The following is a 115343-nucleotide window of genomic DNA, read 5'->3' on the forward strand; positions in this document are numbered from 1 at the left end:
TGGCCCCTATTACTGATATAAAAGCGTATGCGCGTGGTGATAATAGTTGTCAAAAAGTGACTCAAGATTTTATGCAAGGTATGCCAACCGATAAACCTAAGGCATACACGCAAGCTAACCCGAGTGAGCAATCGCTTCATCCGCAAAGCATTATTTTACAAGGTGACCAAGATGCCATCGTGCCTGCTTTTAATTTAGCACAGCTTAAACGTCCAGTTGTTATGTTAGAAGGCGTGGGGCATTTTGATTGGATCCATCCGGGATCAGCTGCATTTAATACACTAATACAAAATTTGAATGAGATGTAACAATGAATTTTAATGAGATTATAGCGCTTGATAAAGCGGATACGCTGGCTCACAAGCGTGACGAATTTGATTTACCCGCAGACACTATTTATCTCGATGGTAATTCATTAGGTGCTTTGCCTAAAGCAGTAAAGTCCCGCGTAGCAGAGGTGGTAAGCCAGCAATGGGGTAGTCACCTAATTAGAAGTTGGAATGATCACCAATGGATTGATTTACCTACTCAGGTAGGGGAGAAAATAGCGCCTATTATTGGCGCCGACAAAGGCCAAGTTATTTGTTGTGATTCTATTTCGGTTAATTTATTTAAACTATTAAGTAGTGCGCTATCGTTAAACTCTGAGCGTAACATGGTGTTATCTACCGAGGATAACTTTCCTACTGACTTATACATGGTACAAGGGTTAAGTGAATTATTAGGCCCCGATTTATGTCAGCTAAAACTCGTCGCAGAGCAAAATATTGAACAAAGCCTAAATGATTCAGTGGCAGTATTACTGTTAACACAAGTGAACTTTAGGACCGGTAAATTGTTGGATATGCAAAAAATCACCCAGCTAGCTCATGAAAAAGGCATTTTGGTGATATGGGATTTAGCCCATAGTGCAGGTGCTATACCGGTTGAACTTGATGACTGTAATGCTGATTTTGCTGTTGGTTGTGGCTATAAATACTTAAATGGCGGCCCTGGTTCGCCTGCGTTTTTATATGTAGCAAAACGCCACCAAGCTGCTGTAAAACAACCCTTATCAGGCTGGATGGGTCATGCCAAACCATTTGCTTTTGATGCAAAATATCAACGTGCTAACAATATAAATCAGTATTTATGTGGCACACCCAGTGTGATTGCTATGAGTGCTTTAGATGCTGCGCTTGATGTATGGCAAGATGTTGATATTTCAAAAATAAGAGAAAAGTCGATTGCACTTGCCGACGTATTTATTAAATTAGTACAAACACATTCATGCTTACGTGATTTGCATTTATGTTCTACTGAGAATTCGAGCCAAAGAGGCAGCCAATTAGCGTTTTCACATACCTACGCATTTGCTATATGCCAAGCGTTAATTGAAAAAGGGGTGATTGCAGATTTTCGTGCGCCTAATATTTTACGCTTTGGTTTTACACCTCTTTACACCTCGTTTGAAGATATTTGGCAAGCAGTAACTATTTTAGCTGAGGTGGTTAAAACCCAGCTATATACCCAGCCACGTTTTAATTTAGCGGGTAAAGTGACGTAACTTTATGATGGGCCCTTATTATTTTAAGTTTTTAATAATAATGGCTCATCGAATTACTAAAGTTAAAATAAAGGCACCGTGTGAGCAAAATAACGTGTAATGCGACGGGTTATTATTGCTCTTTTTTCAGATTAAAGTAATTGAGTTGCACTCTCATCTCGGTAGCTTGTTCTGCCATTTGACGTGCTGCCGCCATTGTTTCTTCTGTAATAGCCGAGTTTGCCTGGGTTAGACCGGTTAAACGTTGTACAACAAGGTTAACCTCTTTAATCGCTTGCTCTTGTGCGGAGGTAGAATGCGCTATATGTATTATATTTTTATTAACATCGCTAACAGCTTGCATTATGTGTTTTAATTTTTTCCCTGAGGTGTCTGCTAACTCAGTCCCAAGCGCTATTTTTTGATTACTATTTACAATAATGCTTTTTATTTGCTTTGCCGATTTAGCACTGCGCCCAGCTAAATCACCTACTTCATTAGCGACTACGGCAAAGCCTCTTCCATGATCGCCAGCTCTAGCAGCTTCCACGGCGGCATTAAGTGATAGCAAGTTTGTTTGAAAAGCGAGATTGTCAATAACCGTAAGTATTTCGTTAATGTCTTTACTGGCTTCATTCACTTCATCAATCGCGCTAACGGTTTGTATTGATAAGCGATTTCCTTCTTCAGCAATTTGCTCTGCATTGCTTGCCAATGCCACTGCACTTTTTGATTGTTCAGATACTTTAGTTAACTCATCTAGCATTTGCTCAGTACTTGAGCTTGCCTCTTCAAGATTGGCAGCTTGCTCCTCTGTGCGCTTACTTATTTCAGTATTACTTGAAGCTATTTCACCTGCATTTTGCATAACCTGACTAGCCGATACTTGAATCTCTTGAATGACATTGATTAATTTCTCGATAGTCGCGTTGGTGTCGCTTTTAAGGGTATCGAATACGCCTTGATATTGTCCCTCTATATTTTTGGTAAGGTCACCTTTAGCTAAGTTTGATAAAACGCTACTGACTTCATTTATAGCCAATGAAACTAATGAGGTAGACTCATTTACATTATTTTTTAAATCTTCCAACTGGCCTTGTAATGGCTGTTTTAATTGATGAGAAAAATCGCCGTTTGCCATCGCGGCCATTACTTGATTGAGGTCGTTTATGACGCGCTCGAGGTTAGTTACCGAATGGTTTATATCTGTTTTTAAACTATTTAGTTGGCCTGTCATAGTCGATGAAATAGTATGATCAAAACGCCCCTGACTAATTGCTAGCATAACTGATGAAATCTCAGTTAAAGCATTATCAATAGCAGTGATTGATGTATTGATGTTACTTTTTAACTGCTCAAGTTGACCGCTGGCTTCACCTTTTATCATTTTTTTAAAGTCACCTTTACTAACAAAGGTCATGACTTCACCTATTTCATTCATTACATTATTTAGATTAGCCATACTGGAATTAATATCTTGTTTTAATATATCAAGCTGGCCAGCTAAGGGGGCATCTAATTGTGCTGAAAACTGGCCCTGTCGTAATGCACTCATAACGTCACTAATACCATCTATAGCAATACTTAAACTACTAACTGAGTTATTCACGCTGTCTTTTAGTTGCGCAAGTTTTCCTTTCGCTGGATAGGTGATTTGTTCTTTAAAATTACCTTGCTCTACGTTAGCCATAATATCGACGATACTATTCATTGTGTTATTTATTGAAGAAAGCGATTGGTTAATATTACTTTTTAAGGTGCCTAACTCGCCTGACATTGAGGCATTAATTTGAATATCAAATTGACCATCAGCCATAGCAATCGCAATGTTATTTAACTCGTTTATCGCACCATTTAGTGAACTTGCGCAATCGTTGGTTGCTTGTTTTAACGTATCTAATTCCCCTCGACATGGCGCTTCAATACGTTGATCGAATTTTCCCTCAGCCATTTGATTCATAACACGGTTTGTTTCACTAATAGATAACTGCAGAGCATCAAGAAGAGTGTTAAATGCTTGAGTACTAACGCCTATTTCATCGCTTGAATAGACAGTTGCTCGTAATGAAAAGTCTCCTTGTTGTTCCACTTTTTTCATCGTATCAGCCAGTGCATGTATTGGTTTTGTTAGTGTTCTCGCAAACCAATATGCGGCAATAGTAACAATGAAAATAGTGATGAAAAGTATAATAATGAGTTGTTGAGAAAGTGTGGTTATCGACTCAAAAGCTTCTTGTTCGTCCATTTCTGCTATTAATGCCCAGCGAACATTAAAGACATTTACAGGTGCAAATGCAGACAGCACCATCTCATTGTTATAATCATTTATCACATGCTGCCCTTTTTCATTTTTTAGTGCTTTGATTACAGATAAGGTATTCACTGTGCCTTTATTTGGGTTTCTAAATGAGCTTTCTACAGAATGATTTTTCGGGTCGATATAAGAGTCAGAGCGCATTAACCCCTCAGGACCTACAAGGTAGGTTTCTCCGCTTTCGCCCAACCCGCCACGTTCTTTCATGATTGAATTGACATCTTCAATCGATAATTGGGCGGCTAAAATAGCAACCGTTTTACCATCAACAACAATAGGCTTACCTATAAAGCTAGCAGGGGCATTATATGAAGGGGAGTACTGTTTATAATCTGCAAATGCAATTTCTTGAGGATCGTTGCTGTTTTTTAATTGTTGAAATAAACTCGCTAAATTACTTTTAGCATAGGGCCCTGTTTGTAGCGATGTTGCAAAGTCTACCTCTTTATAAACGGAGTAAACAATATTGCCATTTGTTGGATCGATAATGAAAATATCGTAGAACTCATTTATATTGGTCATATCGCGTAAATAACGATGGTATTTACGGTGCGCTTGCTCGTAACTATCTGATTGCCCAGTAGCGGTTAGTTTTTGTTTTTCACCAATTGGATTTGGGTTATTAGCTAGATAACGAGATTGCAGCTCAATACTTTTTGGATTCATTTGCTCTAATAGGGATGAAGAGACAGTGTCTGTTGGGTTTAGCTGTTTAAATTTTGGGGTAAAAGACTCTTTATAAAAGCGATTTAGAGACGCTGATGAAGCTGAAGGGGATATATCATTAAATCCTTCTATAAACTTTGTCGCAATAGTAGCCATTTCTGGGTTTGCTTGCAGCGCATTTAGCTTATTTTCAATATTGTTAAAGTAGCGTTCAACAGCGCTTTGTTTTACTTCACTCACCGCATCTAAACGGGAATAAACCTGTTCAGTCATCGAGTTTGACGCTGTATTGATAGTGACCGTGATAATTATTGCTATTGGCACTAGAGCAACAATTAAAAAGGCGGAAATAAGTTTTTTTGTTAAATTTAAAGAATTAAAAAAGTGATTAATTGTGAGCATTACTATGTCCCTGTAATAAGGTTTGTACCTCAAATGAGCATAGAACACAATTTGTGAAGATCTAGTTAATAATTAAAGTAATGAGTTTTTATTATAAAATAGCCGAGATTGATTCAGAGCGCTTTTAATTTTAATGTAATTTCAGCATGCTTTTTTAGCGGTTTAAAGCAAAAAAACGTAGAAGCATTTAAGTGCTCCTACGTTTATTAGTTAATAGTCGTTCTAACGTTGAAAAAGCAAACGATGTTAGAGCACGACTAAACTGCGCTCTAGCATAGTTTGAATTTGCTTTACTATTTTAGCTTCAGTTTCGGGTTCAAACTGAGCAATTCGTGGGGTGTGAATATGCCCAGTCGGAATATCTGAATTTAGTTGATTTCGCAGGCGAATACTGCGATACGAAATTTCGTTAGACAAATAACCACCGCCACCGCCTCGCACTGCAATAGCGTCTTTTAATTCATCGAAACTATTAGGCTCAAAGTCTTTTTTTAGGGTAATAACATGATGGTTATCATTAATAGGAAAAGGGCCTTTTGCGCTTAACATAGCGCTAACGGGTAAGCTAAATTCTACAAACTCAGTACCTGGTAATGGGCGGTCGTTCAAGCTTGGAATGAGCGGCGCTGTTTTGGTACCACCATACACTATATTGGCGTTGTCGGGCGCTGTTACACTGCGGCGCTTACCTGGAAAGCGCTCAAGGTCAAAGTCTTTACTACCCATACTAACGGTAACTACCATATCTACATTATTAAGTGCGTAATAAGGGGCAAGTAAGGATTCTATAATACCTTGATCAAAGTCTTCATATCGCACTGGCACCATCACGGTGTTTATTTCAGCACTAATGCCTTTATAGTTAATGACTTGGCCATCAAGAAGCAGTGCAGCCACGCCCGATGGGTTACTTTGGTTTATATTTCTATCAAGTAAAAAAGGGTCAAACCCGGTTAGTAATATTTTTTTTGTGGTGTTTTTTGAGTAGCTCAGATCAGTGCGGCCCCGGCTTCCGTTTTCTAATAGCGTTAATAACACTGTTTGCTGCGCGGCGCTCAGCGAAAATGCAGGCTTTGTGGTGCGAATTATTTTACTTGATTGTAAGCGAGCCCAGTAAAGTGCACGATCATCTAAGTTTTGCGTTTTAGCGATGCGTTTTTTTGCACTAAACCACAATCGTTTTGAGTAATCATTAACGACATCTACGGCTTGTGCATAGCTTGAAAGTGATTTGAATTGCTGCTCAAATTGATTAACTTCGCTGGCAAAAGCGTTTAGCACGCTCGGCATTGCTTGGCTGGCTTTTTCAATTCGTAATTCTTCGGGTGTTAACGGTGTGTTTAAATTGGCTAAAGTACTAAAAGAAGAAAATATTAAGCTTGAGGCAATCAGTGTTTTTATCATGATGTTCCTATGCTGAGTCGTATTTGTTGCTACTATCCTATGCCTAATAAGTGGGTGCAAATAAAATCGTTGGTTGGTTTTATGTTGTAAGCAGTATAAAACAGGTGCTAAATCAAAAACTACGGGTATTTTATTAAAAAGAGTCGAAACTCTATGGTGGGTTTAGCTACAATGGGGCTGTGTATTTTTTAGTTTTTTACTTTTAGGCAACTATGCAACTTATTCAAATAAATAAAGCACGTTATCGTAAACATTTAAACCGCGTTATAGTCGGTTGTGCCGCAAGCTTAGCGATTGGTAGTTTAGCTATTTCACAAACGCTTATTGCATTATTTCCCGATGAAAGTGGCAGTCATTTTCATTGGAACTTATTAGGCGTTATTGTTACTAGTATTGGTATTGGCTGGTTGTTAAATAAATACCGCACACATCCTTTTATGACCGAGGTGGTGTATGTGTGGGAGCTTAAACAAGCGCTTAATAAAATCACTCGTAAAATGGCTAAGCTAAAAGCTGCTGGGCGTGAAGGTAACCCAGATGCACTATTGGCGATTCACTATAGTTATGCAGGTTCACGATTATTATGGCAGCTTGACGATAACACCATCACTATGGATGATTTAGCGATTAAACAAGCCGAGTTAGATAGTGTGGCGGCCAAGTTCAACTTAACCTTGAATGCTGATGACTACAATGATGCAATTTTAAAGCAGTTTTAGGGTGATTTTAATTTTTATAAGGAATAATAATGAGCATAATTCTGTATGGTGTCCCGCTTTCTCCTTATGTACGTAAAGTACGTGTGTGTTTAGCGCATAAAAAACTCGACTATAAACTCGAAATAATCTCGCCGTTTAATCAACCTGACTGGTTTTTAGAACTGAACCCACTAGGGCGAATTCCGGCGCTAAAAGACGGCGAGTTAAGCTTGGCGGATTCTAGCGTTATTTGCCAATACCTTGATGAAAAACACCCCAATTTACCGCCTTTACTTGGCAATACTGCAGAGCAACGTGCAGCCGTTCGCTGGTTAGAAAAATACGCTGATTACGAGCTGGCTCCTTTTGCAACATTTATGGTGTTTCAGCAACGTATTATTGCCCCTACAATGAAAAAGCAAACCGATGAAGCATTGGTACAAAGTGCATTAAATGAAAAACTACCGCCTTTATTTGATTATTTAGAAGGTTATTTAGGTAGTAACGAGTTTTTTGTTGGCGAGAGCTTAACCCTTGCCGACATTGCAGTGAGCTGCCAGTTAATGAATATGGAGCATGGTGGTGAGCAACTTGATGAGTCGCGCTGGCCTAATCTTGCAGCATTGCATAGCCGTGTAAAACAGGACACCGCTATGCAGAGCATGCTTGAGGGCGAACAAAAAATATTAGCCTCATTAAAATAACGTTTATTACTGATTTTTTGCAAAAGCTTAGGAGCTATAAGTGAAAAAAGTACTGATAGTGTGTTTGGGAAATATATGTCGTTCACCGACGGCTGAGGCTGTATTAAAAGCGCGTGCTAAAAAGTTAGGCATTGATCTGCTAGTGGACTCGGCTGGGACTATTGGGCACCACGAAGGTAACCCGCCAGATAGACGCTCTATGCAAGCTGGCGAAAAACGTGGTTATAGTTTTAAAGGTATTTTTTCGCGCAAGGTGCGCAGTAGTGATTTTAGCGAGTTTGATTTAATTTTAGCAGCCGATACACAAAACCTGACGGATCTAACCGCACGCTGCCCTGAACATTTGCAGTATAAGCTTGCGTTGTTTTTAGAGTATGGCGAGCAAACACAAAGTGCTATTCCGGACCCTTATTATGGTGGCGATGACGGCTTTGAAAAGGTACTTGATTTAATTGAAGCCGCAAGCGATAACATTTTAGCTAAGTTAAAATAGCTATAGTGATAAATTAGAAGGCGCTTGAAGCGCCTTTGGTATGTTATTAACGGTTTACTTTAAAATCGAGCTGTACTTTGGAGGTTGCTGCAACCGCTTTTCCATGTTCAAACTTAGGTGCATAACGCCATTGCGCTAATGCTTCTACTGCCGATTTTTCAAAAGCAAGGCCGCCTTCTGAACTAAGTACGCGTGGATTTTTTACAAAGCCAGACTCATTTACTTCAAACTCCATAACTACGCTGCCATCCTTACTAAATCGCGCCTTGTTTTTAGGGTATTTAGGGTTAACGCGGTATAGCGGCGTTTGCTCTTGGCTTTCTTTCCACGGCACCATTTTAGCTATCGCGATACAGTGCTTCGTGGCTTCATCACTTTTGCCTTGTTTTTCATACAAGCCAATCAATCTTGAGTGTGCGGTTAGCTCGGCGTTGTGATCGTAGTTTAAGCTTTCATCAAATACCTTTACTACGCGATTAAGCCGTTCAATTGCTTGGTCGTATCTTTTTCGACCTTCCGCAAATGACGCCATTAAAAAGTCAGCTTTTATTTGTTCAACCGAGTTTTTAGGTAAGTTAGCTTGATAATACTCATCGGCTTCTTCTAAGTAGTTTTTAGCTTCACGGTATTTTTCGTAGCTGAATTTATTGGCTAATATGGTTGCCGCTTCTAATTTCATATCGGCCAAAAATTTAGGTTTATTTTCTGTGTTTGCTATTGCAATGACTTGCTCTAAATAATAGTCCGCTTTTTGAGCTGAGGGCGCAAAATTAGCCATGCCAACTAAAGCATCAACGGTTTCTAATGATTGTTTACCATGGTTGTTAACTGAAATAGTGTAGGCTTGTTGGTAAAGTGAAAAACGCTTTTCAATCCACTGTTTACCGTATCGATTAATTGATTTTGCATAGTTAATCGCTAAGTTTGCGGTGTTATCAGCATTTTCACCGTAAACAGCTTTACCTAATGTGTAAGCCTGCTCCGCGGCTTGTTGCACATTTTCTTTGGTTTTAACCGCATTTAAGTAATTTTGATACGCGTCGTTGAAAACGGCTTGAGCGTTATTTGCTTGTTCGGCAAATGGCGTGGTGCTTAATACAGATAAACCTAAGCCCATCAGTAATGCAAGTTTATTTAGTTTCATAATGATCCCTATTATTTGTCGGTGGTAAATTAGCAAATCCTTATGTGTATGTCATCATTTTAGGTAAACCAAGGTAAATATCCATTGCCAATATATTTATGTTTGAATATTGAAAATAGCCGCAGTCGTCGCCATATATTTGTCATTACATAAGATGTACTACGATCCAATTTTGAACTTTTGTGATATTATCACTTTATCGTGTCGTAGTTTTTTAATATTTGGATTGGTCGTGGCGCAAGTAAGAGCAAGAGTCCAGCTTAATGTTGGCAAAAATAGTGATATTCCAGCAGAAATTATCTCCTTTAGTGGCTTAAAAGATGGCCAAGAGCATGTTGCTTTAGTATTTAATAACGCCGATACCGAGCAAGGTGTTCCGCTTATTCGTATGCATTCTGAATGTTTAACTGGCGATGTATTTCACTCGTCACGTTGTGACTGTGGTGAGCAGTTAAACGAGTGTATTGAAATGATGCATGAGCAGGGCGGTATTTTACTTTATTTACGCCAAGAAGGGCGTGGTATTGGTTTATATAATAAAATTGATGCGTATGTACTGCAATCACAAGGTATGAATACTTACGAAGCTAATAACCATTTAGGTTTTGCTGATGACTTACGTGACTTTTCAGATGCAGTGTTAATGCTCAATGCGCTTAATTTAAAGCACGTTAAATTAATGACTAATAACCCTAAAAAGCTCAATGCATTAAAAGATGCAGGTATAGAGGTCGACTCTGTTGTGGGTACTCATGCTCACATTAAAGCTGGGCTTTCAGGTAATAAAGCGTATTTAGAGACAAAGATTAAGCATGGCTCTCACATGCTAGATATTAAGAAAATTAAAAAACCTTAGGGTCTGTTGACCTTTCAAGGTTGAATTTGCAGCAGTCTGTTTGGTATTTAGGCAAGGCAGAGCCTATGTGGTGTTATTCCCCATAAATAGGCGATAACGCAGCATCAATGCCAAACAGGCGTTGCCCGAAGGGTTCTGCCTAGGGGCGATTTACTCTTTGTTGCCTACATGGATGTAGGTAAGGGGCGTGAGCAGGACGCGGAAGCTTTGCTCGGTTTTTACTTAGCCCACTAGGTTACAAACCTCGCGCCGCGATTAAATCGCCCCTAGTTTGAACAAATTTTAATCCGTAAAGGGCAACAGACCCTAATATTAACGGCATTTATCGCCGCCACCTATGTAATACCAACCAGCGCCGAGTTATACTCGGCGTGTTTTGTTTTAATTAAGAGCAAGTATGTCTACACAATTACGAATTTTTAAAGCTGATGCGGCATTAAAATGGTTTAAAGCGGGTTGGCTAATTTTTAAAACTCAGCCATTAACTTTTATTTTTATGCATTTGTTTATTGGCATTGTTGGCTTGTTGTCGTTATTTTTACCGGTATTACAAATAGCTGCAGCATTGGCTACACCATTTTTAACCGCTGGTTTTTATCAAGCCGTGCTTACCAAGCAGCAGGGCGGAAAAATTATGTTAGCCGACATTTTGAAGCCCTTTTCAGCCAAAGGAAATCGGTTAGGCTTATTTCGCTTAGCGCTGTATCAAATGGGTGCCGGTATTTTAATTGCCTTGCTCGCCAATGGGTTATTTGCTGATGCAATGGCGGTTATAACACAGCCTGGCCTAGATCCAAACACCGCCGTTAGCCAAATGCTTGAGAGTATTTCGCTTGCTAACGTGGCATTGTTTTTAATTGCGCTCTCTATTTACTTTACTTCGTTTGCCTATGCAGTACCGCTGGTTTACTTTAATAAAGAGCAACGTATTTTAAATGCCTTAAAAAGTTCGTTTATGGTGTTTTATTATAATATTTTACCATTGAGTGTTTATGGTATTATTTGCGCATTATTAATGGTGTTGTCGATGTTCTTATCGCTACTACCGCTGTTGATTTTAATGCCAATTTGCTACATTAGTTTCTTTGTATCTTATCAGGCTATTTTTATGCCCGTTGTGCCACCAAGTGATGACAGTAACATTAAGCCTTTAAGTAGCGAGCAAAGCGGACGCTTTGACGCTTAATGGATGATACGTTAAAACAAAAGTTAAAAAACTATGTGCTTTGGTTGCTTGGTCGGCAAGAGTATTCGCGCCGTGAGTTAACCCAAAAGTTACAGCAAAGAGAAGCAACCGACGAGTTCATAGAAAACCTGCTTGATTGGTGTGAAAAGCACAATTTTATTAACGAGCAGCGTTACTGTGAAGGGTTTGTCAGAAAACACATATTTAAATGCCATGGCTTAAAGCGAATTCAAAGTGAGGCCATGAGTAAAGGGATTGATAGAGCACTGCTTGAAACAGTGGTTGATGAGCTGGAAATAGATTGGTTTGAGCTCGCGCAGGAAGCGTACAACAAAAAATATTCAACGACACCGGCAGACCTCGAGTACAAAGAAAAAGCTAAGCGCGTGCGCTACTTAATGTATCGAGGTTTTAGCTATGATCAAATAAATTTTGCAATGCAAGCACAGTAAATACAGGTGAGACTTTCACATGCAGCACATGACTACCGCACAAATTAGGCAACAGTTTTTAGACTTTTTTGCCAGCAAACAACATCAAGTTGTTCCTTCTAGTTCGCTTATACCGGGTAACGATGCCACGTTGTTATTTAATAATGCCGGTATGGTGCAATTTAAAGATGTATTTTTAGGCGCCGAAAGCCGCCCTTATACACGCGCAACTAGCTCTCAGCGTTGTGTGCGTGCTGGTGGTAAACACAACGATTTAGAAAATGTTGGTTACACAGCACGTCATCATACCTTTTTTGAAATGCTAGGTAACTTCAGCTTTGGTGATTACTTTAAGCAAGATGCAATTAAATTTGCGTGGGAGTTTCTTACTGAAGTTGTAAAACTACCAAAAGAAAAGCTGTTAGTGACCATTTACCATGATGACGAAGAAGCCTTTGGCTACTGGGCTAACGATATTGGGTTAGCTGAAGATCGTATTATTCGCATTGCAACTAGCGATAACTTTTGGTCTATGGGTGATACCGGTCCTTGTGGTCCATGTTCTGAAATATTTTATGATCACGGTGAGCACATTTGGGGCGGCCCTCCGGGCACACCTGAAGAAGATGGCGATCGTTTCATTGAAATTTGGAACTTAGTATTTATGCAATACAACCGTCAAAGCGACGGGACTATGGAGCCACTTCCTAAGCAATCTGTTGATACTGGTATGGGCCTTGAGCGTATTTCAGCTATTTTACAAGGTGTGCACTCAAACTACGAAATCGATTTATTCCAAGGCTTAATTGCCGCTGCTGCAAGCGTTACTAATGCACAAAACATGGATGATAAGTCGCTTCGTGTGGTGGCGGATCATATTCGTTCGTGTGCGTTTTTAATTTCAGACGGGGTTATGCCATCAAACGAAGGCCGTGGTTATGTGTTACGTCGTATTATTCGTCGTGCAGTACGCCATGGTAATAAATTGGGTGCTAAAGGCGCGTTCTTCTACAAGTTAGTAGCAGCGCTTATTGAGCAAATGGGTCAGGCCTATCCAGAGCTTGCTAAGCAACAAGAAATTATTGAAAAAGTACTGCGTATCGAAGAAGAGCAGTTTGGTAAAACGCTCGAACGTGGTTTAGCTATTTTAGAAGAAAGCTTAAGTGATTTAACCGGGGATGTGATCCCAGGTGACTTAGTATTTAAGCTTTACGATACCTATGGTTTCCCTGCTGATTTAACGGCTGATGTAGCGCGTGAACGCCAGATGACGATAGACCATCAAGGTTTTGAAGCATGCATGGCAGTACAACGTAAAACAGCACAGCAAGCGGGCAAATTTGGTGCAGATTATAATGAGCAATTAAAATCAGATAAGCACACTGATTTTAAAGGCTATGATAGCAATCATTACCGTGGCACTGTGGTAGAAATTTTTGCCGCTGGCGAATCTGTATCGTTATTAGAAGATGGTCAGCAAGGTATTATTGTTTTAGACCGTACTCCGTTTTACGCTGAATCAGGCGGCCAAATTGGTGATAGCGGAACAATTACTGTTGCCGGTGGTGAGTTTAATGTAACCAATACCACTAAATTGGGTAATGCTTTTGCTCATCATGGAACAGTACAAGGGCGTATTGGCGTTAACGATAAAGTGGATGCGACAATTGACGATGCGCGTCGTGAAAGCATTAAGAAAAATCACACAGCTACGCACATTTTACATGAAGCATTGCGTCAGCTTTTAGGTGAGCACGTATCGCAAAAAGGCTCACTTGTGCAGCCAGATCGTCTGCGTTTTGACTTCTCACATTTTGAAGCGGTGACCAAACAAGAACTGCGCGAAATTGAACGTGTAGTAAATGACGAAATTCGTCGTAACTTTGCACTTAATACTGAGCTAATGGCAATTGATGATGCTAAAGCAAAAGGTGCTATGGCATTGTTTGGCGAAAAGTACGATGACGAAGTACGTGTAGTAACCATAGGTGATTACTCAATTGAGCTTTGTGGTGGTACACACGTAGAGCGCGCAGGTGACATTGGTTTATTCAAAATTGTATCTGAAAGCGGTATTGCAGCCGGTGTTCGTCGTATTGAAGCGGTAACGGGTGCAGAGGCAATCGCTTATGTCAGCGAGCAAGAGCAGCAATTAGCTGATGTGGCAGCGCTGGTAAAAGGTGACAGTGCGTCAGTACTTGAAAAAGTAACAGCCTTGCTTGAAAAGTCGAAAGGACTTGAAAAGCAAGTTGCCCAGCTTAACGATAAACTAGCCAGTGCGGCAGGTGCATCGTTACTTGATTCAGTAGTTGAAATTAACGGGGTTAAGTTGTTAGTTGCCAACGTTGAAGGGACTGAATCAAAAGCGCTTCGTGGCATGGTTGATGATCTTAAAAATAAGATTGGCTCAGGCGTTATTGCCTTAGGTGTTGCCAGCGGTGACAAAGTCAGCTTAATTGCGGGTGTAACTAAAGACTTAACTGGCAAAGTAAAAGCGGGTGAGTTAGTTAACCACATGGCAGGCCAAGTGGGTGGTAAAGGTGGCGGTCGTCCAGATATGGCGCAAGCGGGTGGTTCTGAGCCACAAAACTTAACTGCAGCACTTGATAGCGTCACAGCTTGGTTAACTGAGCGTACTTAAGCTTAAGTGGCACTTATAGTTCAAAAATTTGGCGGCACTTCGGTAGGCTCAATAGAGCGTATTGAAGCGGTCGCCGACCTTGTTGTTAAAACTAAGCAGCAAGGCCACCAAGTGGTGGTAGTGCTTTCGGCAATGTCGGGAGAAACCAATCGCTTAATTAATCTTGCCAAAAAAATCGACTCTCGCCCGAGTAGTCGTGAACTCGATGTATTACTTAGTACCGGTGAACAAGTCTCTATTGCTTTATTAGCGATGGCGATTATTAAACGCGGCCATTCTGCAGTAAGTTTATTAGCCGATCAGGTTAATATATTAACCGATAACATGTTCGGTAAAGCGCGGGTGGAAGAGGTCGCGGCTACGCGTTTAAAACATGAACTTGAACATAACCGTATTGCTATTATTGCCGGATTTCAGGGGCGCGATATTGAGGGTAACGTGACCACGCTTGGGCGTGGTGGCACCGATACCTCAGCGGTTGAAATTGCTGGTGCAATAAAAGCCGATGAGTGTCAGATCTATACCGATGTTGATGGCGTATATACTACAGACCCGCGTGTGGAACCTAACGCACGACGTTTAAGTCATGTTACCTTTGCTGAAATGCTTGAGCTGGCAAGTTTAGGCGCTAAAGTGTTGCATATTCGCTCTGTAGAATCTGCTGGTAAACACAATGTTCCTTTGCGGGTTTTATCTAGCTTTAAACCCGATGAAGGCACGTTAATTAGTTTTGAGGAGAGCGACGTGACAAGCAATGTCGTATCGGGTATTGCATTTAATCGAGATGAGTGCTTAATTAAGGTGCATGGAATGCCACAAGGCACCAAACATCTTGCAAAAGTTTTGAAACTTTTTTCTGATAATGGCATCGAAATAGATATGATTAATCAAATTAATCATAAAGTTGAAAAAGTCGACTATGCTTTTACTGTGCATTTAAATGATTACTTAAACGCACTTGATTTGTTAACGGCTGAGCAACAGCAATTTGACGCACAGGCAATTGACGGATTAACTAATGTGGCGAAAGTGTCAGCTGTAGGTATGGGGATGAAATCTCATTCTGGGGTAGCGAGTTTATTTTTTGATTCGTTAGCACAAGAGAACATTGATGTGATGTTTGTTTCAACCTCAGAGATAAAAATTTCAGTTTTAATAGATGAAAAATACCTTGAGCTGGCTGTTCGTGCATTACATAAGACATTTTTAACAGAAAATGAATAGATTGCGAGTTTTTACTTACTTTTTAGTCTAATTTTAATTAAAATGTGTGTGCGGAATCTTATAATTTTATTGGAACATGGGAGCAAGAGAATGCTAATACTAACTCGTAGAGTAGGCGAGACCCTTATGATTGGTGACGAAGTAACCGTTACTGTTCTAGGTGTTAAAGGAAATCAAGTTCGTATCGGTGTTAACGCACCTAAAGACGTATCAGTTCATCGTGAAGAAATTTACATGCGCATACAAGCTGAAAAGTCTAACCCTAATCCGGGCAATGCTTAATCAACATAGTATAAAATGTGCTAGTTAATAACTACGACATTTATAAAAGCCACTCACTGAGTGGCTTTTTTGTTTATAAAATCTATCGTTTCATCGTTGAGTATTGCCTTAGAGATGTATTGCATACCGCTTTTACTTTTTAGCAATAGCCCGCAATCTGTAGTAATTACTTCATTAATGTCGTGCCAAGCTAACTGATAGTTTTTGTAATGATTGGTCGATTTTATCCCATCCTCGTCAAAGGTAAGGGTAACTTCAGAGCCTGATGCTCTGCTAAGCATTTGCCTTGTTACCCACCAAGGGCGGCGATAGTAAAAGGCAATACACTCAAGTAAAGCTAACATAAGCAAAAATGTACCAAGGTAATGATCGCCTAAACCATAAATGCCAAATAGCCCCAATGCCACAAGCAGCGCTAATAAAAAGTATTTAGGTTGTGCACGCTTGCTATAAGGCAACGACTGGTCGAAGCATTCATAAAAGTAAGGTTTATCGAGTTTATAAGTTGTTGTAAATACCATGTGTTTACACTTAAAAGCTATTTTTTACTATTTTAGCCTAATGCGCAGCTTAAAAGGGGAAATGACTAAAAACTATTTATATTTTAGGCATAAAAAAACGACCCGTAGGTCGTTTTTTAGCTAAATAAATAACATTAGCAATTTGTTTCTTCGGCATTAACGCCTTCTTTTACTTCTTCACAGGTGTCTTCTACTTTGTTTTGCACATCTGTTACTGCTTCGTCAATGCGTTCACCCGCTTCTTCTGCATGATTGTCTTCACAACCCATAATAAATGCACTTGCGAATAGACCAATAGCAGCTGCTTTAAGTGTTGATGATTTCATAATGTAATTCCTTGTATATATAAGTTTAAAAGAGAGTGTAGTGTTTTATCTACCTGGGGCTTTTACCACGTAAGGCGCCAGAGACTAGTGAAATAACCAATAAAACTAAAAAGATAAAAAATATGATCTTAGCAATTCCAGCTGCGGCTCCTGCAATACCGCCAAATCCTAAAACGGCTGCAATTAGTGCGATCACCAAAAATGTAATTGTCCAGCGTAACATTGTCATCTCCTTGATTTATCTAAGTGTTAGTTTTATATAAGCGAGTAATGTGCCAGTGTTTTATTTTGTTTTAAATCAATGGTTTGTTTTGTTTTTACGTGGTTGGCTTTATATTGAGTTGGTAATTTTTACGATTTTATCGGTAACTTATTCACAGTTGTATACGGTGAGATAATAAGTAGTTAGTGCAGCTCTTTTTTTTGGTAAGACCAATTAACATTTGTTTTAAGGGTTTTAAATGGGTTGGCATGATGGGTTTGCTTTTTATGTGTTTTTACAAAGTATTAGGGGTTTTATATATTCTTTGTTTATAACGAACATTTTTATCATCTATATATAGGTCAAATAAGCTATTTTAGGTGGTGTTAACCTTATTGGTGATATGTTACTTTTAGATTAATTGGTTTTACCAATTTACAACATGTAGACAAAAGAATAGTTTTTGTTACTATTGGTGAATAATTATTTAAATAAACTGACTTTTTATGTTGTTCGGTTTGAACAGGGGGAGAATTATGGATATAGGGGCTTTGCTCACAACTGCGGGCAATTTAATGCTAACAGGTATGGTGGGCGTGTTTGTATTTCTTTCTTTATTGATTGGTGCAGTGACACTCATGTCTAAGCTGGCTAGCAAGTTTTCTCAGCCAGAACTCGCAACATCACATAGAACACCATCTTTTAAATCGCAAGGTGTGCCAAATGAGCACATCGCTGCAATTAGTGCTGCCATTGCTCAGTACAAAACAAATAATAATTAGAGGAGCATACCAATGGCTAAATTAAAAATAACAGAACTTGTACTTCGTGACGCACATCAGTCGCTTTTAGCTACCCGCATGCGATTAGACGACATGTTACCTATTGCAAAAAAAATTGATGACGCAGGTTATTGGTCTATTGAATCTTGGGGTGGGGCTACCTTTGACTCATGTATTCGTTATTTAGGTGAAGATCCGTGGGAGCGTATCCGTGCGCTCAAAAAAGCGATGCCAAATACGCCACAGCAAATGCTACTTCGCGGGCAAAACCTATTAGGGTATCGCCATTATGCAGATGATGTGGTTGAGAAGTTTGTCGAGCGTGCGCACAAAAATGGCGTAGATGTATTTCGTATTTTTGATGCCATGAATGATGTGCGTAACTTAGAAGCCGCTATTAAAGCGGCGGTTAAAGTAGGGGCGCATGCGCAAGGTACTATTTCGTACACAGTAAGCCCAGTACATACATTAGATATGTGGTTAACGCTTGCAAAGCAGCTAGAAGAATTAGGTTGTCATTCAATTTGTATTAAAGATATGGCGGGTCTGCTTAAGCCATATGATGCAGAAGAACTCATTAAAGCGTTAAAAGAAACGGTTTCAATACCTATTGCTATGCAATGTCATGCAACAACAGGGTTGAGTACAGCTACTTATCAAAAAGCCATTGATGCTGGCATTGATATGCTCGACACCGCTGTATCATCTATGAGTATGACCTATGGTCATTCAGCAACCGAAACAATTGCTGCAATCGTGGAGGGAACAGAGCGTGATACTGGGCTTGATTTAAACCATCTAGAAGAAATTGCCGCTTACTTTAGAGACGTACGTAAAAAGTACGCTGCGTTTGAAGGCAGTTTAAAAGGTGTTGATGGCCGCATTTTATTAGCACAAGTGCCAGGTGGCATGCTAACCAACATGGAAAATCAGCTTAAAGAACAAGGCGCTGCTGATAAACTAAATGAAGTACTACTTGAAATTCCTCGAGTACGTGAAGATTTAGGTTTTATTCCACTGGTAACACCTACTTCACAAATTGTTGGCACTCAAGCGGTATTAAATGTGCTCACTGGTGAGCGTTATAAAACTATCACCAAAGAAACTGCTGGCGTATTAAAAGGTGAGTATGGTTCAACACCTGCACCAATGAATAAAGAGCTACAAGAGCGTGTACTTGATGGCAGTGAGGCCATCACCTGTCGTCCAGCCGATATTATTAAACCTGAACTTGAAACGCTCGAAGCTGAATTAAGCAAGCTTGCTCAGGAGCAAGGGCTAACTTTAGCTGATGAGCAAATTGATGATGTGCTTACCTATGCGTTATTCCCACAGATTGGGTTGAAGTTTATTAAAAACCGTAATAACCCTGATGCATTTGAGCCTGTTCCTAGCGCTGATGATAGCGCCAATAAAGCACCTGAAAAATCAGCGGCAAACAATAAAGGCGTTAAGGCAGAGCAGTACAGCGTTAAAGTAGACGGTAAAGTATACGATGTCGTGGTTGCTCAAGGTGGTGAGCTTAAAGAGGTTTCGTTAAAAGACTCTGAGCATATTCCACAGTCGGCATCGGTTGCCTCGGGTGAAACATTGAATGCCCCACTGGCTGGTAATATTTTTAAGATTAAAGTAAAGCCAGGTCAGGTAGTCAATGAAGGTGATGTGGTGATTATTATGGAAGCCATGAAAATGGAAACCGAAGTACGTGCCATGCATACCGGTACAATTGCTGAGTTGCTTGTTTCTGAAGGTGATTCAGTATCAACCGGTGATGCAATGATTGCACTAGCTTAAGGAGTGAACAGAGGATGGATGGTATTTTAAACCTCTGGCATGCCACAGGCATTGCTAACTTTACATTTCCTGGGCTGATCATGATTGCCGTTGGCTGTTTGCTGTTATTTTTAGCAATTGCCAAAAACTTTGAGCCGTTATTGCTACTGCCCATTGGTTTTGGAGCCATTTTAACCAATATTCCGGTGGCTGGTTTATCAGATCCTGGTGGCTTACTTTACTATGTTTATTATGTTGGTATTGATACCGGTATTTTTCCGCTATTAATATTTATGGGAGTGGGGGCCTTAACTGATTTTAGTGCCTTGATTGCCAACCCGCGTATGTTGCTATTAGGTGCGGCAGCGCAGTTTGGTATTTTTGCGACGTTATTTGGCGCTATTTTACTTAACTTTATTCCGGGATTTGAATTTAGCTTACAAGATGCTTCTGCAATTGCGATTATTGGTGGTGCAGATGGGCCAACCGCTATCTTTTTAGCGTCAAAGCTGGCCCCTGATTTACTGGGCGCTATAGCGGTGGCTGCGTACTCGTACATGGCGTTGGTGCCTATTATTCAGCCACCTATTATGCGTGCGTTTACAACGCCTGAAGAACGCAAAATTCAAATGCCAGAACTGCGTAAAGTATCTAAAAAGGAAAAAATTATTTTCCCACTGATGGTGCTTACCTTAACTGCTATATTCTTACCTGCGGCAATTCCGCTGGTTGGTATGTTCTGTTTAGGTAACTTAATGCGTGAGTCGGGTGTAGTTGATAGGCTCAGCAACAGTGCGCAAAACGAAATCATTAATATCACCACTATATTTCTAGGACTTGCAGTGGGCTCTAAACTTGCTGCCGAGCAGTTCTTAACAGTAGAAACTATTGGTATTTTGGTACTGGGTGCACTGGCGTTTGCTATTGGTACAGCCTCAGGTGTATTTATGGCTAAAGGCTTAAATAAAATATCAAAAACTCCTATAAATCCATTAATTGGTGCTGCAGGTGTATCCGCTGTGCCAATGGCTGCAAGGGTAGTTAACAAAGTTGGGCTTGAAAATAACCCACATAACTTCTTATTAATGCATGCCATGGGGCCTAATGTTGCAGGGGTGTTAGGTAGTGCCGTTGCAGCAGGTATTTTGCTCGCTCTTGTGGGTTAAATGTAATTTAGACTCAACCTATTAGCGCAGTTTACTGCGCTTTTTTTTGCCTAAAATTTGATGTTTTGACTTAAGCGGTTTCTTGTATAGAGTTTTTTGTTTACAGTAGTCATTCTTCATTTAAATTCTTAAAGGTTACTGGTATGCATCATACTCCATTGGCAAAATATCTCCCGAATGTAAGCAAGCTTGTTTTTGGCTGTATGGGTTTGGGAGGCGCATGGAACAAAGATGCGATCACCAGTGCGCATTTACAACAAACTCATTCATGCATAGATGCCGCCATTGAAGGCGGAATTAATTTTTTTGATCACGCTGATATTTATACCTTAGGCAAAGCCGAGCATGTTTTTGGTCAAGCTCTGGCTGAGCGTCCCGAACTTAGAGAACAAATGTATATTCAGTCTAAGTGCGGTATTCGCTTTGCTGATGATAAACACCCACAGCGCTATGACTTTTCAGCTGATTGGATTGAGCGCTCGGTAGAGGGCTCATTAAAGCGATTAAATACCGATTATTTAGACGTACTTATGTTGCACCGCCCTGATCCTTTAATGGAAGTAGAGGAAGTTGCGCAAGTATTTAGTTGTTTAAAAGAAAGTGGCAAAGTGCGCCATTTTGCAGTGTCTAATATGTCGCAACATCAAATACGCTTTTTGCAACGCGCTTTAGATATGCCGATTGTGGCAAATCAAATAGAAGCGAGTTTACACAAGCATCAATGGGTTGATGAAGGCGTTTATGTGGGTAATGCCGATGGCAAAGATATTAACTTTACCCCAGGCAATATTGAATATTGCCGTGAGCATGAAATTCAGATTCAAAGTTGGGGCAGTTTATGCCAGGGTTTATACTCTGGTGGCGATTTATCAAAGGCCTCGCCTGCAGATATTAATACCAGTATTTTAGTCAGTAAGCTTGCCATACTCTATGGCACAACAGCAGAAGCTATTGTATTAGCATGGTTACTGCGCCACCCAGCATCAATTCAACCAATTATTGGCACGACTAATATAGAGCGGATAAAAGCATCCTGTGATGCGGTAAATGTTAACTTAAGTCGGGAGCATTGGTATGAGCTATATATCAGCGCGAAAGGCTGCGCTTTACCATAACCTGATGTAGGGTGATGATATGAACATATTTGTTATTTTAATTAGCCTAGTGATTGCTTTGCTGATCATTATTCCGTTACTGGAAAAATACCAAAGTAAAATGGGGCTTGATAGCGCCACTAAATATAGTAAGTACATTTGGCCACTGGTGATGATCTCTTTGGTTGTGCAGCTTATTTATGTACTCATAAATTAAGTTTGAAACTTAAATATCACACACAAAAAAGCCTTTGCGGGTTATCCCTGCAAAGGCTTTTTTATTTAACCATTAAGATCTTTATTTAAGTGCCAATTGAAGTTCACGATTACGCTCAAGTTGCGCAATAAAGTTATCAGCAATAGGCTTAAACTTAGCAAGCTCTGAGCGTGGTAATGGCTCAGATTTAGGTAATTTCACGGTTTTAGGGTTACGGTGAACACCGTTAACCAAAAACTCATAATGTAAGTGCGCTCCAGTTACTCGACCTGTTGAGCCTACAGTACCAATTTTCTCACCTTGTTTGATTTTTTGCCCTGTTCTAACTAGACGCTTGTTAAGGTGTAAGTACTTAGTAACGTACTGCGTACCGTGGCTAATAAATACGTAATTACCATTGTATTTACTGTAGCCCGCTTTGATCACCTTACCATTACCCGATGACACAACTGGGGTGCCTGTACGTGCGGCGTAGTCAATACCTCGGTGTGCTTTTACTTGTCCTGTAACAGGGTGTAAGCGGCGAGGATTAAAGCTTGAGCTGATATATTTAAAGTTTACTGGTGCACGTAAGAAGGCTTTTTTCATACTGCGACCTTCAGGGGTATAAAAATTACCGTCTGTGTGTCGAATTGCTGTGTAGCGTTCACCTTGGTTTATAAATTCAGCGGCAACGATCTTACCAGTGCCAATAAATTCACCGTCAACAAAATGAGACTCATAAATTAAGCCAAATTCATCACCTTTACGGATGTCATTTGCAAAATCCACGTCCCAACCAAATATATCGGCAAAGTTCATTATTTGGCGTTCACTTAAACCTGCTGCGATCGCCGATGTCCAAAAGCTACTAGAAATTTCACCACGTGCGGTTTTGCTCAGTGTTTCTATTTCTTTGCTGTCAATTGAAGTGTCGTATTGGCCTTCGTCATTTAGGGTGACAAATAAGGTATCTGTTTTAGAAATAACATAACGCAATTGAGCTAACGAGCCATCTTCTGCAGTTGCAAAACTTAGTGTTTCACCAGGGTGAATTTTGGTTAGCTTACGTGTTTCAGCATTGGTATTAACCAGTTTATAAAGCGTTTGCGCAGAAAAACCAGCGCGCTTAAAAATGATCGCTAAATTGTCACCATTTTTAACAAGGTGATCGACAAAATCGTACTCTGGAAGTTTTTGCGCTGCTTGCTCTGAATTTAAGTCGGTGAGTTTTTCGTTTTCACCTACTTTTATTTGTAATTCGTAGCGCTTACCAATCTCTAGCGTGTTCTCGCTATTGTCTTTGGATGCAGTGGCTTTTTCAGAAGGTAAAAAAGCTAAGGCAACAATAGCAGAAACCAAACCTAGAATGAGCATTTTGTGTTTTTTGGGGAGCGTGTTAACCACGTGGACCATAACGTGCCTTTTTCTGCTGTCAAGATAATAAATAGATTATATTGCAGGATATAACGAATAATCTGTGAATACTAGTATTTTGTAGATTTAAACTCGCGTTAAATTAAGCTAAAATCATAGGGTATTCAGGCTGTTTGTGTTTAAAGTTGAACAATCGGACTATTTTATATTCTTGGATACTTTGCTTTTTCATCGTAATGTTAAATTAGCTTTTAAAACGATTTAATAGCGAGAAGTGATTAATTTATAAACTGTTTTTTGGGTTTTTATAAATACCTTTAGCGTATTATTAATCGCTCTTTTATATCCCTTTTTAGAACGTACACCCTGCATTTTAGTCGGTGCTGCGATTAGTTAAAAAAGTTGTTCTAATTAAGTGGAAATTTGTTATGTTAGCTAAATAGTTTTATTTGCTTTGTTAAAACGCGCTAGCAATAAATCGTGAGCATATTACACCCCTTCGTTGTCAGAATTTTTTGGAGTAACACACAGTGGATTTACAAACCGCTCTAGCAGAGATAAAACGCGGTGCAGAAGAGATATTAATTGAAGATGAGTTGGTTGAAAAATTAAAGTCGGGGAAAAAGCTAAAAATTAAAGCTGGTTTCGATCCTACGGCTCCAGATTTGCATCTAGGTCACACTGTACTAATTAACAAAATGAAAACCTTTCAAGATTTAGGTCATGAGGTTATTTTCTTAATTGGTGACTTTACCGGTATGATTGGCGATCCAACGGGCAAAAATGTAACCCGTAAGCCACTGACTCGTGATGATGTGCTTGCTAATGCCGAAACCTATAAAGAGCAGGTTTTCAAAATTTTAGACCCAGCTAAAACAACCGTTGCTTTCAACTCTACGTGGATGGAAACATTGGGCGCGGCGGGAATGATAAAATTAGCCGCTCGCCAAACTGTGGCGCGTATGCTTGAGCGTGATGATTTTAAAAAGCGTTATGCTGGCGGCCAATCTATCGCAATCCATGAGTTCTTATATCCACTTGTGCAGGGCTGGGATTCAGTCGCACTTGAGTCTGATGTTGAACTAGGTGGTACTGATCAGCGCTTTAACCTACTAATGGGTCGTGAGCTGCAAAAAGATGAAGGTCAAAAACCACAAACCGTACTAATGATGCCTTTACTTGAAGGGACTGATGGCGTTCAGAAAATGTCAAAGTCACTAGGAAACTACATAGGTATTACTGATACGCCTAGCGACATGTTTGGTAAAATCATGTCAATTAGTGATGTATTAATGTGGCGTTACTATGATTTGCTAAGCGGTTTGTCTATTGAGCAAATTGCAGCGCAAAAACAGCGTGTAGAGCAAGGCACTAACCCGCGCGATATTAAGATTGAATTAGCGAAAGAGTTAATTGCACGTTTCCATAGTGAAGCAGACGCACAGGCTGCTCATGATGACTTTATTCAGCGCTTTCAGAAAAAAGCACTACCTGATGAAATTCCAGAGCTGACAGTAAATATTGATGAAGACACGATATTAATTGCTAACTTGCTAAAAGAAGCGAGCTTAGTAGCGAGCACTTCAGAAGCTATGCGTATGATCAAGCAAGGTGCTGTAAAGCTTAACGGCGAAGAAAAAATTACCGATACCAAATTGGAAGTAGCAAAAGGAACAACCGCTATTTACCAAGTAGGTAAACGTAAGTTTGCAAATATTACCGTAGCTTAAAACTTTATAAAGTATAAAAGCCAGCTTCGGCTGGTTTTTTTATGACTGATTAAACAGTTAGAACGGCCCTTATAATTTCAACGCTAACAATAACGAGTAGCCAAAAAAATCGGGCTTGATTTAGGGTGTTCAGTAGCTTTGGCATATCATCGGCACTTGGCAGGCGCTCAGCACCGACCCGCATTTTATTGAAACGCTGCTTACTATAAATAGCAGGCCCACCAAGTTGCACTCCTAAAGATGCAGAGCACACACTAAGTAACCAGCCAGTATTGTTTTGATAAAAATGACGGCCATAATGCTTAATATAGTGCATGCTTTTTTTACTGGCTTTAAGTGACGCTATTGTCAGCGCGAGTAACCGCATGGGAATGTATTCAACAATAAAAAGAACGAGTTTAAGTGGCGTCAAAAAAGAGCTGTCGGGGGCTATATCAGTGCGCCATGCTTGTTGGATTAAGGTAAGTAAACGGTAGGCGAGAGCGGCAATGGGGCCCAATAGTAAAAAAATAAAAATAACTACAAAATAATGGCGTGCTGTTCTCAGTATGACACTTTCCATGACCGCTTTAATAACCCCAGGGTTTGAAAGTGCGTTAACTTCACGGGCTACTAGTGGTTTTAATAATTCTCGCGCAGTCGATTTTTGATTCTTTTTGGTTAATTTCGCAATGCGGATCGCTTTTTTATTCAGGCTAGTGCTTTCTAAGCATAAGTATAAAATAAGACCGGATAGCAGTTCAGGGTAAAAGGCAAACTGCAGCAGTAAAACCACAATAATCATAATAACAGCTAAAACAAGGGTGCTTGCCAGTGAAGCGGCTAAATAATGATATTGTTTGCTGTCTGTTTTTTTATAAATACGCTGGCCAATCGCATTAAAAATGGCAGAAAGTATATGATTAGGGTGATACCAGCTAACTAAAGGTAAAAAGCGCTCAGCTAGGAGCGCACAAATAAATACAATAAAGTCCAAATGATTTTGAACAATATTATTGAGCATTTACAGCGTAACCGCCGTTAACTTTTCTAGTAATGCCACCACCATTTTTGATGAATTAATAGAGGCTGTTTCTAAGTACTCTTCAAATGACTGTGGTGACTCTTTGCCAGCAATATCAGACATTGAGCGAATAACAACAAATGGTGTGTTAAGTGCAAAACACGTTTGTGCAATTGATGCACCTTCCATTTCTACTGCCAGCATTGTAGGGAAGTCACTGCGTGCTTTTTCAATGCGAACAGGGTCACACATAAATGAGTCACCAGTACAAATTAAACCAACAAGCGTTTTTACTTCGCTGATTTGTGCAATTGTTTGCTCGGCGGCTTCTACTAGCTTAGGGTGCGCTGCAAAACCTGCTGGCATTTGTGGTACTTGACCAATTTCGTAACCAAACGCTGTTACATCTACATCGTGATGACGAACTTCTGATGAAATCACCACATCACCAACGTTAAGTGAAGGGTCGAAACCACCGGCAGAGCCTGTGTTAATAACACAATCAGGCTTGAAGTTATCGATAAGTAAAGTGGTTGCAATAGTTGAAGCAACTTTACCAATGCCTGATTGCACTAAAGTAACGGTATTGCCCGCAAGCTCACCAGTATAAAACGTAAAGCCTGCTTTGGTTAAAATCTGTGGATTTTGCATCGCCTCGCGCAAAATTTTAACTTCTGGCTCCATTGCGCCAATAATACCAACATTCATAGTGTTAAATTCCTAAGTTTGAATAGCCTGATTATACGTGAAGTCAGCTATAAAAAACAAAAAAGCGAGCCATTTAAAATGCTCGCTTTAATAGATTGCTTGTAATTCGATAGTTATATTTCAGCAAGGGCAGTGGAATGTGCTTTTGCTTGAGAAGGTGATAATACTGCTGGCTTATGTACTCTTGCGCGAGTCGGGCGTGCAGGTTGTGATTTAGCAGGCTTGCCTAATTTAAACATAATAGCATCGCGAACTTCACTTGGGCGGTAACCTGACTTCACTTTCATACGAATATGCGGAATGCCAGCTGCTTCTAATGCACCATTAACAAACCAATCACGTTGTGCTTTGTGGCCATCTTTGTTGGCGTTGTTGACTAAGTCAACCGCGGCCACTATGGTCATTTTTTCTTTGTCTACTAGCACAAAATCGAGCTGTTTATTTTTTGCTTTAGCCATTGCCGCACGTTTAGATTTAACAGACAGACCTTGTTTACAGTCAATCACATCGATTAGTTTAACGCGACTAACAATTTTATATTGGTCGCCAACAGCACGCTCTAATAAGCCCAGAAACGCCCCTTCTACTTGGGTAAATACACTTTGTTTACGAGTAAAAGGATAAGGGTTTCCGCCATCATCATTAAATTTTGACGCAACCACTGATGCCCCAACAACCAGCACTAATATTAATAATAAAGCGAATTCCATACGGTAACTCCATAACAACAAATTGACACTGCTTTTCTAAAGCAAGTTATGTGCCCAAATAGTTGTTATGGCTATTTTAGTTACCGTTGTTATTTAAAGTGCTGTGTATCCGCCCTCGATACCTTTTACTGCAATCGCAACTGCATCATGGGCATGCAAAGACTCATAGTGATTAATTTGTAAAAAGTAGTCGCTATACTGTTTTGCTTCTAAGGTGGTTTTAATCTTTCGTGCTGCATCTTCACAAAACATCAGGTTTTGACCATTTAAGCGAGCAAACTCTTGTTCGTCTTCACGCTTTACCGCGGCTTGTACTGGTGTTTTAAGCTCATCTTCTAGTAGATTGATTAAGTTAACCACATCAAACTGTTCAATATTATTCGCTAGTTTAACTTTAACATTGGCAATAGAGCGCTGTGAATGCGGGGTCGCGACAATCCCTTGAGTTGTTCCAAGCCACTCTAAAACCTCAGATTGAGTTAGTGTTTCTTGAGCAAACTTTTCGCTAAACGCATTTTGGATCAGTTGGCGAGCAAGGGCTGCAGAGCAGGGACAGGTTGATGAGTAAGTAACATCAACACTGAGTTCAAAACTAATGACACCTTGATTTATGGTACTAGTAAGTACAATAGGGTAGCTTTTCCAGCCCGCTTTACCGCTGAGCAATGATTTGCGGCGCAGTGGTAATTCAAACTTAAATTCGATTTGTGCTTTATCGCTCAAGCCTTCATGGCTGGTGATAAAGGTATCTAATGCTTGTGCTAAGGTGTGTGGGTTGACCTGTTGCTCAGTTGAGAGGTGATCAAGTGCTAAAAACAGACGCGACATGTGGATGCCTTTAGCATCCTCTTGGTGTAAGTTAACAAAAGCGCGTGCTTTTGCATTAACGGTAACTGGAGCTAAATCAAGAGATTCAAAAATAAAAGGCAGCTCTATATCGGCCATACCTACCCAGTCTAATTTACCTGTTTGTAATGCGGCAGCCGTGTTAGCAATATCTGGCATAGTCGTTTGCATGATACGTTACTCGTTATTTGCAATATTTAAGACGCCGCATATTACACTAAATAAAGATTTGCTGAAATGCAGCAAATAACAGCAAACATGAAATTTTATTGTTTTTGTCGCACAACATGAAAATAGCTGATAGAAAATGCTAAAATTAGCCTTTAATCATACTTACTTATAAAAACTAAGCATTTAGCTTTAGCTAAGAGAAAAACTGATATATGACTGATTCTTCTTTGAACCCGTGGGTTCGAGTTCTTTCCAGTTCAATAACTCGTTTTGGTGAGTTTAAAACTGCAGCTATTTGCTATGCATTATTACTGACGGTATCGCTGGTTTTATCGAGTATGTTTTACTATGTTGCCATAGGGGAAGTGAACTTAGTTGATATACTCGCTGTGGTATTTTTTACCTCAGTTGTTTCTCCTTTGGTGATTAGCGTACTGCTTAACTCTATTCGGCAACTTGATGCCTCTTATGCCTATTTAGATAGTGCCACAAAACAAGAAAAGCTTTTAAATCAAACCCTCAAAGACAATATTAATCGTTTAAACATTGAAATTGACGAACGTAAAATGGCCTTTCACGCCAAGCATAGAGCAATAGAAGAGCTCAGACGTGAAATTGCAGAGCGTAAAAAAACGCAACAAGAGCTCGCCCAACAAGGCATGTTACTGCGCTCAATTGTCGACTCCTCGCCAGATTTATTTTATTACCGCGATAACAACGGGGTATTTGCTGGTTGTAATAAAATGTTTGAAGAGGTGATGGGCAAAACCAGTGGCGAATTAATTGGTAAAGCCGCAGAAGAAATATTTCCAAGTCACTTTTTATCTGAAGTACTCAGAACCGATGAGCAGGTTGAACGGACTCATCAAGGTTTAACTATTGATGTAGAGTATTCTGTAAATGGTGAGATAAGATGGTTTGAACTCAGAAAACTTCCCTTTATCAATGAGCAGGGCGATTACATAGGTTTACTCGCTTTTGGTCGTGATATTACCAGTCGTAAAGAAGCCGCGCAGGCACTGGAGACTGCTTATAAAGACAAAGGGAAATTTATTGCCACATTAAGCCATGAGCTGCGTACTCCGCTCAATGGTATCGTCGGTTTAACCAGAATGCTATTGGATACTGAGCTTAATAAACAGCAGCGTAGTTGGTGTAATACGGTATTTTCAAGCGCCGAAACGCTGGGTAACATATTTAACGATATTATAGATTTAGATAAAATTGACCGTGAGCAACTCGATATTGCCGCTAACGAAATTAATGTGTCTGACTTTATCAATGATGTGGTTAACTTTGCAGGCCTTATTGCTGAGCAAAAAGAGCTTTCCTTTGAAGTGAAGCGTTCGGGCATGCTTGATATATACGCCTTACTTGACCCCACACGTTTACGCCAAGTGGTGTGGAACTTAATTAACAATGCGGTTAAATTTACCCAGCAGGGCAGTGTCACCTTAGATTGCGGTAGAGAAAACCGCGAAGATGGCCCATGGCTTATTATAAAAATACTTGATACCGGTGAAGGGATCCCGCAAGAACAACTTACCCGTATTTTTGATATGTATTATAAAGCGCCTGATCTTAAAGGGACTAATGCAATTGGATCGGGTATTGGCTTAGCTGTAACAAAAGCGTTAGTAAGTGCTATGAAAGGCATTATAACTGTTAATAGCACCCCCGGAGAAGGGAGCTGCTTTACCGTACAAATTCCGCTGAATTTATGTAGTGCACCTACCGAGCATAGTTATGTGGGACGTAGCTTATATATTTTATTAGTGGAAGATGTACCACTTAATGCTGAAATCGCAACTAACCTATTAGAACAGCGTGGGCATGAAGTGTTGTGGGCTGAAACGGGTGAAGATGCTTTATCGTTTGTAGAGACCGAAGATGATCTTGATTTAGTATTGCTTGATATGCAGCTTCCAGATATTAATGGTGATGAAGTAGCAAGGCAAATACGCGCACAAAGCCATTTTGATCAGCTACCTATTGTGGCACTTACCGCCAATGTTCGCAGTGCTGAAGAAGAGCTTGAGGGAATTTCTATTCAAGGAGCGTTAGCTAAACCAATAAACACCAGTAAGTTAGATAATATGCTCGCTGAACTCTTTGGTATTAAACAAGCGCAAACCGAGGCTCCTCAACGAGTAGTTAATCAAGAGTTGTTAAAACAAATAAATACTGACTTGTTAGATGTTGAAACCATTGAAGACTTTGTAAATTCGATGGGCGTTGAAGTATTTAAACGCAGTAGTCAGCTGTTTGCAAAGCTAAATCCGCAGTATCAACAAGAGCTATTAGCGTCATTAAAAGCAGCAGACAGAGAAGAATACAAATCCGTTGCGCATAAGTTAAAAGGTGCCGCAGGTTCGGTCGGTCTGAATGATGTGCAGTTGCATGCCAAGCAAATGGAGCATGGTGCGCTGGAGCAAAGTGATGAAGTATTAACAGTTTGGCTTGATGAATTAGCAGACAAAATAAATGAAGGACAACAGGCCCTTCATTTATTTTTACAACAATTAGAATAAAAACTAATTAGCTGTCGATTTTACCAATGAAGCGGTAACCTTCACCATGAATGGTGCTGATTAACTCAGACGTTGAGTTGTCGCTTTCAAAGTGTTTACGGATACGACGAATAGTAACATCAACTGTACGGTCGTTAGCGCGAAGCTCACGGCCAGTCATGTGCTTAATTAGCTGCTCACGACTAAATATACGACCTGGAGAGTCAAGCATTAAACGCAGTGCTCTGTATTCGCCTTTAGGTAGACGCTTTGCGTCTCCGTTTGGAGAAGTAAGGCAACGACTGTTTTCGTCAAGTTCCCAACCGTTAAAGGTGATCACGCCATTGGTTTCAATAGCTGATTCTTCACCACCTAATGCAGTACGCGTAATTAGGTTACGTGCACGAATAGTTAATTCACGTGGGTTGAAAGGCTTAGTAATATAGTCATCAGCACCAATTTCAAGACCTAAAATACGGTCTACATCGTTGTCACGGCCTGTTAAGAAAATAAGACCAACTTTGCGCTTTTGGCGTAATTCGCGAGCTAAAATAAGCCCGTTTTTACCTGGCAGGTTGATGTCCATAACTACAAGATTGACGTCATCGTTATTTGTAAGCTTATCATGCATATCATCGCCATCAATGGCTTCAATAACTTTGTAACCTTCAGCTTCAAATAAACTAACGAGGTTTAGTCTAGTTACGTCTTCATCCTCTACGATCAGAATGACTGGCGTTTGCATCTTTAATTAACCTTTTTGGAGTGTGTTTTATTTATAAAATCGGCGTGATCATCAGAGCCGACTACTAGAATTATAGGATTATATCTAAATGTTAACAAGTAAAAACAAGTTAGATAAAAACAGCTGCGCGCCCAAACCTACTTTGACGTATTATTAAAAACCGCGGCTTAATTGATACTTAACGTTGAATGTATAATTTGAATTATAGAGTCGAAGCCATTTCTCTTTAATAATTGATACATCCATCAACCACCTAAAGATACTAAAAATAATCAGACTAATTCAAAACGGAATTATATCACTTTCCAACTTTTCATCAATGTATGTGATATGTTAAACGCAATTAAGTTCATTAATTGTTCAAAAATACAACGTTTATGGTACAACTGTTTAGTAGGCTATGTCTTAGTATGGTCATAAAGTCTTAATTCAAGGGGATGCAAAGGATTTATTTTGTTTTTTAAAAGAGTGTAATAATAAATCGGGCACCCTGCTGATACTCAGTATCTAGCACAATTTCTCCAGCCAAGGCTTGAGTCACTAAATTGTAAACCAAATGCATTCCTAAACCACTGGCTCCTTGACCGCGTTTTGAAGTAACAAATGGGTCAAATATTTTTGCTCGTATATTACTCTCAACACCCAGACCATTATCGGAGTAGGTGATTTGTGTTTTTGTTTTCGTTGCCACAATATCAATCTGCACTTCGTTGTCACCGCCAGCTACAAACCCGTGAAGTAGTGAGTTTAAAATAAGCTGATGGAATACTTGCTGCAGTGGCCCTTTTTTACTTTCAACGGTTAAATCTGGGGGGCAATTGATAAGAACTTTAGGGTTTTTAATTTTTAGCTCCTGCCCCATAGACAGTAGCGTATCGTTTATGAGTTGTTGTAAATTAACAGTACTGGTTATTTCATCGTCTTTGATCACCGCAACTTTTTTAAAGTTAGAAATGAGCTCTGCAACGCGGTTTAAGCTGCTATATATTAAGTCTAAGTTTTCGATACCATCGTTAGTAAATTGCTCGAATTGACTCGCTGTTAATGATTTATTATGAAAATTAACCTGTAGCTCTGCGAGTTTATCTCGCAGTAAAGTAGAGCCTGTAATACCAAGTCCAATTGGTGTATTTACCTCATGGGCAACCCCTGCCACCATTTGCCCCAATGAAGCCATTTTTTTATTTTCAACAATTTGAGTTTGGTATTGGTGCATTTTTTCCAGAGTAGTTAACAGCTCTTTATTAGCCTCTCTGAGTGCAATAGTGCGTTGGCTTACTTTCTCTTCAAGATTTGAGTTTAGCTGCTTAATTTCTTGTTTATCTTCTTCATGGCGCTCTATTTGCCTTTGCGTACGTGCAAGCATTACATTTAAGCTGTTAGACAGTCGGGTTATTTCAGTTAAGTTCGTCAAAGGCGCACGTGCATAGTAGTTATGATCTTTAGCTATGTTTTGTAGCAATAAGCTTAAGCTTTCAATCGGGCTGGCAATTCTTTTTTGTAGTCTTAAAATAATCAAAGAAATAAAGATGAGTATTAAAGCCATAATAACGATATCGATTACAATTTTTTTTGTTATTAGCTCATTTAAGTTATCTAAGCTGCCTCTAATATACACATAGCCTAGCAGCTGTTCATTATTGAGTATTGGGGTAATGTACTCAATATACTCATCACTAACCTGTGGTGCAGCAAAGTCATCAATATTGTCTGTTTTAATGGGCACTGGTGGTGATTTTCGCGCATTAAAACTGGTAAAGAACACCGGTTTATTGGTTTGCTCATCTAAAGTATATATATGTAAATTTGTGACGGATGATACTTGTTGAAGCAGCTTCAAACGTCTTTCTTCTGCAGGCCTATTTTTATTTAGTAATGAGGGCATCGCGTCGAATGCAATGATCTCTGATACCAAGACAAGTTTGCTAATGAGCTGCTTTTTTTGCTCTTGCGCACTTAAATAGGTAGAAATTGAAAGCGATAATAACAAACAGATAGCTGTTATAAGCATGATGGTTTTAAACAATATGCTACGAATGCTATTTTGCTCTACAGTTTTGGGCATTGCGAGAAGGTCATCCGTGTCAATTGTGAATCTAATAGGTAGTAGTTTAGCAAAAACAGAAAAAAGTGAAGTAAAAAGATTAGCTTAATTACACTTTTTATTTTTAGCTAATCTACTGATGAAACATAAATATGTGGCTAATACAGCCCATATTTATGTTTTGACAGGATATTAATAACTTATTTTAGCTACTGTATACGGCAAACTTGTTGTTTTTGAACACTGTGTGGTAGCTATCAAATTGATTTTCTAAAATAGGTGGGTATTTTAGAAAGCTATTTGCCACTATGGTCAGTTTGCCTACCTTAGTTAAATGTTGCTTTGCATGCGTTAAAAAAGATTCAGCAACGCTGTAGTCAGTTGCAATCCCGGTATGAAATGGCGGGTTGCTAATAATTAAATCAAACTTGCCAGTAATACTATTTAAACCATCACTGAGTATGGCTTCACCGTTTACATTATTTAGCTTCAGCGTTTGCGTTGTTGCATAGGCCGCAAGCGCACTTACGTCACTACAAATAAATGTCAGTGCTGGAGTTTTTAGCCCTAAAAAAGTAGCAATAAGTCCCGCGCCACAACCAAAATCAAGTACTTTCCCGTGTTTTAAGTTAGGAGCATTCTCTAGTAGCATTTTCGTTCCAGCATCTAGCGCACCATGGTTAAACACACCAGGAATACTGACTGCTGTAAACTCAATATCGCTCACACATACCGTAAACTCTTTATGGTAAGTGCTAATATCAAACGCGCTATTAAGAGTAAGTTCGGAAAATGAATATAAAACACAGTGTTTTGCTGAGTCTATTTTATTACTAAACTCAGCCTTACCAGCGAGTTGCTTTTCAATTGACTTAACACCGCTCTTGTTTTCGCCAACGACTAGTAGCTCTGCATCTTTGCTTATCACAGCACGTATGTTGTCTAACGCCATTAACAGCTCAGGTTTAGATTTAGGGTAATAAAGTATCACCAAATCATAATCGCCCGCATCAATAGTATGATTAACGGTTACATCAATACCTGATATGTTCTTTGCAAATTCACCATTAGCGTGGTTATAACTAAAAGCGGTTATTTTACTTTGTGGGTTGAGCGTTTTAAGCTCATTTAAAAAGCCATCTTGAACAAAGTTGACCACCAATATTGATTTACCCTTCAACTCTTCACTGTTGCGAAGTAATAGTAGGCTCGGATTGGTTAATACGCTCATAAATGGCTTTACCTTACTTGATTATTTAATTAACGGTTACTTAGTTCGTTCGAACATTAAATCCCATACGCCATGGCCTAAACGGTGACCACGCTGTTCAAATTTAGTCAATGGACGTAGCTCAGGACGAGGAACATAGTCGTTAGTCTCTGATTGGTTTTTGTAACCAGGGGCTGCTTGCATCACTTCTAACATATGCTCTGCGTAGTTTTCCCAATCGGTTGCCATGTGAAATACGCCGCCGATTTTTAATTTAGAACGCAGTTTTTCAGCAAACTCAGTTTGTACTATGCGACGCTTATGATGGCGCTTTTTATGCCATGGATCTGGAAAGAATAACTGTAAAGTTGATAAGCTTTCATCGCTTATGCAATCAGCAAGAACTTCTACTGCATCGTGTTCAAATACACGAAGATTAGTAACGCCAGCTTCATCAGCATCCATTAAACATGCGCCAACGCCTGGGCGATGAACTTCTATGCCAATAAAGTTAAGATGTGGTGCATTTTTTGCCATTTCAACCAGTGACTTGCCCATACCAAAACCAATTTCTAGCACTACATCATTGTTGTTGCCAAAAACTTCGCTTAAATCAAGTAGGCCGTTCTTGTGTTCAAGCCCCATTGTTGGCCAGCACTTTTCGATTGCAGCAGCTTGACCTTTGGTTAATCGGCCTTCGCGTTTTACAAAACTGCGAATAGTGCGGATATATTTACCTTCTTGCTTAGCTTGCTCAAGGTTGTTGTTACTTGATTCACTCATATTATTGGCCTGACAAAACAATGTGTTTAAAAATGGTTGCGTATTATCCCTGACCGGCGCTAGGTTGACAAGCACTAGGGCGTTATAGCTTGATCTTTTCAGTCACTCCAATAGACTGAGCCGCCATTAAGCATTAGTAAAAAAGAAATATGTTGGATTTAAAAAAACAGCAGTCAGCTTGGTTTTCTAACCAAGTAGTTGATTGGTATCATCTTTATGGGCGCAAAACGTTACCATGGCAATTAGCTAAAACGCCTTATAAAGTTTGGGTATCTGAGGTGATGTTACAGCAAACTCAGGTTGTTACTGTTATTCCTTATTTTGAAAAGTTTATGCAAAGCTTTCCCGATATTATTGCTTTAGCCAATGCTGATGAAGATCAGGTTCTGCATCATTGGACAGGTTTAGGTTATTACGCTCGTGCACGCAATTTGCATAAAACGGCTAAAATAGTTCGGGATAAGTACCAAGGCCAGTTTCCTAGCTCGCTTGAAGAAGTAATGGATTTACCCGGAATAGGGCGCTCTACTGCCGGTGCTGTTTTATCATTATCTTTGGGGCAGCATCACCCTATTCTTGATGGCAATGTTAAAAGAGTGCTTGCTCGTTTTTTTATGGTCGAAGGTTGGTATGGGGTCAAAAAGGTAGAAAATCAGCTTTGGCATTTAAGCGAACAACTCACGCCTAAAAATAATGTGACCGAGTTTAACCAAGCCATGATGGATTTGGGTGCAAGCTTGTGTTCGCGCAGTCGTTTTGATTGTGAGGCGTGCCCATTAAATAGCCGCTGTGGTGCGTTTAACGCTGGTAAAGTTAAGGAATTTCCTCACTCTAAGCCTAAAAAAGTAGTGCCTAAAAAAAGCTGCCACCAGTTAATTATTAAACATAACGACAAAGTGCTTATGGAAAAACGCCCAAACAGCGGTATTTGGGGCGGATTATTTGGATTTTTTGAATTTAATGAGTACAGCGAGCTTGAAACTTTTTTAGCACAACAAGGGCTTGAAAGTGATCTTGATGAAGTAGTACCTTTTACTCATGTATTTTCACATTTTGAGCTTACGATTAACCCACATGTACTGAATATTGAGAAAGCCCCTGATGTAGTCAACGACAAGCAGCTGGTGTGGTATCCACTCGATCAATCAATAGAAGTAGGGTTAGCGGCACCGACTAAAAAGTTGGTTAAACAAATGAGCCCAATAGGTTAAACTATTGGCATTTAGCGTTTAGGGGAACAATCATGGCACGTACAGTATTTTGTCAAAAGTTACAAAAAGAGGCCGAAGGGCTTGGTTTTCAGTTATACCCTGGTGAACTTGGTGAGAAAATTTTTAATAATATTTCTAAAGAAGCCTGGGGGCAATGGCAGCATAAGCAAACGATGCTGATCAACGAAAAGCATTTAAACATGATGGATCCAGAGCATCGTACTTTTTTAGAAGAGCAAATGGTTGGCTTTTTATTCGAAGGTAAAGAGGTTGAGATTGAAGGCTATAAGCCAGTAGAAAAATAAATTAACCTCTGCTTATGTAAAATTAATAAAAAAGGGCTATTAGCCCTTTTTTATTGTCATAATAACGCTCTCAGAAACATACGATCTTAGCTAAACAAGTTCGTCCTGTTCCTCATTATTTCTAATTTGTTCTTTTAAGAACTGTGCTGCTTTTGAGTATTCAATTTCGAGCTCATCTCTCATTTCAATTAACTCATCTGCACTTACCTCATCGCTCTTACACTTCTCTTCAAATGACTGCGCTAAATCAGCAACAATGTTAGCTCCTACTGTTTTTGATATAGATTTTAATTGATGACAAGCTGCTACAACATCCGCCTGATTGCTTTGTAATACTGCAAAGTTAATCACTTTAATTTGTTCTTGGCTTTGTTCTAAATACATTTTAAAAAAGCGGATTATTTTAGCGTCATCACCATTTATATACTTATTTGCCGATTCCATATCAATAGGTATAACTGGCTTTTCAGCCGAACTAACTTTTTTCGGTTGTTTGCTGTATAAGTCACTCCATTGTTTTAATGTGTCTTCTAGTGCATTTAGCTCAATAGGTTTAGTGATAAAGTCGTTAATACCCACTGCTAAACATCGCTCTCTCTCGCCTTTTAGCGCATTGGCAGTGACAGCAATAATATATGGTTGTGCGTCAATTGATTCCAGTAATGAAGCTTCTTCTCTAATTTTTTCAACCATGTCGTAGCCAGACATTTTTGGCATATGTAAATCGGTTAAAATGAGCGAGTAGCTATTTTTACGCCACATATCTAGACCTTCTTCACCGTTATTAGCCACTTCTACACTGTACCCTAGTATATGTAACTGTTCGGTGAGTACCTCTTGGTTCAATAGGTTATCTTCAACCAATAATACCAGTCTATTTGCGGCCAGCGCTTCTTCAGAACTTAGGTAGTGGTTCATAGTTTTAGCTTTTTTAATTTGCTTAGGTTTATGTAAGCCGGCAGCTACCAAAATTGAAAGCATAAAGTTAGATTTACACAATGGGGAAGCATTAATATAGAAAATATTTTTATGATTAATTACCGCTTCATCTAATTTACTTAACACCACCATTTGCTGGTTATTATCTTCTAATGAGTAGAGTAAGCTTCTTAGTAGGGTACTGATACTACTCATGTCATCAATACCATCGACAACCCAAATAATATCCTTGGTATCTTGATGCGTTTCTATATCTTGCTGCTCGTGAGCGTAAGTTATTTTAGCGCCCATAAATGACAAGTAACGATAAATGACTTTGCCACGTTCAGCGTTGCTACTAACAACAATGACATGTTTGCCATTGAGAGTGTTTTTGTGGGCAAATTCAGTTTTACCTGCGGTGGAAAAAGGTAACTCGACAGTAAACTCACTCCCAATACCTTCATGGCTAGTTACATGAATACTTCCAAGCATTAGCTCAGTTAAGCTTTTACAAATTGAAAGACCAAGCCCTGTTCCACCAAACTCTCGCGTAATAGAGCTTTCCGCTTGAGTGAATGGGTTAAAGATTTTTCTCAATTGAGATTGGCTCATTCCTTTACCGTTATCACTCACGCAAAAGCGCAATGTAAAGTGATCGGCGGTGTTATGTGCTACTTCTACTGATATTCTTACTTTACCCTGCGTTGTACCATTGGTGCTGGTAAACTTAATGGCATTACTACATAAATTATATAGTACTTGGCGCACTCTGACGGAGTCACCTTTAAGGTTGTTGGGGATGTCGGGGGCAATTGATAAATCGAGTTCTAGGTGGCGATTTTTAGCAACCGACGATAACACCTTAGCAACCTCTTCTAGCGTATCGGCAACGGAAAACGGAACTGGATCTATATTGAGCTTTCCAGCCTCAATTTTAGAAAAATCTAAAATATCATCTAAAATACTTAATAACGAAAATGCTGATTCACGAATAATAGTACTTAAACGTTGTTGTGCGCCATCGAGTTCTGTTTGGCGTAGTAAATCAATAGTACCAATAACACCATTCATAGGTGTTCTTATTTCGTGGCTCATGGTGGCTAAAAAGGTGGTTTTAGTTTCACTGGCTTTTAACGCTTTTTGGGTTTGTTTTTCTAATTCAAAGGTTCTGCTTTGTACTTCTGTTTCAAGGCTTGTTTGAAGCTTTTTTAATTCTTTTTGTGCAGCTTGGTCGTCAGCTTGAACCATGCTTACTTTTTTCAGTAATAAATTAATTTGTTGAGCTACAGTTTCTAATCCCCCTTCAAGCTGCTCATTAAGGGTGCTTTGATAATTATCATTTTGTGTAATTGCTTTGAGTTCTTGAGTGAGAGAGTCTGTGTTTTTATGTAATCGCTTATTAATGTACTTATTAAACACTATGGCTAATAAAAACAGCGCTATTAGAGCTACAATACCGGTAAAAAAGGCATTCATTAGTGAACTTTGGGGCGAAGGTAAAGTTAAAGGTTGTTTGTGCTCAATAATAAGTTCAGCAATGATCTGCCCATCCACTGAAATAACATGATGCAGTATGCCTTGTTGTTTAATGTGCTTATTAATGGCTAAAGGTGCAATTGAATTATTATTATTGCTATAAATTAGCTCTGCTTGATTGTTGGCATTAAAACGGTGCAGAGTATATTTAAAATCATTGTTGAGTAAGCTTGCAATGTCAAAAAGTGGTTTGGCCTTGTCTTGTCCGTATAATGTTAGTGCTTCTACAATGGGCTGCTCAAGACTTTCAGCAAGTTTAGTGACCGCGATGGTGGAGGCTGAGGAAAGTTCATTGTTCTTAGCATTGCTTTGTGAGTAAAGCGAATAGGCGACTATAGATAATGTGGTTATTATAAGGTTACTAACTAAAAATAAAGGTAGTAGGCCTTTTATTGCTGAAGAGAACTTACTCTGCATGAGTTTTCCTATCGTGGTAATATTAAAACGGTAAGCCCGTACCGAAAGTTGTGAACTAATCGTAACACCTAAAAAAAATAATTCACTACGTTTTTTAAACTCTTTTGTTGAATAAATGCACGGTGTTAACGAAAACTGTGGTTAGTTGTTTGAAAACCGTTCAAACGGTTATAAAGAATAAAAAAAAAGTTGACTTGTAAGGGCAAAACTCGTTTAATACGCCGCACGCCCAGATAGCCAAGTCAGTAGAGTTTGGTGGGAATTGCATTAAAAATCTGTTTGGGTTTTTAATCAGCACTGTATAAGTGCCTCGATAGCTCAGTTGGTAGAGCAGAGGATTGAAAATCCTCGTGTCCCTGGTTCGATTCCGGGTCGAGGCACCATTTACAAAGAAGTTATCAATCTTTAAAATTGATAAAGTGCCTTAGCACACAGTTTAGTGTGCCGACTTAGCTCAGCTGGTAGAGCAACTGACTTGTAATCAGTAGGTCAACCGTTCGACTCGGTTAGTCGGCACCATTTTATTTTAGTTGAATGTTTACAATAACGTTAAACTAGCACTGTTTAAGTGCCTCGATAGCTCAGTTGGTAGAGCAGAGGATTGAAAATCCTCGTGTCCCTGGTTCGATTCCGGGTCGAGGCACCATTTACAAAGAAGTTATCAATCTTTAAAATTGATGAAGTGCCTTAGCACACAGTTTAGTGTGCCGACTTAGCTCAGCTGGTAGAGCAACTGACTTGTAATCAGTAGGTCAACCGTTCGACTCGGTTAGTCGGCACCATTTATTTAAATAGTTAGTTTAACTATTTGCACTGTTTAAGTGCCTCGATAGCTCAGTTGGTAGAGCAGAGGATTGAAAATCCTCGTGTCCCTGGTTCGATTCCGGGTCGAGGCACCATTTATACAAAGCCTCGCATATGCGGGGCTTTTTTGTTTCTATTCTAAATTTGGCTCAGCATCAAACTACCTTCCATCTCAAAATATATTTATAATTTTATTCCGCTTTAGCTGGTGTAATGCCAACAGTAAATCCTGCCGTCTTTTCTATATTCACTTTTTAAGAGTTTAAATTAACTTTTTGATTAAAAGTTGGCTTGCTGATTTTTTTGTGATCATTGTGTTAACACTTGGCGTATTGAGTGAACTTATAATTTCATCGCAAGCTATGTAATGTTATGTAAAGTCAATTGAGCAAAGTTTGCTAAAGTGATTGAATAACATTCATAAATAGCACTAATCAGGTTTAAATATGATGTGGCAATGTAAGCCATCTTTATTAGCAATAAGCATTATAATGCTAAGCGGTTGTGCGAGTAATTTAAACCCGCAACAACGTGAGCGAGCGCCGAGTGCACTACCTACCCAATGGCAGCAAGCTGCCGCTAAATCGGTAATAGCCGTAAACGATACTTGGTTCAATAAGCTAGCTTCACCAACAGTAAAGCAGCTAGTTACGCAAGCGCTTAAAAATAATCAACAACTACGACAAGAGCGTTTCGATGTAGAAATACAAAAACAACAATTAATTATTACTGGTGCTGCATTGTGGCCTAGCTTAGATATTTCATCACGGGTGGGGCGCAGTAAAAACAATCGCCCTGTTAGTTATAATAATTCGAGCTCTGTATCGTTAGAGTTAGGTTATGAAATTGATTTATGGGGTAAGCTTTCAAACGCAAAACGCAGGGACAATCTTAACTACCTTGCTCAGCAAGCTCGTTATGAGCAGGCTAAACAACAGCTTATTGCAGATGTTGTAACTAATTGGTTTAACCTAATCAGTGCAGAGCAATTACTTGATTTATTTAAGCGCAGAGAAGCTAATGCTAAACAAAACCTCGAGATTATTGAGTCGGGTTATCGCCAAGGTTTAAATGAAGCGTTAGATGTTTATTTGGCGCGTAACGAATTAAATAATGAACGCTCACGTATAGCCACTCAGCAAGCAAATTTAAGTCAATCTGCTCGTCGTCTTGAGCGCTTGTTGGGCGAGTATCCAAAAGGATTACTGGCGGCTAATCACGACTTACCCGTTATTAATGACGATATTCCTCATGGTCTCCCCTCAGAGCTTATTACTCGTAAACCCACATTACGTGCTAGTTGGTATCAATTGTTAGCCACAGATGCTTCACTGGCTTATGCTCATAAACAGCGTTTCCCAAGTTTAAACTTAAGTGCGGGCTTAAGTGATAGTACTAGCAGGGTAAGCGACTTATTTTCTCCATCAAGCCTAGCATGGTCTCTGATAGGTAGTATTTCAGCTCCTATTTTTAATGGTGGGCGACTTGCTGCCAACGAAGAAATAGCCAGTTTACAAACGCAAAAGCAAGAGCAAGCTTATCTGCAGTCTTTGTATGATGCATTTAGCGATGTTGAAAATGCTATTTCGCAACAGCAGTCACTCAAAGCGCGCTACCAAAGTACATTACAAGCACAAGAGAATGCGTTAGCCGCCGAACAACTATCGTTTGAACAATATCAAAGTGGCTTAGTTAGCTACACCACAGTACTTGATGCGCAAGCCCGTTCATTTGATGCGCAAAGCTCACTGATTGAAATTAAAAATCAACTACTAACTAACCGAATTAATTTACATGTTGCCCTTGGTGGCGATTTTGTAAAATCAATATCCGTACAGGATGAACAAGCAATATGAAACTCAATAAACAAAAAATAATTGTTCCTGCCGCTATCATCATAGCTACACTTTTTTTAGTGATGTTTATTAAAGGCAATCCACCAACCGCATCACGTTTTTCAGCGCCACCGAAAGCAAAAATTAATGTTGCAGTAAAGCCATTACAGTTAATTGACTACCCAGTTGAAATTGATAGTTTTGGTACGGTTAAACCGCGGACTCAGAGTATGTTAGTGGCTCAAGTTTCTGGTCAAATTATCGATATAAATGAGCAGTTTCGCGAAGGTGGCTTTTTTGCCAAAGATGATGTGCTATTGCAACTAGATGATCGCGATTTAAAAGCGGAAGTTAAATCTGCACAAGCTAACTTATTAAATGCAGAGCAAAGTTTGTTAGAAGAGCAAGCTCGTGGTCGCCAAGCATTGACCGACTGGCAGCGCTTAGGGAATGAGTCTGAACCAAGCATATTAGTGCTTAGAAAGCCGCAGCTAGCAGCAGCCCAAGCACAGGTTTTATCAGCTCAAGCACAGCTAGAAAAAGCACAACTCAATCTTGAGCGCACTAAAATTAAAGCGCCCTATGCTGGACGAGTATTAAACCGCAGTGTCGACCTAGGTCAGGTGGTGTCTAATAACATGCAGTTAGCGACTATTTATGCCACTGACAGTGTTGAAATACGCTTACCAATCAAAAATAAAGATCTGCCTTTTATTAATTTACCAGAGCAATATCGAGATGGTGCTAAAAATCAGCGTGGCTCAGCGGTTAACTTCACTTCTGATTTAATTGGCGAGCAACAATGGCAAGGCCAACTTATTCGTACTGAGGGCGCAATAGATGAAAGCGCCCAGCAATTATATGTAGTGGCTAAAATTAACGACCCCTATAAATCAACTAGTGATAATCAATATCCAGTAAAAATAGGCCAATATGTTAAAGCTAAAATTAATGGCAAAGTCGCCTCTCAGGTACTCGTTATTCCTAATAGTGCGATATATCAAGGCAGTTATGTTTATGTGGTTGAAAATGGCACACTACAGCGTAAAAATATTGCCTTAGCATGGCAAAATGCACAGCAAGGCATTGTAAAAAAAGGTTTAGAAGCTGGTAGCCAGTTAGTGTTAACACCGCTTGGGCAGGTAAGTTCAGGTACACCTGTACAGGTAATGGGTGCTACTCCTAAGGCACAAAAACGAGGAGAGCAGCCATGATCGCTTGGTTTACTCGTAACCATGTGGCTGCCAATTTACTGCTCATTAGTATTGTGTTGGGTGGATTATTCAGCCTTTCTTCTAAATTGCCTTTAGAAGTATTCCCTTCGTTTGTTTCTGATCGGATTAATATTAGCGTGAGCTTACGTGGTTCAACCCCTGAAGATGCAGAAAAAGGGGTCACCATACGTATAGAAGAAGCATTACAAGATCTCGAAGGTATTAAACAAATATCAAGTCGCTCTTCTGAGGGATCATCACAAGTCAGTGTCGAAGTTGATACCGGCTACGATGAGCGTGAACTGTTAGCGGATATAAAAAGCCGTGTTGATGCCATTAATACTTTTCCAGCGGATGCAGAAAAACCAGTAATAGGGTTAATCCAGCGTAAGCGTGAAGTAATTGCTGTTACAGTTTCAAGCGACTACAACGAAAAAGAAACCTTAGAATACGCAGAGCAAGTACGTGATCAATTACTGCGAATTCCGGCTATTACCCAAGTTGAACTAAGCGGCGTACGCAACTATGAGCTGGCAATTGAAGTAAGCCAAGATACGCTGCGCCAATACGATTTAACCCTGGCACAAGTATCTAGCGCTATTGCTAATTCAAGCTCAGACATTTCTGCCGGTAATCTTAAAACAGAGGGCGGTGATGTACTTATTCGCTCAAAAGGGCAAGCCTATCGAAAAGATGAATTTGCCAACATAGTGATAAAAAATCAGGCTGATGGCACCATTATTCGTTTAAGTGATATCGCAACCATTAACGATGACTTTGAAGAAACCCCCGTGCGCACCCGCTTTAATGGTAAGCAAGCGGCTTTTATAGATGTGTATCGTATTGGTCCGCAAAGTGCGATAGAAGTGGCTGATGCAGTTAAGAATTATATTACCAGTGAGCAAGCTAATTTACCGCAAGGGTTTTACCTGAGCTATTGGGATGATGACTCAGAGGTAGTAAAGAGTCGTATTGCAACACTGACTAGTAATGCCTTACAAGGTGGTATTTTAGTACTGGGATTGCTGACTTTATTTTTAAGACCAGCCATTGCGTTTTGGGTGTTTATTGGTATCCCGGTTTCGTTTATGGGTGCATTTATGGCAATGGCGGCATTTGGTGTCACCATTAATGTTATTAGCTTATTCGGTTTTATACTCGTGCTGGGGATTGTGGTGGACGATGCCATTGTCACTGGGGAAAACGTGTATACCCACTTAAAAACTGCTAAATCCGGTGAAGAGGCTGCCATAAAAGGGACTCAAGAAGTTGCTACGCCCGTTACTTTTGGGGTACTTACAACCGTAGCTGCTTTTTTACCCTTAGGTTTTATAGAAGGCGCTCGCGGCGCTATTTTTGCGCAAATTCCGGTGGTGGTTATTCCTGTTTTATTATTCTCTCTTATAGAGTCTAAATTTGTCTTACCTGCGCATTTAAAATATATCAAACTGCGTCAACAAAAAGGCGAAGGCTCTAAATTGGAACAACTTCAACAGCGTTTTGCAGATGGTTTTGAACATGCCATTTTAAAATATTATCAACCGGTATTGGGGTTAGCACTACGTAATAAATTGGCTACAGTCAGTTTATTTATGGGCGTATTTTTAATTATTTTAACTATGATCACCAGTGGTTGGACTAAGTTTATTTTCTTCCCGCGGATCCCAAGTGAAACTGTACGCGTTAATTTAACTTTTCCTGCAGGCACCCCGTTTGAGGTTACCAATAAATACATTATTGATATGTCAGATAAAGCCAGAGAGCTTCAGCGTAAGTATCAAGATGAAGAAACAGGACAAAGTATTATCCTTAACATTTTAGCCAGCACTGGTGGAAGAGGAGGGGCTGCTAACTCGGGTAGTGTGCGCTTTGAAATCACCCCAGCAGAACAGCGAGAGTCAGATATCGGCTCGCGTGAATTGGTAAAAGAGTGGCGGCAACTGATAGGTATAGTGCCAGGAGCTGAAAGCTTAACATTCAGAGCTGAGATAGGCCGAAGCTCAAACCCTATAGATGTTCAATTATCGGGTAATTCTATTAGCACACTGCAAACTGTTGCTGAGCAAATTAAACAACGTTTAGCGACGTACCCCAGTGTATTTGATATTGCCGATAGCATGTCTGACGGTAAGGAAGAGCTGCAAATAGAGTTAACAGAGCAAGGATTAGCCCTTGGGCTAAATAGGGTTGATGTATCAAGGCAAGTGCGTAACTCATTTTTTGGTGTACAAGTGCAACGCATTCAACGCGGGCGCGATGATGTGCGCGTTATGGTGCGCTTACCTATAGATGAAAGACGCTCAGTTGCTGATTTAAAAGATATATTAATACAAACGCCTAATGGTGGGCGAGTGCCGTTATCGCACGTAGCCACTTTAGTACCGGGTCAAAGCCCATCAACTATTACCCGTATCGACCGTTACCGTACGCTTAATGTATCGGCAGATGTAGAAAAAACCGATACCAATATGACCGTTTTACAAGCCGATTTAAAGGCTTATTTAGATGAGTTAGTTCAACAGTACCCAGGTGTTAGCCACTCCCTTGAAGGCGAAGCGAAAGAGCAGCGCGAATCGTTTGGTTCGTTACTGTGGGGAATGATCTTTGTCTTCTTTGTCATTTATGGATTACTCGCCATTCCCTTTAAATCATACTTACAACCGCTGGTGGTGATGAGTATTATTCCTTTTGGCATGATAGGCGCGGTAATCGGTCATTGGATAATGGGGATGGAGCTTACCATAATGAGCTTACTAGGCATGCTTGCGTTAATTGGTGTGGTTGTGAATGACTCGTTAGTACTGGTTGATTTTATTAATAAGAAGCGCAGTGAAGGGCTCGATTTAATGGAAGCGGTTAAAACTGCTGGCGTAGCGCGTTTTCGACCGGTTATGCTCACTAGTTTAACCACCTTTATAGGCTTAATGCCATTGCTGTTTGAAAAGGCGACTCAAGCGCAGTTTTTAATTCCTATGGCTGTGAGCTTAGGGTTCGGGATCATATTTGCGACCTTTATAACTTTATTACTTGTTCCAGTTAACTATATGCTTATGGAGCGCTTTCAAGGTTGGTTTAAGTAGTGTTAGGCATTAGAAAGACAAAGGGATAGGCGTTAGAAATAAAATTAAATATCGGGCTGTGGAGACGCAGTTCGATATATTTAAAGACGAAAGATAGGGAATATTTAGTCTAAAGAAATGCTTGAGAACCTAAGCTATAAAGGAAGGTGTTCCCCGAGCATGCGGTGCCCGGTGTCAGTCCTGAAACCTTGAGGTTTCAGGGCGGAAATCTGCGGTTTACCGTAGGCTTCTCGGTACATGCCGAGCTTGCACAATAGTAGACGAACAAAAATCCTGGTATAAAATTTATCGGCTCAGGGACTTAACCAAGCTCCTGCACCCCAGGGAACAAATTCAGTATATAAGACATATTCCAATCCTTAAACCCCAATCGTAAAAAATTACACTGTTCGCTCAGTTTTCCTGCAAATTTAGGGTCTGTTGACCTTTACGGATTAAAATTTGTTCAAACTAGGGGGGGTTAATCGCGGCGCGAGGTTTGTAACCTAGTGGGCTAAGTAAAAACCGAGCAACAAAGAGTAAATCGCCCCTAGGCAGAACCCGAAGGGCAGCGCCTGTTTGGCATTGATGCTGCGTTATCGCCTATTTATGGGGAATAACCACACCACATAGGCTCTGCCTTGCCTAAATACCAAACAGACTGCTGCAAATTTAACCTTGAAGGGTCAACAGACCCTAATCTTGTATTTACTTTTAAGATTGCTTTTTGAACTTAATCAGCTTTTCAATCGCTTGCTTTTGACCTCAGTCATAGAATTCATTGGAGTTGCTTTTTATCGAGTGGTAGCATTGCTTTAATTAGCAAAGCGAAGACGTCATTATGAATAACTTACCAGATTACGAAAAAGCCCAACTTCTTTTAGAGAAAAACGAAATATTTGTATCACCCGCAGAAGCGCATGGCGTTATTAGCGGTTTACTTGCTTGTGGGTTAAGCATTGATGATAAAGAATACTTAGGCTTATTGAGCGATGTATTTAATGATGGCGAGTCGTTTAGCAACGATTTAAAGCAGTTTTTTGGCCAAATTTATCAACAAGTGGTTGAAAGTTTTAATAACGAAGAGTTTCAATTTGACTTGTTTTTACCTAGTGATGACGAAACACTCATCGATCAGGCCAATGGGCTCGTATCATGGGTAGCTGGGTTTATGTTGGGCTTTGGCTTAAAGCAAAAAGACTATGGCAAGCTGTCGGCAGATGTAAAAGAAGTGATCAGTGACTTTAGCGAAATTACACGCCTAGATACAACCTTTGAAGAAACCGAAGAAGATAGCCAAGCACTGCATGAAGTGATTGAGTACGTCCGCGTATCGGCGCTTCTGTGTTTTGCTGAGCTAGGCAAAGAGCAAAATCCACAAAGCAACAAAAAAACACTGCATTAATTGAGCAACACAATAAAAGTAATGGGTTAGTTATTAATGGTTGAAATACAAAAGTCAGAGTTTAAAGCGCGCCGCGAGCGTTTATTGGCGGCAATGGATAATAACAGTATTGCTATAATTCCCGCAGCAACAGAACTCACGCGTAGCCGTGATACTCATTATCCGTTTCGACAAGACAGTGACTTTTTTTACTTAACTGGTTTTAACGAACCCGATGCCGTGTTGGTGCTTTGTAAGAACAGTGATACGCCTTCACTATTATTTTGTTTAGATAAGGACAAACTTGCAGAAGTATGGCACGGCAGGCGCATTGGTTTTGAAAAAGCACAAAGCGAATACTTATTCGACAAAACTTATGCACTTAGTGAGCTAAATGAACAATTATTGAATTTGGTGAACGGCCAACAGATTTTATTTTATGCACAAGGGACGTATCCTGCCTTTGATGGCAAAGTATTTTCAATGCTCAACACTTTGCGCAGTGCCCCTAAAAAAGGGGATATAGCACCGAGTACAATTAAAGATATTCGCCCTTTATTGCATGAAATGCGCTTATTTAAATCGCCAGGCGAAATTAACATTATGCGTGAGGGCTGTGAAATAAGCGCTCGAGCACACATGCGAGCCATGCGTTTTTCCCACGTTGGCGCAACCGAGTTTCAACTAGAGGCAGAGCTTCATCATCACTATGCAATGAACGGTGCGCCACATCCTGCTTATGGCACTATTGTCGGCAGTGGCGATAACGCCAATATTTTGCACTACACCCAAAATAGCGATGTATTAAACAATGGCGACTTAGTACTGATTGATTCAGGCTGTGAGCTACAAGGCTACGCCGCCGATATAACGCGTACTTTCCCGGTTAACGGTAAATTTAGCACTGAGCAAGCTGCGCTTTATAATATTGTACTCAAAGCGCAAGAAGTCGCTTTTAGCGAAATAAAACCCGGTGGCCTCTTATCTCAGGCAAATAAATTCGCTATGCAAGTACTAACCCAAGGGTTACTCGATTTAGGTATTTTAACCGGCGATTTTGATGAGTTAATGGCACAAGGTGCCTGTAAAGAATACTACATGCATGGTCTTGGTCACTGGTTAGGACTTGATGTTCATGATGTGGGTGATTATAAGATTAATAACCAGGAGCGCGCCTTAGAGGCTGGTATGGTGCTGACCATAGAGCCTGGGCTATATATTAGTAAAGACTCAAATGCGCCTCAAAAATACCAAGGTATAGGTATTCGTATTGAAGATAACTTATTAGTAACTGATTCAGGTCACGACAACTTAACCATTAGCGTGCCTAAAACAATTAGTGAAATAGAAGCGCTAATGCAAAGCGCTAAAAACGCATAAGCTTGGAGATAAAAGTGGCTAAGCAGTTTGATGTTGTAGTAATTGGTGGTGGTTTAGTTGGCGCAAGTTGTGCTCTAAGTATAAGTAAAAAAAATCCCAGCTTAAATATTGCTGTAATTGAAGCAAATCAAGTAACCACTGATTATCACCCAAGCTTTGATGACAGAAGCATCGCACTTGCCCAGCAGTCGGTAGAATATCTACAAAGCCTCAATTTATTTGAAATGAACGCTCCCTATGCTGCGGCCATAAAAAAAGTGAGTGTGTCAGACAAAGGGCACTTTGGTAAAACCCATATAGAGTGTGAGGAGTTTGCAAAACCCTCATTAGGTTATGTGGTAGAGGTAAACCCATTTGGCAGAGCGCTGCATCAGCGTTTAATGCAATCAAACATATCGCTTTTTTGCCCAGATAGCGTAACAGCGATAAAACAAAACGCCGATAGTAATGAACTTACATTACAAAGTAGCGAAAAACTCAGTGCTAAGCTGCTGGTGATTGCCGACGGTGCACAATCGCCAACCCGTAATTTATTGGGGCTCGGCTTCAATACCCAGCCTTATGAACAAGGTGCGATTATTGCCAATATAGAAGTCGCTGGTGGGCACCATCATCAGGCGTTTGAGCGGTTTACCCAAAATGGCCCAATGGCTTTATTACCCATGAGTAATAACCGCTATTCGTTAGTATGGTGTATGCGCCAAGAACATATTGAGCAGTATATGTCGCTAAGTGAACCAGATTTTATAAGTGCGCTGCAAACTGCCTTTGGTTATCGTGCAGGACAGTTTATAAAAGTCGGTATGCGCGCTAGTTACCCTCTAGTTTATGGGCAAATAGAATCGTTAACAGCGCATCGTACTGTGGTAATAGGCAACGCGGCACACGCCATTCACCCAATTGCAGGGCAAGGCTTTAATTTAGGGCTGCGAGATGTACAAGTGCTGAGTAACTTAATGGCAAACAGTGAAAATGATTTAGGTAGCTATGCTTTTACTCGTCAATATTCAATTAAGCGCAGCGATGATATAAACACTGTGATGACATTGACAGATGCCTTGGTTCGACTTTTTTCAAACTCATCACGGGTGTTAGCGCTTGGTCGCAGTATTGGGCTATTTTCAATGGATTTATTCCCCGTATTAAAAGCTCCATTAGCAAAGCAATTAATGGGGCAAGTTAAACAAGGTACACGTTTATGAAACAAGTACAGGTTTGTATAGTGGGTGGTGGCTGCGTTGGGTTAACGCTGGCGCTCGGGCTTGCTAAAGCGGATATTAGCGTGGTTGTGTTAGATGCTGCGCCAGCTCAAGCTCCACCGAGTGATGATTATGGCTTACGAGTTAGTGCACTAAGTATTGCCAGCCAAACCTTGCTGGAGCAATTAAATGTATGGCCACACATAATTGCTGAGCGTGCTTGTGCTTATACGCACATGGATGTACGCGATGCCGACAGCTTTGGAAAAATAGCCTTTAATAACGAGCAACTTGAGCTTGAGCATTTAGGGCACATAGTTGAAAACGATATTATTCGCTTTGCGCTAATAAAAGAGCTTGAGCAACAAAGTAATGCCACAGTGATGTTTGATACTGAGTATCAGCAAATACATCAAAGTGAGTCTGATGTATTTATTAATTTAAAAACTGGCGAACCTATTATTGCTAAGTTGCTGGTGGCGGCTGATGGCGCAAATTCAGCGATTCGTAAACAGTTTAATATGGCGCTGAGCTTTAAAGATTACGATCACCATGCGTTAGTAGCGACAGTTAAAACCAAAGAGTCACATGAAAATACCGCACGCCAAGTGTTTTTACCAACCGGGCCACTAGCGTTTTTACCACTAAGCGATGAGCATACTCATTCAATTGTGTGGTCAACCAGCCCCAATCATTGCGATGAATTGTTAGCAATGGACGACACCGCCTTTAATAAAGCAGTTATGGCTGCCATAGATGGCCAATGCGGTTTATGTGAAGTACAAAGTAAGCGCGCCGCATTCCCACTTAAAATGCGTTACGCCCAACAATGGGTTAATGGCAAGGTGGTGTTAATGGGCGATGCAGCGCATACCATTCATCCATTAGCAGGGCTTGGTATGAACCTAGGTCTAAAAGATGCCGCTTATTTAATAGAGCTACTAAGTAAAGACGCCAAAGAATTTGCCAGTACGCGCACACTGCGTGATTACGAGCGTACTCGCAAGCTCGACGCACAAAAACACATCGCCATGATGCAAGGGCTAAAAGAGCTATTTGAAGGCGCAAACCCAGTTAAAAAGCTGATTCGGGGAGTAGGGCTTTCACTCGTTGATAACTTAGGCCCAATCAAACACCTATTCGCCAAAGAAGCGATTGGAAAATAACGTAGGTTGGGAAGAGCGAAGCGAAATCCAACAGGTAAAGTGGTTAGTTTTTAGTTGTAAGTTATCAGTAAAGCTAGTTTGTAAGTTGCGTATGAAAATATTTTGTAGAAAAGTAAGGAAGCTATATGCGTTTAAAATATTTAATTTTTGCATTGTTTATGACTTTGCTAGTTTATATGGTGATGGTGATATTAACTAACCCACTGATTGGTGAATCGTTTAAATATTTAATACCGCCTGTCATATCTGTTGTTGGTGCTTATTTGTTCACTGAGTACAAAGCAAAAAAAGAAAAGGAAATAGATGTATTAAGAAACAAGCTTTTTATACTTTCTAATCTTGAAAGTAAATACCATTTATTGCTTAACATGAAATCAGCATATGCGGAGGAAAAATCAAATCCTCTCAGGTGTGTATTGTTAAGAGGTTTCGTAACTGGATTACCTAAAGTAGAAAAGCTATCTCAAGAGTTTTTAACAAAAATAATATCCGATAAAGATGACTTTAGTTTTTATAAAAAAGTATGTGCTCTTGAGCATAATTTGCAGCTCATCTTTAATTTATTTGAAGAAAGGCAGAGTTTGCATGAATCGACTAGGAAAGAAGTAAATAATAAAAACCTGTTCTTTCCTATACATAGAATTATAGAAATTGATTCAGCGACTCTTGGCACTCTCTTCACTCAAACAGAGCAGCTCTTAACCCTTATAAATTCGCAATCTTCAAAATTAAAGGACTTTTTTGGTCGTAGTGATGTCATTAGTGTAATTGGCTCTAAGTCTTTGGAAGATTCAAAGTTATATGATTTTATTGATTTAAAGTTCGAAAAAATACATTTTACACGTAAAACGTTTAATGTATGGGTCGAGCATGTTAAATCTAATAAAGCTTTTTATGAGAAAGACCTAGAAGGTTTGTATACTAAAAGAAGTGTAGCTTTTTCATTAGGCTAGCTTTACAGGCTCTAAAAGTTATTAATAGGTGTAACGGGGAGCTTTAAAACAGATTAAAAGCTGCGCTTTTCACGCGAGCAATTTCAGCGTCTACATGCAAAGTTTAACACTGGCTTAATTTCACCTGTAGGCGTTTAGCTTGGCGGCGCGACGAGCATAGCTCGTAATTACTATCGTTAATTAAAAAGCGCTTTGCGTTAAATTAGTTACAAATTGGCTTGGGCTTCATTCACCATATCTTGTAGTGCATCAATTAACAGTGGGTCTCGCGAGTTCTGTTTAGCAAGTTCTAGTGCGTGTGTCATGCTGGTAACGGCTTCTTTAAACTGTTTGTCAGCCGTGTAGCCTTGCGATAATCGCATGTGGGAGTAAGCTGCATTTGGGTAATCGCGAGTAAAGTGTTTAAGCGTCGTTATCGCTTTTTTAGTGTTGCCAAATTTTTGCTGGCGGTGGGCAAATTCTACGTACACATCTTGTGGAATTTTAAGCTCAAACCCGTACTTATCACTAAGTGCTTGGTAATAACCGGTAATCAATGATACATCAGCGAATTTTCCGTGCTCGTCAGTCACTTTAAATATTAGGTCGCTAAATAAGTGAATTAAGCTATCGCTAAGTGCTGGAAGTATGGTGCCCATATGAGTAAAAGAGGGGTAATGCTTATATTCCCATTTTAGCTGCGTGGGCATTTGTTGCTCTAAATTTACTAAAGTATTTAATGCACCTGTATAAAAGCGTGCGCCTTCACTTGCTACACTAATAAATAACGCTTGAGCGCCTTTAGGGTTTTTAGTGTATTTAGTGATATTACTTTTTAACTCTTCATCACTCCACCAACTATTTGGGCTTATGGCTATATAGTTGTTAAATAATTCCGGCTGATTAACTAAAGTATAAAGCGCTAATGTACCAGCATTAGAATGACCAATTAAGGTGTTGTAACCATTAGTTGGGTAGTTGCTATTTATATAGGGCATGAGTTCGTCAGACACAAACTTTAAAAAATTATCGGTTTGCCCTGCGTCAGGCCATTTACTTTTAACAAAGGTTTGAAACTCAGTTTTAGGCTCCCCTTGTACTTTGGGTAAGTAATCACGAACACGGTTAGTTGTATCAATAGCAACAAGCATAACATTAGGTATCTGATCGTAATCAACAAGGGATTTGATTACGCCAGACGCCGTATGAAAGTGTTCAACACCATCAAGTAAATAAATAACGTAAAGCGGCTGATCGTCTTTTACGGTTTCAGGTATGAAAATTCTGAGAGGTCTGTCTTCGTTAAGTATTTTTGATTGAAGAATGACTTTTTTACCCACGGTTATGTCGGTTGTAGCGGTGTTTGCATAGCTTAAAAAAGAGGTACTAAAAGTAAGTATTAATACAAGCGATAATAAAAGCTTCATAAATATCCTTATTTAATAATGTGTTGCTTGATAATTGCACGGCTTTAGGTTTGAGTAAATGTTTATATTTTAGAAGTAAATGTAGAGCTTAAATAATTTAAAGCAATGCATTTCAAGCTCGGCGTCTACCTCGTAAATATTAAACACTTATTTTTATTTTATTTGTTGATATAAAGGGAGCATCCAATAATGTCTTCCCGAAACCCGAAACCCGAAACCCGAAACCCGAAACCCGAAACCCGAAACCCGAAACCCGAAACCCGAAACCTTTAACACTTATCTATCAAAGCTTAAAAAACCTGCTTGCTTAATTATCCTACTAAGCGTAAAATGCGCGCTCATTTCGGCTTTTAAACTATTAATTCCTTGCCTTAAACCGACCGGCCGAAACGGTAGAAGGCTCTATTAACCGTAAGGAATATCCATGCGTCATTACGAAATCGTATTCATGGTTCACCCTGATCAGAGTGAGCAAGTATCTGGTATGATCGAACGTTATACTGGTTCTATCACTGAAGCAGGTGGTACTATCCACCGTCTTGAAGACTGGGGCCGTCGTCAACTGGCTTACCCAATCAACAAGCTTCATAAAGCTCATTATGTTCTTATGAACGTTGAAGCACCAACTGAAGTAATCAGCGAGCTAGAAACTACTTTCCGCTACAACGATGCAGTGCTTCGTAACTTAGTTATGCGTACTAAAAACGCTGTAACTGAAGCGTCTCCTCTTGTAAGAGAAGAGAAGAAAGAAGCACCAGCTGCTTAATTGTTTTGAGTCCTAGCATGGCACGTAGTCAGCAGTTACTATAATGGTTAGCCCATATACGAATCAGCTGGTTATATCTGGGGTAGTTTGTAAAACACCCAAGTTTAGCCAAAGCCCCGCGGGCATACCGCATTGTATTTTTGTTGTAGAACATAAATCAATGCAAGTTGAAGCAGATCTTAACCGTAATAGTTATGTTAGGCTTCAGGTGGTTGCCAGTGGTAAGCAAATGCAACAACAGACTCAACATTTGCACGTTGGGCAGGCATTGCAAGTGAGTGGTTTTTTAAATCGCCACGAAGGTCGTAACGGCCTTAGCCAATTGGTTTTGCATGCTCAGCATATAGAAAGAATTATTTGAGGAATTAATCTCATGGCACGTTATTTCAGACGTCGTAAGTTCTGCCGCTTTAAAGCGGAAGGCGTACAACAAATCGATTACAAAGATCTAGCTACTCTTAGAAACTATGTTACAGAAAGTGGCAAAATCGTACCTAGCCGTATCACAGGTACTAGCGCTAAATACCAGCGCCAGCTAGCAACTGCTATTAAGCGTGCTCGCTACTTAGCCCTTCTTCCATACACTGACTTACATAAGTAAGCAGCGGATTAACACGTTTTTAAAAGGTGTAGAAACATGCAAGTTATTCTACTAGATAAGATCGCTAACCTAGGTGGCCTAGGTGACCAGGTTGTAGTTAAATCTGGCTTCGCACGTAACTTCCTTTTCCCACAAGGTAAGGCAGTTCCTGCAACTAAAGCAAACATTGAAACGTTTGACGCACGTCGCGCAGAACTAGAAGCAAAAATCGCTGAACAGTTAACTGCAGCACAAGCACGCGCTGACAAACTTGAAGCATTAGCTGAAGTTACATTGGTATCTAAAGCTGGTGACGAAGGTAAATTATTCGGTTCAATCGGTACTCGTGACATCGCTGACGCTATCTCAGCTGTTGGTGTTGAAGTTGCTAAATCAGAAGTTCGTTTACCTCTAGGTACTATCCGTGAGACTGGCGAATTTGACGTTGCAATCGCAGTACACTCAGACGTAACAGCTACTATTAAAGTAATCGTTATTGCTGAAGCTTAATTTTTTAAAATTAAGTTAAAAAAACCGTGCTTAGGCACGGTTTTTTTTGATCAAAATTAAAGGCACTTTCCCCAATAGCTTTGAGCTTGCTAAAAGCAGCTTGGTTACACCAATCCGCAATAATACTTAATCATTTTGAGGGGCTAAATCAGATGCTAGCTGCATTAAAAACGCCTCATTTAGAACAACTAAATAACGAAATTTTTGCCTTGTTATCGACACTATTTTCCTTCCTTAAAATAGCTCACTTCATCAAGCGAATTGATACTAATTAATTTACTATTCAGAACTCAGGTTTTTATTACTCTCTTATATATACAAACAACCTACCCCATTTAAAAGTTCTTAAAAAAGTTAAACCGCTTTAACTTTAATAAATTCAGTATATTAATTCATTCTGTTCCTTTTTTGCAATATTGACAAAACTATGGTATGAGCTATATTAGTGCTTTATGGTTATAAAAGTTTGATCAATGTTAATAAATTACAACAAAAGAATTATTTGTGCTGGGTTTACTTTAGTCGAGCTTTTAATTGTAGTGGCGATTATAGGTATTCTTTACAGCGTTGCGTTGCCTTCGTATCAAAGTTACTTAGAGCGAAGTCGGCGTGCAGATGTGCAGCAGCAAATATTACAATACAGTGCCACGCTAGAACGAGTTTACTCTCGTAATGGTGGGTACCCTAATGCGTTTGATGCAGCTGCTAACACTGAATATTATACGTTTAGTTATACACCCACGAATAAAGTAACAGGCGCTACGGCTGATTTTAAAAACAGAGGTTACTCGTTGAAGGCAACACCTAAAACAGGATCTGCTCAAGCTGCGGACAGATGTGGGGCATTAATAATTAAGCATGATGGCAGTGTTGAGGCACAAGGCACTGACTGTTGGGAGTAAATAAAATGCAAAAGTCGCGAGGGTTTACACTCATAGAGCTAAGTGTCGTGCTGAGTATCATTGGTATTTTAGCGACAGTGGCTGTGCCTAGCTTTATAAAGCAGATTCAACAAGACCGAATAGTAACAACGGCTAACCAATTAATTAGCGTATATAAATATGCACGAAGCGAAGCGGCCAAGCGAGAAGTTAATCTTAAACTAGTTACTGCAGGTACAAAGTGGCAGGTAGTTAGTTCTGAAAGTGGCTCTGATGAAGTGTTGCGTGAGTTTGTTTCTAATTACTCTAATATAGAAATTAACCTACAAGATCGTGAAGTAAAAGCAACAGGTGAAGTATCTGCTGCTGCTACTATATTGGTTAAAGATGGCATTAGCGATACAAAAGATTATTATCTGTGCATTTTAAAAAGTGGGCAGAGTTGGTTAGCTGATGTGTCTTTAAATGGGTGCGCATGATGAAGTTGCAAAAAGGCTTTACGTTACTTGAAGTGATGATAGCTGTTGTTGTAGCAGGAATTGCATTGTTGGGATTAGCGGCAGCTCAGCTGAAGTCATTGCAGTATGCTACTAATAGTTTTAACTATACGGTATCGTTAATTCAGGCTCAAAATACCATAGAGCAAATATGGCCTCATTTATGTACCCTGCAAAAAGATAACCCCGACTTTTTTAATGATGTTGCTTTTAAAGCGTCATTAGCTCCACAAATTGCCGATTATAGTTTGTCATTACCGGCTAGTTACGCCAATGAAATGCAAGTCAGTATTTCATGGCAGGATGAGCGTCTAACCGATAATGTAATTAATCAAATTACTTTAAATGCAACTTATCCTGACATTAGTGGAGAATGCCCATGAAAAACTGGCGAGTTGCAAAAGGGTTTACCCTTGTTGAGTTAATGGTTGCAATGGCTGCAGGCACTTTTTTGCTAGCAGGTGTTAGTTTGTCGTACTCGGCAATAAAAAGTGGTATTCAAGTAAGCAAAGAGCTTGAAAATGCACAAGAGGTATTGCGTTACAGTAATACGGTTTTGACAAGAAGTACTAAGCAATCATTTGATTTGCCAGTGGTATCGGCTGACGGAATGACTATTACCTATACCATGCCAGCTGGAGTGATCACGTGCAATGGTGATGTGTCTAGTGTTGCTGTTGTTGAACGTTACTACTTACAGAACAATAACTTAATGTGTGCGAAAGATGCAGACACTCCCGAAAGGTTGTTAACGGGCGTAGAGACATTAAGTTTTAGTATCAATAATAATGTGGTTACAGTAAATATTAAGCCGGAGGGATTACCTAGGCAGTTTAATAATGCAGTGGAGATGAATATAGCTGTATCTAGCGTTATTTTATCAGGAGTATTCGGCTCATGAAACGTATTAGTGATAAAGGTTTTACGCTGGTTATAGTCCTTATTTTACTTGGTATTTCAAGTGTTGTTGTGCTGAGTTCATTAAGAGAAAACGTGGTTCAAGAACGATTAAGTGGTAATTTTCAAAAGAAAATTAATAGTCGCTTGTTGGCTGAAAAAGGTGTTTTTGAACAAGCCCAAGCTATGCAGCAAAAGCTTAACGATGACAGCAGTTTAGATATGGCTCAGATGGTTGCTGATTCAGGGGTTATAACAGGTACTGGTGAGGTAAGCGATTCAAAGTTTAGCTCATCGGTTGCGATTAATGCCGCGGGTGAAATAGAAATCACCAGTCAAGGTAGCCGCTATGATGACGACGCGCAAAGTAATTTGGTTGCACGTTATGGGTTTGTGCCGGCATCTCCAGGCTCATTGTTTACTAATGCACTAGTAGGGTGTGTTGGCTTAAATTTACGCGGTAGTGGTGTTATAGACAGCTATGATTCTGATTTGGGTACTTATGATGAAACAAACACCAGTGATGGTGATGTTGCTACTATTAATGAAGACGCTGATGTAAGTGTGGGCGGTGATTCTATCCGAGGTGACATTAAAGCTACTGGTGTTGTCTACTTACAGAATGACGGTATTATTTTAGGTGATATACACTCAAATGGTGGGGTAGAAATTTCTGGCGGCAGAGATACTAGTGTTTTGCGCGTTGAAGGGAATGTTCGAACTCAAGGCGATTTTTCTTACCAGCGTGGTGGCGGACATATTACAGGGTATGTTCGTGTCAACGGGAATGTTGATATGGCAAGAGGTACTTTTATAGATAATATAAATGCAGAAGGGCTGGATATATTATATGGTGGCTCCGGAAGTTTTGGCGACAGTGCCCATGCTCAAGGCGGAAGTGCTTACACCGCAGTGCAATTTAATATAAACCCCGAAGTTGAGGCTGTCTCTACCTCTGATCCTACTCTTCCTGGGTATGATCCCACTAACCCAGACACTAGCTGCGACCCAATTAATATTCCAGCACGGGTTATTAATTTAATTGATGATACTACTAGTTACACTAACTTTACCTTAGGTGGTGGAGATGTTTATGCGTTTGAACCTAAGCAAGGTCAATCAATTAGTGGCAGCTTTGGTGATTTAACCGCAACAACAGATGAAGTATTCATTTTTAGTGGTTTACCACAAATACCAGCAGATGCAGCACCAAGCGAGTATATTTTTGGATTTACAGGGTTAAAGCTTTCCAATAATGCTGCCGTGACTATTGATGGTGGCGATGTTGTTTGGGTTGTTGATGGTCAATTTGATATGCAAAACAATTCCCAAATAACGGTTAAAGCGGGTAGTAGCTTAACTATTATTACTACTGGTAAATTTAACATTGGGGCATCTGCAAAAGTGATTGTTGAAGATCAGGGGTTAGCGCCAAGTGGGCATCCCGCTTTTCAGGTGTTTTCTTCTTTTGTTGGCAACGATGGCATATTAATTCAGAGCGATTCACAAATATATGCCGCTATTTATGCACCTCTTACCTCGGTTAAACTAACTGGCTCGGGTGCCTTATTTGGTACGGTCCGTGGAGCGTCAATAAACGCAAATGGGGGAAGTGGTATTCACTTTGATTCGGCGTTATTAAATGCCAATAATAGCCCCGGTGGTAATTTGAAACCTAAAATCGTGTTTTTAGGTTGGTATTACAAAGTGCCAGAGGATGAGCCGATTATTTAAAACTCATTTTGTTTTATCATTAAACTTAATAATAATATAAAGGGACTCAGGTCCCTTTATTTTTTATTTATTTAAACCTTTCTATTCTTCTGCGCGTCTAATAAGTTAAATTGCAATTACATAATTATAAATAGGAAAAATTTGCGATGTTAATGGACGCTAATCAGCCAATAACTGATCAAGTGCAGCAAATGCTTATTGATCAAGTTAAAAATGGCGACCAGTTAGCCTATAAAGCGCTCTATGACATGCATAAAGCAAAAGTTTATGGCTTATGCCTGAGGCTCATTGCGGATGAGGGGCATGCGCAAGATGCTACCCAAGAAGTGTTTGTACAAGTATGGAAAAAAATAACGCAGTTTGATGGGCGATCGCAATTTTCCACTTGGCTTTATAGTGTCGCCAGTAATATTGCTATTAGTTATGTACGTAGGCAAAAACATTGGCTTAATAAAGTAATTAGCTTTGAGCAAAGCGGTATGGATGAACAAACTGCAAATGACTGTAACGGACTAAATGGACTGGATAAATTAATTGTTAGGCTGCCTGAGCGAGCAAGAATGGTATTTGTACTGTATGCAGTAGAAGGTTACAGGCATGAAGAAATTGCAACCCTATTAGGCATGGCGGTAGGCTCTAGTAAGGCGCAATATCATCGTGCAAGGCAATTATTAAAGCAGTGGTACGAAAATGAGTAAAACAAATTTTGATGACTATTTAAATGAGTCTTTAACCCAGTTAGATAAAAGTATCCCACCAAAAAAAGAACTGTGGGATGGAATTGAGCGCGCAATAATAGCTAATAATCAACCCTTTATAAATACTAATAAATATTGGCCGAAACTCACCGCTATTGCTGCATGTTTTACCGCGGCTTTAGTGAGTGCGGTGGTGTTATTTAAAGCACCAGAGGCAAATACCGCTGTGGCAATGAGTGAATTTTTTACTAAGCAAAAACAAAGCTTACTAGTTCAATATCAAAGCCAAGTAGCATTGACCGATAACTGGCAAGTGCAGTTACAAGAACTTGAAGACGCAGAGCAAGCAATAAAGAAAACACTTGAAAATGAACCGAAAAACAAAGCGCTACTGTCTATGCTAGCGCAAGTTTATCAACAACAACTCGATTTAATTAACAAGGTGCATGCACCTCGTTGGCAACACATATAGGAGAAATAAATGAAAGCAATAATATTAGGGATCGCTTTATTACCCATGGCCGTATTTGCTGGTGAAAAAATAGATCAGCAAATTGAGGTACCCAATGCTGGAGTGATCCATATTGAAAACCAGCGCGGTGACATTAAAGTAACGGGTTGGGATAAAAACCAGTTTAAAGTAACGGGTGAACTTGATGATAAGGCACAAGGTTATACTCTTAAAACACAAGGCAATAAAACTCAGTTTATCGTGAAAATGCCTGAACTTTCTAATTGGGATAATAACAACAATGGTTCAACGCTCACTATTTTTATGCCAAAAAGTAGCGCGCTGGAATTTGTTGGTGTTAATGCGTCGGTAACGGCCAAAGAGTTACAAAAAGGCACTGAAATTGACGTAGTTAATGGGGCTATTACTGTAAATGATCTTAATGGTGATATTAAGCTGACCAGTGTAAATGGTGACATCAAGGCAAAAGCACTTAACGGTAAAGTTCAATTTGAAACCGTTAATGGTTCGATTGATGATCAGCAATCTAGCGGTGAAGTTCGTTTTAGCGCAGTTAATGGCAATATTACATCAAACTCGACGGCCAACGATATTCGCTTAGAAAACGTAAATGGCGATATCAACTTTAATCTAGATGCCATAAAAGAATTACAAATAAGCACCGTAAATGGCGAAGTTAAGGTGCGAATTAACCGTCTTCTGAGTGATGCTGATGTGAGCTTTGAATCTGTTAGTGGCAACGCTGCGTTTTATTTCCCTGCTGATTTATCAGCACAATTTGAGGTAGAAGCACACGCTGGCGGTAAAATTGACAACCAGTTAACTGACGATCAAGTGCAAAAAGCCAAATACGGCCCTGCAAGTGGAATTAAGTTTAATACTAATGGCACAGATGCTAGCGTAGAAATGAATACTATTAGCGGTGTTATCGAACTTAAACGCCAATAAACACCCATTTTATTTCAAGTAACAAAAAGCAGGAAAAGATTTCCTGCTTTGCTATTTGCACAGCCCCGCCAAGTCGATAGAATAGAGCTATTCAATTTTAGTACTGTGAAGTTATGGCCAAACCAGATAAGCAAGTCGACACTCTTAAAGTTCCTCCCCATTCAATAGAAGCTGAACAATCTGTTTTAGGTGGTTTAATGCTTGATAACCAAGCATTTGATCGCGTAGCTGAACTTGTTGTGTCACAGGATTTTTATACCCGTACCCATAAGCTTATTTTTGAGGCGATGACAGCACTGGCTGAAATTGGCGATCCAATTGATTTAATCACTATTTCTGAGAGTTTAGAAAAAAATAATCAGTTGTCAGGTATTGGTGGATTTGCATATTTAGCCGAAATAGCAAAAAACACCCCAAGTGCTGCTAATATTGACGCTTACGCGAGTATCGTGCGCGAGCGCGCCGTAGTACGTGAAATGATTGGCGTTGCCAATGAAATAGCCGAAGCAGGTTTTAACCCAGAAGGGCGAACTAGTCACGACTTACTGGATTTTGCTGAAAGTAAAGTATTTAAAATTGCTGAGCAGCGTACAAAAAGCAGCGATGGTCCGCAAAGCATTCACAATATACTTGAAAAAACCGTTGATAAAATAGAAGAGCTTTATCAATCACCACAAGATGGTGTGACCGGTGTGAGTACAGGTTATGCTGATCTTGATAAAATGACCACAGGCTTGCAGCCATCTGATTTAATTATTGTGGCAGCGCGTCCATCAATGGGTAAAACCACCTTTGCGATGAACCTTGCTGAACATGCCGCAATGACTCAAGACAAGCCGGTGCTTATTTACTCACTAGAGATGCCCTCAGAACAAATTATGATGAGGATGCTGGCGTCCCTTGGCCGAATTAACCAAACCAAAGTACGTACTGGTCAGCTAGATGACGATGACTGGGCGCGCCTTTCATCAACCATGGGGTTACTCATGGAGAAAGGCAAAATGTACGTTGATGATGCCTCAGGCTTAACACCTACCGATGTTCGCTCACGTGCGCGTCGTATAGCACGCGATCATGGAGGCATTAGTATGATCATGGTCGATTACCTGCAATTAATGCGTGTACCTAGTCTGTCTGATAATCGTACTTTAGAAATTGCCGAAATTTCCCGCTCACTCAAAGCATTAGCGAAAGAGTTGCAGTGTCCGGTTGTTGCTCTATCGCAGCTTAACCGTACTCTAGAGCAACGTGCTGATAAACGTCCAATTAACTCAGATTTACGTGAGTCAGGTTCTATTGAGCAAGATGCCGATTTGATCATGTTTATTTATCGTGATGAAGTATACAACGAAGACAGTACTGAAAAAGGCATTGCCGAAATTATTATCGGTAAACAGCGTAACGGTCCGATTGGTAAAGTGCGCCTAACTTTCCAAGGTCAATTTTCTCGCTTTGATAATTATGCGGGGCCTGCTGTAGATGATGATTACTAATGCGCTTAGCCACTGCTGAAATTAACTTAACCGCGCTTGAACATAACTTAGCGCAAGTAAAACGCTTTGCGCCCAATAGTAAAGTCATGGCCGTGCTTAAAGCGAATGCATATGGGCATGGTTTAGTCACTATTGCGCAGCACTTAAATGAAGCAGATGCATTTGCGGTTGCGCGTATAGATGAAGCGTTAGCACTGCGTGCCGGTGGCCTTACAAAACCGATTGTGTTGCTAGAAGGTTTTTTTCATCAAGAAGACTTACCTATTCTACTGGCGAATAATTTTCAAACTATTATTCATGACGAAATACAGCTAAAAATGTTGGAAAGTGCGCAGCTAGATGCGCCCTTAAATTGCTGGTTAAAAATAAATACCGGCATGCATCGTTTAGGTATTGCGCCTGAGCAGTTTGATATGTTTTATCAGCGCCTACAAGCCAGCCAAAATGCACAAAACAAAATAAATTTAATGACCCATTTTGCCTGTGCCGATGATGTAAAAAATACTAAAACAGTGCAGCAAATTGCTTTGTTTGATAATTTAACCCAAGAGGTTGAGCAAGCCCATTGTTTATCGAACTCAGCAGGAATTATAGCGTGGCCGAGTGGTCATGGTGATTGGGTTCGACCTGGGCTAATGCTTTACGGTGTATCGCCTATGGCCAATCACACAGGTAAAGATCATCAATTAAAGCCTGTAATGCGCTTAACTACTAAGGTGATAGCAGTGCGTAATGTGGGGGCACATGAGCAAGTAGGCTATGGCGGTCGCTGGCAAAGTGATAAACCTACGATGTTGGCTGTGGTTGCACTGGGCTATGGTGATGGTTATCCGCGTCATGCGAAAGAAGGCACACCTGTGATTATAAATGGTCATCGTTACGGTATTGTGGGTAGTGTAGCCATGGACATGATCACCCTTGATATAGGTAATAACGTGCACAACGTCGAAGTGGGTGATGAGGTGATTATGTGGGGACCCGAGTTACCAGTAGAAGAGATTGCACAATGTGCTGATACCATTTCTTACGAGTTATTGTGTAATATTACACCGCGCGTAAGTTATGAGTACCAGCGATAATATTTATTATTAAAGATATGCGGTAAGTTTACATTGCTGACATGAACGTGATGTTAGCTTAATGAGTATGGCTACTCTTTTATAAAGTAAATATCGCTAAAGCCCATACGCGCAAATTCTTGGTCACGAAAGTTACGCACAGCTGATGACCCTTTAGAGGTCATTTCAATTTGGCGTACCATGTTTAAGTAGTTAGTTAAATCAATACCCTCAGCAGCCGCAATAGCCTGATACATATCGTGGTATTTATCTTTTGCGAAGTTAATCTCGCGCGGTTGATTTTTAAAAGTATAGGTAATTCTGCGTGCCATAATAAGCTCAGTTAAATTGAGTGTTAGTGTAATTTTACACTGTATTTAAGTTGCGTTGAATGATTAGTTGAAATCAAATAATTAAAAAGTTGAGTTTGAAATGAAATTATCAGTAGAGATCAGTAAATACCCGCTTCACCAAGATTATATTCCCTTTATTAAAGGCTTTATCGACAGAGTAAATGCCTATGAAGAGCTCAAAGTGATCACGAATACCATGTCGACTCAAATATTTGGTGATTATGACTTAGTAATGCAAGTGATCAGTACAGAGATTAAACATTCATACGAGCAATTTGGTAAAGCTATCTTTGTGTGTAAATTTATCTCGGGCGATTTATCTCCCGAATAACCTCCTAACAAATACGGTCGTTTTATAATGATGGATTTTATAACGCAAATACTTAGTGGTTTCACTGCCATGTCGCATTGGGAGTATATTGCGGTGGCTTTATCAATGGCGTATTTATTATTAGCCATAAAAGAGAATTTATGGTGCTGGCCTGCGGCTTTTTTTAGTACGCTTATTTATACCATTATGTATTGGAATGGCGCGTTGCTAATGGAGTCATTACTGAACTTTTATTATATGTACATGGCCGTGTTTGGTTGGGTTGTGTGGCGAAAAGGTAAAGCTAATCAAGCGCAACGGTTGATTACATCGTGGCCTGTGAACCGACATATCATTTTAATAGTATTAACCACCCTAGCGTCATTAGCGATTGGTTACGTGATGCAAAATTACACCCATGCAGATTTTGCCTACCTAGACAGTTTTACCACCTGCTTTGCAGTAGTCACTACTTATCTCGTGGCTAAAAAAGTACTCGAGAATTGGCTATATTGGATAGTGATTGATGCCGCATCAATGTATTTGTATTACGAAAAGGGTTATTACCCAACACTCGTGCTTTTTATATTCTATACTATTATGGCGGCGTGGGGGTTTAAAACGTGGTACGAAGAATATGAGCAAAGCCAAGCAAAACCAATGGCGCAACTCTAATTTATGAACCCGCATTCTCAGTTAGTTAATATTTGTAGTGCGTTTTTAGCACCTAGTATAATAACCTCAACAGAGTACTTGGTTAATGGTTTAAGTAACGATAACTTTTTAATACGTACTGACACTCAATCTTACTTATTAAAGTGTTATCAATCATATTGGCCAGAACTCGCGCTTCAAGCTCAGTGTGAACTCAGCAAACAGCAAGTTTGCCCTGCACCTATCTGGCTTGATAAACAAAATAAACGTGCGGCTTTTAATTATATAGAGGGAGAGGTTGCAGAGTCTTATTTAGCTATGCCGCTACTTGCTAAACTGGTTAAAGTACATGCACATACGACAGATACTCAAACGATGAATATCGCACTTGAATTGCAAGCCTATCGGCATTTAGTGGTGTTTAAAGAGTTTGATAAGCACATAGATAAAGTGCTAGAAAGCATTGCCAATATGCCCATAGAACACGGCTTTTGCCATAATGACTTAGTGAAAGAAAATATAGTCGTTAATCCGCAGGGCGTGTATTTAATCGACTTTGAATACGCTCAAAAAAATGATGTTTACTTTGATCTTGCTGCGTTAGCCGTTAGTTTTAACTTAGATAGTGCAACTAAGCATGCTTTGCTTAAAAGTTATCAAGCATATACGCCATCAGAGCAATTTTACTTATCTATGCACAAGCTTGAGTGCTACCAGATAGTTTATTTACTGTTATGCATTGGCTGGTATGAGCAACGCGCCATCAACAACAAGGTTGTTGTACTGCGCGCGCAATTAGATGAGCTTATAGCATCAGTGGGTAGTTAAAGCCCACCAAAGCGTTCTGCTAGCTCTTTGTATTTTGCTACTTCATCAGCGTCAAATTGCATTTCGCCATTATCATCTTCAGATTTAGCGATTAATAAGCTTTCTCGAGCAAGACGTTTAACACGCTCTGCCTTTACGCCTAAAAACTCAGCAACTTGTTCTGTTGACATTAACTTCATAATTACTTCCTCGTGTTTAATCTTTCCGTCCAGTGACAATAATAGATAATATGTGTCTAAAGCGTTACTGTTTTTTTATAGAATATAAATAAATAGCGCTTTTTTTACCTTTTGTTAAGTGAATAGTTTAAATTATAGACATGTAAACGAATCATGCTGGTATTTATATAAAGATGCCTTTATTATTGCGCATGCTAAAGCATTGATATCGCGAGTTGATGTGGCGGCAACAAATGTGCTCTCGTGGTGAAATGGATATCACGTGGCCCTCCGGAGGCTGAGTTGTAGGTTCGATCCCTACCGAGAGCGCCATTTGCGTTTTACTTCCCCCCTTGAAACGATAATAGCTATTTAGATTAGCTCACTATTTTATTCCCCGTTAAATAATGTTTGTAGCAATCTAATTTACACCGTTAGGCGTATACTCAGTGCCGTACTTATGGTTTATTATCAATAATTGTAAAGATTTTTAGTGTTAATAATTTATTATTACCCTAAACTCAAAAACTAGACTTTTATAGCTAAATAATGCTATTTAGAGTAAATATTCCTTAATTATAGAAACCCTCACATTTATGCTAGTTACCTTACCTATATCAGAACTTATCCCCGGCATGTACGTAAATAGCGTGACCAAGCAGCAGGAGAGTGTGGATGGTATAAAAATTAAAACCAGCGGTTTGGTTCGTGATAAATCTATAATTCAGCGTTTAATTACTGAAGGAGTGCTAGAGCTTCTTATTGATTTTACAAAAAGTGATGTGGCTGTACCGGCTAAATATAAAGTAAAAGAAAAACCACAAGCCGCTGCTACAAATCAAGACAAGCCCGCCAGTAAAAAACGAGTTGTCAGCTTGCAACAAGAGTTTGCCAAAGCCAGCGTTAGTTATGATGCCCACAACAGAAAACTACAGAATATTTTTGGTGATTTAACCTCAGGCTTGTCACTGAATACTGATGCACTTAATGAGATAAGTAATGAAATAGTCAGCTCAGTATTTCGCAATGAACATGCTATGACCATTTTAACTCGCATTAAAGATAAGCATAGTTATAACTGGCGTCATATGATCAACTGCACCATTTTTACAGCGGTATTCGCTAAATACTTAGGGTATAAACGCGAAGCCGTGCAGGAGCTTGCAATGGGTGCACTAATGCATGACCTAGGGCAAGCCAAATTACCCCAAGGAATATTCTCTAAACCTGGCAAAGTTACAGGTAACGAGATGACGGCAATAAAAAAGCATGTTGCACAAAGCTTAGGGTTATTAAAAGGTGCAAAAGGTATCACCACTTTAATGTTAGATATGATTGTAAACCATCATGAGCGTCTTGATGGTTCTGGTTATCCTCGAGGAGTTGATGAAAGCAAAATAAGTCGTCCTGCTCGAATTTTGGCGATTGTTGACGTGTACGATGCACTCACCGCAGACAGACCGCATCAAGAAGGGGATGAGCCTATAAATGCGCTACGTTATTTGTTGGCTAATAAACAGCTATTTGACGCAGAGTTAGTACAGCTATTTATAAAGTGCTTAGGTGTTCACCCGGTGGGTACTATTGTTAAGTTAACCAATGAACGGTTGGCCTTGGTACTAGAGGGGAATCATTCAAACCCAATCAAACCTAAAGTGAAGCTTTTTTATAACGCAAAACATAACCATCATGTTACCGCAAAAGATATTGATTTGAGCTTAAACAATAATGAAATAAAAATACAAGCAAGTGTCAAACCCGCTGATTATAAAATTAATTTGCCTCGACTTTTAAAAGAGCATTTACTGCTTTAGTTTTTTTGCATCGTCTTTTTCTGTTTGTTTTAGCAGAAATATATCCACCTAAAAAGCAACTTCCCATTAGCGTTATCCACAGTAACGTGCCTAATTCTACATGCAGTGCAAAGCAGCAAAAAACCAAAGCAATAACCGCCATGCTAATGGCCGCTAACCAATAGTGATTGACAGGATTGTCACATTTACCAGCTTGCGTACACGCGCAATAATTTGCTTTATAAAAGAAATAAACACTTAAACCACAAAAAATAAGCCCTGCAATAATAAGTAAAATGATCACTATTTTCTCCCTTGGTGATTCCATTGGTAGTGTAAATTGCAACGTAATCCAAGTCAATGCAAATGAGAATCAATGCTATTAGAGTATATACTCTAATAGCACACTTCTGCTCCGATGAGTTTTAAATAGTTGTTAAAATGTCGTTAAAAAACGTGTTTTTTAGCCTTTTTTAACGTTTTAGTAGAGTTTTTTATAAAAAATTAAGGTAGTGTACGCGGGTTTTAAATCCTAATAACAACACACATAGCTATCCAAACAGTGAGTTTGGCTAAGGACACAACAATGAAATTTACTAAAACTCTTATTGCGGCATCGCTGGCATTTGTTTCAGCTGATACCTTTGCAGCGGCTTTTCAGCTTGCTGAACAAAACGTATCTGGTTTAGGCCGCGCATACGCAGGTGAAGCGTCTGTAGCAGACGATGCGTCTGTGGTTTCTCGTAACCCAGCATTAATGACGTTGTTTAAAGAGAAGCAACTGAGTGTTGCAGCTATGGCTGTAATCCCTGATGTGAGCCTAACAGGCACAGGTAATGCCTACGGTTTAGATAACAGCGTATTAAATGATGACAGCATCGCACCAAGCGCGATTATTCCTGCGGGCTATTTCACTATGCCAGTAAACGATAAAGTATCGGTTGGTTTTGGTGCTTTTTCTAACTTTGGCCTAGCGACTGAGTTTAACGATGATTATGCAGCTGGCCAAATTGCTGGTGAAACTGAAATTGTTACTGTAAACATGAACGCAAGTGTTGCATATAAAGTATCAGAACAGTTCAGTTTTGGTATTGGTTTAAATGCAATTTACGCAGAAGCGAAGATTATCCGTAAGTTTGGTTTCGTACCTCCTGTAAACCCTGTTATTGCATCTATTCCTGCAAGTGCTGATGCGGTTAACCTTGAAGGTGATGATATGGGTTACGGCTTAAACGTTGGCTTAATGTATCAGCTAGATGAAAATAGCCGCTTTGGTTTTAATTACCGCACAGAAACAGACATTACTTTTGAAGGCGAGTACTTTACACAGCTTCCAGTATCACCACTTCAAAATCAAGTTTTACCAGGCTCTGTTGAAATCACATTGCCAGCAATTGCTGAGTTCTCTGGTTCTCACCAGTTAGATGAAAAGCTAGGCGTTCACTACAGCGTATTATGGACAGGTTGGAGCAGCTTTGATTCATTAGAAGCACAAGTAACAGCGCCTACAGGTGACAAGTTCAGCGCGTTTGAAAAAACAGAAGACTTCTCTGATGCACTTCGCTACTCAATTGGTACTGATTACCAGTACAGCGAAAACTTAATGCTTCGTGCTGGTTTTGCGTTTGATGAGTCGCCTGTATCACAGCAGCATTTATCAATTTCTATCCCTGATACAGACCGTTTTTGGTTTTCTTTCGGTGGTAACTATGCGATTGATCAAAACTCAAACGTTGATTTAGGTGTGAGTGTATTACGTGGTAAGACACAAAACTTTACTGAAAAAGTAGAAAGCGAAACACTACCGCAGCAATGGTCTTTTGAATCAAAAGGTCATGCAGTATTGTTAGGCGCACAGTACAACTACACATTCTAATTCTGCCTAGAGCCTAGACACAAAAAAGCCGCTTACTTCAAATGAAGTAAGCGGCTTTTTTATACTTATAAATTAACTGGTTACGAATGGCATAAGCCATTCGTACTGGTTTAATTATAAGCTTTCTATTTTAACTTTTTGCTCTAGTAGCTTAGTTTTAGCATCGGTAAATTCAGCTAGCTTAGCATTTTCTTTAGCGAGTACCGCTTCAGGTGCATTGTTAACAAACTTTTCGTTAGCCAGTTTGTTTTGCACTTGCGCTAGGCCTTTCTCTGCTTTTTCAAGTTGCTTGTTAATACGTGCAAGCTCAGCTTCGACATCAATTAAGCCCGCCATTGGGATCATAATTTCAAGGTTGCCAACATAAGAGGTTGCACACGCTGGGGCATCGTCTTTGTTTTCAAGCAGAGTAAATGCTTCAAGCTTAGCGAGTGATGCTAAAAACGATTCATTTTCGTTAATACGGCGCACATCGTCGCTCGATGCATTGGCTAGTAACACTGATAACGGCTTGCTTGGGCTGATATCCATTTCACCACGAATATTACGAATCGCTAAAATGAATTGCTTAACCCACTCTAAGTCATCCATCGCTTGTGAATCAACATTGGCTTGGTTATAAACAGGGAACCCTTGTACCATAATGCTAGTGCCTGTTGTTTCAAGCCCTGCAAGAGGTGCGACACGCTGCCAAATTGTTTCTGTAATATAAGGCATCATTGGGTGCATTAAACGCAGTAAGCTTTCAAGTACCGTAATAAGTGTATGGCGTGTACCGCGTTGCTGTGCTTCATTGCCTTTAAATAGTACCGGCTTAGTTAGTTCTAAGTACCAATCACAGAACTGATTCCAAGTGAATTCATACAGCGTGTTCGCCGCTAAGTCAAAACGGTAGTTATCAAGATGCTCGGTGTAGGTTTTAACCGTGGCTTCATATTGACCTAAAATCCAGCGATCAGCTAATGAGTACTGTTTTTCGCTATCGTTAAAGCCACAGTCTTGCTCTTCTGTGTTCATTAATACGTAACGGCTTGCGTTCCATAATTTGTTACAGAAGTTACGGTAACCTTCAAGGCGGTTCATATCCCAGTTGATATCACGACCGGTTGATGCCATTGCTGCTAAGGTAAAGCGTAGTGCGTCGGTACCGTGTGCTTCAATACCGTTTGCAAATACTTTGCGGGTATCTTTTTCAATTTTAGCGGCAAGTTTAGGCTGCATCATATTACCAGTACGCTTTTGTACTAAGTCTTCAAGGCCGATGCCGTCAATCATGTCTAGTGGGTCAAGTACGTTACCTTTTGACTTAGACATTTTATCGCCGTTATCGTCACGTATTAAGCCAGTTACATACACGGTTTTAAATGGAACTTGTGGTTTGCCGTTTTCATCTTTTATAAAGTGCAGCGTCATCATGATCATACGTGCAACCCAGAAGAAAATGATATCAAAACCGGTTACCAACACGTCAGATGGGTGGAAAGTTTTTAAGTCATCAGTATTTTCTGGCCAACCTTGGGTTGAGAACGTCCACAGTGCTGATGAGAACCAGGTATCAAGAACGTCTTCGTCTTGGCTTAGTGTTACGCTATCTGCAATATTATTATCGCGACGTACTTCAGCTTCATCACGACCAACGTATACGTTGCCTTCGCTGTCGTACCAAGCTGGAATACGGTGACCCCACCAAAGCTGGCGTGAAATACACCAATCTTGTACGTCATTCATCCACGAAAAGTACATGTTTTCGTATTGCTTAGGTACAAACTGAATGTCGCCGTTTTTAACTGCGTCTTTTGCAGGTTCAGCAAGTGGTGCAACACGCACATACCATTGGTCAGTAAGTAGTGGTTCAATTACCACACCAGAGCGATCTCCGTAAGGAACAGTTAGGCCATGGTCTTCAATTTTTTCAAGTAGGCCTAGCTCTTCAAATTCAGCAACAATCGCTTTACGTGCGTCAAAACGGTCAAGGCCATGTAACCGCTCAGGAATAGGCGCGTCAAATTCAAGTTCTTTGCCGTCAAAGGTGTAGGTTTCACCTTGAGTTAAAATCGCCGCGTCTTTATCGAAGATATTAATCATCGGCATCTGGTGGCGCTTGCCTACTTCGTTATCGTTAAAGTCGTGCGCAGGGGTTATTTTTACACAACCCGTCCCTTTGTCTTTATCGGCATGTTCATCGGCAACAATTTTAATACGACGATTAACGATTGGTAGTAAAATCTCTTTACCAATTAGGTCTTGGTAGCGCTCGTCATCGGGGTTTACGGCCACACCTGAGTCACCTAACATGGTTTCTGGGCGCGTAGTGGCTACAACAATGTAGTCTTTACCGTCTTGTGTTTTTACGCCATCAGCAAGTGGATAACGTAAGTTCCACATGTGGCCTTGTTTGTCTTTGTTTTCAACTTCAAGATCAGAAATCGCAGTGTGTAATTTTGGATCCCAGTTTACTAGGCGTTTACCACGGTAAATTAGGTTTTCTTTATGAAGGCGTACAAATACTTCTTTAACAGCTTCTGATAGGCCATCGTCCATAGTAAAACGTTCACGATCCCAATCAACAGAAGCACCAAGACGACGAAGTTGTTTAGTGATTGTGCCACCAGACTCGTTTTTCCATTCCCAAATTTTATCGATGAAAGCTTCACGGCCTAAATCGTGGCGTGTTTTACCTTCTTCTGCCGCAAGCTTTCGCTCTACTAGCATTTGCGTGGCAATACCTGCGTGGTCAGTACCTACTTGCCATAATGTATTGTTACCTTGCATACGTTTAAAGCGCGTTAAGGTATCCATGATGGTATCTTGAAAAGCGTGGCCCATGTGTAAGCTACCCGTGACATTTGGCGGCGGGATCATAATTGAATATGGGGTGCCTTGGCCAGATGGCTTAAAGTAGCCTTTTTGTTCCCAGTCTTGATAGAGAGACTGTTCAATATCTTGCGGATTGTAGGTTTTATCCATTACACAGAACCTTAAATAAGTACTTAAATGAGTTAGTTAGCTTTGTACGCAGTGAGCGTTAGCGATTAATATCTTGCGTGGTGATATTGGCACCGATTTGGCGTAGTTTTTTAAAACGCTCGCGAGCGGCTTGTTTGGCTACGGGCTCTACGGGTACAAAATCAAAAACTTGGTTAAACCGACGAATAAAATCCGGTAAGTGATTGGCCAAGTTAATTAATACTTTACGATTACCAACGGGTGGTGTTGTGCCAATTTCTACAGGTGCGCCGCCCTTAGGGCCTTCACCTTGTAAATTATGGGGCACAAAACTGTCGGCATCAAATGTCCAAATCGTTTCGTCAATGCTGTTGGCGGTTGCTTCGCTATCTACAAAAATAAATACGCGTTGACCAAGCCGATACTGTTGCCCAGCTATTTGAGCTGCTAAAGCAAAGTGATCATCGGCTTTAGCTAATGATTCATCTTGTTGCTTTAAAATGAAAAACTGGGCATTCATGTTCATTGTATCGGGATTTCCCATGACATTGATTGTGCTGTTATTAAATACACACAAATTAAGAAGGGGATTTTGCCATATAACGGGGTTTGCTTCAATTAATACCCAATAAATAAGGCGCTTTAAAAGCGCCTTATTTTATACTCTATATTGGGCTGTAAAGCCTTTTACAGGTTTGTTAGTCTTGTGTTGCTTCGCTAATGCCAGCTCGGTTTAATAAATATTGCGTTAGCATAGGAACAGGGCGACCCGTGGCACCTTTTTTAGCACCACTGCGCCATGCTGTGCCGGCAATATCTAAATGAGCCCAGTTATACTTTTTAGTAAATTTAGATAAGAAGCAGGCCGCGGTAATAGTACCTGCAGCACGGCCACCTAAGTTAGTAAAGTCGGCAAACGGACTCTCAAGTTGATCTTGATAATCATCCCATAATGGCAGTTGCCATGCACGGTCGCCGCTTTGCTCAGACGCTTTTAATAAATCATGCGCTAGTGGATTATGATTAGCTAATAACCCCGTAGCATGGGCACCTAAGGCAACAATACACGCACCGGTTAATGTTGCAACATCAATGACGGTTTCAGGTTCAAAACGCTCTACATAGGTCAGCGCGTCACATAACACTAAACGGCCTTCGGCATCGGTGTTAAGTACTTCAACCGTTTGCCCTGACATAGTGGTTAAAATATCACCTGGGCGATAGGCATTTGAGCTTGGCATGTTTTCACAGCCGGCTAAAACGCCAATTACGTTTATAGGTAGCTGCATTTGTGCAAGCGAGCGCATAGCACCAATAACACCAGCTGCGCCCCCCATGTCGTATTTCATTTCATCCATGCCTTCGCCTGGTTTTAATGAAATACCGCCTGAGTCAAAGGTTAAGCCTTTACCAACTAACACGATAGGCGCTTGGTCATCGCCTGCGCCTTTGTAATTAATTATAGACATAACCGATTCGTTATCACTACCACGACCAACTGCTAGGTATGAGTTCATACCTAGTTCTGCCATTTTATCTTCGCCAATCAGCTCAACAGTGATGTTGTCAAAATTAGTCTCAAGTTCTTTGGCTTGCTCGCCAAGGTATGCTGGGTTACAAATATTAGGCGGCATATTGGCAACGTCTTTACACAGCTTACTGCCTGCTGCAATCGCTAAGCCATGCTCAATGGCACTTTCGCCTATAGTCAGTTCACGGCGAGTAGGGACGTTAAATACCATTTTACGCAGTGGGCGACGTGGGTCTACTTTCTTACTTTTTAGCTGATTAAAAGTGTATAAACAGTCTTGGGTTGTTTCCACCGCTTGACGTACTTTCCAATAGGTATCACGGCCTTTAACATGTTGCTCAGTTAAAAAGCATACCGCTTCCATCGAGCCTGTTTCGTTTAAGGTATTGATGGTTTTAGAAATAATTTGTTTATATTGTTTATCGTCTAGTTCGCGTTCTTTACCGCAGCCAACGAGTAAAATACGTTCGCTTAAAATATTAGGTACATGGTGTAATAGTAATACTTGACCTGGCTTACCTTCTAAGTCGCCACGGCGTAATAAATTTGAGATATAACCATCGCTGATTTTATCAAGTTGTTCACCAATGGGGGATAACCTGCGTGGTTCGTATACACCAACAACAATACATGCACTGCGTTGTTTTTCTGGGCTACCACTTTTTACGTTGAATTCCATTGTCACTCCTGATTTTGAGTCATCTATAGAAGCTAAGTTGGGACTAAAAATGTGTTTTCTAGTCTTTTTACCTAAATTTTTAGGTCTAGCGCTAATATTAGTAGATTTTACTCGACTCTTACTGTGTATTTGAACTTTATATGCTTAAGGGTTACTAATGCAACATTATATCGTGATGTTAGGTAGGATAATTAATATTGATGGCTTATAATATGTGCTTAATACTCATTTAAAATGAGTGAATTAACTAGTTCACTCATTGTTTTTTATTACTATATTGAAATTCCATGTTTAACAGGGGCGAATGTTGCTAATTTTCCGTTATTTGACCACTGAGGTTTTAAAATCGCAGGTCGCCGTATTTTTAACTTTAATGACCATATTTTTGTCGCAAAAGTTTGTTGTTATTCTTGGTGATGCCTCAGAGGGGAGTATCCCTGCTAAACTCGTGTTTGCCATGATTGCGCTTAAGTTGCCGCAGTTAGCATCGTTAATTTTGCCACTGAGTTTATTTTTAGGAATTATTTTAGCTTATAGCCGTATTTACGCTGACAGTGAAATGACAGTACTTAAAGCCTGTGGCGTGAGTGAGTGGTATGTAGTGCGTATTACGCTAATCTCAAGTGTCATCTTAGCGTTACTGGCTGCCGTACTTACTTTATACATTGCACCGTGGGCAAGCGAGCAAGAATACCAACTTAAAGAACAAGCCAAGGCTGATGCTGGTTTATCGGCGCTTAGAGCGGGGCGTTTTCAACAAACCGGTAACGAAAAAGCCGTGGTGTTTATTCATAATATTGAAAATGGCGGCAAAGAGCTCAACAAAGTTTTTGTGGCACAACTACCCGATAGTGAAAAAAGTGACCTAGCGCGTTTAGTTTATGCAGAGCAGGGCGTTGTTATTGAAGCGCAAAATGGTGAGCAGCAGTTAGTGCTCACTGATGGTAAGCGCTATGAAACTGACGGCGAAGCGCCTTCACTTAACTTAACTGAGTTTGATGGTTACAGCGTACAAATTCGCGAGCAAGAAATAGAACATCAACGTCGTAAGTTAGAAGCCGTGCCAACTCGTGAGTTAATGTCCATTAACACTCCAGAAGCAATTGCACAGTGGCAATGGCGTTTAGCTATTCCGTTATCTATTCCATTATTAACTTTACTAGCAGTACCCCTGAGCGTTGTTAATCCACGCCAAGGTAAATTTGCTAAATTAGTGCCTGCTTTGAGCTTATATTTAGGGTATTTCATTTTACTCAACGCGGCTAAGTTTGCGGTAGAAGATGGGAAAATTCCGCCCTCTATTGGCCTATGGTGGATTCACCTAAGTGCATTATTTATAGGTAGTTTATTAATTATTAAAGGCCGCCCATTAGGTGTTTGGCTGAAGGCTGTCGTGACTAAACGGGAGCAACACGTATGATGAAAACGCTTGATTGGTATTTAGGCCGTAGCATTATGCAAACGACTGGATTTGCACTAATGGTGTTGGTGGGGATCAGTACTTTAATAAAATTTATAGAGCAACTTAAATCGGTTGGCCGTGGTAGTTACGATATTATGACCGCCTTGCTATATACCATTTATAGTATGCCCGGCGATTTAGTGGTGTTTTTCCCTATGGCAGCACTTATTGGTGGCTTAACTGGGTTAGGCGCTTTAGCTTCTAATAGTGAGTTGGTAGTAATGCAAGCCGCGGGTATGTCGCGTTTACAAATTATTGGCTCGGTAATGAAAACCGCTATTTTTATGGCCCTGTGCGTAATGGCATTAGGGGAGTGGGGTGCGCCCGCCGCTCAGTTGCATGCTAAGGAAATGCGTAACCAAGCCATTCATGGCGGGGATGTATTTAATGCGCAAAAAGGTGTGTGGGCAAAAGATGGCAGTAACTTTATTAATATTGAAGATGTTGACCAAAATGGCATGCTGCGCGGCGTTAATATGTATCACTTTGATAAATCGTTACTACTTACACAAATCACTAAAGCAAAAGAAGCTGTAGGGCGTGATAATGGCTGGCTACTGCGCGATGTGAACAAAGTCATGATCAGTGAAGAGCTAATTACCACGGAACAAGTTTCTGAAGAGTTTTACCCGTCGCAGCTTACCGCTGAAAAACTCGGTGTGGTTTCAGTAAAACCAGAGTCACTGTCGTTTTCAGGATTGTGGTCATATTTAGCTTATTTACAGCAAAATGAGCAAGATACAAGTACCTATGATTTAGCATTATGGCGTAAATTAATGCAGCCTGTGTCTATTGCCGTGATGTTGTTAGTTGCCTTGTCGTTTATATTTGGTCCGCTACGAACCGTAACTATGGGGGCACGAATTATCATGGGAGTGGTAACGGGGATAGTGTTTCACTTAACTAATGAGATATTTGGCCCTGTGGTAATGGTATATCAAATCCCAGCCATTGTAGGCGCCGTTCTACCGAGCATTTTATTTACTGGGTTTGCAGCTTATTTGATGAATAAGCGGGTGTAGCTAGACTTAAAGCTTAAATAAAAAACGCGGCCTTTTTTAAAAGTGCCGCGTTTTTTATGCTTTAGCTTGAGGTTATACCAATTCACTAGATTAAGTATTAATCTAGTTCGCGATACACGCGTTTATTTTCTTCTTTGGTGAGCGTAACTACTTCGGTTTTTGATAAGTAATCTTGCAGTGCTTTTTTATTTTTAAAGTCGACTAGTACCACTAAATTACCTAAACCAAGTAATGCGCTGATACTGCGGATAATAGCTTGTGGCCAGCTAATTAAACTTCCTTGGCTGGTTTGTACTTTTAAGCGCCATGCGCGCATACCAATTGTTTGCCCGCTTTTTGTCCAAAAATAACCAAAAAACACCAAACCAACAAGTACCAACAGCGAGCTACGAATTCCCGAAAGTAATAGTGAACCCTGAATACGTGCAGATACATCTTCAGCACCATTAAGGGCAATAACATCAAGGGAAATAAGCCCTTGGATAGCAAATAAATACAATACCACCGTTAGCATCGCAAAAGCGATTATAGCTAATGTATCGTAAACTAACGACGCAAAACGGCGCCAAAAGCCAGCACGTGGAAACTCACCCGACATAAAAATACTCTCACTGTTAATGTGTGGCTAGTTTAGCAAAAAAGCCGTTAAATACTACCTATTACGCTAGGTGCTTAACCAGCTATTGGTTCAAATGTTAATGGTTGCCTAAATGTTAAGCGGTTGATCATACTTAATACATAAAACGCTTGCCGCTTTGCTCATTGTTTGTATAATGCTAGGCAATGAGATGGAAGAGGGTACATAATCTTTCACTCTTAAGTGGTTTTTCTTTATCTTCTCGTGTTTAGAAGGTTAAAGAAAAATGATGCCAGCGTGATGAAATTGGTATACATGGGGGATTCAAAATCCCCTGCCGAAAGGCGTGCCGGTTCAAGTCCGGCCGCTGGTACCACTTTTTATAGCCCCGACCAAATTGGTTGGGGTTTTTTTATGCCTTAAATTTGAGTTGCCGGACTTGAGCGGCAAGTGAGGTGCCGCTGTTATAAGTAAAAGTCCGGCCGCTGGGTGAGAGTGAACCGAAACGTAGTTTCGCAGTGACTCGAAGTGAGTTCATGGATGAACGATGGATGCAGCTTCAAGGATGAATTATATACTCAGCTATATAGATTATAGCCCCGACCAAATTGGTTGGGGTTTTTTTATGCCTAAGATTTGAGTGTGCGGGTTTTAATTACAAAAAATGTGTCCAACGTTGCTACTTTTATAAGCTGTAGGTTTTGATCTAAACTCGGCCTGTGAACGTTTTAGTTTATTTAACCTGAACTCTGGCATGAGGTAGGTTTATTATCCAGAGCACAGGTTATATAGTAAACACGGGCTCGACTTTAATCGTATTTTTCATTGATACGGGTGCGCTAAGTTGTGCAATGTGTTTTGACTCGGGTATTATATACCTCAACCTCTTGTTGCGAATAAAACATCATGACTCAACTAACCGCAAAACAGAATATTCAAGCCATTGTAAAAGCGATTAAGGCTGAAGAAGCATTACTGCGTAAAAAACACCCGCTATTAATGCATCAAAATACCTTAGGGATGACTATTTTACTACTCTCTTTAAGTGCGTTAATCGGTGTTGGCGCGTTGTATTACTTTGCTATCATCCCCGCGTGGCTGTGTATTATTTTAGCGGCGATTGCTACCTCAATTTCCCATGAGCTTGAGCATGACTTAATCCACAAACAGTACTTTAGCAACCAACCATTTTTGCATAATTTTATGATGTTAACCGTGTGGCTGATGCGTCCTAATACCATAAGCCCATGGTACCGTCGCAAGATGCATTTACATCATCACAAAACGTCGGGTACTGAGCAAGATTTAGAAGAGCGTTTGGTAGGTAATGGTATTAAAAATCCGTTTTTACGTGCCTTGGTAATTGTTGATGGATTACTCGGTTTATTAATTAATGCAAAACGTTTTAGTAAAGAAATTAATGGGTTTAGCTTCTTTAAAGTGTTTAATGCAGGTTTTCCCATTACTACTGCGTATTTCGCCATTTTATATAGCGTAATTGTGTTTCACTTAGTTAATTTGTTCACTCCACTGGCTGCTAATTCACCTGTATTGCTGCTTGATGCAATGAATGTGTTTGAATTTCTAATGGTGGTGCTGATTGTGCCTAATATTGTGCGTTCGAGCTCACTTAATTTTGTTACTTCAAGTATGCATTATTACGGCGGTGTTAATAATATGCTTGAACAAACTCACGTCATCACCAGCCGTTTGTTTATGCCATTTAATTTATTTTGCTTTAACTTTGGGCATACTCATACTATTCATCATTTTGTGCCGAATCAGCCGTTTTATTTACGACAAATGATCAGTAAAAAAATCCTTGAAGTGATGCGCCAACACGGCGTGCGTTTTAATGATTTTGCTAGTATTAAGCAGGCAAACTTGTATCAGTAACACTCAATGAAAATGGCATCATAATGCAGTCGGACTCGCAGCGGCAATTAACTCAGCAGGATGCGTTAGCGCAATGCGTACAGGCCATAAAGGGGGCCGGCTTTGCGCAAAAGCTGGTTAATTATATTACCCTTATTGTTGAGTTTGACTGTGCGGTTGTATTGGCTTGTAGAGCAAATAAGCACCCAATTTATTTATTTGATTCTATTGAAAAACAACGTGAACTTTTATTTCAGCGCTACCTTACTAACTCGTTCGTAAACGATCCTTTTTATACTGAACTGGTTAATAAAGCTGAGGAAGGAGTATTTAGGCTCGCTGATATAGCTAGTTATCAAGATGAACTGACCTTTAAAGTGTATCAACAGCAGTTCTATACTCACACTGGTTGGACTGATGAGCTAAGCATTTGTACTAATATAGGTAACGGTCGCTCGATTGTTATCTGCCTTGGTTTATTATCCAAAGGCCAACGTTTTAGTGCGTTGCAAAAGCAGCAATTAATAGCACATTTTAATTTAATTAAAGCACTGTGTAGCCAACATTGGGGCAGCCAGAAATTACTATTAAATCAATTTAATAGTACAGCGACTGGACAGCTGATGGAAAATGCACTCACATCATTTGCTAATCAACAACTCACTCAGCGAGAGCATCAGGTTGCTTGTTTAATTGTACAAGGTTGCGACTCCGCAGATATTGCTGCTCAGCTTGGGATCACCCTAGGTACAGTTAAAAACCATCGCAAACGTATATATTCGCAGTTAAACGTTGCTTCACTAAGTGAATTTTTTCGACTGTTTTTAAACCATTTAATGCGCACAGAATAAAATGCGTTTATGTCCCTTTAGGGATATAGTGCCCATCGCTGAGTTTAATTAGTATTTTTCTTATAGATAATTTTGAGAAATACGATGACAGCACATTTACTTAATGACATTACGCAGCGTGGTTTAGTCTCTCAAGTGAGTAATATTGAGCAATTAACCCAGAAGCTTAAAACCCCACAGGTGGTTTACTGTGGCTTTGATCCCACCGCAGGTAGCTTACACATAGGGCACTTAGTACCACTAATAATGCTAAAGCGTTTTATGGATGCGGGGCATCAAGGTGTGGCATTAATTGGGGGAGCAACAGGGCTGATTGGTGACCCGAGTTTTAAAGCCACTGAGCGCAGCCTAAATACCAAACAAACGGTGTCACAATGGGTGACTGCGCTTGCAAACCAAGTTGAAAATGTACTTGGTCCGCATTTAAACCAGCCACTGCAAATAAAAAATAACGCTGACTGGTTTAGTCGTATTGATGTATTGGATTTTTTTCGTGATGTAGGTAAACACTTTTCAATTAATACCATGATCAACCGCGAGTCAGTAAAGCAACGATTGCAACGTCCAGAGCAAGGGTTGTCGTTTACTGAATTTAGTTACTCCTTATTGCAGTCGTATGACTTTGCTAAGCTCAATAGTGAGCTAAATTGTACTTTGCAGATAGGCGGTAACGATCAGTGGGGGAATATTGTCAGTGGAATTGATTTAACCCGCCGTTTAAACCAGCAAACAGTGTTTGGTTTAACGTTGCCACTTATTACTAAGTCAGACGGTACAAAATTTGGAAAAACCGAGGGCGGTGCTATTTGGCTCGACCCTAAAAAAACCTCACCGTATCGCTTTTATCAGTTTTGGTTAAATTGTGATGATGCTGATGTATATAATTTTTTGCGTTTTTATACTTTTTTATCAGTTAAAGAAATTGAGACCATAGAAGCAAACGATAAGATAAGCGGCCAAAAGCCTCAAGCACAGCGCATTTTAGCTGAGCAATTAACTCGTTTTGTTCATGCTGAAGAAGGCTTAGCAAGTGCGCAGCGTATCACTGAGTTGTTATTTAATGGACAAGTACAAACCTTAAATTTAAATGACTTAGCACAATTAGAGCAAGACGGCTTACCAGTAATAACGCTTACTGAAATTAATATAACCACCTCCGCGCTATTGGTTCTAAGCGGTTTAGCAAGCTCTAAGCGCGCAGCAAAAGAGCTGATAGCTGCAAACGCAGTAAAAATTAATGGTGAAACAATTTCGGCTGATCATAGTCAGTTAAATTTGGCATTGCATCAACGTTTTTGGTTAATACAGCGAGGTAAAAAACAATTTAGGTTAATTAAACTCAATTGAATTTCCCTCTAATGGTGATTTTTTATGTGGTTTTAGGGGGTGTTCTTAATCCAAACTACTTAAGTTTTTAAAAGTCTTCATTGTTTTTTCTCATTACAATAACGGTAATTAATAATTTAATTGCCGTTATTAATGTGTTTTGTAGGCATTTGTAAATCACTGTGAAATGCTAAGTTAAAAGTAACTTTTTTAAGTGGCTGATAATAAAGTAACTTTGCTATCTGTTTTTAATAGCGCTGTGCGCACGAGTTGTTTCTTTGTATTAATCTCTTTACTCACTCAAGCACGTTAATCAAATTGAAATATTTCTGTAATATTTAGGTGTTCTAATGCGCTCTGAAACAAAAACGTCATCAAAATGCCATAATCGGCAAGACAAAAATTGAGATTTAAACATGAGTGAATCAAAGCGCAATACGCTATTAATAAAAACGCTTAACTGGGCTGCTATCGCCTTTTTAGTTTATTTAGTCCTAGTAGCCGTTGGTACTGTCAGTGGTGGTTTTAAATTAGCGTCGGGCGGTACTGAGGGAGCAAAAGAAATTTTTGCATTCGCAACCAACCCGTTTATTGCATTATTATTAGGTGCTTTGGCAACGGCTTTAGTGCAATCGTCATCAACGGTTACCTCAGTAATAGTGGGCCTTGTTGCTGGCGGTTTACCGTTAAGTATTGCTATTCCAATGGTGATGGGTGCAAATATTGGTACTACTATTACTAACACCTTAGTGTCTATTGGTCATATTCGCTCTAAAGAAGAGTTTCAACGTGCGTTTGCAGCATCAACGGTTCATGATTTCTTTAATTTATTTGCCGTTATTATATTTTTACCACTTGAGATAATGTTTGGTTTACTGCAAAAAATGTCTGCTGCGCTGTCGCACCTATTTATTGGTGATGCTGATTTATCATTAAAGAGCTACAACTTTATTAAACCACTTGTTAAACCAGCTGTGGGTGTAATAAAAGACGCATTTAGCTTCCTAGACACAAAAATGCTAGGTGCAGCGATGGTTATAGCAGGTATTTGTTTGATTTTATTTGCCGTAACTACACTAGGTAAACTACTTAAAAAAGCGTTAGTTGGCACTGCAAAAGATATACTGCATGGTGCAATTGGGCGCGGGCCTATCGCAGGTATCACATCAGGTGCGGCGGTAACTGTTATGGTTCAGTCGTCATCTACTACAACGAGTTTAATGATCCCACTTGCGGGAAGTGGTGTGTTTACTACACGTCAAATCTATCCATTTACGCTAGGCGCTAATATTGGTACAACCATTACTGCTCTATTAGCTGCCACATCAATTACAGGGCCTATGGCTGAAGTGGCGCTAACGATTGCGTTAGTACACGTTATGTTTAATGTATTTGCGGTTGCACTAATTTACGGAATTCCTGTACTACGTGAAATACCGATTAAGTTGGCTGAAAAGTTAGCCGAAATTGGTACAAATAATAAATCGGCTGCATTAGGCTATGTGTTAGGGTCGTTCTTTGTGGTGCCAGGTTTAATTGTACTGGCCGTTAGATAAACAAATAAATGAATAAAAAGAATGCGCTATATAGTTTATATAGCGCATTTTTTGTTTTACCACTGGTAACTTACAGACAACATGGCATTACGCGGTTTTCCTGGGAAGTAACGATCGCCAGTAAAGCTGGTGTAATCGGCGCGCTGTGCGTAAGCCGTGTTGGTTAGATTTATTATTCGCGCACTGAGTAATAATTGTGGGCTTATTTGCCATTGGCCGCGCAAGCTTAAAATATCGTGACCTTGATATTCATGTAAGTTTTCAGGGTCGGTAAAATAGCGACTCACATAGTGCCATTGCAGAGCAAGGTTAACACGCTCGTTGGCTTGCCAGTTAAAGTCGATATTAGCGACCTTTCGAGGTGCGGTATCAATATCGTTACCTTTAATATTAATACTGCCGATGATTTGCTCATTCGAGTACGTATGTTTGGCATAAGTACCTGCAAAATTAATTGAAAAGTGCTGATTAAAGCTGTGTGCTAACTCAAGCTCAATGCCACGATGTCGAGTTTGGCCGTCATTAACAGTAAAAAAGTCACTGTCGCGGTAGATGGTGTTGTGCTTGCTCATCGCATAAGCCGACAAACCGTATCGAGTATTGTTATACACCCCTTTAATACCTAACTCAGCATTATTTGCTATTTCTGCGTCTAAGTCGGCAGTACTTTGCTCGCGTTGTAATTGATAAAGCTCAGCTGCTTGGGGGGCTCTATAGCCTCTTGAAAAGTTAGCGTATAGTGTATTGTTTATATTAAGCTGATAGCTCACACCGAGTTTTGGCGAAAGATTACTAAAGCTGTTTTTAGTGCTCTCGGGGCGACTATAACGACAGCCGCCAAAACCACATTCACTGCCATCCTCTTTTGTACGCCCTGTAAGCATATTGTTTTGATAGTCATATTGCATATGCTCATAACGGACACCTGCGGTTATAAGCCAATTATTTAGCTGCCAATCAATAGCGGCAAATGGGGCATATAAGGTGGCATCAACTTGGTAATCGTAATGTTTACCTTGCGGCACTGTGGCTACTAAAAACGCAGAACCTTGAGTGGGATTATCTTGGGTTTGTAAAAAATCGGCTTGTGTAAACTCACCATCAAAACCAAGCTTTAGGTTGGAATTGTCGTTCACATAATGCTGATAAAGCGATTGCAGACCAAACCCTGTTTGGCTATTCTTTTCAAGTGGCGTTCCGGGTAAAAAGTGTTTAAAAAAGTCCATGCTTTGGTCACGAATATAAGGGGTAACAACCAGTGTGTTCTCTCCTAATTGCCAGCTTGCTTTACTCCAAGCTCTAAGCGAGCGAGCTTTTCTAAAGGCGTCGGGATCAAAGTTTTGCTGTGCTATATCTTCATCTTTATAGCTTTGAAAACCGCTAATATAACCAGCAGTTTGTTGATCTAAATTAGTATACGTAAGCCCAGACACTAAGCTTAAGTTGCTGTTATTGTAGCGATGACGTACATTTATTTTTTGTTGCTTTACGCTTTCGTCATCTCGATAACCGCTATCATCTGTAAAACTGGCATTAATACCTACGCCTGAATTATCCATGGCATGGCCTGCACGTAATTTATAGCGAGCATAACCATAAGAGCCATAATCAAAGCCTAGTAAACCAGCACCTTGCGTAGTATCAGGGGTAATAACGTTAATTACACCATGCACTGCATTAGAACCATAAAGTGCAGAACCTGGACCTTTTAATACTTCAATACGCTCTGCCATTTCGCTATGTGCTTCGAATAGTTCATTGATATTACAAAAGCCCGCTGCACGAAGAGCTATGCCATCTTCTGCGGTTAAAACACCACCACAAGCGCCCGTTCCAGAAAGTACTTGCGAGCGCAGAGCCGGTAAATACTCTTGGCCATTCCCACGTTGGACATTGGCACCTGCAACGCGTTGTAGCGCTTCCTCTACATGGGTAGGAGCTATAAGCTCAAGCTGTGATTTACTTAATACACTGATCACCAGTGGTAATGGCGTGGAAAGCGCTTCACTACGCGATGCTGTGGTGGTGATCCGTTCAATTGATTGCGCGGTATCTTCAGCACACGCACTATTAATTAAACCTAACTGACTGCATAACAATAACGGGGGTAAATAGTAATATTTCATAAATTCCAGCACATCGGCAATTTGATAAGTTTAGGGTAGGGGATTTTGTGAATTGGTTAAAGCACACTCAACCTATAAACCCGATAAGTAATCGATAAAACAATACAAAAAATGCCGGGAAAAACTAAAGTGAGCACTGAGTAATGTTTAAATAGTAATACACCTACCACTCCGCCGGCTAAAAACCCGGCAATAATTAATACAAAGACCAAGCATTTTCTATTGTCAAAAGCTTCTCCTTTTAGGGCTTTACCAAACATCAAACCCAGATCGGTAAAAATACCGGTTAAGTGAGTAGTTCGCACAACTGCGCCGCTGTAGTTAGTGGCTAAAGCATTTTGTAAGCCGCAGGCTGCAGAGGCAAGTGTAAGTGCGTAAGGGTAAGAATATTGAAGTAGCTGTGCGCTTAACAGCAGTAAAATACCCTCAATAAATAAGAGCGTATCGTAATGGCGGCCTAGCTTAAGTGAACCGCCTGAAAGCATTAAGCCTGTTAATGCCGAGCCAAATATAAAACTCAGTACAATCGCAATTAAAAATAACGCTGCATTGATGTTGGTAGTAAGTTCAATAGCTAATGAAGTCACCGACCCCGAAACGTGAGAGATTGCTTGTTGTTCGAACCCTAATAAACCTACTGCATTTACCATACCGGCAATAAAAGCGAGGGTAAACGCACCATATTCGACCCACTTAGGTAGTTTTGTAAACATCCTTTTAGCTCCGGTTTCAGTGTATAGATTAATCATACACTTAATTAAACCCAACAAATAAAAAAGAGGTTATATTTTTAACATAACAACCAAGTGATGATCGCTAAATTTAACTTTTGCGTATTAACCGAATTTGGAATGAATATGTTTAATCGAGAACAGCAATCGCGGATTATCGAAATGGCATGGGAAGATAGAACGCCATTTGAAGCCATTGAAAACCTTTATGGGCTAAATTACTCTCAGTTAGTTAATTTTATGCGGGAGCATATCTCTAGCGGCTCATTTAAAGTATGGCGTAAGCGCCATGCTGGGCGTAAAACTAAACACCTGAAGCTGCGCGATCCCGCGATTATGCGCAGTCATTGTAAAACTCAGTACAAGCAACGCTAATTTGTCTCGTTTCATGTAATGTTCAGGCTTAGCCGTCAATACTCTTCAGTAATGATCACACTGGAGAATTGCCATGAAAACATTAATCAGTATTTTATTAATGGTTTTTACGCTAACGGCAACAAACGCATTTGCTGTACCACACAAAGACAAACATACAGATAAGCATGCGAATAAACATGCAAACAAGCATCACTGGAAAAAGCATAAATATAATCAATACCATGATAGAAAATGGATTTCTAAAAAACAGGCCAAGCAATTAATTCGCCAAGGATGGACTCCACCAGGGTGGCATAGGCCTTATTATCAAGGTGATATCCTTGGGCATGACATTTATAAGCGTGCTAGAGTAATAGATAGAGAAAGAGGCACAGTGCGAATTGAAGTTGATCGCACTATTATACATTTAGTGCACGACACTCGTGAAATACTCTCTATTTTACAGCGCTATTAGGATTTATAAATGCTCATTGTATTGGTCATAATTACTGGTTTGTTGTTATTAATAACGTTATTACCTCTGTCATACAGTCAGCATTATTTGGTACGTAGCTGTGACTTTGTGCGCTTGCAGGTGTGCTACCTAGCAAGCGCTATCGTTATAGCGGCTCTGATAGGTATGTGGCAAAGCGACTATATTACATACCCGTTATTAGCCACTGTCGCTTTAGTTATTTTAGCGCTTCAAGCTAAGTGGATTTATCCCTACACCTGGTTCGCTAAAAAAGAAGTATTAACCGCACCAAAAAGCAGTGATCACAGTATCAGAATTTTATCCGCTAATGTGCTTATGTCGAATCGACACAGTGAGCAGTTAATTAACTTAGTCGATAAATATCAGCCAGACTTACTTATCACCTTAGAAAGCGATAGTTGGTGGCAAGATAAATTGTCCGTGCTTAAAAAGCACTACCCTCATCAAGTACAGTGCCCTAAAGATAATCGCTACGGCATGCATGTATTTAGTAAATTTAACATACTCGATGCACAAATTTGTGCACTTATAGAAGATGATATTCCTTCTATACATATTTTGTTTGAAAACCACCAAGGGTTAAAAATGCAGGGGCACTTTATTCATCCCGCCCCACCGAGCCCTACAGAAAAAGACTCATCACGACCGCGCGACAGTGAGCTAATAATGATAGCAAAAGCGATTAAAGACTCAACTCGCCCGACCATAGTCGCAGGCGATTTAAATGATGTTGCTTGGTCGCGCAGTACTCGTTTATTTATGCAAATTAGTGGCTTTTTAGACCCGCGTAAAGGCCGTGGCTTTTTTAATACCTTTCACGCGAATTACTTTTTTATGCGTTGGCCGCTTGATCATTTGTTTCACTCAAAAGGCTTTAGTGTAAAACGAATAAAGCGCCTTGCTAAATATGGCTCTGATCATTTTGCTTTACTTACCGAATTGGTATTTGAAGATGCTAATCAGCAATCCCTAGAAACAAAACCAAGCGATCAAAAGCAGCAAGATATACAAGAATTGGCAATGAACAAAGCAGATAAACGCAAAGTACCAATGTTTGAGAATAGCTAGGTATAGTAAAGGTGTTAGGTTAAAGGTTTTAGGTGAAAGAAAAAGTTAATACATTACGGTAGTGCTTTTAGGTTTGCAGCGTTTTATACAGCGAGCCATTCAGTTGAGTGTTAAAAATTCATCAGACAATAAAACACCGCGCTTGCTACAAGCGCGGTGTTTAATTTTACTAACCTGATACCTGATACCTGATACCTGATACCTGATACCTGATACCTGATACCTGATATCTAATACTAGCTATGAATCATGATGCTTTTAACATTCACAAATTCGCGAATCCCAAAGCCACCATGCTCTCGGCCATAACCACTGTCTTTAACACCGCCAAATGGTAAGTTCGGTTGAGCAAGTCCGTAGCCATTAATATTGATCATACCGGTATCAAAATACTTTGTAGCCAGCTCAATGGCTTTCTTCTCATCTTTTGAAAAGATACCGCCGCCTAGTCCATAACGGGAGTCGTTGGCAATACGCATAGCGTCGTCGTTATCTTTGGCTTTAATCAAAGATGCTACAGGGCCAAATAGCTCATCGTCATAAGCAGGCATGCCCGGTGCAAGGTTTTCCAGCACGGTTGGTGGATAGTAATAACCCGTTTGTTGCGGTATTTCGCCGCCTACAATTGTTTTTGCACCCGCATTGACAGAGTCTTGCACTTGCTGATGAATTTTGTCGCGTAAATCTTCGCGTGCCATAGGACCCAGTTCAGTATCTTCATCCATTGGATCGCCCATTTTTATCGCCTTAAACTGCTGGCTTAGTGCTTCTTTAAAGTCATTGTAGAGTGAATCGACCACCACAAAGCGCTTGGCTGCAACACAGGTTTGGCCGTTGTTGATAATGCGTCCTTGTAAACATGCTTTGACTGCAAGGGCTAAGTCCGCGTCATCAAGTACAACAAAAGCATCGTTGCTACCCAGCTCTAGCACGGTTTTTTTAACATGCTTGGCAGCTTGCTCTGCCACTTTTTTACCAGTGCCATCACTTCCAGTAAAGGTTACGCCACTAATCGCTGAGTGTGAAATAAGGGCGCTGGCAGTTTTACCATCAACTAGTAAGTTGCTAAAGCAGTGTTCAGGAAAGCCTGCTTGTAGAAATAGTGTTTCAATTTTCTCAGCCATACCGAATACATTACCAGCATGTTTTAATACCGTGGTATTACCTGCCATGATGTTTGCGGCACTGTATCTAATAACTTGATAAAGTGGGAAGTTCCACGGCTGAATACCCAACAGCACGCCGGTAGGGCGATAGCTTATTATTGCACGACCGCCTTGCATGTCGCGCTCCTCGTCACTAAGCATGTCTGCGCCATGTTCCGCGGTATAACGACAAATGTCAGCACAAAGCTGTACTTCTTGGAAACCCTGCTCATAGACTTTACCCATTTCTTCGGTCATCAGTTTTGCTAAGGCTTCTTTTTGACTTTCAAACAAAGAGGCTAATTTATTTAGATATTGTGCGCGCTCGGTAAACGAGGTTAATCGCCATGTTAAGTATGTTTCATGAGATTTTTCGATCACTTGTTCTGCTTGAGCTTGAGAAAGCAGCGTATAGCTATTAATGACTTGCTCGGTTGCGGGATTGATCGTATCAACTGTGTTACTCATTTTACCTCCTAACAAATTATGTAATAGGGTAGCTGCAAAACCAAAGCCAGTTAGTTTTTTGATATTAAAAAAGTTATAACTATTTGTTAGTAATAGTTTTTACATTAAATATGACTAAAATTTAGATGTTGTTTGCTTGCTGTTTTTGCTATGGTTCTGTAAATACTGCAAGTTGTTGAAAAAGTTACAGGGAGAGTTCAGATGAAGCCATCATTGTTTAATACCGCTTTACCGATAATTCAGGCACCTATGGCCGGTGTTCAAAACGAGCAGCTTGCTCTTGCTGTAAGTGAGGCTGGAGGGTTAGGCTCTTTGCCTTGCGCTATGTTATCCCCAGCACAATTAGTTGAGCAGCTAGAAATACTTAGCCACAAAACAACGAAGCCGTTTAATCTTAACTTTTTTTGTCATACAGTTGCTGACTACACACCCGCGCAACAACAGTGCTGGCATGCATTACTTGCCGCTTACTTTACAGAGTATAAAATTGACCCGCAAAGCTTAACTGCAGGGGCTTCTCGTCAACCTATAAATCAATCGATTGTTGATATAATTGCACCTTATAAGCCAGCAGTTGTGAGTTTTCATTTTGGTTTACCTGAGCAAGCTATTGTGGCGCAAATAAAAAGCTGGGGTACTAAAGTAATTTCAACGGCCACTACCTTAGATGAAGCTATTTGGCTTAGTAAAAATGGTGCTGATGCCATAATTGCACAGGGTTTAGAAGCTGGGGGGCACCGAGGCCATTTTTTATCTATGGATTTAAGCTTGCAACAAAATACTGAGCAGTTAGTTAAACATTGTGTTGAGCATATATCACTGCCTATTATTGCTGCTGGTGGCATTGCTTCGGCCGGTGATGTACAGCGATTTAAAGCGTTAGGAGCCAGTGCAGTCCAAGTAGGGAGTGCTTATTTACTATGCAAGGAGGCAACAACATCGGCTTTGCATCAACAGGCTATTTTAGATCAGCAACAAGATGAGACCACACTGACCACATTGTTCTCTGGTAGGGCCGCTCGGGGTATTCAAAATCGAGTAATGCAAGAATTAGGTGCTATGCCAAATGGGGTTCCTGCGTTTCCACACGCCAGCAGTGCAATAACGGCATTAAGAAGTCGCGCTGAAAAAAGTGCTAAAAGTGATTTTTCGCCTTTGTGGTGTGGCCAAAAATATATTCCCAGGGTGGGTGTGTCAGCGGCTGATATTACGCATGCTTTAATGAAAAAATGGTAATTTTTAATGTCTGATAATCCACTTTTATCGCTTGGCGATAGTTATGAAGCGCTAGTAAACAAGTTTAAAGTGCAATTAGCTGGGAAGTATCCTCAGCAACGAATAGCGCCCAATACCGTATTAGTGCAACAAGGCGATGTACAAGGTTATGGGTATTTAATTGTTCAGGGGGTTTTAGGCGCTATTCATGACGATATAGACGGCGTGCAAAAGTGTAAAGAGTTTTATTTTAAAGATGAATTTGCATTGCTGTTTGCCAATTGGATGACCTCAACGCCTGCGTTTTATCAATTAAAAGTGATTAACGAAGCAAGTGTAATTAAAGTACCACTAACACTATTTGAGCAAGCACAGTATCAACTGATTAAGCAGCAGCTTATTGCACAGCAACTTATTTTTAAAGAAGCTAAAGAGGCATTTTTATTACTAAATAGCCCCGAGCAGCGTTACTGTTATTTACTCAAACATAAGCCCCATTGGTTGGCGCAGCTAAGCTTGAGCCAAGTGGCAATGTATATAGGTATTTCAGCTATTTCGTTGTCACGAATTCGTAAGCGACTTAACTTAAGTTAAGTACTGTTTTTATAAAGCATTATACACTCCCCATTTTTAAGCCTTAATGCCTTGGAGTGCTATGTTTTTAATTGCCCAATCGTTGGTTGCAGTTGCTACTTTACTCGACTTAGCTTCATTTCAGTTTAAGTCCCGACGAATTATTTTAAGCTGTTTATTTACCTCAGTATTATTAACCTCTGCTCACTTTTTTATATTGGGCTATCACAGTGCTGGCTGCTTAATGTTTATTGCCGCGGTACGTTATTTTTACTGTATTTACTATAAGCATACTTGGGCTATGTTTGGGTTTATGGCTGTAAGCTGCTTAGCCGTTTATTTTACTTGGCAAGATTGGTTTAGCGCATTTGCATTGGTGGCGACATTAATACAAACCATTGCTTCATTTCAAAATCGAGATTTGCACTTAAGGTTATGTATGGTGGTGGGAACCTCTTTTTGGATAACACATAATATTTTCGCCGGCTCGCCAGTGGCAATACTCATGGAAAGCCTATTTTTAAGTAGTAACTTATTAGGACTATACCGCTTTTATGTGGGTAAAAAATCGCTGAGCGAACCGCAAACGCAACCCTAAACACTTAGGAAAAAAACTGTGCTGCAATGGCTTTTAGCAGATAGGTTTCGCGAATAATTGATAGCCCTTGCTTGTCACTGTTTGCAAGTGTACGTTCGTTATGGGCTATCGCCTGGAAAATATCAACCCATTTAGCCTGCATGCCATTTTGTTGTTCATAGTGTTCTAGCTGCGCTTGACCGAGTTGCTCATCAATTTGGCAGAGGTAGCAATATGATTGTATATGAATAATATCAAAGTCATCTTTATACCAAGGACGGTATTCCTCATAAAGCCCAAACTCACTGCAGATTTTTATATTTTGTGCGCCAGTTTCTTCACTCAGTTCTCTGATCAATCCCTGCTCTATGCTTTCATGTGGGTCAATCCCACCGCCAGGTAAACTAAAGTCGTCGTAGTGCTGAGTATACATAAGTAAAATGTGTTGTTGCTTAAATGCAATTGCGCGAGCGGTTGGGCGAGAAAATTGACGACCTTGCTCAATCTTGATTGAGGGATGAATGTAGGTTTTTAATAAGCGCATAACAACTCCTGTAATAAAAATAAATTATATCAGTTGGTTGTATTAATTTCTTTAATAGGGATTTAATAAGCCGCATAAAATAGCGCTATTTCAGCGTCTATACAGCTATTTTTAATTAAACTGGCGGATTAAAAAATAAAATAGTCGCGCTTTGTACCCAAGTTATGCATGTCTTTCATTTATATAAAAGGGTAAGTAGAATGGTAAAAAAGCACAGGGATTATTCATGTTAAATATACTTTTAGTCGATGACGACGTCGAATTCAGTGATGTTATTTGCCATATTGTTGAGTTTCTTGGCCACAACATTAATACAGCAACTAGTTTAAAAGAAGCGCACCAGTGGTTTGAAAATAATACTTTCGATCATGTGCTGCTTGATTTTATGCTGCCAGATGGCAGTGGCTTGCATTTATTAGATCATTTAAAAATGATTGGCCAATCGCCTAAAGTCACTCTTATTTCGGGGCACCCTTCAGTTAAAGGAATTTTAGCTGACATGTGTGAGCCTAATGTGTCGCATTTATTAAAGCCGCTGCAACGTGAAGATTTAGAATTAGTATTAAACGGCCCGAAAAAAACAGTTAAAAAGGCAAAAAGTGCCGCAATTACTCATCATTTTGATACGCTTATTGGCGAGTCTGCACCCATGCAACAGCTTTATACTATGATAGAGCGCGTAGCTAAAACCAATGCTAATGTCATGCTTATGGGAGAGAGCGGGGTAGGTAAAGAGGTGGTAGCGCAAGCCATTCATAATGCTAGTAAGTGCGAAGGTCCACTGGTGGCGAGTAACTGTGGGGCACTCTCTAAAGAACTAATTGGCAGTGAATTATTTGGCCATGAAAAAGGCGCATTTACTGGTGCCATTGCCCGCAAAGACGGCGTGTTTGAACAAGCCGACGGTGGCACGTTATTTCTTGATGAAGTCACCGAAATGCCGATTGATATGCAGCCTAATTTACTGCGTGTACTCGAAACTAAAAAAGTAACCCGAGTTGGTGGAAATCGTGAGTTACCAGTAAATTGCCGCGTTATTTCAGCCACTAACCGCTCACTCACCGATTTAGCGCAGAACAATATATTACGTGAAGATATTTACTTTAGACTCGCTGTTTTTCCTATTGATATACCGCCACTACGAGATCGAAAAGAAGATATTGCGTTACTTGCTAAATCGTTTTTAGGGCAGTTAAACGATGAAAACGGTACAGCGTTTGCCTGGGCTAATGAGCAGCTTAAAGAGCTAGAAACCTACGACTGGCCGGGCAACGTACGTGAACTTCGCCATGCCATTCACCGCGCTTTTATTATGAGCGACCCGCAAACCAGCACAATTAGTTTACCTGATAACTTAGAGTCGCCTTTTTCAAGAGTTAATACTCAACCTGAGGAAAAACAGGTTTCAGCAGGGCAAACTATTGAAGAAGTTGAAAAAGAACTTATTCATGCCACGCTTGATAAAGTACAAGGGAATAAAACATTAGCAGCACAAATGCTGGGTATTAGCACTAAAACCTTATATAACCGTTTAAATGCTTATGGTGGTATTGGCGAGTATAAATAACCAGCATGTAAATTTAATCACAACAAAACGAGGACTTTAATGGCATCACCACAACAGGCAAAACCTTTGAATGAGCTGGTACACGACGCACGTGCGCCACTAAATCGTATTTCGATGAATGCTGAACTAATTAAGTTAGTACTTGAAAACGATATGCCAAAAGATAAAGCACTCGCCGCACTGGATAAAATAATTGCTAATTGCCAAGCGTGCAGTGACAGTTTGCAGCTTATTTCAGAGTCGAAGTAACCCTAATTAATTCAGGACGATAAATGATTAAACGCAAACAGCAAGGCAAGGCAAATGTAGTATGGGCGTTATTTATCTCTATAGTGTTGTGTATCATTGTTGGTAATGCTTTTTTAGCCATTAATACTATTCAAGGGTTATCGCGTACCCAGCAAAGTTTAGACAACACTAATATGTTAAGCACGGCGATAGAGCAGCTACATCTTTCGGTAGTGCAAGCTGAGTCGGGACAGCGAGGGTATTTATTAACCCAAACTGATGATTATTTAGTGCCTTACTACGATGCTATCGCACAAATAGAGTCTCAAACTAACCATGTAAGCGCCTTACATTCTGAAATTGATGGGCAGGCACAGCGTATTGCTGAGTTATTATTACTGGTTGAAGCTAAAATAGCTGAGCTTAAAAAAACAGTTAAATTAGCATTAAATGATAAAGAGCAGCGCGCCTTACTAATACTTAATTCACATGAAGGACGCGACTTGTATAGAGAAATTCGTGAGCGAGTTAATGATATTCAAGAGCGCGAACTACTGTTTAAAGTCAGTCACTTTTCGAAATTAGCGCAAATTAAAAAAGAAGCAAAGATCACTTTTGGTATTACTGCAGTTACCAGTACGTTATTAATTTTGGGTATGTTTTTATTGGCGAGGCTGAATTTAAAAAATGCGGCAGTGTATCGCGCCGAGCTGGAAATGCAAAATGAAACCTTAGCGAGTAAAGTAACTGAACGTACCCAAGAGCTTACCTTGTATTCTGATGAATTAAGTCGCAGTAACCGAGAGTTAGAAGAGTTTGCCTTTGTTGCCAGCCATGACTTGCAAGAGCCGCTAAGGAAAATTCAAGCATTTAGCGACCGGCTTGAGAGCATGTTTAAAGACGAGTTAGGCGAAAAAGGTACAGACTACATTGCCCGCATGAAAAATGCCGCGCAAAGAATGTCTAATTTAATTAATGATTTATTAGAGTTTTCTCGAGTAACCACCCGAGGTAAAGATTTTACCGATACCGATTTAAACAGCATTTTGAATGATATAAAAAGTGATTTAGAAATAGCGATTAATGAGTGTAATGCACAAATTGTCACGGCTAATATGCCCGTTATTCAGGCTGATCCGAGTCAAATGCATCAGCTGTTTTTAAACTTAATTTCAAATGCGGTGAAGTTTAGAGGGCCTAACGTAGACCCTGTTATTAATATTGACTTTGAACGAGTGAGCGAGTTTAGTGAAGATCATAACAGTGAAATAAGTTGGCATGTAATTACAGTCAGGGATAACGGTATCGGTTTCTCAGATGAGTATGCGGATAAAATATTTGTACCATTTCAGCGCTTACATGGTCGCTCACAATACAAAGGGACGGGTATAGGTTTGTCCGTTTGCCGTCGAATTGTAGAGCGTCACGGTGGCTCTATTGCCGCGATAAGTACCCTAGGTGAAGGGGCAACTTTCATCATTAAATTACCCGTGGATGCAGAGTTATTCACATTAAAAGGAGAGGCATAATATGCCATTAACAACCGTAAAACCGATTACCATTTTAATGGCAGATGATGATGAAGATGATCGTTTGTTAACCCAAGACGCGCTTGCAGAAAGTCGCGTTTTAAATGAATTACACTTTGTTGAAGACGGTGTAGAGCTTTTAGAGTACTTAGAGCGCAAAGGCAAGTTTGAAGATAAAAGCATCTCGCCAAGACCAGGCTTAATTTTACTTGATTTAAACATGCCGAGAATGGATGGCCGCGAAGCACTTCAAGCTATTAAAGCGCATCCTAATTTAAAAGGCATCCCAGTGGTAATTTTAACCACCTCTAAGCAAGAAGAAGACATGGTTAAAGGCTATAACCTAGGCGCTGCGTCTTACATAACTAAGCCTGTTACGTTTGATGGCTTAGTTGAGTTGATGAAAACACTGGGTAAATACTGGGTTGAGTTTGTAGAGCTACCAAGCACGTTTAACGATTAAGCATATTATTAAAACAGGAGAGGCTATGTTAGCAAAGGCAACGAAACTGCTATTGGTTGAAGACGATGAAGATGATTATATTTTAACTCGTGACTATTTAGAGCAGCTCAGTTCCCATGTGTTTGACATAGAGTGGATAACTTCTCCTGAGCAGGCAGTAGAAGTGTTGAGTAAAAATCAACATGATATTTGCTTGCTTGATTATCGCTTAGGGGCCTCTGATGGCTTAAGTGTGCTAAAACAAGCGCTTAAAAATGGTTTCTGTGGGCCTATTATTATGCTTACAGGGCAATCTAACGATGCCCTCGATTCAGCTGCGCTTGATGCTGGAGCCGTTGATTACTTAGTTAAAAGTGAAATGAGTGGTAGCCGATTTGCCCGCTCTATTCGTTATGCATTAGCACGTCGAGATGTGGAAGATGAGCGAGTGGAGCGTTTAAAAGCGGAGGCTGAAAACCGCTCAAAAGATCGCTTTTTAGCACATTTAAGCCACGAATTGCGCACACCGCTATCTTCTATTTTAGGCTATACCGAGTTGTTGATGCTTAGTGACTTTAACAAGCAGGCTGAAAACGAGCTAGGTGTGATTTATCGTAATGGTAAACACTTATTAAGCTTACTAAATGACGTTTTGGACTTATCTAAAATTGCTGTTGATAAGCTTGAACTCAGTTTGTCAGAGGTTAATCTTGATAGCCTAATGGCCGACGTATTTACGTTAATGCGCGTATCAGCGCTGGATAAAGGTTTATCACTAAAATTTGAATCACTGGAGCCTTTGCCACTAGTCGTTCGTATCGATGCTACTCGGCTTAGACAAATTCTTATTAACCTGATTAATAATGCGATTAAATTTACCGAGCAAGGCGAAATTGTGGTTAACGCATGGACTGATATGGTCGCTGAGCGTGAAATGCTATTTTTTAGTATTAAAGACTCAGGCTTAGGTATTGCTCCAGAAAAACAAGCCCTCATCTTTAAGCCTTTTGAGCAGATAGCCGATGTAGAGTCACGCTCAGTAGGTGGTGCAGGTTTAGGTTTAGCTATTTGCTCTGAACTGCTTAGTCGTATGCAGGGGGATATTTCATTAGACTCTCATGTTGGTGAAGGCTCAACGTTTACCATTTCCTTATACCCTGGTGATATCAGACAGGTAGAGCGCAATTTATTAAAACTTGATTTAACCCCCAATATGCAGCAAAAAGTAGCCCCCTGCCAAGTGAGCGGCAAAGTGTTGGTGGTTGATGATTTACGCGATTTACGCGTGCTAGTTGGTCACTTAATAGGTTCGGCAGGCGCTGAAGTAGATTATGCTGATAATGGTAAGCAAGCACTCGACAAAGTAAAAAAACAACTAGCAGACGGGCACACTACCTACGATATTATATTTTTAGATATCCATATGCCGGTAATGGGCGGAAAAGAAGCTGCTATTGAGCTTAGAAAGCTAGGATTTAAAGGCGCAATCATAGCCTTAACCGCAGCAACTATGAAAGGCATTCATAACGAACTCAATGCGTTAGGGTTTGACGATATGATTGCCAAACCTGTGGATTCCCACTTGCTCTATCAATGTTTAGAATTAAGGCTTGGACAAAAAGAACAACCGGTTTCGCCGGTTCAGCCAATACCCAAACCGAGTAACGACAAAAAGTGCTTTCTATTAGTAGAAGACGATGCCGATGCCGCGCAAATTACCCAGTTATTATTAGAAAGCTTGGATGTAGATACCGATATAGCAACAAGTGTTAAAGACTGTAAAGCAATGCTTGAACATAACAGTAATTACGATAAAGTATTGCTCGATATGCATTTGCCAGATGGAACTGGTTTAGAGCTAGCAGGGTTTATTAAACAGCATTACCCTGACATTGAACGCGTCGTTATTAGTGGTATGGAGCCCGATGCTGTGCATATCAGGCAACTAGAAATAGATCAGGTATTGCTAAAACCAATAAATTTAGCATTACTCAACCAGCTTGTTTAACACCCCTATTAGCTTGATGTTAAAGGTTTAACCACAGATTGGCGTATTACTAACTCGGGCTCAAATAACGTTTGAATAGGGTGTACGCTTTTTTGATAAACATGGCTCAGTACCCACTGCGCTGCCACTTTACCCATCTCATCGATAGGATAGTTTATAGTGCTCAACGGAGGGTAAACGTGACGGGTAAAAAACACGTTATCGTAGCCGATAATAGAAAGCTGCGAAGGCAGTTGTATACCATGCTCTCTGGCACTCACCATGGCACCGGTTGCCATTTCGTCATTGGCACATACTAAAGCGGTAAATGCGGGATTATTTTTATAAAGTGTAGCGAAGCCTTCGTAGCCACTTTCTTCGACAAAGTCACCTTCAAATAAATTACTTTTATCAAATTCAATGGCGTATTCAGCAAGTGCTTGTTTATGTCCGTTTAAGCGCTCTTGAGCATCTTTTTTCCACAGTGGACCGCTAATATAGGCAATGTCTTTATGGCCCGACTCAAGAATGTATTTAGTGGCTAAATAGCCGCCTTTAGTATTATCAAGAATAATACAGCGATCGGCGAGCTCTTCAATGTAGCGGTTAAGCAAAACAAACGGAGTTTTGCCTTTACTTAACTTTATTAAGTATTCATCACTAATAGCTTCAACATGTAAAATAAGTGCGTCGCAATTGCGGCTAATTAAAAATTCGATGCCTTGTTGCTCTCGCTCTGCGTCACTGTGCCCTGCGGTAATAATAACGTGTTTACCTTGGTTTCTTAAGGTGTTCTCTATACCGCTCATCATCGGCCCATAAAATGGACCTTTAAGCTCTGAAACTAACAAGCCCGCGCTATTAGAACAATTAGAAGCCAGTGATTGCGCAATAGAATTAGGACGGTAGCCTAGCTCTTCCATAGCTAAGGTAACCTTTTTTCTGGTTGCATCACTTACATTTGCATTGTTGTTCATTACTCTTGAAACAGTGGCAAGTGACACCCCTGCAAGCTTTGACACTTCATAAATGGTGGCCATACTATTCCTTGCTACAAATTGCTTTTTTGTGTTAAATCGGCAGTGATTTTTTTAATGGTTTTATTATCTAGGCTGTATTTACTCATTATTAAAGCCACAAGTACACTGCCAATCGCAGGGTAGAGTGTGAATGAGGTTAAAATACCGTTTTTAGTTGCCTCGCTTAATTCCACATTGGCTTGATATTGATAATAAGCAAGTAACCAACCGGCAATCGCTCCGCCTAATGCAAGCCCCAATTTAATAAAAAATACGATGCTTGCGTAAACTAAACCGGTGAGTCGACGGCCATTCTGCCAGACTCCGTAATCAATAGCATCAGCCATTTTTGCCCATAATAAAGGCGTTGCCATTTGAGTGAAAAAACACCATAAAAAATACACTAAAAAAGCCAGTAAAACGTGTTCATTAGGGACAAAAAAAGCAAGGCAGCTCAATATGGCGGAAATATATTGCAGATAAACATAAGCCGCTTTTTTATCAAAGCGTTTACTTAAAGGTTGTGCGCAAGCGCAGCCTAAAATATTACCAATCATACCTAAGGTTACAAATTCGGTGATTAAATCTTCTTTGCCAAGCACATATTTTACATAGTAAATAGCTAATGTCGTGCGCAGCACCATACTTGTCAATAATACCAGTGCAGCCATACATAAGATTTTAAACGGCTGATTTTGCCATAAAACGTGGAGTTGTGTTTTTAAAGATAATTTATGCGGCGGATTGATCACCCGCTCCTTGGTGTAACGAAAACAAATTAGAAATAACACCACACCTAGGCAGCTCATAACCAGCATAGTGAGTTGATAGCCCAATTCGTTATTACCATCGCCAAACCATTTTACTAAAGGCAAGGTACAGCTAGTAACCAATAAACCTCCCAGCATGCCAAATACAAACCGATATGACTGAATGGAAACGCGTTCGTTAGGATTTCGACTTAATACACCGCCAAGTGCCGAATAAGGAATATTAATTGCGGTATAAACCAACATTAGTAGGGTGTAGGTAACGAACGCGTAAATAATTTTGTTGCCGTCATCAAGCGCAGGAGTAGTAAAGGTGATCACGCTGATAACAGCAAAAGGGATAGCAAGCCAAAGTAGGTAGGGTCGGTAGCTGCCGTATTTAGTATGAGTGGCATCAGTGAGGGCGCCCATTATTGGATCTGTTACTGCATCAATAACTCTGACTACTAAAAAAAGGGTACCAACAACCGCAGGCGAAATACCAAATATATCAGTGTAGAAAAAAGTTAAAAACAGCATCACGGTTTGAAAAATAATATTACTGGCCGTGTCACCTAGGCCATAAGCTATTTTTTCTTTTTTACTCAGCATAAAAGCCACTCGTTATTATTTTTGGCGCTGTTTAAGAAAATCACGATACGCAATTGCGCTTTGTTTTAATGTACGTTGTTGAGTTTGGTAATCAACATAGACTAGCCCAAAGCGCTTTTCATAACCATAGGCCCATTCAAAATTATCCATTAAGCTCCATGCAAAGTAGCCTTGCACATTCACGCCTTGCTCAACTGCATTATGAACGGCATTAATGTGGCTATGGTAGTAATCGATGCGTTGTATGTCATCTATTTTACCGTCTATTAATACATCGGCCATCGCTGCGCCGTTCTCTGTTATATATACTTTAGGTAAAGTGTAACGATCATTTAATGAAAGTAGTAATTCACACAATCCCTGTGGGTAAACTTCCCAGCCCATATCGGTGGTGGCAACATTCTTTAGAGGAACTTCGCTAAACCAATGATCTGGCGTATTTTTATAATGAATACGAGTATAGTAATTAACCCCTAAAAAATCGATTTTTTGACTAATAATTGCCATATCTTCGTCGCCAATATGGGGTTTTACATCACTGGTAAGCTGATTAATTATCTTAGGGTAGCAGCCCTCTAATATAGCCTTAATATACCACTGGTTATGGTAATCATCGGCAAGCTCAGCAGCGCGTTTATCATTTATGGTGAGTGGGTAGGCAGGGCTAAAATTAAGCACTATACCGGCTTCTATCGTAGGACAATTTTTACGTATCACCTGCATCGCGAGTCCATGGGCAAGCAGAAGATGGTGCGCTGCTTGGCGTCCTGCTTTTTGACTTTTTATGCCTGGTGCGTGTACTCCTATCTCATAGCCTAAGTAAGCACTACAAAAAGGTTCGTTTAAGGTCGCATAAGAATCAACTAAGCCCTCTAGTTGCTGAGTGACTATATGAGTGTAATGAGCAAATTGGTATGCTGTATCGCGGTTGAGCCAGCCACCACTGTCTTCTAAATGTTGTGGTAAGTCCCAATGATATAAAGTGACATAGGTTTTAATATTGCGCGCTTTTAGAGCTTGCAGTAGCGATTTGTAAAACGCCATACCTTGAATATTCAAGCTGCCATCTTGGTGTAAAACGCGCGGCCAAGAAATTGAAAGTCGATAAGCGTCTACAGCTAAATCAGCAATCATTTGTACATCTTGTTGCCAATATTCTATGTGATCACACGCTTGGTTGCCGTTACTATTATCAGCAATGGTATTTGGCTTGTTACAAAAAGTATCCCAAATACAAGGAAGACGCGTATCGTAACTTCCCTCTATTTGAAAGGAGGCCGTGGCAACCCCAAAAATAAAGGGTGATTTTAAAAGGGCTGACGTGCCTGGCAACGAAATGGTTTTAAACACAATGAGATACGTCCTTACATTTGCAGTAATAATAAACTTAAAGTAATTAGCTAAGCAAAAATAATTGCCTAACATTGCGTGTAAGCGCTTACAATAATTTTGTAAATAAATTGATAATTTTTATTTGTATGTTATAAATGTAAGCGCTTACATTTGGTGTTGCAACTATTATCTGCATTTTAAGTTTTACTAAACGCAATAAAATAGAGGTAACAATCTGATAGTTATAAATAATTAGAGATTATACTATGGCACATATCACACAGCCACTATCGGCAACGGAAAACAGCCAAAAACCAGGGTCCACACACACCTTTGCGTTAACATCGCTTACGACCTTGTTTTTTATGTGGGGTTTTCTTACTTGCTTGAACGATATTTTAATTCCGTATTTAAAGGGGATGTTCTCCCTTAACTACACCCAAGCAATGTTGGTGCAATTTTGTTTTTTTGGTGCCTACTTTGTTATGTCAATCCCTGCGGGGAAACTGGTCAGTAAAATAGGTTATCAATTTGGTATTGTTGTCGGTTTAGTTGTCGCAGCAATTGGTTGTGCATTATTTTACCCTGCTGCAGAAGCCCATGTATACGAGCTATTTTTATTAGCTTTGTTTGTTCTTGCTTCAGGGATCACCATTTTACAAGTTTCTGCTAACCCATATGTAAGTGTACTAGGGCCTGCAAAAACAGCCTCTTCGCGCTTAACCATGACCCAAGCCTTTAACTCTTTAGGCACAACGGTTGCGCCTTTATTTGGTAGTTGGTTGATTTTGTCTGAAATTAGCCAAGCAACAGCCGAACAAGTTAAATTTCCTTATTTAATGCTCAGTGCAAGCCTATTAGCATTGGCGATTATTTTTGCTTTTTTAAAGTTACCTAAACTAGGTAAAGCGATTGACAGTGAAGCTGAAAACCAAGGTGACACTGAGTTTGTTGATTTAGGCAGCGTATGGAAATATCGTCACCTTATTTTAGGCGCGATTGGTATTTTTGTTTATGTAGGGGCTGAAGTGGCCATAGGCAGCTTTTTAGTCGGCTTTTTAACCTTAGATCATATTGCAGGCTTACCAGAGCAGCAAGCAGCACATTACATCAGTTATTATTTTGCAGGTGCAATGATAGGGCGCTTTGCTGGCGCCGCGATTATGCAAAAATTAAATGCAGCCAAAGTATTAGCTTGTCACGGTATTTTAGCAGGCTTACTTGTGCTAATTGCTATGACGGGTCAAGGGTCACTGGCTATGTGGGCTATTTTATTAGTTGGATTATGTAACTCTATTATGTTTCCTACTATTTTTAGTTTAGCACTACAGGGGCTTGGTAAATACACGTCACAGGGTTCGGGTATTTTGTGTTTAGCGATTGTTGGCGGTGCGATTATTCCGTTATTACAAGGTATGCTGGCTGATAACATAGGTGTGCAATTAGCCCTTATTCTACCCATTGGCTGCTATTTATATATTACTTATTTCGCGCTGTTTGGTGCAAAAAAAACAACGTCAACTCCTCTTTGAGTTTTAGGTGAATGCTATGATTATTAAACGCACTTTTTCAATTACTGCGCTGATGCTAGCAGCAATAACCAGCAGCGGTTGCTCGCAACCCTCTGATAGTGTCAGTGATACAACAAACCAAAAAGAAATTTGGCCAACAATTACAACGGGGATTAAAAGCGATGCTCAAATGGAGCAAAAAATCGCTGATATGCTCAGTACTATGACGCTAGAGCAGAAAATAGCGCAAATGATCCAACCTGAAATTCGTAACATCACGGTTGAAGATATGCGTAAGTATGGCTTTGGCTCATACTTAAATGGCGGTGGTTCGTTTCCAAACAATAACAAGCATGCTACGCCTGAAGATTGGGTTGATTTGGCAGAAAAAATGTACCAAGCATCTATTGATGACTCTCTAGATGGCAGTACCATTCCTACAATGTGGGGCACCGATGCGGTACATGGACACAACAATGTTATTGGCGCTACTTTATTTCCGCATAATATTGGTTTAGGTGCTGCAAATAATCCTGCACTTATTGAAAAAATAGCCGCTGCTACCGCGCGAGAAGTGATGGTTACTGGTATTGATTGGGTATTTGCACCTACTGTTGCTGTGGTGCGTGATGACCGTTGGGGTCGCACTTACGAAGGGTACTCTGAGGACCCTGAAATTGTGAAAGCGTATTCTGCCTCTATTGTTAAAGGGTTACAAGGCGCTGTAAATGGCGACTTTTTGTCGGACACGCGAGTAGTGAGTACCGTTAAGCACTTTTTAGGTGATGGTGGTACTGTAAACGGCGACGATCAAGGTAATAACATCGCTTCTGAAGAAGAGTTATTTGCGCTTCATGCCCAAGGCTATGTAGGTGGTTTGAGTGCCGGTGCGCAAACGGTTATGGCTTCGTTTAACAGTTGGCATGGCGATAAAATTCACGGCAGTAAATATTTATTAACCGATGTATTGAAAGAAAAAATGGGCTTTGATGGCTTTGTTGTTGGCGATTGGAATGGTCATGGACAAGTTAAAGGCTGCTCAAATAGCAACTGTGCTCAAGCTGCAAACGCAGGTTTAGATGTATACATGGCACCAGATGAGTGGAAACCATTGTTTGGCAATTTAATTAGCCAAGTTAACAGCGGTGAGATCCCACTAAGCAGAATTAACGACGCGGTAACGCGTATCCTACGCGTTAAAATGCGCGCGGGTTTATTCGATAAACCAAGCCCTGCGAAGCGTCCTCTTTCTGGTAAAACTGAAATTATTGGTAGTCACGATCACCGTGCTGTGGCCAAACAAGCAGTACGTGAATCTTTAGTGTTACTTAAAAATAAGCAGCAGTTATTACCATTATCGCCCAAGGCAAACGTATTAGTAGCAGGAATAGGTGCTGATAATATCGGCATGCAGTCAGGTGGCTGGAGTGTTACGTGGCAAGGTACAGGCAATACCAACAATGACTTCCCAGGCGGCACTTCAATTTATGCAGGTATTAAAAACACGCTCGAGCAAGCTGGTGGTAGTGTTGCACTGAGTGTTGATGGAGAGTATAAAACGCGCCCAGATGTAGCCATTGTTGTATTTGGCGAGCAACCTTATGCAGAGGGCAATGGGGATGTTGATAACCTTGAGTACCAGCGCGGTAATAAAAGTGATTTAGCCTTACTGCGAAAGTTTAAAGATGCGGGAATTCCAGTTGTATCATTATTTATAAGCGGTCGCCCAATGTGGGTTAATGCTGAGCTAAATGCCAGTGATGCGTTTGTTGCTATTTGGCTTCCAGGCAGTGAAGGTGATGCAATTAGTGATGTATTGTTTAAAAATGCAGACGGTTCAATTAATCACGACTTTAAAGGAAAGTTATCGTTTTCATGGCCGAATAACCCAATCGACAATGAAAACCGCAACGATGAAGGTTACAGCCCATTACTCCCTTATGGTTTTGGCTTAACCTACGGTGATAGCAATGTACTTAAAGATGACTTGGTAGAGCAAACTCAACAGACTGAACAATTGGACGACTTAGTGTTGTTTGAACGTGCTATAAAAGCACCATGGTCGTTGGTATTAAAAAGTGGCGAGCAACAAAAAACGGTGGCAAGTAGCCGTGAGTCATTAGGCGCTGTGAGCATTCAAACATTTGACAAAGATGTGCAAGAAGATGCGCGAGCTATCCGTTTTAATGGTCAAGCGCTGGCTGGGGTTAATTTAGCCGCGGCATTCCCATCTGACTTACGCTCATACGTTGAGAGTAATGGCCAGCTGCAAATGCAAATTAAAGTAGACAAAGCGGCATCAAGCCCGCTGTGGGTTGCTATGGGTTGTGGTGAAAACTGCCAGGGTAAGTTTGATATTACCGATAACCTTGAGCAATCAGGTCAATGGCAAACATTAAACATCAACTTAAGTTGTTTTGCAGAGCAGGGTGTTGACTTGGCACAAGTATTTTCGCCTTGGCAGTTAAGCACGCAAGGTGATTGGCATGTATCTATAGCTAAACTAGCTATTACAACAAATGCTGCCGAGCAAGGTAGTGTTACTTGTAAGTAGTCAATAATCTATTATAAGCAGGTACAGAGAGTACCTGCTTATAATTTTAAACATGTAGTACAAAAACCTGCCAAATTAGTCCCTCCTTACTTTTATTCCATTCTATGTGATTGATTATATTCAGCTCAGTAGTTGTCACAAAAATATGATAAAACTGCATTCGCTTTTACGTTAATAATTTGAGAGTATGCCAAAATATTAAATGCGTTATGTAATTAACAGGTGAGAGAATGAATCAAATAAAGCTCGCTTCTCAGCGTTTACAACCTTCAAAAATAGTCTGTGTGGGCCGCAATTACAGTGCGCATATTGCTGAATTAAACAACGAACACCCTGAGCAAATGGTAATTTTTAATAAGCCTAATAGCGCGATCACTAATACCTTACTCTCTTCCCATAACGGTGATACGTTGCATTATGAAACTGAATTATGCTTTGTGATAAAAAATAAGCAGCTTGCAGGCGTAGGGATTGGACTTGATTTGACTAAGCGAGCTTTGCAAAGCAGTTTAAAAGAAAAGGGCTTGCCGTGGGAGCGAGCTAAAGCATTTGATGGCTCAGTATTATTTAGTGATTTTATTGAGTTAACGCCAGAAATGTCATCATTTATATTTGAATTGCATATTGATGGTAAAGCAGTTCAGCATGGTGATACCCAGCTAATGTTGCACCAACCTGCGCAAATACTGGCTGAAGTAAGTGAGTTTATGGGTTTAGAAGAAGGCGATATTATTATGACCGGCACCCCTGCTGGCGTAGGAATGGTGAGCGCGGGTCGAGAGTTTAAAGTTGCTCTTTATTCTGACTCTGGTCAGCGGTGCTTATTGGAGCATCATTGGTCTGTGAGTCAACGTTAATTATGTATTGATAGTATTGTTTATCAAAATTATCAATATGTTCACTTAACCAATACCGCTGGCTTAGCTGATGCTCAGCTGATTCTAGTATGGTACTTTCTAATGCGGCATTAATCTTCTTAATTGCCTGATTAGCAAAATTATTGGGCGCATTAGTCGAACAGCCTATAGCGCCTTTAATTAACGAATTCGTATTTTGAGCTATAGGTATGCTAACGATTTTTATGGGGTGTTGTTGCTGGTTAAAGTAACTAGCCATAAAAGGGTAGTCGAGCGAGTAATCTAAAAAACCATGTCTTAATCTATCGATCACAACGCCACTTTCATTGTCACTACTTAAGCTTAAAGAGACGTTATGGTGGCTCAAAGCGTTTTCAATAATCATATTTATGTGTGGCGAAAACCGTCGCGCTGCGGCTTGTCCATAGGTAAAGTTTTCATCGCTAAGCAAGCTAATTAAATTTATAGGATTACCATGTGTTTTGGTAAGTGTTCGTGCTTTTTGGTTAGTGGTAATAATACTAAACTCTGGGTAGATGGAGGTAGGGCGTGAGTAAGTATAGACTTGGTTGGCGTTTTTTTTGTGAATTACGCATGGGAAGCATACATTTTTGCCTTCTCTGATATATTTATTAATTCGTTTTTGTGGCACAACTAACCGAGTATGTTTTACATCCTTAATACTGCTAATGAGTTGCTCAGTTAAATTGTCACACAAACCCGTTTGAGCACTTTCTGAGTTTAAGTGAAAAGGCGGAGTGTTGCTCTGTAGCCACAAAATTTCAGTGAGCTGATTTTTAGATTGGCTAATACTGTTATTCGAGAATATTAAAAAAAGCAGGCAGAAATAACGAGCTGTATGCATAAAAAAGGCTGATAATTCTTTATTAAATGGCTGTTTGTTATTATACCTGAATGTCCAAAAAATAAACATAAAGAACAGCGAAGAATCAATTTCATTGAAGCGTAGTTATACCAATAAGCAATAATACTTAATCATTTACGGGGCTAAACGTGTCACTACCTGCGTTAAAAAATTCTCATTTAGAACAACTGAATAGCATTTTTTTTGCCTAGCTATCAACACGTTTTTCCAGCCTCAAAATAGACCAATTAATTAAGCGAATTGGTATTATTCTTTGCTGTTTTTGATTACCTGCGAGGTTACAAACCTCGCGCCGTGATTAAATCGCCCTATGTAGAACAAGTTTCAATATGCAAAGGCCAACAGACCCTAGTAAGGCATTGGGTTATTTCTGAATATGGTATCAATCGCTGATAACACATCATCGTTAAGGGTCAGCTCAAACGCATCAATGTCTTCTTTTAACTGCGCCATAGAAGTTGCACCAATAATTGATGAGGTAACGCCATCAACTTGATTACACCACGCTAGCGCTAATTGAGCAGGGGTGATAGCGTGTGCATGCGCAAGTTCAACATACTCTTTGGTCGCCTTTTGTGATTGTGGCGTATCACGAAAAATACCGTTGCGCTGCATAAATGTCCAGCGAGAGCCTTCAGGGCGCGCTCCATTGAGGTACTTGCCCGTTAATAGTCCAGCAGCTAAAGGTGACCAGGGTAAATAAGCAATATCTTCATGCACACATTGCTCTATTAAATAAGGCCAATCTTTCGCATGCGCTAAACTAAACTCATTTTGAACAGACACCATTTTTGGTAAATTGTGCTCTTTGGCTAAATTTAAAAATTGGCTAATCCCCCACGGGGTGTCGTCAGAAAGTCCACAGTGTTTAATTTTACCCGCTTTAACACACGCATCTAAACCCTCTAAAATATCAAGCATGTCAGCGGTGTGTTGTTTTGCATCGACATCAGTAAATTTAAGCATGCCAGGCCATTGCCTTGCAAAATGAGGAGTGCGGCGGTTTGGCCAATGTAATTGGTATAAGTCAATATAGTCGGTTTGTAAGCGCTTTAGCGACTGATCAACGGCATCAATAACAGCTTGGCGAGTAATATCACCGCCATCACGGATCCATGAAAGTCCATTACCGGCAATTTTAGTTGCAATAACAATGTCTTTTCGTTTCTGTGAATTACGTGCAACCCAATTCCCTATAATTTCCTCTGTTTTACCATAGGTATCGGGCGTGGGCGGAACTGCGTACATTTCTGCTGTATCAATAAAGTTAACACCACGTTCAAGGGCATAGGCTATTTGCTCATCAGCATCGCGCTGGGTATTTTGTACTCCCCAGGTCATGCTACCTAAACAGACTCTCGAAACACTAACACCACTACTACCTAATTGACTATATTGCATTACTAATCCTAATTATTCGTTTTCAGAGTTTGCTTTTAAAGCCGATAACAAAGGTTCTGTGATCGTCGCTTTTTGCCCTGTTTTAAAGTCAAACATCACCACTTTCGACATGCCTGTGGTGGTTATCGCATTTTGCGCATGACTAAATACACTGTAATTCATTACAAACCGGTCAGATTTTATATCACTAATAGTAATACCTACGCTTAATGTGTCAGGAAACGTCACAGGGCGTTTGTAGCGAATGTTATTTTCACTGATCACAGGGCCTGTGGCTTTAGCATTGATAGTATCAAATAAATTTAATTTATTTAAAAAATCGATTCTGGCTATTTCAAAATAACGAAGGTAAACACAGTTATTAACATGCTGTAGGGCATCCATATCGCCCCACGCTACAGTAATGTCGGTATGAATAGGATGTTGTTGTTTAAACGTTTCCATGTATTTATAGCTCTTAGTTTTAAAGTATTTAGATTAGCAACATGGTCGGATGAGCTCAAGGGAATTATAGCGGGCAAAAAATTCGAGAGTTAAATTGTACCTCTTTGAATTCATGACTATAGTAACTATTAACACACAAGGAGAGAACTATGCAGAATATAATTAATTGGTTATTGGCATGCACTGTTTTTATAGCTTCGTTCACTTGTTACGCTATGGGTAATGAGGCAGGAGCAATTATTTTGATTTTATTAGGCTTCTGTTTAGAAGTACTATTTTGGATGTATTGCTTTAATAAGCCCAAAAAAAATAGGCGCTCTTTTTAGATAACAACATGCTTGCTAATTAATAGCGATTCCACAATAATGGCTGTATAAATAAACAGTTGTTATTGTGTGATGAAAAAGTTTATTCATATAGACATGGACTGCTTCTATGCAGCCGTTGAAATGCGCGACAACCCTAAGCTTGCAAGCGTACCGCTGGCCATTGGCGGTAATAGTCGCCGAGGAGTGCTCTCTACCGCTAATTACATTGCCAGAGAATATGGTGTGCGCTCTGCTATGTCTAACTATCATGCCAAACAGCTTTGCCCCGATTTAGTTATTGTGCCCGGAAGAATGGCTGTTTATAAACAAGTATCAACCCAAATTCGCACTATATTTAACCGCTATACAGACCTAGTAGAACCTCTTTCACTTGATGAAGCATACCTGGATGTGACCGACAGTACTGCATTTAAAGGCAGTGCAACGTTAATTGCTGAGCAGATCCGCGCTGATATTTTTAATACCACTGGGCTGACCGCCTCTGCGGGGATTGCGCCAATTAAATTTATAGCCAAAATTGCTAGTGATGAAAATAAGCCCAATGGCCAATTTGTGGTATTGCCTGAGCAAGTTGACTCGTTTTTAGCCCAATTACCACTAGGTAAAATTCCAGGCGTGGGTAAAGTAACCTTGGAGAAGCTTAATTTAAAAGGATTATACACGGGCCAAGATGTCCGAGAAAAAGGTGCTAATTGGATGCAGCAACATGTGGGGAATTTTGGTGTATCGTTATATCAAAAATGTATGGGGGAGCATATAGGGCGGGTTTCAACTGAGCGGGTTCGTAAGTCATTGAGCGTGGAGCATACTTATGAATACAACAAAAACAGCCTTGATGAGTGCCTTGAACAATTACCGCAACTGTTAGATGAGCTCACTGTTAGGCTAAATAAGCAGCAGTTGCAAAATAAAATTAATAAGTTAAGTGTTAAAGTTAAATTTGCTAATTTTGTTGTGACCTCAGCAGATCAAGCGAATCATCAATTAAACACGGCTATTTTTAAAGAGTTACTCGCCAAAGCCTATCAACGTGGATTACAGCAACCCGTGCGCTTATTAGGAATTGGTGTTGGTATTAAAAATCAACCAGAGCATAATTTACAGCTCAGTATTCTTGATGTGTAAAACTTGTAACACCAAGTTGCCAGTAAATATGCAGAATATCGCAGTTCACTGGTTATAAATTGCTAAATAAATAATAATAGGGACTACGTTTTCTAACAGGATCTTTTTTTATGGCATATCCAAAAGCAGTGCTGGCTCAGCCAGTAAGTGCAAGCCTAGATTGTACATCACACGATGCACTTATTATTATCAGTGATGACTTTTCTCATTTACCAAATACGCCTCTGCGTGATGCAATTTTAAATCAAGCCCAAGTAGACTCACGTATAGGCAATCAAGTTACCTTATTAGTTATTGCCGGTAAACGTGTAGTATTATCGCCAACTGGCCCTTTAAATAGAGACTATGACGATGTACGTCGTTATTTTGATGCGGCTAAATTAGCCATCAATGAAGCAAAAGCGTCGGGCAGTGTAAGCCCCGCGATTTACTTACCCGCTTTAAATATCGATAGTCGTTATCAACATGCTCTAGAAGTGGCCTATTTAGGCGCATGCCAAGCATTATGGCAGCCTTTGGAAGCGCGTGAATTTCATGGTCAAGGTATTGAACCCATTACTCAAATCGGTTTAATTGATGCCAATGAACAAACGATTAAAGCAGTCAATGCGTTAGCCGCTGGTCAATATGCTGCACGTGATTTATGTGGTACCGAGCCTGAGCGTATGGCACCACCACGCTTTGCTGATTACTGTAGTGAGCTATTTAACAATAGCGCAGTGAGCGTTGATGTAATTGACGATTTAGCTGCCATTGATAAACACTATCCGATGCTAAGCACTGTTGCTCGTGCGTCTTATGCAGTAGAGCGTCATCATCCTCGTGTAGTTAAACTTGAATATGTACCAGAGGGCGAAGTCACGCGCACACTGATGTTTGTTGGTAAAGGCTTAGTCTATGACACTGGCGGTGCAGATTTAAAAGTGGGCGGCTATATGGCGGGCATGAGCCGTGATAAAGGCGGTGCGGCTTCTGTTGCTGGATTTATGAAAGCCGTTGCTGATTACCAGCCTAAAGGCGTCAAAGTGATTGCCTTTTTAGCGGTGGTTCGTAACTCAATTGGTTCAGATTGTTTTGTTCCTGATGAAATTATTACCAGCCGTGAAGGTGTACGAGTGCGCATTGGTAACACTGATGCCGAAGGGCGTCTAGCGATGGGGGATTTACTTAGCGAAATGAAAGATATGGCTAAAAACGAAATAAACCCAACGCTGTTTACTGTGGCTACTTTAACAGGGCATGCTGCACGCGCGATGGGGCCATATGGTGCTTATGTAGAAAATGGGCCAGCACGTAGTGCTAATATTTCACGTCAATTAGCTGATTGTGGTGATTTATGGGCTGACGGTGCAGAAGTATCCCGTTCACGTCGTGAAGATTATGACTTTATAAAGCCACGTACTTTAGCCGATGACGTACTCTCTAGTAATAATGCAGCTTCTGCTGTTACAGCACGCGGACACCAATTTCCAATGGCATTTTTAGCTGTAGTAGGCGGATTAGATAAGCATGGTAATGAGTCTACTTTACCACTTCCTTATGTGCATATGGATATTGCCGGTAGTGGCGTTGAAGGCGGTGACTGGCAACATGGCAAACCAACGGCAGCATCAGTAAGCAGTTTATTTGCCCAATACTGTTTATAATTCTCTATATAAATATGTCTAAAAAGCCCTGAAAATCAGGGCTTTTTTAATTGAGTTAACTAAGCTTAAAGCGCGATACCACGCTTGATAACTCAACACTACTTTGTTTCAGTTTGTCGCTAGCACGGGTTAAATCATTGGTGTTACCCAGTGATTGCTCAGTTGATTGCGAGAGGTCGTTAATTCTCAAATTCACCTCATCTGCGGCCGATGTTTGCTGCTCTGTTGCTCTTGCAATTTGGCCGTTCATATCGGTGATCACCGATACCAATCTGTCTATTTCATCAAGCGAGGTATTGGCAGCAGAAGCTTGCTCAACGGTTGAGATAGAAATTTCTTGGCTAGATTTTACCGCTTCAACCGCAGCTTTAGCGCCTTCTTGCAGTTTAGCTATCATGGCTTGAATTTCATCGGTACTTTTACCTGTTCGGCTGGCCAGCGTTCTCACTTCATCGGCTACAACGGCAAAGCCTCTACCATGCTCACCTGCTCGCGCTGCTTCAATTGCAGCATTTAACGCCAGTAGATTAGTTTGTTCTGCAATACTGCGAATTACATCAAGTACCGAGCCAATGTTATTACTTTCTTGAGCAAGATCAGCGGTAACTTTACTTACGGTTTCTATGTTAGTAGAAAGGGCTTCAATAGCTGTAATTGTTTTCGACACCACGTTTTTACCACTTGATGCATTACTTGCCGCTTCATTTGCGGCTTGTTCGGCGGCTTCGGCATTACGGCTTACATCATGAATTTGATGGGTCATTTGCTCCATAGCTGCAGCCACTTGAGTTGAGCTGTCGTTTTGTAACTCGATAAATGATTGGCTGGTTTTACTCG

General features: G+C 40.1%; 104 protein-coding genes, 7 tRNA genes and 1 other RNA gene (2 of these 112 running past the window's edge). 76 read left to right on the top strand and 36 right to left on the bottom strand.

Annotated features, from left to right (window positions below; all coding sequences use genetic code 11):
• Together B1F84_RS02920 and kynU are read left to right on the top strand one after the other, a co-directional pair.
• Positions 1–308 carry the final stretch of an alpha/beta hydrolase gene (locus B1F84_RS02920; protein ID WP_165489676.1) on the top strand. Its footprint begins 523 nt before the window's first position, so the window shows 308 of its 831 coding nt (coding positions 524–831); the start codon falls outside the window, past its left edge; its stop codon occupies positions 306–308.
• Positions 309–310: 2 nt separating this feature from the next.
• Entirely contained in the window at positions 311–1546 is a 1236-nt protein-coding gene (gene kynU / locus B1F84_RS02925; protein ID WP_131690529.1) for a kynureninase, read from the top strand.
• A 112-nt stretch (positions 1547–1658) separates the two neighbouring features.
• Here kynU and B1F84_RS02930 read toward each other — a convergent pair whose 3' ends face one another.
• Together B1F84_RS02930 and B1F84_RS02935 are read right to left on the bottom strand one after the other, a co-directional pair.
• A complete protein-coding gene (locus B1F84_RS02930) occupies positions 1659–4907 on the bottom strand; it encodes a methyl-accepting chemotaxis protein (protein WP_131690530.1) in 3249 nt (1082 codons plus the stop codon).
• Positions 4908–5153: 246 nt separating this feature from the next.
• The gene (locus B1F84_RS02935; protein ID WP_131690531.1) at positions 5154–6311 is read right to left on the bottom strand and encodes a hypothetical protein; all 1158 of its coding nucleotides are present in this window, start codon (positions 6309–6311) and stop codon (positions 5154–5156) included.
• Positions 6312–6523: 212 nt separating this feature from the next.
• Between B1F84_RS02935 and B1F84_RS02940 the strand changes: the two genes are divergently transcribed.
• The 3 genes from B1F84_RS02940 to B1F84_RS02950 are packed head-to-tail and all read left to right on the top strand — an operon-like array spanning position 6524 to position 8206.
• A complete protein-coding gene (locus B1F84_RS02940) occupies positions 6524–7030 on the top strand; it encodes a DUF3087 domain-containing protein (protein ID WP_131690532.1) in 507 nt (168 codons plus the stop codon).
• A 29-nt stretch (positions 7031–7059) separates the two neighbouring features.
• Positions 7060–7713, top strand: coding sequence for a glutathione S-transferase family protein (locus tag B1F84_RS02945; RefSeq protein ID WP_131690533.1), 654 nt, complete (start codon positions 7060–7062; stop codon positions 7711–7713).
• A gap of 40 nt (positions 7714–7753) precedes the next feature.
• On the top strand, positions 7754–8206 hold the full coding sequence (locus B1F84_RS02950; RefSeq protein WP_008115116.1) for a low molecular weight protein-tyrosine-phosphatase: 453 nt from the start codon (positions 7754–7756) through the stop codon (positions 8204–8206).
• 46 nt (positions 8207–8252) lie between these two features.
• On the opposite strand, the gene B1F84_RS02955 is transcribed toward B1F84_RS02950, so the two are convergent.
• Positions 8253–9350, bottom strand: coding sequence for a TonB family protein (locus B1F84_RS02955; RefSeq protein WP_131690534.1), 1098 nt, complete (start codon positions 9348–9350; stop codon positions 8253–8255).
• A 232-nt stretch (positions 9351–9582) separates the two neighbouring features.
• Between B1F84_RS02955 and ribA the strand changes: the two genes are divergently transcribed.
• The 6 genes from ribA to csrA all read left to right on the top strand — a co-directional run bounded on the left by ribA (position 9583) and on the right by csrA (position 15970).
• Complete coding sequence (gene ribA, locus B1F84_RS02960; protein ID WP_131690535.1) at positions 9583–10206, top strand: GTP cyclohydrolase II; 624 nt, start codon at positions 9583–9585, stop codon at positions 10204–10206.
• 397 nt (positions 10207–10603) lie between these two features.
• Complete coding sequence (locus B1F84_RS02970; protein ID WP_131690536.1) at positions 10604–11392, top strand: BPSS1780 family membrane protein; 789 nt, start codon at positions 10604–10606, stop codon at positions 11390–11392.
• Positions 11392–11844, top strand: a complete 453-nt coding sequence (locus B1F84_RS02975; protein WP_010390806.1) for a regulatory protein RecX — start codon at positions 11392–11394, stop codon at positions 11842–11844. The genes B1F84_RS02970 and B1F84_RS02975 overlap by 1 nt, the downstream gene beginning before the upstream one ends.
• Before the next feature lie 19 nt (positions 11845–11863).
• Positions 11864–14464 carry an alanine--tRNA ligase gene (alaS, locus tag B1F84_RS02980; RefSeq protein ID WP_131690537.1) on the top strand — a complete coding sequence of 867 codons (2601 nt, stop codon included), beginning with the start codon at positions 11864–11866 and terminating at the stop codon, positions 14462–14464.
• A 6-nt stretch (positions 14465–14470) separates the two neighbouring features.
• Entirely contained in the window at positions 14471–15688 is a 1218-nt protein-coding gene (locus B1F84_RS02985; protein WP_131690538.1) for an aspartate kinase, read from the top strand.
• Between the two features lie 90 nt (positions 15689–15778).
• A complete protein-coding gene (gene csrA / locus B1F84_RS02990; protein WP_004587515.1) occupies positions 15779–15970 on the top strand; it encodes a carbon storage regulator CsrA in 192 nt (63 codons plus the stop codon).
• Positions 15971–16023: 53 nt separating this feature from the next.
• On the opposite strand, the gene B1F84_RS02995 is transcribed toward csrA, so the two are convergent.
• The 3 genes from B1F84_RS02995 to B1F84_RS03005 form a co-directional block, all read right to left on the bottom strand.
• Positions 16024–16491 carry a YcxB family protein gene (locus B1F84_RS02995; protein ID WP_131690539.1) on the bottom strand — a complete coding sequence of 156 codons (468 nt, stop codon included), beginning with the start codon at positions 16489–16491 and terminating at the stop codon, positions 16024–16026.
• Between the two features lie 134 nt (positions 16492–16625).
• On the bottom strand, positions 16626–16817 hold the full coding sequence (locus B1F84_RS03000; RefSeq protein ID WP_008115136.1) for a hypothetical protein: 192 nt from the start codon (positions 16815–16817) through the stop codon (positions 16626–16628).
• A 49-nt stretch (positions 16818–16866) separates the two neighbouring features.
• Positions 16867–17040, bottom strand: a complete 174-nt coding sequence (locus tag B1F84_RS03005) for a DUF1328 family protein (protein ID WP_002961939.1) — start codon at positions 17038–17040, stop codon at positions 16867–16869.
• Between the two features lie 515 nt (positions 17041–17555).
• Between B1F84_RS03005 and B1F84_RS03010 the strand changes: the two genes are divergently transcribed.
• From B1F84_RS03010 to B1F84_RS17920, 5 genes are all read left to right on the top strand, one after another.
• Positions 17556–17801 carry an OadG family transporter subunit gene (locus B1F84_RS03010; RefSeq protein WP_008115139.1) on the top strand — a complete coding sequence of 82 codons (246 nt, stop codon included), beginning with the start codon at positions 17556–17558 and terminating at the stop codon, positions 17799–17801.
• A 12-nt stretch (positions 17802–17813) separates the two neighbouring features.
• Positions 17814–19595 carry a sodium-extruding oxaloacetate decarboxylase subunit alpha gene (gene oadA, locus B1F84_RS03015; RefSeq protein WP_131690540.1) on the top strand — a complete coding sequence of 594 codons (1782 nt, stop codon included), beginning with the start codon at positions 17814–17816 and terminating at the stop codon, positions 19593–19595.
• Between the two features lie 14 nt (positions 19596–19609).
• Positions 19610–20740: a sodium ion-translocating decarboxylase subunit beta gene (locus B1F84_RS03020; RefSeq protein WP_008115142.1), complete on the top strand. Its 1131-nt coding sequence runs from the start codon at positions 19610–19612 to the stop codon at positions 20738–20740.
• A 143-nt stretch (positions 20741–20883) separates the two neighbouring features.
• On the top strand, positions 20884–21855 hold the full coding sequence (locus B1F84_RS03025; protein WP_131690541.1) for an aldo/keto reductase: 972 nt from the start codon (positions 20884–20886) through the stop codon (positions 21853–21855).
• A 19-nt stretch (positions 21856–21874) separates the two neighbouring features.
• Complete coding sequence (locus B1F84_RS17920; protein ID WP_008115149.1) at positions 21875–22051, top strand: hypothetical protein; 177 nt, start codon at positions 21875–21877, stop codon at positions 22049–22051.
• Between the two features lie 81 nt (positions 22052–22132).
• On the opposite strand, the gene B1F84_RS03030 is transcribed toward B1F84_RS17920, so the two are convergent.
• Positions 22133–23446: a peptidoglycan DD-metalloendopeptidase family protein gene (locus tag B1F84_RS03030; RefSeq protein ID WP_131690542.1), complete on the bottom strand. Its 1314-nt coding sequence runs from the start codon at positions 23444–23446 to the stop codon at positions 22133–22135.
• Positions 23447–23937: 491 nt separating this feature from the next.
• Between B1F84_RS03030 and tyrS (B1F84_RS03035) the strand changes: the two genes are divergently transcribed.
• Positions 23938–25137, top strand: coding sequence for a tyrosine--tRNA ligase (gene tyrS, locus B1F84_RS03035; protein ID WP_008110451.1), 1200 nt, complete (start codon positions 23938–23940; stop codon positions 25135–25137).
• 49 nt (positions 25138–25186) lie between these two features.
• Here tyrS (B1F84_RS03035) and ampE read toward each other — a convergent pair whose 3' ends face one another.
• From ampE to folE2, 4 genes are all read right to left on the bottom strand, one after another.
• Positions 25187–26140: a regulatory signaling modulator protein AmpE gene (ampE, locus tag B1F84_RS03040; protein WP_131690543.1), complete on the bottom strand. Its 954-nt coding sequence runs from the start codon at positions 26138–26140 to the stop codon at positions 25187–25189.
• Positions 26141–26848 carry a 5'-methylthioadenosine/S-adenosylhomocysteine nucleosidase gene (gene mtnN, locus B1F84_RS03045; protein WP_008110448.1) on the bottom strand — a complete coding sequence of 236 codons (708 nt, stop codon included), beginning with the start codon at positions 26846–26848 and terminating at the stop codon, positions 26141–26143.
• A gap of 113 nt (positions 26849–26961) precedes the next feature.
• On the bottom strand, positions 26962–27558 hold the full coding sequence (locus tag B1F84_RS03050) for a DUF2726 domain-containing protein (protein ID WP_008110447.1): 597 nt from the start codon (positions 27556–27558) through the stop codon (positions 26962–26964).
• A 93-nt stretch (positions 27559–27651) separates the two neighbouring features.
• Positions 27652–28575: a GTP cyclohydrolase FolE2 gene (gene folE2, locus B1F84_RS03055; RefSeq protein ID WP_008110446.1), complete on the bottom strand. Its 924-nt coding sequence runs from the start codon at positions 28573–28575 to the stop codon at positions 27652–27654.
• Between the two features lie 212 nt (positions 28576–28787).
• Between folE2 and arcB the strand changes: the two genes are divergently transcribed.
• The gene (gene arcB, locus B1F84_RS03060) at positions 28788–31106 is read left to right on the top strand and encodes an aerobic respiration two-component sensor histidine kinase ArcB (protein WP_131690544.1); all 2319 of its coding nucleotides are present in this window, start codon (positions 28788–28790) and stop codon (positions 31104–31106) included.
• A gap of 7 nt (positions 31107–31113) precedes the next feature.
• On the opposite strand, the gene arcA is transcribed toward arcB, so the two are convergent.
• From arcA to trmB, 4 genes are all read right to left on the bottom strand, one after another.
• Positions 31114–31830 carry a two-component system response regulator ArcA gene (gene arcA, locus B1F84_RS03065; RefSeq protein ID WP_008110444.1) on the bottom strand — a complete coding sequence of 239 codons (717 nt, stop codon included), beginning with the start codon at positions 31828–31830 and terminating at the stop codon, positions 31114–31116.
• 460 nt (positions 31831–32290) lie between these two features.
• Positions 32291–33895, bottom strand: a complete 1605-nt coding sequence (locus B1F84_RS03070; RefSeq protein ID WP_131690545.1) for an ATP-binding protein — start codon at positions 33893–33895, stop codon at positions 32291–32293.
• 184 nt (positions 33896–34079) lie between these two features.
• On the bottom strand, positions 34080–35105 hold the full coding sequence (locus B1F84_RS03075; RefSeq protein ID WP_131690546.1) for a methyltransferase: 1026 nt from the start codon (positions 35103–35105) through the stop codon (positions 34080–34082).
• Positions 35106–35141: 36 nt separating this feature from the next.
• Positions 35142–35867, bottom strand: coding sequence for a tRNA (guanosine(46)-N7)-methyltransferase TrmB (gene trmB, locus B1F84_RS03080; RefSeq protein ID WP_076919300.1), 726 nt, complete (start codon positions 35865–35867; stop codon positions 35142–35144).
• Between the two features lie 149 nt (positions 35868–36016).
• On the opposite strand from trmB, the gene mutY reads away from it, so the two are divergent.
• Together mutY and B1F84_RS03090 are read left to right on the top strand one after the other, a co-directional pair.
• Complete coding sequence (gene mutY, locus B1F84_RS03085) at positions 36017–37078, top strand: A/G-specific adenine glycosylase (protein WP_008110440.1); 1062 nt, start codon at positions 36017–36019, stop codon at positions 37076–37078.
• Between the two features lie 32 nt (positions 37079–37110).
• Entirely contained in the window at positions 37111–37383 is a 273-nt protein-coding gene (locus B1F84_RS03090; RefSeq protein ID WP_008110439.1) for an oxidative damage protection protein, read from the top strand.
• Positions 37384–37473: 90 nt separating this feature from the next.
• Here B1F84_RS03090 and B1F84_RS03095 read toward each other — a convergent pair whose 3' ends face one another.
• Positions 37474–40257 (bottom strand): ATP-binding protein, encoded by a 2784-nt coding sequence (locus B1F84_RS03095; protein WP_131690547.1) that lies wholly within the window; start codon positions 40255–40257, stop codon positions 37474–37476.
• Between the two features lie 307 nt (positions 40258–40564).
• Between B1F84_RS03095 and B1F84_RS03100 the strand changes: the two genes are divergently transcribed.
• The 8 genes from B1F84_RS03100 to B1F84_RS03135 all read left to right on the top strand — a co-directional run bounded on the left by B1F84_RS03100 (position 40565) and on the right by B1F84_RS03135 (position 47190).
• Positions 40565–40640, top strand: a tRNA-Phe gene (locus tag B1F84_RS03100).
• Positions 40641–40700: 60 nt separating this feature from the next.
• Positions 40701–40776 (top strand) — tRNA-Thr (locus B1F84_RS03105).
• A 51-nt stretch (positions 40777–40827) separates the two neighbouring features.
• Positions 40828–40903 (top strand) — tRNA-Phe (locus B1F84_RS03110).
• Positions 40904–40963: 60 nt separating this feature from the next.
• Positions 40964–41039 (top strand) — tRNA-Thr (locus B1F84_RS03115).
• Positions 41040–41080: 41 nt separating this feature from the next.
• A tRNA-Phe gene (locus tag B1F84_RS03120) sits at positions 41081–41156 on the top strand.
• A gap of 351 nt (positions 41157–41507) precedes the next feature.
• On the top strand, positions 41508–42917 hold the full coding sequence (locus B1F84_RS03125) for a TolC family protein (RefSeq protein WP_131690548.1): 1410 nt from the start codon (positions 41508–41510) through the stop codon (positions 42915–42917).
• Complete coding sequence (locus B1F84_RS03130) at positions 42914–44110, top strand: efflux RND transporter periplasmic adaptor subunit (protein ID WP_008466116.1); 1197 nt, start codon at positions 42914–42916, stop codon at positions 44108–44110. The genes B1F84_RS03125 and B1F84_RS03130 overlap by 4 nt, the downstream gene beginning before the upstream one ends.
• The gene (locus B1F84_RS03135) at positions 44107–47190 is read left to right on the top strand and encodes an efflux RND transporter permease subunit (RefSeq protein ID WP_008110431.1); all 3084 of its coding nucleotides are present in this window, start codon (positions 44107–44109) and stop codon (positions 47188–47190) included. The genes B1F84_RS03130 and B1F84_RS03135 overlap by 4 nt, the downstream gene beginning before the upstream one ends.
• Positions 47191–47336: 146 nt before the next feature.
• Here B1F84_RS03135 and ssrS read toward each other — a convergent pair.
• Positions 47337–47520: non-coding RNA, 6S RNA (gene ssrS, locus B1F84_RS03140), on the bottom strand.
• 490 nt (positions 47521–48010) lie between these two features.
• Between ssrS and B1F84_RS03145 the strand changes: the two genes are divergently transcribed.
• The 5 genes from B1F84_RS03145 to B1F84_RS03165 all read left to right on the top strand — a co-directional run bounded on the left by B1F84_RS03145 (position 48011) and on the right by B1F84_RS03165 (position 53251).
• Positions 48011–48574, top strand: coding sequence for a UPF0149 family protein (locus B1F84_RS03145; protein WP_008110427.1), 564 nt, complete (start codon positions 48011–48013; stop codon positions 48572–48574).
• 36 nt (positions 48575–48610) lie between these two features.
• Entirely contained in the window at positions 48611–49933 is a 1323-nt protein-coding gene (gene pepP / locus B1F84_RS03150) for a Xaa-Pro aminopeptidase (protein ID WP_131690549.1), read from the top strand.
• 14 nt (positions 49934–49947) lie between these two features.
• Positions 49948–51135 (top strand): 2-octaprenyl-6-methoxyphenyl hydroxylase, encoded by a 1188-nt coding sequence (ubiH, locus tag B1F84_RS03155; protein ID WP_131690550.1) that lies wholly within the window; start codon positions 49948–49950, stop codon positions 51133–51135.
• On the top strand, positions 51132–52298 hold the full coding sequence (locus tag B1F84_RS03160) for an FAD-dependent monooxygenase (RefSeq protein WP_131690551.1): 1167 nt from the start codon (positions 51132–51134) through the stop codon (positions 52296–52298). Before ubiH ends, B1F84_RS03160 begins: the two co-directional genes overlap by 4 nt.
• A gap of 125 nt (positions 52299–52423) precedes the next feature.
• The gene (locus B1F84_RS03165; RefSeq protein WP_131690552.1) at positions 52424–53251 is read left to right on the top strand and encodes a hypothetical protein; all 828 of its coding nucleotides are present in this window, start codon (positions 52424–52426) and stop codon (positions 53249–53251) included.
• A 206-nt stretch (positions 53252–53457) separates the two neighbouring features.
• Here the strand turns inward: B1F84_RS03165 and B1F84_RS03170 are convergent, their stop codons facing one another.
• Positions 53458–54657, bottom strand: a complete 1200-nt coding sequence (locus B1F84_RS03170) for an alpha/beta hydrolase-fold protein (RefSeq protein WP_131690553.1) — start codon at positions 54655–54657, stop codon at positions 53458–53460.
• A 424-nt stretch (positions 54658–55081) separates the two neighbouring features.
• Between B1F84_RS03170 and rpsF the strand changes: the two genes are divergently transcribed.
• From rpsF to alr, 14 genes are all read left to right on the top strand, one after another.
• The gene (gene rpsF, locus B1F84_RS03175; RefSeq protein WP_008110420.1) at positions 55082–55423 is read left to right on the top strand and encodes a 30S ribosomal protein S6; all 342 of its coding nucleotides are present in this window, start codon (positions 55082–55084) and stop codon (positions 55421–55423) included.
• Positions 55424–55466: 43 nt separating this feature from the next.
• Positions 55467–55784, top strand: a complete 318-nt coding sequence (gene priB, locus B1F84_RS03180) for a primosomal replication protein N (RefSeq protein ID WP_008466122.1) — start codon at positions 55467–55469, stop codon at positions 55782–55784.
• 12 nt (positions 55785–55796) lie between these two features.
• Positions 55797–56024: a 30S ribosomal protein S18 gene (rpsR, locus tag B1F84_RS03185; protein WP_002962753.1), complete on the top strand. Its 228-nt coding sequence runs from the start codon at positions 55797–55799 to the stop codon at positions 56022–56024.
• A 36-nt stretch (positions 56025–56060) separates the two neighbouring features.
• The gene (rplI, locus tag B1F84_RS03190) at positions 56061–56513 is read left to right on the top strand and encodes a 50S ribosomal protein L9 (protein WP_008110407.1); all 453 of its coding nucleotides are present in this window, start codon (positions 56061–56063) and stop codon (positions 56511–56513) included.
• Between the two features lie 473 nt (positions 56514–56986).
• The gene (locus tag B1F84_RS03195; protein ID WP_008110403.1) at positions 56987–57415 is read left to right on the top strand and encodes a type IV pilin protein; all 429 of its coding nucleotides are present in this window, start codon (positions 56987–56989) and stop codon (positions 57413–57415) included.
• Positions 57416–57420: 5 nt separating this feature from the next.
• On the top strand, positions 57421–57873 hold the full coding sequence (locus tag B1F84_RS03200) for a GspH/FimT family pseudopilin (protein WP_008466123.1): 453 nt from the start codon (positions 57421–57423) through the stop codon (positions 57871–57873).
• Positions 57873–58274: a prepilin-type N-terminal cleavage/methylation domain-containing protein gene (locus B1F84_RS03205; RefSeq protein ID WP_008110399.1), complete on the top strand. Its 402-nt coding sequence runs from the start codon at positions 57873–57875 to the stop codon at positions 58272–58274. The genes B1F84_RS03200 and B1F84_RS03205 overlap by 1 nt, the downstream gene beginning before the upstream one ends.
• Entirely contained in the window at positions 58271–58792 is a 522-nt protein-coding gene (locus tag B1F84_RS03210; RefSeq protein WP_131690554.1) for a type II secretion system protein, read from the top strand. Before B1F84_RS03205 ends, B1F84_RS03210 begins: the two co-directional genes overlap by 4 nt.
• The gene (locus B1F84_RS03215) at positions 58789–60522 is read left to right on the top strand and encodes a pilus assembly PilX N-terminal domain-containing protein (protein ID WP_131690555.1); all 1734 of its coding nucleotides are present in this window, start codon (positions 58789–58791) and stop codon (positions 60520–60522) included. The genes B1F84_RS03210 and B1F84_RS03215 overlap by 4 nt, the downstream gene beginning before the upstream one ends.
• 146 nt (positions 60523–60668) lie before the next feature.
• Entirely contained in the window at positions 60669–61220 is a 552-nt protein-coding gene (locus B1F84_RS03220; protein ID WP_008110393.1) for an RNA polymerase sigma factor, read from the top strand.
• A complete protein-coding gene (locus B1F84_RS03225; RefSeq protein ID WP_131690556.1) occupies positions 61213–61692 on the top strand; it encodes a hypothetical protein in 480 nt (159 codons plus the stop codon). Before B1F84_RS03220 ends, B1F84_RS03225 begins: the two co-directional genes overlap by 8 nt.
• 9 nt (positions 61693–61701) lie before the next feature.
• On the top strand, positions 61702–62640 hold the full coding sequence (locus tag B1F84_RS03230) for a DUF4097 family beta strand repeat-containing protein (protein ID WP_008110389.1): 939 nt from the start codon (positions 61702–61704) through the stop codon (positions 62638–62640).
• A gap of 113 nt (positions 62641–62753) precedes the next feature.
• Positions 62754–64133 (top strand): replicative DNA helicase, encoded by a 1380-nt coding sequence (dnaB, locus tag B1F84_RS03235; RefSeq protein ID WP_008466131.1) that lies wholly within the window; start codon positions 62754–62756, stop codon positions 64131–64133.
• Complete coding sequence (gene alr, locus B1F84_RS03240) at positions 64133–65212, top strand: alanine racemase (RefSeq protein ID WP_131690557.1); 1080 nt, start codon at positions 64133–64135, stop codon at positions 65210–65212. Before dnaB ends, alr begins: the two co-directional genes overlap by 1 nt.
• Before the next feature lie 71 nt (positions 65213–65283).
• Here the strand turns inward: alr and B1F84_RS03245 are convergent, their stop codons facing one another.
• Positions 65284–65523, bottom strand: a complete 240-nt coding sequence (locus tag B1F84_RS03245; RefSeq protein WP_004588463.1) for a DUF2960 domain-containing protein — start codon at positions 65521–65523, stop codon at positions 65284–65286.
• A 100-nt stretch (positions 65524–65623) separates the two neighbouring features.
• Here B1F84_RS03245 and B1F84_RS03250 point away from each other — a divergent pair, with 100 nt between their 5' ends.
• The 3 genes from B1F84_RS03250 to B1F84_RS03260 are packed head-to-tail and all read left to right on the top strand — an operon-like array spanning position 65624 to position 67336.
• Entirely contained in the window at positions 65624–65875 is a 252-nt protein-coding gene (locus tag B1F84_RS03250; protein ID WP_008110382.1) for a hypothetical protein, read from the top strand.
• Between the two features lie 30 nt (positions 65876–65905).
• Positions 65906–66529 carry a nicotinamide riboside transporter PnuC gene (gene pnuC, locus B1F84_RS03255; RefSeq protein ID WP_008110380.1) on the top strand — a complete coding sequence of 208 codons (624 nt, stop codon included), beginning with the start codon at positions 65906–65908 and terminating at the stop codon, positions 66527–66529.
• Positions 66530–66532: 3 nt separating this feature from the next.
• On the top strand, positions 66533–67336 hold the full coding sequence (locus tag B1F84_RS03260) for a phosphotransferase (protein WP_131690558.1): 804 nt from the start codon (positions 66533–66535) through the stop codon (positions 67334–67336).
• Here the strand turns inward: B1F84_RS03260 and B1F84_RS03265 are convergent.
• Complete coding sequence (locus B1F84_RS03265) at positions 67333–67515, bottom strand: hypothetical protein (RefSeq protein ID WP_008110377.1); 183 nt, start codon at positions 67513–67515, stop codon at positions 67333–67335. The two genes, B1F84_RS03260 and B1F84_RS03265, sit on opposite strands and share 4 nt — an antisense overlap.
• Before the next feature lie 237 nt (positions 67516–67752).
• On the opposite strand from B1F84_RS03265, the gene B1F84_RS03270 reads away from it, so the two are divergent.
• Both B1F84_RS03270 and B1F84_RS03275 read left to right on the top strand, forming a co-directional pair.
• Positions 67753–67827 (top strand) — tRNA-Arg (locus B1F84_RS03270).
• Between the two features lie 263 nt (positions 67828–68090).
• Positions 68091–69308, top strand: a complete 1218-nt coding sequence (locus B1F84_RS03275) for an HD-GYP domain-containing protein (protein ID WP_036984879.1) — start codon at positions 68091–68093, stop codon at positions 69306–69308.
• On the opposite strand, the gene B1F84_RS03280 is transcribed toward B1F84_RS03275, so the two are convergent.
• Positions 69268–69591, bottom strand: a complete 324-nt coding sequence (locus B1F84_RS03280; protein WP_131690559.1) for a hypothetical protein — start codon at positions 69589–69591, stop codon at positions 69268–69270. The genes B1F84_RS03275 and B1F84_RS03280 overlap by 41 nt on opposite strands.
• Positions 69592–69873: 282 nt before the next feature.
• Between B1F84_RS03280 and B1F84_RS03285 the strand changes: the two genes are divergently transcribed.
• Positions 69874–71163 carry an outer membrane protein transport protein gene (locus B1F84_RS03285; RefSeq protein WP_131690560.1) on the top strand — a complete coding sequence of 430 codons (1290 nt, stop codon included), beginning with the start codon at positions 69874–69876 and terminating at the stop codon, positions 71161–71163.
• 114 nt (positions 71164–71277) lie between these two features.
• Here the strand turns inward: B1F84_RS03285 and B1F84_RS03290 are convergent, their stop codons facing one another.
• The 3 genes from B1F84_RS03290 to pepA all read right to left on the bottom strand — a co-directional run bounded on the left by B1F84_RS03290 (position 71278) and on the right by pepA (position 76319).
• Positions 71278–74130 (bottom strand): valine--tRNA ligase, encoded by a 2853-nt coding sequence (locus tag B1F84_RS03290; protein ID WP_131690561.1) that lies wholly within the window; start codon positions 74128–74130, stop codon positions 71278–71280.
• Positions 74131–74188: 58 nt separating this feature from the next.
• Positions 74189–74635, bottom strand: a complete 447-nt coding sequence (locus B1F84_RS03295; protein ID WP_131690562.1) for a DNA polymerase III subunit chi — start codon at positions 74633–74635, stop codon at positions 74189–74191.
• Between the two features lie 172 nt (positions 74636–74807).
• Positions 74808–76319 (bottom strand): leucyl aminopeptidase, encoded by a 1512-nt coding sequence (gene pepA, locus B1F84_RS03300; RefSeq protein ID WP_008112485.1) that lies wholly within the window; start codon positions 76317–76319, stop codon positions 74808–74810.
• 307 nt (positions 76320–76626) lie between these two features.
• Here pepA and lptF point away from each other — a divergent pair, with 307 nt between their 5' ends.
• Entirely contained in the window at positions 76627–77739 is a 1113-nt protein-coding gene (gene lptF / locus B1F84_RS03305) for an LPS export ABC transporter permease LptF (RefSeq protein WP_131691900.1), read from the top strand.
• The gene (gene lptG / locus B1F84_RS03310) at positions 77736–78803 is read left to right on the top strand and encodes an LPS export ABC transporter permease LptG (protein ID WP_076919314.1); all 1068 of its coding nucleotides are present in this window, start codon (positions 77736–77738) and stop codon (positions 78801–78803) included. The genes lptF and lptG overlap by 4 nt, the downstream gene beginning before the upstream one ends.
• A 97-nt stretch (positions 78804–78900) precedes the next feature.
• Here lptG and B1F84_RS03315 read toward each other — a convergent pair whose 3' ends face one another.
• Entirely contained in the window at positions 78901–79401 is a 501-nt protein-coding gene (locus tag B1F84_RS03315; RefSeq protein WP_131690563.1) for an RDD family protein, read from the bottom strand.
• Positions 79402–79671: 270 nt separating this feature from the next.
• On the opposite strand from B1F84_RS03315, the gene B1F84_RS03320 reads away from it, so the two are divergent.
• From B1F84_RS03320 to B1F84_RS03340, 5 genes are all read left to right on the top strand, one after another.
• Positions 79672–79756, top strand: a tRNA-Leu gene (locus tag B1F84_RS03320).
• Positions 79757–80286: 530 nt separating this feature from the next.
• Positions 80287–81276 carry a fatty acid desaturase gene (locus B1F84_RS03325; RefSeq protein WP_131690564.1) on the top strand — a complete coding sequence of 330 codons (990 nt, stop codon included), beginning with the start codon at positions 80287–80289 and terminating at the stop codon, positions 81274–81276.
• Positions 81277–81299: 23 nt separating this feature from the next.
• Positions 81300–82106 carry a LuxR C-terminal-related transcriptional regulator gene (locus B1F84_RS03330; protein WP_131690565.1) on the top strand — a complete coding sequence of 269 codons (807 nt, stop codon included), beginning with the start codon at positions 81300–81302 and terminating at the stop codon, positions 82104–82106.
• An 84-nt stretch (positions 82107–82190) separates the two neighbouring features.
• On the top strand, positions 82191–83453 hold the full coding sequence (gene tyrS / locus B1F84_RS03335; RefSeq protein ID WP_131690566.1) for a tyrosine--tRNA ligase: 1263 nt from the start codon (positions 82191–82193) through the stop codon (positions 83451–83453).
• Positions 83454–83848: 395 nt separating this feature from the next.
• Complete coding sequence (locus B1F84_RS03340) at positions 83849–84988, top strand: Na/Pi symporter (protein WP_076919317.1); 1140 nt, start codon at positions 83849–83851, stop codon at positions 84986–84988.
• 56 nt (positions 84989–85044) lie between these two features.
• Here the strand turns inward: B1F84_RS03340 and B1F84_RS03345 are convergent, their stop codons facing one another.
• Positions 85045–87114: a TonB-dependent receptor gene (locus tag B1F84_RS03345; RefSeq protein WP_131690567.1), complete on the bottom strand. Its 2070-nt coding sequence runs from the start codon at positions 87112–87114 to the stop codon at positions 85045–85047.
• A gap of 56 nt (positions 87115–87170) precedes the next feature.
• A complete protein-coding gene (locus B1F84_RS03350; RefSeq protein WP_131690568.1) occupies positions 87171–87827 on the bottom strand; it encodes a YoaK family protein in 657 nt (218 codons plus the stop codon).
• Positions 87828–87971: 144 nt separating this feature from the next.
• Between B1F84_RS03350 and B1F84_RS03355 the strand changes: the two genes are divergently transcribed.
• The 3 genes from B1F84_RS03355 to B1F84_RS03365 all read left to right on the top strand — a co-directional run bounded on the left by B1F84_RS03355 (position 87972) and on the right by B1F84_RS03365 (position 89766).
• Positions 87972–88220, top strand: coding sequence for a TIGR03643 family protein (locus B1F84_RS03355; RefSeq protein ID WP_008114290.1), 249 nt, complete (start codon positions 87972–87974; stop codon positions 88218–88220).
• Between the two features lie 73 nt (positions 88221–88293).
• Positions 88294–88677: a hypothetical protein gene (locus B1F84_RS03360; protein WP_008114288.1), complete on the top strand. Its 384-nt coding sequence runs from the start codon at positions 88294–88296 to the stop codon at positions 88675–88677.
• Between the two features lie 9 nt (positions 88678–88686).
• Positions 88687–89766, top strand: a complete 1080-nt coding sequence (locus B1F84_RS03365) for an endonuclease/exonuclease/phosphatase family protein (protein WP_131690569.1) — start codon at positions 88687–88689, stop codon at positions 89764–89766.
• Between the two features lie 236 nt (positions 89767–90002).
• Here the strand turns inward: B1F84_RS03365 and B1F84_RS03370 are convergent, their stop codons facing one another.
• Entirely contained in the window at positions 90003–91379 is a 1377-nt protein-coding gene (locus tag B1F84_RS03370) for an NAD-dependent succinate-semialdehyde dehydrogenase (protein WP_131690570.1), read from the bottom strand.
• Between the two features lie 201 nt (positions 91380–91580).
• On the opposite strand from B1F84_RS03370, the gene B1F84_RS03375 reads away from it, so the two are divergent.
• The 3 genes from B1F84_RS03375 to B1F84_RS03385 all read left to right on the top strand — a co-directional run bounded on the left by B1F84_RS03375 (position 91581) and on the right by B1F84_RS03385 (position 93765).
• A complete protein-coding gene (locus tag B1F84_RS03375; RefSeq protein WP_131690571.1) occupies positions 91581–92615 on the top strand; it encodes a nitronate monooxygenase in 1035 nt (344 codons plus the stop codon).
• Positions 92616–92621: 6 nt separating this feature from the next.
• A complete protein-coding gene (locus tag B1F84_RS03380) occupies positions 92622–93188 on the top strand; it encodes a Crp/Fnr family transcriptional regulator (protein ID WP_008111961.1) in 567 nt (188 codons plus the stop codon).
• A 61-nt stretch (positions 93189–93249) separates the two neighbouring features.
• On the top strand, positions 93250–93765 hold the full coding sequence (locus B1F84_RS03385) for a YgjV family protein (protein WP_131690572.1): 516 nt from the start codon (positions 93250–93252) through the stop codon (positions 93763–93765).
• 4 nt (positions 93766–93769) lie between these two features.
• Here B1F84_RS03385 and B1F84_RS03390 read toward each other — a convergent pair whose 3' ends face one another.
• Positions 93770–94288, bottom strand: a complete 519-nt coding sequence (locus B1F84_RS03390) for an NUDIX domain-containing protein (protein WP_131690573.1) — start codon at positions 94286–94288, stop codon at positions 93770–93772.
• 226 nt (positions 94289–94514) lie between these two features.
• On the opposite strand from B1F84_RS03390, the gene B1F84_RS03395 reads away from it, so the two are divergent.
• Genes B1F84_RS03395 through B1F84_RS03415 form a run of 5 tightly spaced genes read left to right on the top strand, consistent with a single transcriptional unit; the run spans position 94515 to position 100062 of the window.
• Positions 94515–95855 (top strand): sigma-54 dependent transcriptional regulator, encoded by a 1341-nt coding sequence (locus B1F84_RS03395; RefSeq protein WP_131690574.1) that lies wholly within the window; start codon positions 94515–94517, stop codon positions 95853–95855.
• A 39-nt stretch (positions 95856–95894) separates the two neighbouring features.
• Positions 95895–96104 carry a hypothetical protein gene (locus B1F84_RS03400; RefSeq protein WP_008111968.1) on the top strand — a complete coding sequence of 70 codons (210 nt, stop codon included), beginning with the start codon at positions 95895–95897 and terminating at the stop codon, positions 96102–96104.
• 23 nt (positions 96105–96127) lie between these two features.
• Positions 96128–97612, top strand: a complete 1485-nt coding sequence (locus B1F84_RS03405) for a sensor histidine kinase (protein WP_131690575.1) — start codon at positions 96128–96130, stop codon at positions 97610–97612.
• Position 97613: 1 nt separating this feature from the next.
• Positions 97614–98075 (top strand): response regulator, encoded by a 462-nt coding sequence (locus B1F84_RS03410; RefSeq protein ID WP_008111973.1) that lies wholly within the window; start codon positions 97614–97616, stop codon positions 98073–98075.
• A 25-nt stretch (positions 98076–98100) separates the two neighbouring features.
• Positions 98101–100062, top strand: coding sequence for a response regulator (locus B1F84_RS03415; protein WP_131690576.1), 1962 nt, complete (start codon positions 98101–98103; stop codon positions 100060–100062).
• A gap of 8 nt (positions 100063–100070) precedes the next feature.
• Here B1F84_RS03415 and B1F84_RS03420 read toward each other — a convergent pair whose 3' ends face one another.
• Genes B1F84_RS03420 through B1F84_RS03430 form a run of 3 tightly spaced genes read right to left on the bottom strand, consistent with a single transcriptional unit; the run spans position 100071 to position 103771 of the window.
• Entirely contained in the window at positions 100071–101081 is a 1011-nt protein-coding gene (locus tag B1F84_RS03420; protein ID WP_131690577.1) for a LacI family DNA-binding transcriptional regulator, read from the bottom strand.
• Positions 101082–101092: 11 nt separating this feature from the next.
• Entirely contained in the window at positions 101093–102421 is a 1329-nt protein-coding gene (locus B1F84_RS03425) for a glycoside-pentoside-hexuronide (GPH):cation symporter (protein ID WP_008111977.1), read from the bottom strand.
• Between the two features lie 15 nt (positions 102422–102436).
• On the bottom strand, positions 102437–103771 hold the full coding sequence (locus tag B1F84_RS03430; protein ID WP_131690578.1) for a GH1 family beta-glucosidase: 1335 nt from the start codon (positions 103769–103771) through the stop codon (positions 102437–102439).
• Between the two features lie 248 nt (positions 103772–104019).
• On the opposite strand from B1F84_RS03430, the gene B1F84_RS03435 reads away from it, so the two are divergent.
• From B1F84_RS03435 to B1F84_RS03445, 3 genes are all read left to right on the top strand, one after another.
• A complete protein-coding gene (locus tag B1F84_RS03435; RefSeq protein ID WP_008111979.1) occupies positions 104020–105285 on the top strand; it encodes a sugar MFS transporter in 1266 nt (421 codons plus the stop codon).
• Positions 105286–105301: 16 nt separating this feature from the next.
• Positions 105302–107818 (top strand): exo 1,3/1,4-beta-D-glucan glucohydrolase, encoded by a 2517-nt coding sequence (locus B1F84_RS03440; protein WP_131690579.1) that lies wholly within the window; start codon positions 105302–105304, stop codon positions 107816–107818.
• Positions 107819–108048: 230 nt separating this feature from the next.
• Entirely contained in the window at positions 108049–108675 is a 627-nt protein-coding gene (locus B1F84_RS03445; RefSeq protein WP_131690580.1) for a fumarylacetoacetate hydrolase family protein, read from the top strand.
• Here B1F84_RS03445 and B1F84_RS03450 read toward each other — a convergent pair.
• The 3 genes from B1F84_RS03450 to B1F84_RS03460 all read right to left on the bottom strand — a co-directional run bounded on the left by B1F84_RS03450 (position 108602) and on the right by B1F84_RS03460 (position 111406).
• The gene (locus tag B1F84_RS03450) at positions 108602–109540 is read right to left on the bottom strand and encodes an ABC transporter substrate-binding protein (RefSeq protein ID WP_131690581.1); all 939 of its coding nucleotides are present in this window, start codon (positions 109538–109540) and stop codon (positions 108602–108604) included. The genes B1F84_RS03445 and B1F84_RS03450 overlap by 74 nt on opposite strands.
• 369 nt (positions 109541–109909) lie before the next feature.
• Positions 109910–110962, bottom strand: a complete 1053-nt coding sequence (locus B1F84_RS03455) for an aldo/keto reductase (protein WP_131690582.1) — start codon at positions 110960–110962, stop codon at positions 109910–109912.
• 12 nt (positions 110963–110974) lie between these two features.
• Positions 110975–111406, bottom strand: a complete 432-nt coding sequence (locus B1F84_RS03460; RefSeq protein ID WP_008111983.1) for a thioesterase family protein — start codon at positions 111404–111406, stop codon at positions 110975–110977.
• A gap of 398 nt (positions 111407–111804) precedes the next feature.
• Here B1F84_RS03460 and dinB point away from each other — a divergent pair, with 398 nt between their 5' ends.
• Complete coding sequence (gene dinB, locus B1F84_RS03465) at positions 111805–112860, top strand: DNA polymerase IV (protein WP_076919331.1); 1056 nt, start codon at positions 111805–111807, stop codon at positions 112858–112860.
• Positions 112861–112970: 110 nt separating this feature from the next.
• Complete coding sequence (locus B1F84_RS03470; RefSeq protein WP_131690583.1) at positions 112971–114506, top strand: leucyl aminopeptidase family protein; 1536 nt, start codon at positions 112971–112973, stop codon at positions 114504–114506.
• Between the two features lie 55 nt (positions 114507–114561).
• On the opposite strand, the gene B1F84_RS03475 is transcribed toward B1F84_RS03470, so the two are convergent.
• Positions 114562–115343, bottom strand: the 3' portion of a protein-coding gene (locus B1F84_RS03475) for a methyl-accepting chemotaxis protein (protein ID WP_131690584.1). The gene runs 856 nt beyond the window's last position; 782 of the gene's 1638 nt are visible here — the last part of the coding sequence; the start codon falls outside the window, past its right edge; its stop codon occupies positions 114562–114564.

Origin of the sequence: Pseudoalteromonas sp. DL-6 (genome assembly GCF_004328665.1) — a bacterium.
Lineage (GTDB): Bacteria > Pseudomonadota > Gammaproteobacteria > Enterobacterales > Alteromonadaceae > Pseudoalteromonas.

What these genes read in the sequence shown, in the direction of transcription:
- kynU (WP_131690529.1), top strand. Translation starts at nt 311, where the DNA reads ATGAATTTTAATGAGATTATAGCGCTTGATAAAGCGGATACGCTGGCT.
- B1F84_RS02930 (WP_131690530.1), bottom strand. Translation starts at nt 4,907, where the DNA reads ATGCTCACAATTAATCACTTTTTTAATTCTTTAAATTTAACAAAAAAA.
- B1F84_RS02935 (WP_131690531.1), bottom strand. Translation starts at nt 6,311, where the DNA reads ATGATAAAAACACTGATTGCCTCAAGCTTAATATTTTCTTCTTTTAGT.
- B1F84_RS02940 (WP_131690532.1), top strand. Translation starts at nt 6,524, where the DNA reads ATGCAACTTATTCAAATAAATAAAGCACGTTATCGTAAACATTTAAAC.
- B1F84_RS02945 (WP_131690533.1), top strand. Translation starts at nt 7,060, where the DNA reads ATGAGCATAATTCTGTATGGTGTCCCGCTTTCTCCTTATGTACGTAAA.
- B1F84_RS02955 (WP_131690534.1), bottom strand. Translation starts at nt 9,350, where the DNA reads ATGAAACTAAATAAACTTGCATTACTGATGGGCTTAGGTTTATCTGTA.
- B1F84_RS02970 (WP_131690536.1), top strand. Translation starts at nt 10,604, where the DNA reads ATGTCTACACAATTACGAATTTTTAAAGCTGATGCGGCATTAAAATGG.
- B1F84_RS02975 (WP_010390806.1), top strand. Translation starts at nt 11,392, where the DNA reads ATGGATGATACGTTAAAACAAAAGTTAAAAAACTATGTGCTTTGGTTG.
- alaS (WP_131690537.1), top strand. Translation starts at nt 11,864, where the DNA reads ATGCAGCACATGACTACCGCACAAATTAGGCAACAGTTTTTAGACTTT.
- csrA (WP_004587515.1), top strand. Translation starts at nt 15,779, where the DNA reads ATGCTAATACTAACTCGTAGAGTAGGCGAGACCCTTATGATTGGTGAC.
- B1F84_RS02995 (WP_131690539.1), bottom strand. Translation starts at nt 16,491, where the DNA reads ATGGTATTTACAACAACTTATAAACTCGATAAACCTTACTTTTATGAA.
- B1F84_RS03000 (WP_008115136.1), bottom strand. Translation starts at nt 16,817, where the DNA reads ATGAAATCATCAACACTTAAAGCAGCTGCTATTGGTCTATTCGCAAGT.
- B1F84_RS03005 (WP_002961939.1), bottom strand. Translation starts at nt 17,040, where the DNA reads ATGTTACGCTGGACAATTACATTTTTGGTGATCGCACTAATTGCAGCC.
- B1F84_RS03010 (WP_008115139.1), top strand. Translation starts at nt 17,556, where the DNA reads ATGGATATAGGGGCTTTGCTCACAACTGCGGGCAATTTAATGCTAACA.
- oadA (WP_131690540.1), top strand. Translation starts at nt 17,814, where the DNA reads ATGGCTAAATTAAAAATAACAGAACTTGTACTTCGTGACGCACATCAG.
- B1F84_RS03020 (WP_008115142.1), top strand. Translation starts at nt 19,610, where the DNA reads ATGGATGGTATTTTAAACCTCTGGCATGCCACAGGCATTGCTAACTTT.
- B1F84_RS03025 (WP_131690541.1), top strand. Translation starts at nt 20,884, where the DNA reads ATGCATCATACTCCATTGGCAAAATATCTCCCGAATGTAAGCAAGCTT.
- B1F84_RS17920 (WP_008115149.1), top strand. Translation starts at nt 21,875, where the DNA reads ATGAACATATTTGTTATTTTAATTAGCCTAGTGATTGCTTTGCTGATC.
- B1F84_RS03030 (WP_131690542.1), bottom strand. Translation starts at nt 23,446, where the DNA reads ATGGTCCACGTGGTTAACACGCTCCCCAAAAAACACAAAATGCTCATT.
- ampE (WP_131690543.1), bottom strand. Translation starts at nt 26,140, where the DNA reads ATGCTCAATAATATTGTTCAAAATCATTTGGACTTTATTGTATTTATT.
- mtnN (WP_008110448.1), bottom strand. Translation starts at nt 26,848, where the DNA reads ATGAATGTTGGTATTATTGGCGCAATGGAGCCAGAAGTTAAAATTTTG.
- B1F84_RS03050 (WP_008110447.1), bottom strand. Translation starts at nt 27,558, where the DNA reads ATGGAATTCGCTTTATTATTAATATTAGTGCTGGTTGTTGGGGCATCA.
- folE2 (WP_008110446.1), bottom strand. Translation starts at nt 28,575, where the DNA reads ATGCAAACGACTATGCCAGATATTGCTAACACGGCTGCCGCATTACAA.
- arcB (WP_131690544.1), top strand. Translation starts at nt 28,788, where the DNA reads ATGACTGATTCTTCTTTGAACCCGTGGGTTCGAGTTCTTTCCAGTTCA.
- arcA (WP_008110444.1), bottom strand. Translation starts at nt 31,830, where the DNA reads ATGCAAACGCCAGTCATTCTGATCGTAGAGGATGAAGACGTAACTAGA.
- B1F84_RS03070 (WP_131690545.1), bottom strand. Translation starts at nt 33,895, where the DNA reads ATGCCCAAAACTGTAGAGCAAAATAGCATTCGTAGCATATTGTTTAAA.
- B1F84_RS03075 (WP_131690546.1), bottom strand. Translation starts at nt 35,105, where the DNA reads ATGAGCGTATTAACCAATCCGAGCCTACTATTACTTCGCAACAGTGAA.
- trmB (WP_076919300.1), bottom strand. Translation starts at nt 35,867, where the DNA reads ATGAGTGAATCAAGTAACAACAACCTTGAGCAAGCTAAGCAAGAAGGT.
- mutY (WP_008110440.1), top strand. Translation starts at nt 36,017, where the DNA reads ATGTTGGATTTAAAAAAACAGCAGTCAGCTTGGTTTTCTAACCAAGTA.
- B1F84_RS03090 (WP_008110439.1), top strand. Translation starts at nt 37,111, where the DNA reads ATGGCACGTACAGTATTTTGTCAAAAGTTACAAAAAGAGGCCGAAGGG.
- B1F84_RS03095 (WP_131690547.1), bottom strand. Translation starts at nt 40,257, where the DNA reads ATGCAGAGTAAGTTCTCTTCAGCAATAAAAGGCCTACTACCTTTATTT.
- B1F84_RS03125 (WP_131690548.1), top strand. Translation starts at nt 41,508, where the DNA reads ATGATGTGGCAATGTAAGCCATCTTTATTAGCAATAAGCATTATAATG.
- B1F84_RS03130 (WP_008466116.1), top strand. Translation starts at nt 42,914, where the DNA reads ATGAAACTCAATAAACAAAAAATAATTGTTCCTGCCGCTATCATCATA.
- B1F84_RS03135 (WP_008110431.1), top strand. Translation starts at nt 44,107, where the DNA reads ATGATCGCTTGGTTTACTCGTAACCATGTGGCTGCCAATTTACTGCTC.
- B1F84_RS03145 (WP_008110427.1), top strand. Translation starts at nt 48,011, where the DNA reads ATGAATAACTTACCAGATTACGAAAAAGCCCAACTTCTTTTAGAGAAA.
- pepP (WP_131690549.1), top strand. Translation starts at nt 48,611, where the DNA reads ATGGTTGAAATACAAAAGTCAGAGTTTAAAGCGCGCCGCGAGCGTTTA.
- B1F84_RS03160 (WP_131690551.1), top strand. Translation starts at nt 51,132, where the DNA reads ATGAAACAAGTACAGGTTTGTATAGTGGGTGGTGGCTGCGTTGGGTTA.
- B1F84_RS03165 (WP_131690552.1), top strand. Translation starts at nt 52,424, where the DNA reads ATGCGTTTAAAATATTTAATTTTTGCATTGTTTATGACTTTGCTAGTT.
- B1F84_RS03170 (WP_131690553.1), bottom strand. Translation starts at nt 54,657, where the DNA reads ATGAAGCTTTTATTATCGCTTGTATTAATACTTACTTTTAGTACCTCT.
- rpsF (WP_008110420.1), top strand. Translation starts at nt 55,082, where the DNA reads ATGCGTCATTACGAAATCGTATTCATGGTTCACCCTGATCAGAGTGAG.
- priB (WP_008466122.1), top strand. Translation starts at nt 55,467, where the DNA reads ATGGTTAGCCCATATACGAATCAGCTGGTTATATCTGGGGTAGTTTGT.
- rpsR (WP_002962753.1), top strand. Translation starts at nt 55,797, where the DNA reads ATGGCACGTTATTTCAGACGTCGTAAGTTCTGCCGCTTTAAAGCGGAA.
- rplI (WP_008110407.1), top strand. Translation starts at nt 56,061, where the DNA reads ATGCAAGTTATTCTACTAGATAAGATCGCTAACCTAGGTGGCCTAGGT.
- B1F84_RS03195 (WP_008110403.1), top strand. Translation starts at nt 56,987, where the DNA reads ATGTTAATAAATTACAACAAAAGAATTATTTGTGCTGGGTTTACTTTA.
- B1F84_RS03200 (WP_008466123.1), top strand. Translation starts at nt 57,421, where the DNA reads ATGCAAAAGTCGCGAGGGTTTACACTCATAGAGCTAAGTGTCGTGCTG.
- B1F84_RS03205 (WP_008110399.1), top strand. Translation starts at nt 57,873, where the DNA reads ATGAAGTTGCAAAAAGGCTTTACGTTACTTGAAGTGATGATAGCTGTT.
- B1F84_RS03210 (WP_131690554.1), top strand. Translation starts at nt 58,271, where the DNA reads ATGAAAAACTGGCGAGTTGCAAAAGGGTTTACCCTTGTTGAGTTAATG.
- B1F84_RS03215 (WP_131690555.1), top strand. Translation starts at nt 58,789, where the DNA reads ATGAAACGTATTAGTGATAAAGGTTTTACGCTGGTTATAGTCCTTATT.
- B1F84_RS03220 (WP_008110393.1), top strand. Translation starts at nt 60,669, where the DNA reads ATGTTAATGGACGCTAATCAGCCAATAACTGATCAAGTGCAGCAAATG.
- B1F84_RS03225 (WP_131690556.1), top strand. Translation starts at nt 61,213, where the DNA reads ATGAGTAAAACAAATTTTGATGACTATTTAAATGAGTCTTTAACCCAG.
- B1F84_RS03230 (WP_008110389.1), top strand. Translation starts at nt 61,702, where the DNA reads ATGAAAGCAATAATATTAGGGATCGCTTTATTACCCATGGCCGTATTT.
- dnaB (WP_008466131.1), top strand. Translation starts at nt 62,754, where the DNA reads ATGGCCAAACCAGATAAGCAAGTCGACACTCTTAAAGTTCCTCCCCAT.
- alr (WP_131690557.1), top strand. Translation starts at nt 64,133, where the DNA reads ATGCGCTTAGCCACTGCTGAAATTAACTTAACCGCGCTTGAACATAAC.
- B1F84_RS03245 (WP_004588463.1), bottom strand. Translation starts at nt 65,523, where the DNA reads ATGGCACGCAGAATTACCTATACTTTTAAAAATCAACCGCGCGAGATT.
- B1F84_RS03250 (WP_008110382.1), top strand. Translation starts at nt 65,624, where the DNA reads ATGAAATTATCAGTAGAGATCAGTAAATACCCGCTTCACCAAGATTAT.
- pnuC (WP_008110380.1), top strand. Translation starts at nt 65,906, where the DNA reads ATGGATTTTATAACGCAAATACTTAGTGGTTTCACTGCCATGTCGCAT.
- B1F84_RS03260 (WP_131690558.1), top strand. Translation starts at nt 66,533, where the DNA reads ATGAACCCGCATTCTCAGTTAGTTAATATTTGTAGTGCGTTTTTAGCA.
- B1F84_RS03265 (WP_008110377.1), bottom strand. Translation starts at nt 67,515, where the DNA reads ATGAAGTTAATGTCAACAGAACAAGTTGCTGAGTTTTTAGGCGTAAAG.
- B1F84_RS03275 (WP_036984879.1), top strand. Translation starts at nt 68,091, where the DNA reads ATGCTAGTTACCTTACCTATATCAGAACTTATCCCCGGCATGTACGTA.
- B1F84_RS03285 (WP_131690560.1), top strand. Translation starts at nt 69,874, where the DNA reads ATGAAATTTACTAAAACTCTTATTGCGGCATCGCTGGCATTTGTTTCA.
- B1F84_RS03290 (WP_131690561.1), bottom strand. Translation starts at nt 74,130, where the DNA reads ATGGATAAAACCTACAATCCGCAAGATATTGAACAGTCTCTCTATCAA.
- B1F84_RS03295 (WP_131690562.1), bottom strand. Translation starts at nt 74,635, where the DNA reads ATGAACATGAATGCCCAGTTTTTCATTTTAAAGCAACAAGATGAATCA.
- pepA (WP_008112485.1), bottom strand. Translation starts at nt 76,319, where the DNA reads ATGGAATTCAACGTAAAAAGTGGTAGCCCAGAAAAACAACGCAGTGCA.
- lptG (WP_076919314.1), top strand. Translation starts at nt 77,736, where the DNA reads ATGATGAAAACGCTTGATTGGTATTTAGGCCGTAGCATTATGCAAACG.
- B1F84_RS03315 (WP_131690563.1), bottom strand. Translation starts at nt 79,401, where the DNA reads ATGTCGGGTGAGTTTCCACGTGCTGGCTTTTGGCGCCGTTTTGCGTCG.
- B1F84_RS03325 (WP_131690564.1), top strand. Translation starts at nt 80,287, where the DNA reads ATGACTCAACTAACCGCAAAACAGAATATTCAAGCCATTGTAAAAGCG.
- B1F84_RS03330 (WP_131690565.1), top strand. Translation starts at nt 81,300, where the DNA reads ATGCAGTCGGACTCGCAGCGGCAATTAACTCAGCAGGATGCGTTAGCG.
- tyrS (WP_131690566.1), top strand. Translation starts at nt 82,191, where the DNA reads ATGACAGCACATTTACTTAATGACATTACGCAGCGTGGTTTAGTCTCT.
- B1F84_RS03340 (WP_076919317.1), top strand. Translation starts at nt 83,849, where the DNA reads ATGAGTGAATCAAAGCGCAATACGCTATTAATAAAAACGCTTAACTGG.
- B1F84_RS03345 (WP_131690567.1), bottom strand. Translation starts at nt 87,114, where the DNA reads ATGAAATATTACTATTTACCCCCGTTATTGTTATGCAGTCAGTTAGGT.
- B1F84_RS03350 (WP_131690568.1), bottom strand. Translation starts at nt 87,827, where the DNA reads ATGTTTACAAAACTACCTAAGTGGGTCGAATATGGTGCGTTTACCCTC.
- B1F84_RS03355 (WP_008114290.1), top strand. Translation starts at nt 87,972, where the DNA reads ATGTTTAATCGAGAACAGCAATCGCGGATTATCGAAATGGCATGGGAA.
- B1F84_RS03360 (WP_008114288.1), top strand. Translation starts at nt 88,294, where the DNA reads ATGAAAACATTAATCAGTATTTTATTAATGGTTTTTACGCTAACGGCA.
- B1F84_RS03365 (WP_131690569.1), top strand. Translation starts at nt 88,687, where the DNA reads ATGCTCATTGTATTGGTCATAATTACTGGTTTGTTGTTATTAATAACG.
- B1F84_RS03370 (WP_131690570.1), bottom strand. Translation starts at nt 91,379, where the DNA reads ATGAGTAACACAGTTGATACGATCAATCCCGCAACCGAGCAAGTCATT.
- B1F84_RS03375 (WP_131690571.1), top strand. Translation starts at nt 91,581, where the DNA reads ATGAAGCCATCATTGTTTAATACCGCTTTACCGATAATTCAGGCACCT.
- B1F84_RS03380 (WP_008111961.1), top strand. Translation starts at nt 92,622, where the DNA reads ATGTCTGATAATCCACTTTTATCGCTTGGCGATAGTTATGAAGCGCTA.
- B1F84_RS03385 (WP_131690572.1), top strand. Translation starts at nt 93,250, where the DNA reads ATGTTTTTAATTGCCCAATCGTTGGTTGCAGTTGCTACTTTACTCGAC.
- B1F84_RS03390 (WP_131690573.1), bottom strand. Translation starts at nt 94,288, where the DNA reads ATGCGCTTATTAAAAACCTACATTCATCCCTCAATCAAGATTGAGCAA.
- B1F84_RS03395 (WP_131690574.1), top strand. Translation starts at nt 94,515, where the DNA reads ATGTTAAATATACTTTTAGTCGATGACGACGTCGAATTCAGTGATGTT.
- B1F84_RS03400 (WP_008111968.1), top strand. Translation starts at nt 95,895, where the DNA reads ATGGCATCACCACAACAGGCAAAACCTTTGAATGAGCTGGTACACGAC.
- B1F84_RS03405 (WP_131690575.1), top strand. Translation starts at nt 96,128, where the DNA reads ATGATTAAACGCAAACAGCAAGGCAAGGCAAATGTAGTATGGGCGTTA.
- B1F84_RS03410 (WP_008111973.1), top strand. Translation starts at nt 97,614, where the DNA reads ATGCCATTAACAACCGTAAAACCGATTACCATTTTAATGGCAGATGAT.
- B1F84_RS03415 (WP_131690576.1), top strand. Translation starts at nt 98,101, where the DNA reads ATGTTAGCAAAGGCAACGAAACTGCTATTGGTTGAAGACGATGAAGAT.
- B1F84_RS03420 (WP_131690577.1), bottom strand. Translation starts at nt 101,081, where the DNA reads ATGGCCACCATTTATGAAGTGTCAAAGCTTGCAGGGGTGTCACTTGCC.
- B1F84_RS03425 (WP_008111977.1), bottom strand. Translation starts at nt 102,421, where the DNA reads ATGCTGAGTAAAAAAGAAAAAATAGCTTATGGCCTAGGTGACACGGCC.
- B1F84_RS03435 (WP_008111979.1), top strand. Translation starts at nt 104,020, where the DNA reads ATGGCACATATCACACAGCCACTATCGGCAACGGAAAACAGCCAAAAA.
- B1F84_RS03440 (WP_131690579.1), top strand. Translation starts at nt 105,302, where the DNA reads ATGATTATTAAACGCACTTTTTCAATTACTGCGCTGATGCTAGCAGCA.
- B1F84_RS03445 (WP_131690580.1), top strand. Translation starts at nt 108,049, where the DNA reads ATGAATCAAATAAAGCTCGCTTCTCAGCGTTTACAACCTTCAAAAATA.
- B1F84_RS03450 (WP_131690581.1), bottom strand. Translation starts at nt 109,540, where the DNA reads ATGCATACAGCTCGTTATTTCTGCCTGCTTTTTTTAATATTCTCGAAT.
- B1F84_RS03455 (WP_131690582.1), bottom strand. Translation starts at nt 110,962, where the DNA reads ATGCAATATAGTCAATTAGGTAGTAGTGGTGTTAGTGTTTCGAGAGTC.
- B1F84_RS03460 (WP_008111983.1), bottom strand. Translation starts at nt 111,406, where the DNA reads ATGGAAACGTTTAAACAACAACATCCTATTCATACCGACATTACTGTA.
- dinB (WP_076919331.1), top strand. Translation starts at nt 111,805, where the DNA reads ATGAAAAAGTTTATTCATATAGACATGGACTGCTTCTATGCAGCCGTT.
- B1F84_RS03470 (WP_131690583.1), top strand. Translation starts at nt 112,971, where the DNA reads ATGGCATATCCAAAAGCAGTGCTGGCTCAGCCAGTAAGTGCAAGCCTA.